The following is a 115,343-nucleotide window of genomic DNA, read 5'->3' on the forward strand; positions in this document are numbered from 1 at the left end:
TAGAAACTATTGCTTCTTTACATAGACATCTGTATCAAACAAAAAACAACAATGAAATTGACTTAAAGGAATATCTTCTGGAAGTAAAAAATAATTTTACAAGTTTAGAAGAAGATAAAGAATTTGAGATTACTTTTGAGATCGATTCGATTCAAATTCATTCTGATAATGCAATGTATATTGGTTTACTAGTTACCGAATTAATCATAAATTCGGTAAAACATGCCTTTGAAAAAAATCATGAAAAACGAATGAATTTAGAAATTAACAAAGAGAATAATTTCATTTCATTTGATTATAAAGACAACGGGTTAAATTCGACAGATAAAAAAGTTAGTCCTAAATTAGTACTACAACTTTGTCAGCAATTAAAAGTCAACCCAACGATAGAAACTGCCAAAGGTTTCCATTTATATTTTAATTTATAGCCTTTATGCCTAAAATAGTAATTGTAGAAGACCAGGTTTTAATTGCAAATCATATAAAAAATATTTTAACAGATTGCGGTTATGCCTCTATTGAATTGGCTTTCAATTTAAATGATGCTACAATTACATTACATCAATTTTTACCCGAAATTATTTTATTAGACATCAATGTAGAAGGCCACGATACCGGAATTGAATGGGCAAAAATGAACCTAACTAATGAAAAAGTCATTTTCATTACGGGTCAAACGGAAATGGAAACCTTAAAAAAGGCATTAAAAATTCAGCCTGTTGCCTATTTAACAAAACCTATAAAAAAAATCGATTTAATTGCTGCTATCGAAGTAGCAAGAGAACAATCCAAACCAAAATCAATCACTGTTAAAGATGGTTATAAGGATGTAAAAATTTTATTAGATTCTATTTTATTTATTAAAAGTGATAAAAATTATATCGATATTATAACTACTTCTAAAACCCATACCATTCGAACTACTTTAGATAATTTTCATAAAGAATTAGATGCTTCCACTTTTTACAAAGTTCATCGCTCATATATTGTAAATAAAGATAAAATTTCCATAAAATCCAGTTCGTTTGTAAAAATTGAACAGTATGAAATTCCTATTTCCAGAGAGATCGACTTCCGAATTTAGATTCGTCCACAAAGTTCTGCTGTTCGTCCCAAATTAAGACTTGAGGTGCTTTTTTGTGATAATTTTGGGTATTAAATACCACATTATATGAAACAAAAATACTTCATTACAGTTTTACTGTCTTTACTATTTGGAATCACAAATGCACAAAACAATGCATTACAAATGAGTAATGACAGTTATTTTAGTAGCTACAATAGAAACTCCTCTTTTTACAGTGATTATTACTTAAACAGTACTAGTTTTACTATCGAGTATGATTTTTATTTAAACGCATCAAATAATTACAATGCTCAATTTAGTTCCTTTGCCAGCAATGGGGTTGTTGCAAAACCTATCCATTTTTATGTGAATAATACAGGGGCTTCTGCCTTATTATTAGGAAACGGCACAACAGAAGAAGCGGTTCCTGGAATGCCAACTTTTAACGCACAACAGTGGTATCATATTGCCTTTGTCGTGACAAATTCAGGTACTAAAAATGTAAAGGTATATGTAAATGGAGTACCTACCATTGACTATAATTTTACTGCTACTTTAGATGGTTTTGACGGACTAACCGATATTAATCTTGGCGCCACCAGTTACAGTTCTACCACTAATACGGGGAATGCTAAATATGATAATTTCCGTATATGGTCTTCGGCAAGAACGGCAACAGAAATAGCGAATAATTATGCCTCCTGTTTGGTTGGGAATGAACCTGGACTAGTGAGTTATTTTAATTTTGATGGATATAATGGCAGACGTATTGAAAACTTGTTTACCTATAGTCCTGAATATAGTATATTTTATATTTTTAATAACTATTCTTTCGTTTCAGGTAGTGGTTGTGCTACGCCTCCTTTATACGACCCTATAACCGTAACGGGTGATTTTAATGCAACTTTTTATTATGCAGGCCAAATCAACGGAAAACCAAACTATAAAACAGATCGTGTGGATTGCGGTATCAATACCAGTCAAGCCCGATGTGCTAGTTCACCTTCATATTCAGAAATAATTTGGGAAAACAACCAATGGATAATACGCACTGGAGGTTGTGTTTGGGAGCTTGGAGAAGCTTGTGTTCCAGTGTCTTATTCGGGATTAGCTGTTGGTATTAATTCAAATGATACAACACTGCCTCCCTGTGCAGGATGGACTAGTAATGTTACTGTTTACACTACACACTGTACTACTTTAGCCACTACAAATCAAAAATTAGAAGAAAATATTTCCATTTACCCTAATCCAACCCCTAATATCTTGAATGTTGAAGTCAAAGAAAAGGTTACTATTAAGGTTTTTGATGTTATGGGTAAAATGATTTTGGTTAGAAATAATGTACTGGATTCAGAAAAAATAAACCTCACTAACTTTCCTAATGGGGTATATTTAGTAAAAGTAACCGATGCTACTGGAAACAATAAAAGTTATAAGATAATTAAAGAATAACTACATAATACCCCTTTTAAATGAAAAAAAATTACGCTTTTCTAATCGTAGTACTGTTATGTGGAATAACCACTGCGCTACAAGCACAAAACAATGCACTCAATCTTGATGGAACGGCTAATTATGTAAGCATTCCTAATACCTATTCTATAAACAGTAGTGCCTTTACTGTCGAATTTGATTTTTATATGAATTCCTTACAGGATTATAATGGAGGGATTTCCTCAACAAATAATGCTGGGATCCCTCAACCCTTTGATTTCTATGTAAATAATCTGGGTGAAGCTAAACTGGCTTTAGGTAATGGCTCACAATCTGACACTATTAATTTAACTACCTTAAATGCAGGGCAATGGTACCATATTGCTATAGTGGTAGGTGATGGAACTTTGAGAGTACAGATAAATGGTAACCTAACAACTCTTTCTTTTATAGGTAGTTCATTATCAAGCACAGGTAATATTAGAATTGGAGACCGTATGGATGGCGTAACGAACGCCAATGCAAAATTTGACAACGTTCGCATTTGGTCAGTAGCCAGAGCCTTTTCAGAAATACAAAATAACAGAAGTACCTGTTTAACTGGAAATGAAGCAGGATTGGATATTTATTACACCTTTGAAAACATTTCCGGAAATACCGTTCCTGATATTGCTGGAAATAACGGCAGCCAAAATGGTACTATTACAGGTAGTTTTTCAAATACGGCTGGTACAGGTTGTACACCAATGGTTCCAGCTGCTCCCACAACAAATTATGCTACACAAATTTTTGCAGGCGACGACAAAACACTAGCCGATCTTCAAATTAGTGGAAACAACATCAAATGGTATTATGAACCTCCAGGAAATTACTTACTATCCAACAATTATCCGTTATATGATAAATTAATGTACTATGCGACACAAACTGTAACAGGTCTAGAAAGTACAAATCGATTAGCCATACCCGTAAACAGAATTTCTAATGCTACACAAATTGTGCCTCCAGCCAGTACTGTTGCCAATTTAGTTGCTAATACGCTTACAGGCGCAACAGCACAATGGTTTACAACTCCGTCTGGCGGTACTCCTTTAGCTAGTTCGGATGCCATTACTTCTGGGACTTATTATGTAGAACAAGTTATAACAACAGATATAGAAACTCTTGGAAATGGGTTTAATTTACCTGCAGGAATTGCGATTGAAACTGATGGTAAAATTATAGTAGCAGATTATGCTAATAATTCCATAAAGCGCATGAATGTTGACGGTACTGATGTGATTACTTTAGGTTCAGGATTTTCTCTTCCGGTAGGAGTTGCCATACAAGCAGACGGTAAAATCATAGTAGCAGATACTGGTAATAATGCCGTTAAACGAATGAATGCCGATGGAACCAATATAGAAATAGTAGGTTCAGGTTTTAACCAACCAACAGGAGTTGCCCTACAAGCCGATGGTAAAATTGTAGTAGCAGATTATAATAATAATGCTATCAAACGTATGAATACCGATGGAACCAATATACTAACATTAGGTTCAGGGTTTAATTATCCTTCTGGTGTTGCCTTACAAGCGGATGGTAAAATTATCGTAACTGATTCTTATAATAATGCTATCAAACGTATGGATCCAGATGGCATGAATATCGTTACACTAGGTTCGGGATTTAATGAACCATATGGAGTTGTCGTGCAAGCCGATGGTAAAATTGTAATAGCTGATTATGGAAATAATGCCGTTAAACGTATGAATACCGATGGAACCAATATAATAACATTGGGTTCAGGGTTTTACCAACCAACCGGAGTTGCCTTACAAGCCGATGGTAAAATTGTAGTGGCAGATTATAGTAATAATGTCATAAAACGCATCACTGAAGCCTCAACCAGTAACCGTGTAGCGGTACAAGTAGCCACTACAACAACCCCTGCTACTCATTTACATTTTGATGGTACTAATAATTACATTCCATTAACTCATTTTGAAAAACCAAACGAATTTACCATCGAGGCTTGGGTAAAAAATGATTATGACTCTGGTACTATTATCTGCTGGGGTAAAAACACAAATGATACCAGTCATACTAAATTACGTGTAGATGATGGAGATGTAGATTTCTACACTTATGATAATGTCAATGATGTAAGTAGTACTATTTCATCTTCAATCCATATCAATAGTAACTGGCATCATATAGCCGTAGTAAAAAATGCAAATCCTACAAATAACCTTGAAATTTATGTGGATGGTGTTTTAGGAGCAACTGGTACCGTAAACATTAATATTACCTCAGATAATTTATTGATTGGGGGCAGAACCTATAATAATTCAGGTCCTTTTGAATTTTATGAAGGCGAACTAGATGAAATACGAATTTGGAATGTTGCCAGAACAGCTACTCAAATTAATGCGTCTAAAGACTGCGAATTACTTGGTAACGAAAATGGCTTACTAGCCTACTATAAATTCAATCAAGGATATGACCAAGCGAATAATACTGCTATTAGTACTTTGACCAACTCGGTTACTGGAGGTTCAAATGGTGTTTTGAATAACTTTAATCTTTATGGAACCAAATCAAATTGGTTAAACGGTTCTCCTATTACATCTGGAGTAACCTGTGCCAGCCTTGGAACTGATGATTTTCTAAGTTCGAATGATTTTCAAGTCTACCCAAATCCGTCATCAGGAATTTTTAACATACAAACTAAAGAAGATGGTTTATTGGAAGTGTATGATGTTACAGGTAGAAAAGTAACATCTCAAAAAGCAACTTCAGCAACTTCACAAGTCGATTTGTCTGGGTACAATAATGGGGTTTATTTCCTGAAAACCAATAGAGCAACTTTAAAACTAATTAAAAATTAAAACAATGCTAAAGAAATTACTTTTACAGCTAGTATTTTTGTTTGCTCCATTGGCAATTTTGGCGCAAAATTTTACTCAGGGCGATTTAAATTACATAGTAACTACAGGAACAAACGTGTCTGTGAAGGCGGTTAATAAAACACTAACTACAGCAAACATTCCTACAAGTGTAACAAACGAAAGTATTACGTATGCAGTAACAAATATAGGAACTAATGCTTTTGATAGTTGCACCGGACTTACCTCGGTAACAATTCCTAACTCTGTAACCAGCATCGAAAATAGCGCTTTCTTTAATTGTACAGATCTCACTTCGGTAACGATTCCTAATTCGGTAACCAGTATTGGAAATTTTGCTTTTTTAAATTGTAAAAACTTAACTACTATAACAATTCCTCAATCGGTAACGAGTCTTGGCAATTCTGTTTTTTATTATTGTTCAGGTCTCACTTCTGTATCCATTCCTAATTCAGTAACGAGTATTGGAATTGATACTTTTAATAGTTGCACAGCTCTCACTTCTGTAACGATTCCTAGTTCGGTAACGAGTATTGGAATTACTGCTTTTTATAATTGTTCAGGTCTCACTTCTGTAACGATTCCTAATTCAGTAACGAGTATTGGAAATAATGCTTTTGGAAATTGCACAGCTCTCACTTCTATAACCATTCCTAATTCGGTAACAAGCATTGGATTTTATGCTTTTTCAAGTTGTACAGCTCTCACTTCAATAAAAGTTCTCAACCCATCGCCAGTAAACATCGATGCCAATGTTTTTAACGGTGTAGCAATTGCTAACATTTCGCTTTCTGTGCCTGGATCAAGTGTATCTGCATATCAGGCAGCAGCAGTTTGGCAGGATTTTAACTCTATTACCAATATACCTCAAGGCACTCACCTTAACTTTGATGGAATAAATGATTATGTAAGTATTCCTTATTCATCAAATTTTAACTTTGGTACAGGTAATTTCTCAGTTGAGTGCTGGGTAAAAACATCTAATAGTGCTGTTAAGGTAGCAGTAGGAGCAATTCAATCAGGTGATTTTTGGTTAGGCATTAACAATGGTAAAGCCAATTTTTCAATTTCTGGAGGCGGAAACGCTACAGGAACAACAACAATTTCTGATGGCGCCTGGCATCATATTGTGGGGGTTCGAAACAATGGAATTAACTATATTTACGTTGATGGAGCTTTAGAAGGTCTAATTAACAATGCGGTTGCTTTTAACCTGACTTCAAATCCTGTAACTATTGGCAACTTTAATGGGAGTTTTAATTTTCAGGGCAATATAGACGATGTTCGTATTTGGAATAAAGCACTAACAGCCTCAGAAATTAGTGCAAGAAAAAACTGCGAATTAGACAATACACAAGCTAATTTGTTAGCCTATTATAAATTTAATCAGGGTTATGATCAGGAGGATAATTCTGCTACAACTACGCTAACCGATGCTACTTCAAACACCAATAATGCCACATTAATTAACTTTGCATTAAACGGTACTACATCAAACTGGTTAGCCGGATCTCCAGTGACTACTGGTTCTGTTTTACCAGGAAATCCTTCTGTTACGACTCCTGTAACATATAACTCAGGTGATACCGCTAGTGCACTTACTGTTACTATTGGAAGTAACGGAACTGGATTAGTTTGGTATACTACTGCGACAGGTGGAACAGGTTCTACAACAGCTCCAATTCCTTCAACAGCTAGTGTAGGTTCAACATCCTATTGGGTATCTTGTACTAATGCCTATGGATGTGAAAGTGACAGAATTGAAATCGTTGTCACAGTAAACTCAGTAACCCCAGCAACACACTTACATTTTGACGGGAATAATGATTTAGTAAATCTGGGTAGTAATTTATCTGCTTCGCTCAATAACAATACAAAAATTACTCTTGAAGCATGGATAAAGCCTGAGTCAATTGGAACGAATAGAACAATTGTTGGAAATTATAATAATGGTGCTTTCCAAATGCAGTCTTTACTGAGACAAAACGGAAGCTCTTTAGAATTTTGGATTGGTACAAATACTGGTTTTACAGATGCAACTGTATCGAATGTTCTGTCTGCAAATACTTGGTATCATATAGCAGGAATCTGGGATGGTACTACAATGAAACTATACATTAATGGTAATCAAGTAGCCAGCTATCCTAAATCAGGATCATTGTCGACAACTACTAATAATTATATGATTGGTAATAGTTCAACAAACGAAAGATTTCATGGATCAATTGACGAAGTTCGTATTTGGAATGTGGATTTATCACAAGCTGATATTCAAAACACTATGAATTGTGAATTACAAGCTACTCAACCTAATCTTCTGGGTTATTATAAATTGAATCAAGGTTTTGATAGTATAAACAACAGTTCTGTTACCATTGCAACTGATGCGTCAGGAAATGGAAACGATGGTACATTAACTAATTTTGCATTGACTGGTGGTACTTCAAACTGGGCAGCAGGTTCGCCTATTAGCACTGGAAACACTTGTAACACTCTAAGTAATAAAGATTTCACTTACAGCAATTACTATAAAGTTTACCCAAATCCATCCTCAGGAATTTTTAATATAGAAACCAAAGAAAACACCTTATTGGAAGTATATGATGTTACAGGTAGAAAAGTAAAATCTCAAAAAGCTACTTCAGAAACTTCACAAGTGGATTTATCCGGGTACAATAATGGGGTTTATTTCCTGAAAACTAATCAAGGAACAACAAAGTTGATTAAAAAAGGCTTATAGTTTTTCTTACAAAAGCCAATTACTAAAAGACTAAAAAGCGCAGGGAGATGTATTTCTTCTTGCGCTTTTTTTGGTTGGCTTTCTTTTTAATGAATAATACCATTTTTGAATAAATAACAGTCTAATTTTATTGAAAAAAAACTAAATCCACAAACTCTGTAATTACAGTTTCTTCTATTGGGTCTAGCCCTATTTTGAGCTCTTCCCTTGTATTGTATATAATTATGCTCTATTTTTTGAGTAGAATATTAAAATACTTTAATGCTCCCCATACCCAACATCATCCATCTTTCCGCTAAAAACACGATACTGAATAATAAAATACACAATCACCAGAAACAAAGCCACAAAAAACCAGCTCAGACCGGCATTGAGTCCGTATTCGCCAGCAGCAGTATTGTAAATCGTAAGCGAAGGATTTACCTTATTGGTAGACGGCAGAACATTTGGGAAAATCGAAACGGCTGTTGAAGCAAATCCGCCAACAAGAAATAAGGTAGAAAATATAAAAGCCTGTCCGTCTTTTTTAAAAGTCCGCACTTTGAACAATCCTAAAATCCCAACAAAAGTCATTACAGGAAAAAACCATAAAATTGGATTTTCTACAAAATTATGAAATGGTTTCGGCTCAATAAAATGCCAGATCTGAAGTGAAATAATCACTAAAACCAACAAAGCAATATTCAGTTTAAAAACTAAGTTTTTAAGTTTTTCGTTTAAGGAAGAATTCGTTTTATAAATAATCCAGTTCGCACCGTGAATCATCAATGCGACAACACTTACGATTCCCAAAAACAAAGTAAACCAATCGATAATTCCCAATTGATCTGCCTGCGGGCTGAAAGTCGGATTCCATAAAGGAAGAAAAAAATAATGTGGCTCCTGCGTAGAAACACCGTTTTCTACCATTCCGAGATTTACTCCGCGAACGATATTTCCCAAAGCAATTCCGAAGAACAAAGCCAGAAGCAGACTTGCAATCCCGAAAGCCTTATCCCAAATGGCTTCCCACATGTGATGATGCACCTGACCACGCATTTCCAGACCAATAGCACGGAAAATCAACAGCCATAAAATCATAATCAGGGGCAGATAAAAACCGCTGAAAGACGAAGCGTACAAAGTTGGAAAAGCAAAAAACAAAACCCCTCCGGCTGCAATCAGCCAGACTTCATTGGCATCCCAGAACGGACCAATCGAGTTTGTAATGACTTTTTTATCTCTTTCAGTTTCCGCAAAAAACAAGTGAATAATTCCTGCCCCAAAATCGTAGCCGTCCAACACAATATAAACGGCAAGGATTCCCATTAAAACTACATACCAAAAAAATTCCATACCTATATTTTTTCTGTTGAAAGTTCCACATAATGCGGCCCTTTATTGATAATTTTTCCAATTAAAAGCAAAAACAGCATACCAAGCAATAGATACAATCCGATAAAACCCAGTAAAGTAAACAAGGTATTTCCGGATGAAACCGTTGGCGAAGCACCGGAAGCCGTTCGCATTAAATTATAAACCAGCCACGGCTGTCTTCCTAATTCTGCGGTGTACCATCCTGTAGTGTTAGCGATATAAGGGAATGGCATCATAAACATCAGCGACCATAAAAGCCATTTGGTTTCAAACAATTTCCCTCTGATTAACTGAAAAAGTGAAATAATCATTAATCCAATAAAAACAGTTCCGAGCCCTACCATAATATGATAGGCATAATACAATCCTGAAATATTGGTTGGATGCAGGTCTTCTTCAAATTGGTCTAGCCCATGAATTTCCTTATCCCAGTTTCCATACGTCAGGAAGCTCAATATATTCGGAACGGCTATTTTATTATCGAGTTTTTTGTCTTTTACATCGGGCTGACCAATTAAAACAATTTCAGAACCTTTTTCTTCTGTGTGAAAAATTCCTTCCATAGCCGCAAAAGTCACAGGCTGATACTTCACTACGTTTTTAGCCAGTAAATCTCCTGTTGGAACTGCTACAAAAAGACTCGAAATCAATCCGAAAATGACTCCGGTTTTTAAAAATAATTTACCAAAAGAAACATTCTTTCTGCTTAAAATATAAAAAGCGCCAATTCCGGCAACCACAAACGAACTCGTTACTAAAGAAGCCGCCTGATTGTGAAGATAAGAAGGCCATAGCCACGGATTTAAGAACAATGCTTTAAAATTTGTCAGTACAAATTTTCCGTTTTCCAGAATTTCGTAACCCACCGGATTCTGCATCCATGAATGTGTCGCTATAATTAAGTAACCGCTGGCCCAGGAACCAATCATGATTAACAATCCGGTTACAAAATGCCATTTATGTCCGAGTAGTTTTTCTCCAAATAAAAAGATTCCCAAAAAAGAAGATTCGAGAAAGAACGAAAACATCCCTTCCATTGCCAGCGTCTGACCGACGATTCCTCCTGTTAATTCGGAGAATTTTGCCCAGTTGGTTCCAAACTGAAACTCCATCGGGATTCCGGTTACAACGCCCATCGCAAAATTCAGTGCGAAAATCTTCATCCAGAAATGCGTAGCGTGATTGTATTGTTCGTTTTGGGTTTTAAGGTATTTCCATTTAAAATAAACAATGATCAGCGAAAGACCCATTGTAAGTTGCGGAAAAAGATAGTGAAAAGTAATGGTGAAAGCGAATTGCATTCGGTCATAAAAAAGCATTTCTTCCATAGAGTAGTAATTGTTTTATGAAGTCCCACAAATTTACCTATTAAAACCCAAATTCCTGTCCTTAAAAAGAAGTTTTTCTTTAAAACCATGCAAGTAATATAAGTTAGTTTAAGTTTTACAAACGATTAAACTTCGGCATATAATTCCTTACATAACTTATTATGGTAAAAATCCCAATAAAACGAATTCTGTAACATTAGTCACTTACTTTCCAAAAAAACACAGTTACCTTTGTGAAACATTATTTTAGATTTCATATCATGAAAATTGAACAAATTTACACCGGATGTTTAGCCCAGGGGGCATATTATATTACTTCAAACGGAGAAGCTGCGATTATTGATCCGCTTAGGGAAATTCAGCCTTATTTAGACCGTTTGGAACGCGATCAGGTTAAATTGAAATATATTTTTGAAACACATTTCCACGCCGATTTTGTTTCTGGACATGTTGATTTGAGCAAAGAATCCGAAGCCCCAATTATTTACGGACCAAATGCTACTTGTGAATTTGACTGCGTTTCTGCAAAAGACGGACAGGAATTTAAAATAGGAAAGATTACCATAAAAGTCCTGCACACACCTGGACACACTATGGAAAGTACTACTTTTTTACTAATTGACGAAAACGGAAAAGACCATGCCATTTTCTCCGGAGACACTTTATTTATTGGCGATGTAGGTCGTCCTGATTTAGCTCAGAAAGCAGCTGGAATGACACAAGACGAGTTAGCCGGAATTTTATTTCATTCGTTAAGAAATAAAATTATGACTTTGGCCGATGATGTGATTGTTTACCCTGCGCACGGAGCCGGAAGTGCCTGCGGAAAAAATATGAGTAAAGAAACGGTTTCGACTATCGGAAATCAAAAAGCAACCAATTATGCTTTGCGTGCAAATATGACTGAAGCCGAATTTATTACTGAAGTGACCGACGGATTATTACCTCCTCCAGCCTATTTCAGCATGAATGTAGCGATGAATAAAGGCGGATACGAAAGTTTCGAATCGGTTTTACATAATGGAATGAAAGCAATAAAAGCGGAAGAATTTGAGGCTGTAGCCGAAGAAACCGGTGCTCTGATTCTCGATACGCGCAATGCTGCTGATTTTAGCAAAGGATTTATTCCACAGTCGATTAATATCGGGATCAATGGAGATTTTGCACCGTGGGTTGGAACTTTAATTGCCAATGTAAAACAACCTATTGTATTAGTTACCGAGCTTGGTTTAGAAGAAGAAACTGTAACACGTTTGAGCCGTGTAGGTTTTGATTCGATTATAGGTCATTTGGAAGGCGGTTTTGAAGCCTGGCAGAAGGCAGGTTTTGAAATTGATATAGTTAACCGAATTTCGGCGGAACAATTTGCTGATAAATTTAATATCAAAGAAGATAAAGTTGTTGATGTTCGTAAAGAAACTGAATATGAAGCAGAACATATTGAAGATGCTTACAGTAAACCTTTAGCCTATATTAATGATTGGGTTAAAGATATTGACGCTAAGGAACATTTTTATCTGCATTGTGCGGGTGGTTATCGAAGCATGATTGCAGCTTCGATTTTACAAGCAAGAGGTTTCAGAAATTTCACCGAAATTGAAGGCGGTTTTGGAGCAATAGCAAAAACAACTATTCCAAAATCTGATTTCGTTTGCCAAAGTAAGGTTTTGAAAGCATAAACATTGAACATAAATTCTTTTACCATATAAGTTATATAAGTTCATTTAATTTCGGTGCGTTTTAACTATCAACTAATTAAACTTGTAAGTTCATATAAGTTCAGCGCAATCTAAACTCCAGCTTATAATTACTTACATCACTTATATGGTGAAAAAAAAACATTTTAATTTTTAAATAAACATGAGTATACTAGAAATTATAAAAGAACCATGGCCCTGGTATGTTGCAGGCCCGCTGATTGGATTAACTGTTCCAATTTTATTAATTATCGGAAATAAATCTTTCGGAATCAGTTCATCATTGCGCCATATTTGTGCAATGTGCATTCCTGCTAATATTCCGTTTTTTAAATACGACTGGAAAAAAGAAAGCTGGAATTTATTCTTCGTTCTCGGAATCTTTCTGGGCGGTTTTATTGCCGCATATTTCCTGTCAAATCCAAACGCAGTTGTTATCTCTCCCGAATTGTCAGCAAAATTAGCTACTTATGGAATCACAGATTACACTGGTTTAGTTCCGTCGCAATTATTTTCGTGGGAAAGTTTACTAACGCTTCGCGGATTCATCATGATTGTCGTAGGCGGATTTTTAGTAGGTTTCGGAACCCGTTATGCCGGAGGATGCACGAGCGGACATGCTATTATGGGATTATCAAACCTGCAATGGCCTTCGTTAGTAGCAACCATCTGTTTTATGATTGGCGGTTTTGTCATGGCACTTTTGATTTTGCCACATATTCTTTCACTTTAAAATTTCAAAAATGAATCCTTTAGAAAATAAAAATACAGACGGCGAAGGAATCAACGCAAGTCAGCAAAATGAATCCGTATTCGGAAACCTAAAATATTTAATCGTCGGCATCTTTTTCGGAATTGTATTTGTAAAAGCCGAAATCATCAACTGGTTCCGTATTCAGGAAATGTTCAACTTAGAATCTTTCTTCATGTATGGCGTAATCGGAAGTGCCGTTGCTGTTGGATTAATATCAGTTCAATTGATTAAAAAACTCAATATAAAGACTTTACAAGGAGAAAAAATCGAAATACAGCCCAAAACATTCAATAAAGGACAAATCTACGGCGGATTATTATTTGGTTTCGGATGGGCAATTACCGGAGCTTGCCCTGGACCATTGTTCGCCCAAATTGGTACTGGTGCCACTGTAATTGTTGTAACTTTAGTAAGTGCCATTGCCGGAACATGGGTTTACGGATTGATAAAAGACAAGCTTCCTCATTAAAAATTTGTTTGAGGTTTCAAGTTTCAGATTAAAAGACAAAATACACCCGACAGGTTTTGAAAATCTGTCGGGTTTGATAATTATAAAAAAGCACCCCAAAATGAACAAATTCTATTTTAAACTATTTATCGTCTTGTTATTTGCAAGCTGTTCCGGAAACAAGAAATCTAACGCTCAAATTTCAAATACGATTTATCCCGTTCAAATGGATAGTTTAGAATTGTTTGACCCGTCAAGAAACCGAAAAATTCCTGTCGCTGTTTACCACCAAAAAACGGAAAAAAAAATAATTAATCAGCAGATTATATTTTTCAGTCACGGATATGGCGAGAATAAAGGTGGAGAAAATAAAATATATTCCTATTTAACAGAGAATTTAGCTTCTAAAGGATATTTTGTTATCAGCATTCAGCATGAATTACCAACGGATGATCTTCTCCCAATGGATGGAGACTTAAAAATTACCCGAAGACCAAACTGGGAAAGAGGCTCTGAAAACATTCTCTTTGTACTAAATGAATTCAAGAAAACAAAACCTGATTTAGACTTCAAACATCTTGCTTTGATTGGGCATTCTAATGGTGGAGACATGACAGCTTTATTTGCCACAAAACATCCTAAATTAGTTTACAAGATTATAACAATGGACAATCGAAGAATGCCCCTCCCAAGAGCTCATAGTCCAAAAATATATACACTACGCTCCAAAAACTATGATGCAGACAAAGGTGTTTTGCCTACAGAACAAGAACAAAAAAAATATGGAATGACGGTTCAACTCACAGCCATTAATCACAGTGATATGGATAATGATGCTACAATCGAAGAGCGAAAAACACTGAATACTTACATCGAAAATTATTTAAACCAATAAATTTAAAATCATCTGGACGTGCCACCATCCCAATAAAAAGGCTAATATCCTTTGCGCTTACATCCATTTTATCGGGATGCTGTCGGGCTATCCGCACTGCTTCGGCAGTTTGCTCCTATCCCTCACGCGGGCAAAACGGTTTTAATTACCATTGCCATTTAAAAATAAGAATTTGTGTCTTTAATACAAGTAGCATCAGGTTATTCACTTTCCTTTTCTTATGTTTGTTACTCAACAACAAGTCCCTGAAATAGTACGCAAATATGAATCGCACAGCACAATTATCAAAACTACAAAACACACAAAATTGGGACGTAATAATCATTGGCGGAGGCGCAAGTGGTCTTGGAACCGCTCTTGATGCAGCAAGTCGTGGTTACAAAACAATCTTACTGGAAGCAGTTGATTTCGCAAAAGGAACTTCAAGCAGAAGCACAAAACTGGTTCATGGCGGTGTACGTTATCTGGCACAAGGCGATGTGCATCTGGTACGCGAAGCATTAAAAGAAAGAGGTTTACTGGCTCAAAACGCAGGTCATTTAGTCAAAAATCAATCATTTGTTATTCCGAATTACAATCGCTGGAGCGGATATTTCTACACTATCGGATTAAAAATTTATGATTTATTGGCGGGCAGCTTAAGTTTAGGCGCTTCAAAATATATCTCGAAAGAAAAAACAATCGAAATGCTTCCGAATGTACAGGAAAAGGGGTTGGCAAACGGTGTTATTTATCACGACGGCCAATTTGATGATTCCCGTTTGGCTATAAATATTGCCCAGACTGCCTTAGAAAAAGGAGCTTGTGTCATTAACTATATAAAGGTTGTTAATCTAATAAAAGACAACGAAGAAACTGTTGTTGGCGTACAGGCAATCGATCAGGAAACCGGAAGTAAATACGACATAAAAGGATCAGCCATCATAAATGCTACAGGCGTTTTTACAAATGCTATAATGAAGCTCAACGATAAAGTGTATAAAAAATATATCGTTCCGAGTCAGGGAATCCATTTGGTATTTGACAAATCTTTTTTACCCGGCGATCATGCATTGATGATTCCGAAAACAAAAGATGGAAGAGTTTTATTTGCAGTTCCGTGGCATAACCGTGTCGTCGTAGGGACAACAGATACCTTAATTAAAAGCCATAGCTTAGAACCTGTTGCACTGGAAAGCGAAATCCAATTTGTTTTGGAAACAGCACAACGCTTTTTAGCAAAAAAACCAACCAGAGCCGATGTACTATCTGTTTTTGCAGGTTTGCGTCCTCTGGCTGCTCCAAAAGAAGAAGGCAAAAGCACCAAAGAAGTTTCCAGAAGTCATAAAATTCTCGTTTCTAAAACCGGCTTAATCACTATTACCGGAGGAAAGTGGACAACTTACAGAAAAATGGCTGAAGAAATTATTGATAAAGCCATCAAAACAGGAAAATTACATAAAAAAGAATGTGCTACTGAACATCTTGCCATTCACGGAAACAAACACACCACTACTGTTGATCGCGAAAATCACCTTTACATTTATGGCTCAGATATTCCTAAAATAATTGAATTACAACAAAACGAACCTGAATTAAATGAAAAACTGCATCCTGACCACGAATTCACAATGGCCGAAGTAATTTGGGCAATTCGATACGAAATGGCAAGAACAGTAGATGATATTCTCGCAAGACGTGTACGCTTATTATTCTTAGATGCCAGAGCTGCAGTTGAATCTTCTGAAAAAACAGCAAGATTAATGGCAAAAGAACTCGGACATGGTGAAGCATGGATTAGCAAAGAAATTTCAGATTTTAAAAAAATCTCTAAAGGCTACCTCTTATCTGAATTTCAATAAAAACCTGAAATACAAAACCTTAAAAACACCTATTACCTCCTTAATTTAAAATATTTATTAATTATCTTTAATCAATATTTTAAATTAAAAAAATTGCATTACATTTATACTAATTACATAGAGTTTATATACAATTATTTATCAACGTAATTTATTAACTAAAAATTAACATGACATTTGTATATACAATAATGAAAAGTTATACATTTGTATATACAAATTATACGCTTACAACTATGACAATTGAAGAAGTTATAAAAAGTACTGTTAAGATGGATAATGCGAAAAAAGTTATTCTGAATATCATGTATACGCAAAATGTAATTCAGGATCATTTCAACGAGTTGATAAAACCGTATGATTTGTCCGGAGAACAATACAATGTACTACGCATATTAAGAGGACAAAAAGGAAACCCTGCCAATATGTGTGTGATACAGGAACGCATGCTGGCGAAAACCAGCAATACAACACGATTAGTAGACAAATTATTATTGAAAGAATATGTTACCCGAAATGTCTGTCCGAACAATCGACGAAAAATAGAGGTTTCGATTACTCAGAAAGGATTAGACGTTTTAAAAGAATTAGACCCCAAGGTAGATGCACACGAGCGTGAATTTGCCGCGAATATAAGCCCTGAAGAATTAGAATTATTAAATCAGTTATTAGAAAAATACCGAACCCAACAAAATTAACATTATGAGTACACTATTAGACAATTTAAATTGGAGATACGCAACCAAAAAATTTGATGCAACTAAAAAAATTTCCGAAGCAGATTTAAATACATTAAAAGAAGCTGTTCGATTAAGCGCTTCTTCATACGGATTACAGCCATTTAAAGTGGTTATTGTAGAAAACCCGGAATTAAGAGAAAAATTAAAAGCGGAAGCTTGGGGACAAACACAAATCACAGATGCTTCTCACCTGTTCATTTTTGCAAATGACACAACTCTTGATGCAAATTCTGTAGATCAATATATGAAAAACATCAGCGAAACAAGAGGTATTCCTGTTGAAGCTTTAGAAGGATTCAGCGGTATGATTAAAGGACAGATTGCCGGTTTATCAAACGATGCAAAAAATGTCTGGACATCAAAACAAACTTACATCGCTTTAGGAACATTATTAAGTGCAGCAGCAGAATTAAAAATTGACACTACGCCAATGGAAGGTTTTAGTCCTGCAGCATTCAATGAAATTTTAGGCTTTGATAAATTAGGTCTAAATGCAGCAGTTGTAGCTACTATAGGTTACAGACATGATGAGGACGACGCTCAGCATTACAAAAAAGTTAGAAAATCTCAGGACGAATTATTTATCACACTATAATTATTTAATAACAATCAAAATCAATTTCACAACATGAAAAATTTAAAAACAATTGCAATAGCATTATTCGTAGCAGCAGCTGGTATCTCTGTAAACGCACAAACTAAGAAAATTGACGTTAAGGCATCTACTATCAAATGGGTAGGTAAAAAAGTAACCGGGGAGCACTCTGGAACTGTAAACTTCAAAGAAGGGGCTGTAGTTTTCAAAGGAAAAAAATTAACTGGAGGAAGCTTTACAGTTGATATGACTTCATTAACTGCAACTGATTTAACTGGAGAATACCAAGGAAAATTAAACGGACACTTAAAAGCTGACGATTTCTTCGGAACTGATAAATTCCCAACTGCAAAATTAGTTTTCAAAACTATTGGAGCTAAATCAACTGATGTTTATACCGTTACTGCTGATTTAACTATCAAAGGAATAACTAAACCTGTAACTTTTGACATCGCTGTAAAAGGAAATACTGCTACAACTGCATTTAAAGTTGACAGAACTAAATATGACATCAAATATGGTTCAGGAAATTTCTTTGAAGGTTTAGGAGACAAAACAATCAACGACGATTTCGAATTGACAGTAGCTTTAAAATTCTAAATTTTCGCTTACTATTTCAGGAAACCCCAACAACTCAAATTGTTGGGGTTTCTTTTTTATAAAAACATAAAAATAACGTTCTTAATATTCAAATAACCCTTTCATAACAAGGTCTGGCGTTTTGATTAACATTGGGCTTTTAATTTTGACTTCGTTAAAAAAACAGTAAAATAAAAAGCTAGAAATCAAAAATCATAGTTATGAAAATTAAAATACGTATTGCCCTAATAACACTTTTCAGTACTTTTTTTCTTCAGGCACAACAACCACAAAAAGGGATCACAGGAGCATCAAACTGGATGAACAACTGGACCAATTTTAAGCCTGCAGCAGTTGAGTATGGCGAAGCTACAAATATTATTGCTGGTACCATAGATAAAGACACGAAACTAAGCAAACGCAATACCTATCAATTAGTCGGAATTGTTTATGTAACTAATAACGCTATTCTTACTATTGAGCCTGGTACTGTTATTAGAGGAGATGACAAAACCTGCGGAACATTAGTTATTGCTAATGGTTCTAAAATTATTGCAGAAGGGTCAGAAACAGATCCCATTATTTTTACCTCTAACAAAGAAACAACCGAAAGAAAACCAGGAGACTGGGGTGGTATCATTATTTTAGGGAAAGCACCTATTAATAAACTAGGCGGTATTGCAACCTTGCCTTTTAACTTAGACGAAATGCTTAATCATTACGGAGGTCAGGATGCAGAAGACAACTCAGGTATTCTAAAATATGTACGTATTGAATATTCCGGAAGAAAATTAAGCGCTTTGAAAGAACTTAACGGACTTTCATTAGCCGGTGTTGGCAGAAAAACAGTTTTAAGCAACATTCAGATCAGCTATTCAAATGATGATTCGTTTGAATGCTACGGCGGAGACCTGAATATGAATAACTTAATTTCGTACCGAACAACAGATGATGATTTTGATTTTACACAAGGAGCCCAAATCAATATCAGCAACAGTATCGCTATTCGTCATCCTTTTTCATCTGATATTTCAGGGTCAAGATGTTTTGAAGTAGACTCATACGATAAAATTGAAAACACGGATATGAATAAAAAAATGACGAAAATAAATGCAAACAACATCACATTGGTAAATCTGGAAGAAAACGATCAGGGATTAGTTCGTGAATCTGCTCATATTGGAGAAAATACCTTTTTCAACTTAACCAATAGTGTCGTTTCCGGCTTCACTCCTTTCATCCTTTTAAATGGAAATATTGGAAATGATAATGATAATTTATCAAAAATTACAATAAAAAATGTAATGGCCAACAATTGTAATGGTGCAATTACAAGCGAAACGTCAAGCAATGATGCCGGAATTAAGAACTGGTACGGAAACCCTGAATTTGCAATAGAATTTACCAAAATGAAAAGCAGCGAATTGTTCTTAGCCCCTAATATTAAAGGAAATCCGGATTTTAGAGTCAGATTGAACAATGCAGTTGCAAGTGGAAAATAAGCAATTAAAATTATTTATTTTTTTACATATTTAACAATTTTATAAATTAAGAAAAGTTTTTTTTTGCTTTTAGTACATTCTAATTCAAATTACATTTATATATTTGCGTTATCAAAATAAGATTATGAAAATTACAATGAACAATACTTGGTGGTGGAAGAATTTACGTCAGACGTCGTGAACAAAGCTTCCTATGGTATTTTAAACTATAAATAAAAAAAGGCTTGTCATCACGACAAGCCTTTTTTTTGGCCAAAACTTTAACACAAAAAAATATTAAAAACTAAAAAACAACATACATTGAAACCTTTTATACTCAACACCCATTACAAACAAATCCTGGCAGACACTATTACGCCGGTAAGTATTTATTTTAAAATCAGAGATAAATTCCCAAATAGTTTATTATTAGAAAGTAGTGACTATCACGGAAATGACAATAGTTTCTCGTACATATGCTGCAACCCGATTGCCACGATTAAAATTGAAAACGAAACTATTACCAAAACTTTTCCTGACGGATCATCAGAGCAAAATACAATTGATGCTTCAACCAATATTCCGGAAGTGATTCAGCAATTTTCAGGTCAGTTTAAATCAGAGAAGAACGATTTTAAATTCATCAATAATGGTTTATTTGGTTACATTTCTTATGATGCCGTTCGTTATTTCGAAAAAGTAGAAATTGCTAAAAAAGATTCGGCGACCTTGATTCCGGATGTTTTTTATGCCGTTTACCAAAACATCATTGCCATCAATCACTTCAAAAACGAAGCTTATATTTTTTGCCATAGTTTAGATGGAAGAAATAATATTTCTGAAATCGAACAATTATTACAATCCAGAAATATCGCTTCTTATAAATTCACTAAAGAAGGCGAAGGTTTTTCTAATTTAACTGATGAAGAGTTCAAACACAATGTTGCTTTAGCTAAAAAACATTGTTTCCGCGGAGATGTATTTCAATTGGTTTTATCCCGTCGTTTTACACAAGGTTTCAAAGGTGATGAGTTTAATGTTTATCGTGCTTTACGAAGCATCAACCCTTCTCCTTATTTATTCTTTTTTGATTATGGAGATTTCAAAATATTCGGTTCTTCGCCCGAAGCACAAATTATCGTAAAAAACAGAAAAGCCGAAATTCATCCAATTGCAGGAACTTTCAGAAGAACGGGTAATGATGAAAAAGATGCTGAACTGGCAAAAAAATTATCCGAAGATAAAAAAGAAAATAGCGAGCATGTAATGTTGGTAGATTTGGCCAGAAACGATTTAAGCCGAAACGGTCATGATGTAAATGTAGAAAGATATAGAGAAGTTCAGTTTTTCTCACACGTGATTCACCTGGTTTCAAAAGTTACAGGACATTTACATGACAAAGCGACAACAATGCAGGTTGTAGCCGATACTTTCCCGGCTGGAACTTTAAGCGGCGCTCCAAAACACAGAGCGATGCAGCTGATTGAAGATTACGAAAAAACAAACCGTAATTTCTACGGAGGTGCAATTGGCTTCATGGATTTTGAAGGCAATTTCAACCATGCCATTATGATTCGTACTTTCCTTTCAAAAAATCATCAATTACACTGTCAGGCCGGAGCCGGAATCGTAGCAAGTTCTGATGAAGAAAGCGAAATGCAGGAAGTTTACAATAAATTAAGAGCTCTGAACACAGCTTTGGAAAAGGCTGAAAAAATTTAGTTTCAAGTTTTCTTAGTTTCAGGTTTCAAGTTGTGAGAACCTGAAATTTGAAACCTGAAACAATAAAAACAAAAAATAAAGACATGAAAAAAATATTAGTTATAGACAATTACGATAGTTTCACTTACAACTTAGTACACTATCTGGAAGATTTAAACTGTGAAGTAACCGTTTACAGAAACGATGAATTTGATATTGACGAAATTGCTTCTTTCGATAAAATACTGCTTTCACCAGGACCCGGAATACCGGATGAAGCAGGTTTATTAAAAGATGTAATTCGCAAATATGCGCCAACAAAAAGCATTTTAGGTGTTTGTTTAGGACAACAGGCAATTGGAGAAGTTTTTGGAGGAACACTTTCAAATCTTGATAAAGTATACCATGGTGTTGCCACAAATGTAAAAAAAGCAGTTACAGACGAATCTTTATTTGATGGCCTTGAAGATGAATTTGAAGTAGGACGCTACCATTCATGGGTTGTTGATGCTGATTTACCTGATGTTCTGGAAGTCACTTCATTTGAAGAGCACGGTCAGGTAATGTCACTACGCCATAAAACATACGATGTACGCGGAGTACAATTTCATCCTGAAAGTGTATTAACACCAAACGGAAAAAGAATTTTAGAGAACTGGGTTAAGGATTAGAAATCAGTCAAAAGTTTTAAAATCGAAAATCATAAAAGTCTTTCTGTGTTTTAAAACTTGAAAATCAATTCTGAAATTACATTACAAAAGTCACGGACTTTAAAACTCAAAAAATGGAAATAACAATTTTAGAGACAAGAGAAATTAGCATTGATGACATTTTAGTCTTATACAAAGCCAATGAATGGAGTTCAGCCAGTAAACCAAATGAATTGTATAATGGTCTTTTAAATTCTGAAACTTTAGTGACTGCCTGGGAAGGAAAAAAGCTGGTAGGATTAGGTAACGCAATTTCAGATGGATTCTTAACTGTTTACTATCCGCATCTATTAGTGCTTCCGGAATATCAGGGAAAGGGAATAGGAAACTTGATTATGGACAAAATGCAGGAGAAATACAGTCACTTTCACATGCAGATGTTAACCGCAGACGGAAGATCAGTTGATTTCTACAAGAAAAATGGTTTTGAAAGAGCGGGACAAACAGAACCCATGTGGATTTATCAGGGAAATGAACATTAAAAAGTATAACCGTAAAGTCTGAATGCCGAAAATCATAAAGTCAAATACGAACTAAAAAAATATAAATAACACAACACTAAAATAAGTATGAGAAGCAAAAGACATTAAGACTTTTGACATTCGACTTTAAGACTTAAAAAAATGAAAACTATATTAAACAAATTAATCAATCATGAAGTGCTTACAAAAGAAGAAGCAAAAAACGTCTTGATTAATATTTCAAGCGGTCAATACAACTCAAGTCAGATTTCGGCTTTTTTGACCGTATTTATGATGCGAAGTATAACGATTGAAGAATTAATCGGTTTCAGGGAAGCACTTTCTGAATTGTGTATCCGTATTGATTTATCCGATTATAACACTATCGATTTGGTAGGTACCGGAGGTGACGGAAAAGACACTTTTAACATTTCGACTTTGGCATCATTTGTAACAGCCGGAGCCGGAATAAAAGTCACAAAACATGGTAATTACGGCGTTTCTTCTATCACAGGTTCCAGTAATGTTATGGAAGCTTTAGGAGTTAAATTTAGTAACGATCCTAGTTTCCTTGAAAAATGTGTAGACAAGGCCGGTATTTGTATTTTGCATGCTCCTCTATTCCATCCTGCTATGAAATATGTAGGACCACTTCGTAAAGAACTGGCAGTCAGAACCATTTTCAACATTCTCGGACCACTAATTAATCCTTCTTTTCCAAAAAATCAATTATTAGGGGTTTTCAATCTGGAGTTAGCCAGAATGTATGCTTATCTCTATCAAAATACTGATAGTAATTTTACGATTGTACACGCTTTAGATGGTTATGACGAAATCTCTTTGACAGGACCAACCAAAATAATTACACATAGTACCGAAGGTATGTTAAATCCAGAAGATTTTGGAGTTAAATTAATTAAACAAAGTGACATCAAAGGGGGTGAAACTATTGCTGAATCGGCAGAAATATTTACCAACATCATTTCAGGAAAAGGAACCGAAGCACAAAATAATGTCGTTTGTGCCAACGCAGCCATGGCTATTGCAACGGTTACAAAATGTTCTCCAATTGAAGGATTTGAATTAGCAAAAGAAAGTTTATTATCTGGAAAGGGATTGAAAGCATTAAATAAATTGAAAGATTTAATGATTTAAAAATTGAAAAATTATGACTAAATCTTTTGAAGAATTTGAAGTTTATAAAAAAGGAGTTCTGTTAGCCAAATTAACTTTTGAATTGATGAATAATAAACCTTTTGAAAGAGAATTTGGATTTAAAGATCAAATAAAAAGAGCTGTCTTGTCAATTACAAATAATATTGCTGAAGGATCAGAATACAATAATAACAAGCAATTAATACGATATCTAAAAATTTCAAAAGGAAGTTGTGCAGAGGTTAGGAGTATGCTAATATTAAGCAGAGAATTAGGCTTTTGTAATCAGCAAGAAATTCAAAAAGGTTATGATTTAACAATTGAAATATCACAAAACTTATCAAATTTTATAAAATATTTAAATACCAAAATAGAATCATAACTTAAAGACAGAACATTGTTCAATCTTTAAATTTTTCAATCTTTAAATAATAATAAATGAACATCTTAGACAAAATCATAATAGACAAAAAAAGAGAAGTAATTCTTAAGAAATCGATTATTCCTGTTTCTCAATTGGAAGCATCGGTATTCTTTGGAAAACAAACTATTTCGCTAAGTCAGAAATTAAGAGAAAGCAACTCCGGAATTATCGCAGAACACAAACGCCGTTCGCCTTCAAAATCAATTATCAACAACAGTTTCACAGTTGAAGAAGTAGTTAAAGGATACGAAGATGCAGGCGCTTGTGGAATTTCAGTTTTAACAGACGGAAAATATTTTGGAGGTTCTTTAGACGATTTACTTTTGGCAAGAGCTTCAGTAAATATTCCGCTTTTGCGAAAAGAATTTATTGTTGACGAATACCAGATTTTGGAAGCCAAAGCACACGGAGCCGATTTGATTTTACTAATCGCAGCAGTTCTAACTCGTGAAGAAATTAAATCATTATCTGAATTTGCTAAAAACTTAGGCTTAGACGTTTTATTAGAAGTTCACAATCAGGAAGAACTGGTAAAATCAATTATGCCCTCTTTAGATATGATCGGTGTAAATAACCGAAACCTGAAAACGTTCGAAGTAAGTCTTGATTTCAGCAAAGAATTAGCTTCTCAGATCCCAAATGATTTTGTTAAAGTATCAGAAAGCGGAATCTCATCAGTCGAAGCCATTCAGGAACTTAAACCTTATGGCTACAAAGGTTTCTTAATCGGAGAAAACTTCATGAAAACTGATAATGCAGGACAGGCAGCAACAGAATTTATTAATCAGCTGTAAGCCGTACGCTATAAGCTATAAGCTTTTAGCAAAAAGTAAATAAAAAATCAGCTCAAAGCAAAGAGCATACAGCTTATTGCTTAAAGCTTAAAGCATTAAAAAAAAATGAAACTCAAAATATGCGGTATGAAATATCCTCAAAACATTCTCGAAGTAGGTTCACTCCTACCCGATTATATGGGATTTATTTTCTGGGAAAAATCCGCAAGATATTGTGACGGTGATATTCCGGAACTTATCAGAACCATCAAAAAAGTGGGTGTTTTTGTAAATCAAAGTCAGGAAGAAATTCTGGAAAAGGTTGAGAAACACAATTTACAAGCCGTTCAGTTACATGGAAATGAATCGGTTGAATTTTGTTCAGAATTAAAAAAGCAGCTTCCAAAGAAAATCGAAATTATTAAAGTATTTTCGGCTGATGAAAATTTTGATTTTGAAATCATCACACCTTTTGAAAATGTATGCGATTACTTTCTGTTTGATACGAAAGGAAAATTGCCGGGTGGAAACGGAACAACTTTCGACTGGAGCATTTTGAAAAAATACAATTCGAAAAAGCCTTTCTTTTTAAGCGGCGGAATCGGAATGAACGAATTGAAAGCCATTGAAGAAATTTCAAATAGTAAATTACCTATTTATGCTGTTGATATAAACAGTAAATTTGAAATCGAACCAGGGCTTAAAAATAAAAATCTATTAAGCAATTTCAAACGAAAATTTGAAATCATCAACATTTAAACTTTAAACAAAATGAATTTTAACGTAGACGAAAAAGGATATTACGGAGAATTTGGAGGAGCTTACATTCCTGAAATGCTCTATCCGAATGTAGAAGAATTACGCCAAAAATATCTAAGCATAATGGATGAACCGGATTTTAAAGCCGAATTCAACCAATTACTAAAAGATTATGTAGGACGTCCTAGTCCGCTGTATTTTGCAAAACGTTTGTCTGAAAAATACAATACCAAAATCTACCTGAAAAGAGAAGATTTAAACCATACCGGAGCACATAAAGTAAACAATACCATTGGACAGATTTTAATGGCAAAACGTTTACGCAAAAAAAGAATTATTGCTGAAACCGGAGCCGGCCAGCATGGTGTGGCAACAGCAACGGTTTGTGCTTTAATGGGAATGGAATGTATCGTGTACATGGGCGAAATCGACATTGCACGTCAGGCTCCAAACGTGGCTCGTATGAAAATGCTGGGGGCTGAAGTTCGTCCGGCTCTTTCGGGTTCAAGAACTCTAAAAGACGCTACAAACGAAGCTATTCGTGACTGGATTAATAATCCTGTTGACACCCATTATATTATCGGTTCGGCAATTGGACCTCATCCTTATCCGGATATGGTAACCCGTTTTCAAAGTATTATTTCTGAGGAAATCAAATGGCAGTTAAAAGAAAAAGAAGGACGTGAAAATCCGGATTACGTAGTGGCTTGTATTGGTGGCGGAAGTAATGCTGCCGGAACGTATTATCACTTTTTGCACGAACCGGAAGTGGGCATCATTGCTGTTGAAGCTGCCGGAAAAGGTGTTGACAGCGGTCACAGTGCCGCAACAAGCAAACTGGGAAAAGTAGGCGTTATTCACGGTTGCAAAACCCTTTTAATGCAGACTGCAGACGGACAAATTACAGAACCGTATTCAATTTCTGCAGGTTTGGATTATCCGGGAGTTGGACCTTTACATGCACATTTAGCTCAAACCGGACGTGGCGAATTTTTCTCAGTAACTGATGATGATGCAATGAATGCAGGTTTACAGCTTACAAAACTAGAAGGTATCATTCCGGCAATTGAGAGCGCGCACGCTTTTGCCGTTTTAGATCAAAAGAAATTCAAACCTACAGATGTTGTGGTAATCAGCCTTTCTGGTCGCGGAGACAAAGATTTGGATAATTATATTGACTATTTTAAATTGTAATAAAAGTTGTATTTTTGGGCGTTACCCAAGGGTCGGGCTGTCCGCTAAATTCCCAATAACAAAAACTACGGCTAAAAGCCTTGTTTTTCTAATCGGGCGATACCGCTCCCATCCCTAACGCAAACAAATAACGAGAAAAATAAAGATTTATGGAACAGATATTCTCTTACGGAACATTACAGTCGAAAGAAATTCAGATGCAGGTTTTCAATAAACTATTAACCGGAACACCGGACCAGTTAACGGGTTACAAACTAAAAGACCTTCAAATAGAAGAAGAATTTGGAATAGAAGACTATTTTGTAGCAACGCCAAGCGAAAATCCATCGGATGCTGTAGACGGAATCGTTTACAATATTTCCAGTGCTGATTTAGCAAAAGCGGATCAATTCGAATCCAATGCATACAAAAGGGTTGAAATAACACTGAAGTCAGGAACTGTTGCATGGATTTATATTGAAAATTAATTAAAGCAGATTAATCTTAATCCTGTAAGTTTTTGAAAACCTTGCAGGAACAAAAAATAAAACAATGAACAGAATAACTCAAAAATTACAAGAAGATAAAAAGATCCTTTCTATTTATTTTTCTGCGGGATATCCAAGTTTAAATGATACCGTTCAGATTATTCAGGATTTAGAAAAAAACGGAGTGGATTTAATTGAAATCGGTCTTCCCTTTAGCGATCCTTTGGCAGACGGACCAACAATTCAGGCGAGCTCAACAACGGCACTCCATAACGGAATGACTACTCAGATTCTTTTCGATCAGCTGAAAAACATCCGCGAAAGCGTAAAAATCGCGTTGATTATTATGGGCTATTTCAACCCGATGTTACAATATGGAGTGGAAGCTTTTTGTCAGAAATGTGCCGAAATTGGTATCGACGGCTTAATTATTCCGGATCTTCCGGTTGATGTTTACGCAGATCAATACAAAGCTATTTTTGAAAAATACGGTTTAATCAATGTATTTTTAATTACACCACAAACTTCAGACGAACGTATCCGTTTTATCGACAGCGTTTCAAACGGATTTATTTATATGGTAAGTTCGGCAAGTGTTACGGGATCACAATCTGGCTTTGGAAATGTTCAGGAAGAATATTTTGAGAGAATTTCAAATCTTAATCTAAAAAATCCTCAAATCGTAGGTTTCGGAATTTCAAATAAAGAAACTTTCAGCCAGGCTACGAAATATGCGAAAGGTGCAATTATTGGTAGTGCTTTTATCAAACATTTATCTGAAAATGGAAGCGGAAAGATTGAGAAATTTGTTGGTGAAATTAGGTAATTCTCAGTTTTTACAAATATTTTGTACATTTGAATAAAATCAATTATTATGGATTTAGAAACTCGCAAAATATCATTCGTTCAGGAATTTCTAAGACTTCAAAGTGAGGAAATTGTAATTCATCTTGAAAATTTACTTCATAAGGAAAAAGTTGAATTAGTTGATCAGGAAATGAAATCAATGAGTATTGATCAATTTAATAAAGAAATTGATCAATCCATAGATGATGTAAAAAACAGTAGAATCATATCTGCTAAAGATTTAAAATTTAAAATTCAGAAATGGGATTAGTAGTTTATTGGACGCAATTCGCTGAAGACAAACTCAATGATATTTTTGAATATTACAAATTTAAAGCTGGAATTAAAGTTGCTCAAACTTTAGTAAATGGAATTATTGATATTTCACATACTTTAGAATTCAATGCTTACGGTGGTCAAAAAGAAAAACTTTTATCTGAGAGAATACAAGATTTCAGATATATGGCTTTCCAAAATTATAAAATTATTTATTGGATTGATAGAGACAAACAAATAGTGTTTGTCTCTACTGTTTTTGATACCAGACAAAATCCTCAAAAACTTATATTAGAAAAATAATTCTTTACTTCTAATAAAAAATCAAGTTAAAATCAACATTTAATAACTACATTTCTCTGTGTTAATATTGTGTTAAATAAAAACTAAACAAGTGTTTAAATTAAACAACTGTTTAATTTTGTATTCGATTAGAAACAATACCATGTCAAACATCGAATTAAACGATAAAAAAATTCAGATTCTGGAAGTAGCTGAAAAACTGTTTTCGGAGAAGGGATTTGAAGGCACCTCAATACGGGATATCTCAAAGATTGCAAAGATTAATGTAGCCATGATTTCGTATTATTTTGGTTCAAAAGACCGACTACTGGAATCACTCATTATCTACAAAACGTCTGATTTAAAATTAAAACTTGAAAATTTATTGCAGGAAAATATCGAGCCACTCGAGAAAGTCAATAAGTTAATTGAAATTTACATTACCAGAATTAATTGCAATAAAGGTATTTTCAGAGTTTTACATTTTGAGCTCAATTCAAAAGAGAGAGAAAAAAGCATGACCGCCTTTACCGAACTAAAAAAAGGAAATTTAAAATCTGTTGAAAGTATTATTTCCCAGGGTCAGGCAAAAGGCGTTTTTAGAAAAGATGTTATCATTCCGCTTATCACACCTACAATAATCGGAACTTTTTTTCATTTTCATATGAATAAACCTTTCTTCGTAGAATTACTGAACTTAAACACCGAAGAATTGTATGATAATTATATAAAAACGACTCTTAAAAAGCACATTCAACAAACTATAAAAGCACTACTTGTTTATGAAAATTAGTCAATTAATGCTCTTTGGAGTTTTCTTTATCGGAATATCTTCAACAGAAGCACAAGAAAAAACAAGTTTAACCTTAGACGAAGCCGTTAAGCTGGCGTGGGAAAAGAGTAACGAGGTTACACTTGCCAACACTAAGGTAAACACAAAAAAATACGAATTACAGTCGGTTAAGAATAACCAATACCCGGACCTGAAAGTTTCGGGTCAATACCAACGCTTAGGAAAAGCTTCAATCGATATGCATAATGACGAAGCAAGTTCTGAGTCAATGGCTTCACCGGATCGCGCTATGTTAGGAATGGCTAATCTTAGTCTGCCAATCTTCTCCGGATTTAAAATTCAAAGTAGTATAGATACTTACGAAAGTTTATACGAAGCTGAAACTGCAAATGCGGCCAAAACAAAAGAAGATGTTGTACTTCGCGTGATTACCTATTATACTGCATTATATAAAGCGCAAAAAACATTAGACCTTTTAAACGAAAATCAGAAACAGGCGAAACAGCGTGTTACTGATTTTACGGAATTAGAGAAAAACGGAATTATTCCGAGAAATGATTTATTGAAAGCACAATTAATGGTTTCTAAAACGCAATTATCTATTGAAGAAACGAATAACAATATAAATAATATCAATTTCTATTTAACGACATTACTTAAATTAGAGCCTTCTGTTAAAATTGAGGTTAATGAGCAGGATTTCTTTAATTTAAAAACAAGTAATGCCCCAACATCTGATGCATTGGCATTGGAAAGCAGAAAAGACTTAGAAGCTGTTCGTTTACAATCTAAAGCAAGTGAGTCAAACATTAGAGTAGCAAAAGCTGGTTATTACCCATCTTTAGCTCTATTAGGAGGTTATACAGCTTTTGATCTGAAAGATTTCATTACTGTAAAATATGCGATGAATTTTGGCGTTGGTTTGACGTATGATTTATCCGGAATTATAAAAAACAATGCTCACGTAAGAGAGGCTGAAAGTAAAGCGCTTGAAGTAAAAAATTCTGAAGCACTTTTAACGGATCGTATCAAAGTTGAAGTTCAAAAATCTATTGAAGATTATGACTTAGCCATTAATCAAAGTGTGGTTTATGATGAAGCATTGCAACAGGCATCTGAAAATTACAGACTGGTAAAAGATAAATTCGACAACGGTTTATCAGACACTAACGACCTTGTGGAAGCTGACGTTGAATATTTAAGCGCTAAAATAAATACTGCTTTATCAAAAGCAAGTATTATTCAAAAATATTACGAACTGCTTTCAGTATCAGGACAATTATCACAATCATTCAATCTTTCTAAAATATAATCGCTAGCTCTCATGGAAAAGAAAAAGACAAATAAAAAATTCATCATCATACTAACCGTTTTGATTTTAGTAGGGGGAACTTACGGAATTTCAAAATACATACACTCTCAGTCTCATGAAGAAACAGACGATGCGCAGATTGAGAAAAAAATGAATCCGATTATTCCTCGAGTATCCGGATATATCAGCAAGGTTTATGTAAAGGATAATGATTTTGTAAAAAAAGGAGATACTTTGTTCACCATTGACAAAAGAGATTATCAGCTAAAAATCGATGAAGCACAAGCTGCTTTATTGGGTGCTGAAGGTCAATACGAAGCTGCAAAAGCTGATATTGGAAGCGCATATGCAAGTATTAATGTTTCTGATGCTCAAATGAGATCGGCTGGCAGTTCTATAGAAAGTGCCAAAATCAAATTAAGACAAGCTACAAACGATTTTAACCGTTACAACAATCTGTACAAAACACATACCATTACAAAACAGCAATTTGAACAGGCACAAACTGCAAAGGATGAGGCTGAAAATCAAGTACGCGTTTTAGAGCAGCAACAAAGAGCAAGCTCTTTTCAAAAATCAGTAATCCAGTCAAAATCTAAAGTTTCCGACAAACAGACAGAAGTTGCCGCTGCCAACATCAAGAAAGCAAAAACAATGCTTGATGTGGCACATTTGAATCTATCATACACTGTTGTTACAGCTGCGATTGACGGACAGGTGTCTAAAGTTGATATTCAGCCTGGACAATTGGTACAACCGGGACAATCTTTATTTTATATTATCAATAATAATGAAGCCTGGGTTGTAGCTAACTTTAAAGAAACACAATTAAATAAAATGGTCGTGGGACAAAAAGTAAGCTTAAAAGTAGATGCTTATCCTAATTATGAGTTTAAAGGTACTTTAACTTCTTTCTCTCCGGCAACAGGATCCCGTTTTTCTTTATTGCCCCCTGACAATGCTACAGGAAATTTCGTAAAGACAATCCAAAGATTACCGGTAAAAATTAGTTTAGATCCTTCAAACGATCCTGAGAAAGTAAAACTTTTGAGACCAGGAATGAATGTTGATGTAGACGTACATTTGAAATAATATAAATGGCAGCAGCAGTACAATCAGATGATGATTTAGTAGAATACGGTTATAGACGTGTTATTATTACGATAACCGCAGTACTTTGTGCACTGCTGGAAATTGTAGATACCACAATTGTAAACGTAGCACTAACGCACATGCGAGGGAGCCTTGGTGCTACCCTGACCGATGTGGCGTGGGTAATTACAGCATACGCAATTGCGAATGTTATTGTAATTCCGATGACGAGCTGGCTATCGCAGCAATTTGGACGTCGTAATTATTTTGTGGCCTCTATCATAATATTTACCGTCTGTTCTTTTTTATGCGGTAACGCTACCAATATATGGGAACTTGTAGCTTTTAGATTCGTACAGGGTATGGGCGGAGGAGCATTACTGGTAACAGCACAAACCATTATTACCGAAAGTTATCCGGTTGCAAAACGAGGTATGGCACAGGCCATTTACGGAATGGGTGTAATTGTTGGGCCCACTTTAGGTCCACCTTTAGGAGGATATTTAGTAGATACTTATTCCTGGCCTTACATTTTTTACATTAATATTCCACTGGGAATTATTGCTACTATTCTGGCAATAAGCTTTGTGAGAAGTCCAAAATATGGAGAAAAATTAAAAGCCAATCAGGTTGACTGGTGGGGAATTATATTATTAACGTCTTTTATCGGGTCATTACAGTTTGTATTAGAGCACGGTCAACAGGATGATTGGTTTAACGATTCTCTTATTATAACTTTAAGTGTTGTAACAGTTCTTGGTTTAATATTGTTTATTTGGAGAGAACTAACGTATAAGCATCCAATTGTAAACTTAAGTGTTTTAAAAGATGGAAATTTAAGGATTGGAACTGTAATGTGTTTTATTCTTGGCTTTGGTTTGTACGGATCGACTTTAATTATACCAATTTACACACAGTCGATTTTAGGGTGGACTGCTATGGATGCCGGATTACTTTTAATTCCCGGTTCGATCACAACGGCGATTATGATGCCATTTGTTGGAAATATGATTCAGAAGGGCGTACCTCAGGGATATATGGTTGGAGTTGGATTTTTAGTCTTCTTTTTCTTCACGCTTTTAATGCACAATCGAATGACCCCTGATACCGGAGCAGAACATTTATTCTGGCCGTTAATTTTAAGGGGAATTGGTTTAGGACTGCTTTTCGTTCCTATTACCACACTTTCGCTTTCAACATTAAAGGGAAAACAAATTGGCGAAGGAGCCGCTTTTACAGGAATGATGCGTCAGTTAGGAGGTTCATTTGGTATTGCCATCATTACAACATTTATTACAAGATTAAGCCAGGAACACAGAGTTAATTTGCTGACAAACTTAGATCCCGCAAAATATGATGTTCAGCAGCGTCTTGCCGGAATGCAAAGATCCTTCATAGCTAAAGGTTTTACAGCAGATGAAGCGATGAAAAAAGCATATCAGGCTATCGATCTTTCCGTACTTAAACAAAGTACCGTTTTATCATATATGGATATTTTCATGTATTTAGGAATTATGTTTTTATGCTGCATTCCAATTATCTTTTTTATCAAAAGAGGAAAGAACAAGATTAATCCCTCAGATGCGATGCATTAATATTTAGTAATTATTTATAATACGAAAAATCTGTGTCAGTTTCCTGTGACACAGATTTTTTAGTTTTTGTAAAATGTGCTTTGTAAGAAGTAACATGTTTTGAAAAAGACTTAAAGCATAAAACTTAACGTCTCAAAATCTTAGCTAATTTAAAATCATCTTGTAAAAACTAAATGATTTCCTTTTGAAAGATTCGCATCAAACTGATATCCTTCATAATTAAAGCCTTTAAGATCCTCAATAGTTTCAGCATTTGTATCAATAATATAGCGCACCATCATACCTCTAGCCTTCTTTGCAAAGAAACTAATCATTTTTAGTTTTCCGTCTTTATAATCTTTAAAATCCGGAGTAATTACCGGAACTTTCAATCCTTTTACATCAACAGCTGAGAAATATTCGTTACTCGCCAAATTCACGAATAATTCGTCCTTTTTTAATTCTTTGTTTAACGCTTTTGTTACTACCGGTTTCCAGAATTCGTGCAGATTTTTGTAATCTCCAACAGGTAATTTTGTTCCCATTTCCAGACGATACGCCTGCATTAAATCAAGCGGTTTTAAAAGTCCGTAAAGCCCCGATAAGATTCGTAATTTATCCTGCAACACATCTAGTTTCTCTAACGGAATTGTATACGCGTCTAAACCTGTATACACATCACCATCGAAAGTATAAATTGCAGGACGTGCATTTTCAGCCGTAAAAGGCGTTTTCCAATCCTGATTTCTTTTCCAGTTCAAGTCGGCTAGCTTGTCTGAGATTGACATTAATTCTGACAATTCAGCAGTTTTTTTTTGCTTTACAACTTTGTGAACTATTTTTGCTTCTTTTAAAAATGAAGGTTCAGTATATTGAGATGTTGGTAATTCTTTTTCAAAATTCAATGATTTCGCCGGAGATATAACAATTTTCATTTGTATGTTTTTGTATGATTCAAAAATACAAATTGAAATTTTAAAATTAATCTTTTATAATTGATTTGTCCAATAGAACGATAAGACGCTTGTGTCAAATTATACTGTTTTCTTATTTTAGCAAAATTCAGCATTCAAAACTATTAATTTATTCAAAAAAGTGAGCCATAGATTATAATAGGCATTTTCTATGTTGTAAATTTGCATGCGTTCATTCTCTTCAGGAATATCGTATTATCAAAATCAGTGAATTCGTGACTATACAAACAAACTACAAAACAGCTTTACAAAACAAAATCTTCGAAATCATTTCGAAAGCATCCCGAGAATTAAATGTCGATTCATACGTAATTGGAGGATTTGTTCGTGATTTGCTTTTAAACAGAGGATCAAAAAAAGACATTGATGTTGTGGCTGTTGGAAGCGGTATCGAATTAGCTTTAAAAGTTTCTGAATTACTTCCAAATAAACCAAAAGTTCAGGTTTTTAAGACCTACGGAACAGCAATGCTTCGTTTTGAAGATACGGACATTGAGTTTGTTGGCGCCCGAAAAGAATCCTATAATCGTGATAGCCGAAATCCGATTGTAGAGAACGGAACTTTGCAGGATGATCAAAACCGTCGTGATTTTACTATAAATGCTTTGGCTTTATCATTAAACGAAAATAATTTTGGAGATCTTTTAGACCCTTTTAACGGTTTATTGGATTTAAAACTTGGAATAATCAAAACACCTTTAGATGATCCGGATATTACTTATTCTGATGATCCTTTGCGTATGCTTCGTGCCATTCGTTTTGCAACACAATTGAATTTTGATATAGAAAGAAATTCATTAGAAGCCATTACCAAAAATGCAGATCGAATCAAAATTATCTCAGGCGAAAGAATTGTAGACGAATTAAACAAAATTCTTTCAACTCCAAAACCTTCAATCGGATTTTTACTTTTATACGAAACAGGGCTTTTAGATTTGATTTTACCTGAATTAACAGCATTGAATCAGGTTGAAGAAATTGAAGGGCACACACATAAAAACAACTTTTATCACACTTTAGAAGTTGTCGATAATATCTGTCCAAATACAGATGATGTCTGGTTACGCTGGTCTGCTTTATTACACGATATTGGAAAAGCACCAACAAAACGTTTCAATAAAAAACAAGGCTGGACGTTTCATGGCCATGAATTTTTAGGCGGAAAAATGGCTAAAAAGATATTTGAACGTTTGCACATGCCATTGAATCATAAAATGAAATTTGTGCAAAAAATGGTAGTTATGAGTTCACGCCCTATTGTTCTGGCAGAAGACATTGTAACGGACAGTGCGGTTCGCCGTTTGGTTTTTGATGCAGGTGAAGATGTAGAAAGTTTGATGACTTTATGTGCAGCAGACATCACAACCAAGAATCCGGCGAAATTCAAGAAATATCATAAAAACTTCGAAGTAGTTCGCCAGAAAATTATTGAAGTAGAAGAACGCGATCACGTACGTAATTTTCAGCCGCCTATTTCCGGGGAAGAAATTATGGAAATGTTTGATTTGAAACCTTCTCGTGAAATTGGGGTTTTAAAAGAAGCGGTTAAAGAAGCAATTTTGGAAGGTGATATTCCAAATGAATATCAGGCGGCTTATGATTTTGTGATTAAAAGGGCTGCTAAGTTAAATTTAACTCTTAAAAAGTAATGGATATTGTAGGAGCTTTTTTTCTATTCCTTTTTATATTGATCCTTACAGTATCAAACATTCTTTTTATAAAAAGTCTGAAAAAAAACAATATTAAAATCTTTAAATATAAATTAATGTTTTTCCTTATGTCTATTGTCTCTTTTTTTGCAGCAATACTCATTTATTATCTTTTTAACAAGTATGTTTTAATTAGGCTATTTAAAATACAAATGATCAATAGTACTTACAAAGCTAGATTCATGGCAGTTTTATCAATAGGTATTATAAATAGTATAGGAAACTTTTTAATATCAAAATTTTATTTAAGCAAGATTTATTTAAAAGAAAATACAAATAAAATCGAAATCGAATTAATCGGAACAGAATGAAAAAAGAAAATAAATCAGTAATCATTTGGTTACTATCAGGCTGTGTTTTATTATTTTTAATGGTTGTTGTGGGCGGTATCACGCGTTTAACCAACTCAGGTTTATCCATGACCGACTGGCATTTGGTAACAGATACATTTCCGCCTTTAACAGAAGCCAAATGGAATGAAGCTTTTGAACAATACAAGAAATTTCCGGAGTACCAAAAAATCAATATTCACAATGATTTTCAATTAGCCGATTATAAATTCATTTATTTCTGGGAATGGTTTCACCGTTTTATCGGTCGCATTATCGGATTGGTTTTCTTTGTGCCTTTCGTTTATTTTTTAATCAAAAAGAAATTAGACACTGAAACTATTAAAAAATGTATTGTTCTTTTGGCAATGGGAGGTTTCCAAGGATTCTTAGGATGGTTTATGGTTAGAAGCGGATTAATCGACAATCCGGATGTAAGTCATTTTAGACTTTCACTTCACCTGACTTTTGCTTTTATCACTTTTGCCTACACACTTTGGGTTGCACTGGATTTGATTTATCCGGAAAGAAATATCAACAGAATAATTCCGCTTCGTACTATCGCCAGATATGCTTTGGTAGCTTTATTGATCCAGATTATTTACGGCGGATTTGTAGCTGGATTGAATGCCGGGTTAATTCACAATCACTGGCCGTTAATGAGCGATGGAGAATTTATTCATGAATCGGTTTTTATTGAGCAGTCTTCTTTGGTGAAGAATTTAATTGAAGGAAAAAGCGGTGTTCAGTTTGTACACAGGACTTTTGCTTATGTAGTAGTTGCTATTATTCTTTTTCTTTTCTTCAAAAGCAAAAAATATGCACTTACCAGAACTCAGTCAAATGGAATTAATATTCTGGTAGTTTTTGTATTCATTCAGTTTCTGCTTGGGGTTTTTACTTTATTGTACAGTGTTCCTCTGGCTTTAGGATTGATTCACCAGGTTATGGCCTTTTTTCTTTTGAGTGCTATGACTTATACTTTGCATCGAGTGAGTAAATAAATTATATTTTTCAGTAAATACGAAAGAGCTTCAAAAAATTTGAAGCTCTTTTCTTTTATATTAATTCCAGAATTTTTCTATCCAAGCCAACTCTTAAAATCCTGAACTTTTTCACGGCTTACGATTACCTCATCATCTTTATAACTTGGTAAAATAACTTTCAGTCGTGAATTGGTATACACCTGAATTTCTTTAATTGCTTTTAACGGTACAATAAATTTTCTGCTTACGCGAAAGAAATCCTTCTTGTCCAATTCCTGTTCCAAAATTTCTAAAGTTGAATCAATCAGATAATCACGATTGTCATAAGTATGAATGTAAGTGCCTTTATTTTCACTGAAAAAACACTCAATTTCATCTTTAGTAATGACTTTTAAATGCTGACCAATTTTAACGGTAAACCTTTCCTTATAGGTCTTCTCAAAAGGATTAGTCAGCATTTTTCTAATTTGCTCAAAATCAAGCTGCAGGTTCTTATTGCCTGAATCTTGTTTAGGAATTCTGGTTTTATATTTTTCAACCGCAACTTCTAAATCATCTTCATCAATTGGTTTTAAAAGATAGTCGATACTATTTAATTTAAAGGCTTTTAAAGCATATTCATCATAAGCGGTTGTAAAAATGATAGCGCTTTTGATATCTATTTTTTCAAAAATTTCGAACGATAACCCATCAGATAGCTGAATATCCAAAAATATCAAATCCGGATGTTCGTTGTTGGCAAACCAATCAATAGATTCTTCTACAGAATGCAGCATGGTTTCTACAGCAATATTTAATTTTTCTAACTTTCGCTGTAATAATCTTGCAGCAGGTTTTTCATCTTCTATAATTAATGTGGTCATTTATCAGGCTTAAATTAAAATAATAAAGTTATTCCCATTTATTCTTATTGACTGGTTGTTTACTCATATATTCCTGAATTTTTCTTTTTTCCCAATCATCACCAAAGAAAATATTACGGCCAAAGACAGACAAAGCATGAGCGGCTAAACCGATACCCCAAAAAACAGCTGTTGAATACGTATGCAATTCAAAAAAAGCTCCTTCATTTAATTTTATCCCGGAAAAATCCCTGCTCAAATTGGAAATAATAATGACTGCGTTAACAATTAAATAAACTTTTAAGTGCGAATAAAAACCTTTTATCCTTTTTACTTGTTTGTATGCGATTTCAAAACTTTCATCATTTTCAAACTCTTGCCCGTACTCTTCGTAAAAGCGTTTTCTACAACGTCCCATTTTATTCTGATTTAAAAGTTATTGCCATTTATTTTGTTTCTCTTTTTCTTTATCCATGATTTCCTGAATCTTTCTTTCTTCCCAGCCTTTTCCTAAAACAGGAAATACTTCGAAAACCTTTAAACCATGAAATACAACTCCTAATCCCCACCAAATTAGCGGCCAATAAAACCATAAATGATTTGGCGAAGTGTATAGATTGATAAAAATCAAAACTATATTAACACCTATATAAGAAGTTAAATTACTGTAAAAACCTTTTACATTTTCGACTTTCTTTTTAGCCTTATAATATTTATCCTCTTCGTTATAATTGATTTCCATGATTACTCCCATTTTTGTTTATTATTTTCTTTTTCCAGAATTTCATCTATTTTTCTTTTTTCCCATTCTTTACTAAAAAAAGGGAAACGATCAAAGGCTTTCAGTCCGTGTAAAATAATCGCAACTCCCCAGCCTAACAAAGAATACCAAAAATATAAATAACCCGACGAAGTCATAAGGTTTACAGCAATCACAATTGGATTACAAAGCAAGAACACTGTTAAATGTTTATAAAACTCTCTAATTTCTTTTACTTTTTTTTGAGCCTGATAATAACGTTCTGCTTCAGGATTATTTGGTTCCATACTATTTCCAGGTTTGTTTCTTATTTTCTTTTTCCAGAATTTCCCTGATTTTTCTTTCTTCCCAATCTGAGCTGTAACCAAAAACTTTAAAAGCATGCATCACAACTCCAAATCCCCATCCTATCGCTGAAAACCAAAACCATTGAAATCCGGGAGAAATCCTCAAATTTATAAAAACTAAAAATGGTACTACGCAACAATACGAAATTACATTTGCGTAAAATCCTTTCAGTTCTTCGACTCTTTTTTTAGCTCTGAAATAGGCTTTATTTTCATCGCTATAATCTGTATTTGTTTCCATAACTGCTATTTGTTTCGTTAAAATCGGAATCTTAACGGTGAATGTTTGTTCATTTTGTTCAATTAATACCTTTCTGTTGGTTATAATTGCATATCGATTTACGATATTTTGCAATCCGACGCCTTGCCTGTGCTGCAAAACTTCTTTCTTCTGAAAATCATTTTGTACAGCTAAACAATCTCCATCAATGAAAATTCGAATATGCAATGGCTTTTGTTCACTTACTACATTATGCTTTACAGTATTTTCTAATAAAAGCTGCAAAGATAACGGGACCACTTTTGCATCCGGATTAATCGCTGTTGCCGGCAACTCGTAAAACAAACTATTTTCGAAGCGCATTTTTAGCAAATTCATATACGTCTTGGCAAACGATAATTCATCTTCAACCGAAACAAGTTCCTTATCTTTTTGTTCTAAAACGTAACGGTAAATTTTTGATAACGAAGTTGTAAATCGTTGTGCATTGTCCGGATTTTCTTCAATCAAAGAGCTTAATACATTTAGGCTATTGAAAAGAAAATGTGGGTCGATTTGATTTTTTAAGCTTTCGAATTTAGCATTTGCTGTTCCGGCAATAATCTTTTGCTGCGTTATTTCAAATTTTGATGCCTGTTTCCATTTTACCATAAAACTTCTGGCCTGCATGAAAGTCGAAACCGCTAAAGATAAAATGATGTAAAAAAGATGTATCCAGATCATTCTCTCACTAAAGAATTTGTCTACAGGGAGATTTTGAAGGTAAACAAAAATGTAATAATTTATTCCTAAAACGACTGGAACAGTATACAAAATTGTAACCATAATTCCGTAGTAAACCCTTAGATTGGTCTGCTCTAGCCAATCCCATTTTTTATCAAGAAGAACGTTAAGAAATCCATTTCCGAAACCTACTCCAAAAGAATAAAGACAGCTTATGAAAAAAGTTAAAAGAACGTTTTGAATATTTAAATGATCTCCTAAACAAGCTGAAAATATTACTGTAAAAATCATAGAAATCTTAAACGAAACAATAGTTCCGCTTTTTAGATCTGCATATGTATTTCCATTATGTTTCATTATAATCAGCTTAAATTAGTTTTTATTTTTTGCAGTTTTTTTGTGCCTCCAAAGCTCTTTCCAATCCCCATTTTGGTGAAAATTGAGTTTCAGGTTTAAAATTACCAAAAAGTTCGATAGCTTTATCAACTTGTACACACAGTGGTTTTGTATCAACACCTGTCCATTTTGCACCGCCTAATTGATAATCTGCTTCTCCAAAAACGGCTCTCGGATTGTTTGGATCTATTGCTTTTGCTTTTGCGTAAGCTTCCATTACTTTACCAGAGTATTTCATTGCGTTTGTCATTGGATCAGCTACAACATATCCTGTATAAATCAAAGCCTGCAAAACATATAACTCGGCATTGTTTTGATCTTTTATTATTTCCTTATCCAAAGCATCTTGTGCCTTTGTCAATAACAAATCAATTTTCGTTTTGTCTTTTTCCGTAAAAACTGCTGTTGTATTAATTAAGGCAACATAATAATTGGGTAAATAGCTGGTTTTGTCTGCTGCTGCAATTCTTTCAAACATTGCCGAAGCTTCAGCATTTTTTCCTTCTTTCCAAAGCCCGAAAGCTTTACCCATTCCTTGTTCAAATTGTGTTTGTGCAGATAATAAACTACAGATAAATAATGTAAAGGCTGTAATAATTTTAGTCATGATTTCTTTGTTTTAAAGTTATTTTTAGTTTTTATGTTCTGAGATCTAAATCTCTACGTTTTTTTATTGATGATTAAAACTCTGATTATTAATTTATACGTCAAAAGTATGCTGGTTTTTAGTCTTATAAAATTAAATGATACTGAGTTGTCGAATTTGACTACTGAATTGTTTTTTTAGTATCTAAAAATAAATATTAGAACCTAATACCTATAAATTCTTCAACTGATTATCATTCTTATTCTTACTAATGGTCCAGAAGAAGCCTAAGAAGAAAAAGCGGTCTGCAGTTGGCACAACAGCTTGTCTTTGGTAAACTCCATTTGCATCCGGTAGCCTTGCGTAATCGTAACCAAAAACATTTTGGCTTCCTAATATATTTGAAACAGAGAAATACAGGATTTTTTGTGTTGTTAATAAATACGCCCAGTTAAAACTCAAACTGTTATATGATTTTGTTTTTCCGTTCATGAACTGCGTTTGGTTTGGGTCATTATAGGGACGTCCGGAACTATAACTGTTTGTGAAACCAATTTGCGATTTCCAGTCGGTAATAAAATATTTCGTTACAATTGACAAACTATGATTCCCTATAAAACTTGGAGTGGCCATTTTTGGGAAATTTTTATACTGCCTTTCTGAATCGATGTACGAATAAGAAATCCAATATTCTAAGTTTTTGTATAAATTGCTGTCCCTCCAAAATAAATCCAATCCTTTAGCATAACCTGATCCGTTATTATTGAAAACCGAATTATAAGCGATATCTCTCGTATCATATTGAACTAAATTACTGTAATCTTTGTAATACGCTTCGGCTCTAAAAGTCTGTCCAGGTTTTGTAAATTGATAGTTTAAGATATAATGTCTTGCCTTTTCACTTTCAAATTGGTGGTATTTTGAATATTTGATATAATCGACAACCGGTGTTTGTGTAAAATCTCCATAAGCAAAAGAAAACTGACTGCTCTTTGAAACTTTATAAGCAATAGATGCTCTCGGTGCAATATTGGTTTCATTAAGCAAACTGTTATTCGAAAGTCTGAAACCTACTTTTGCAGCTAAATTTTTGGAAAATAAAATGTCTCCTTCTGTATAAAAAGCGGCAATATTTGAATCGTAACCATTTGAAGTTTGGATATTGGCATTATTATCAAAATTTTCATTGAATTTGGTAATGAAATAATCAGCTCCAAAGGATAATTTAAAATAATCTGAAACACTTTTTCTTAATTTTAGTTTCAATTGAGCTGCATTCTCATCATTATCAACATCATTTACATCATATTTAATTTTGTTTACACTGTATCCATAACTAATTCCTGATGTTAATTGCCAGCCAGTGCCAAAAGTTCCTTTGTAAGACGCATTAAGATAGAAATTATTATTGTTTAAATCGGTTCTGATTTTGTCTTCGAAATTGATGTTTTTCTGATTCAGATCAAATTTAGAAGCATCGAAAGCAGCATATAATTTGAAAATTCCGTTTGTAAAATGATATCGGTAAACGGTTTCTCCGGATAAGGACTGATAAGGACTATTCCAATCTACATTCTGTGGAATCACTGCCTGATAAGGTGCCAGATTAATGTAAGCCGTATTCACACTCAACGAGCTTTTTTTCCATTTCTGTGTGTTTCCTAACCCTAAACCAACAGTCATTAAAGCAATTTCGGTTTTGTTCATATCAGGTTCATCCTGAGTATTCAGCAATAAAACACTTGATAAAGCTTCGCCATACTCGGCCGAATAACCTCCAGTTGAAAATGCAATTCCACTGAATAAAAAAGGAGAAAACCTTCCTCGGGTTGGCAAATTATTGGTTGTTGCCCCGTACGGCTGAGCCACTCGAATTCCGTCAACAAAAGTCTGCGTTTCGCTGGCTTCTCCTCCACGTACAAACAAACGTCCATCTTCACCAACCGTTTGTGTTCCCGGCAAAGTCTGTAACGCAGCAATAATATTTCCCGCAGAACCAGCAGTGGTTACAATATCTAAAGGTTTTAAAACAGAAACTCTTGCTTTATCCCCGGATTCTAAAGTTCCGGCAGTGATGACAACTGCATCTAGTGCATTTACATTTTCTCTTAGTTTAACCGTTTGATTTTTAAAATTAGTAACATCTATTTCTTTTTTGAATGTTTCATACAATAAAAAGCTTATGATTATAAATTGATTTCCTGTAGAAGTGGTTTCAAAAGAAAAATCTCCTGTTTCAGAACTGGTGGCTCCATCATAAGTTCCGTCGATATAAATGTTGGCACCTGTCACTGGTTTTCCTTTTTGGTCAACTACTTTTCCGGAAATAGTTGTTTGGGCAAAAGTGAAAATCGTAATACATAAAAAACTGATTGTAAAAAGTAATTTGGTTTTCATAAGATTGATTTTGATGAAGCAAATGTATTTCAATCATTCTTGTTAAAAAATATATAATAACCCAATTGTAGAATTTTAGGGATGAGTTGTAAAATACTAATTTGTATCTTAGCTATGAATTGCAAAAAACCATTTATTATGTCAGAAAGCAAGAGAATTTCAAATTTATATCAATCCATCTATAATGGAAATCCGTGGCTTGAAGTCACTTTGGCAGATACTTTAAAGGATATTACTGCAGGACAGGCTTACAAAAAGGCAAATCCCAATCTCAATACGATTTGGGAAATTGTTAATCATCTAATACAATGGAGAAGAAACATTTTAAAACGGGTTCAGGGAGAGTTAATTATAACGCCTGATCATAATTATTTTGTACCTGTTTTAGATCCATCCGAAGCTGCCTGGGAGCAGTCACTTCAAAATCTGGCAAAATCACAAGAAGCCTGGAATGCTTTTTTTGAAGATTTTGATGATGCTGATTTAGCAAAAATATACGCCAACAATAATCATACGTATTACGAACATATTCACGGAATTATTCAGCATGATGTTTATCATCTGGGACAGATTGTTATTCTTAAAAAAATGCTTTAAAAAATTTATATGATTAATGAAACATTAGATTATCGATGGCAAAAGGTAAAAAACGGAAAACCTTTTTTTGCCATTATAAATCTTAAGATTAGTCCCAATGACAATCAAAACAAAATTATAGAAGAATATACAGGTGACGGCTGGATCAGAATGGGCGATTTAGCAAGTATTCCAGCTAAAGACGAACCTGGTAAAGTAAGTTTCTCAAACTGGAGAAATTCTGTAATAAAAGGATTGGAATTTGTCTTTTGTAAAACTGAAACCAAATGGACTATTAAAATAAAAAAAGTAGAAGGACTAATTGCAACAGATACGAATCCGACTATTGTGGGATATGCGACAATTTTAGCTTTTTGCAAACAAACCAATATAGAATTAGACTCTGATTTAATTCAAAAAATTGAAGATTTTACCTTTAGAAGCTGGGAAGACAAAAACCATGAAAAGATTCCAAATTTTATAGATTTGAATTATGAAAACCATTATTTTAAATAAATAAAAACCAAGTTTTCGCTCAACATAACTGTTAACGTAAAATTTATTTTGTCATGAAAAAATCTCTATCCTTATTCTTTTTTTAACGGTAAGTGCTATCGGATTTTCCCAGGAAACCGACGCAAAATATGACGAAGCATTAGCAAAATCGCTTCATGCCGATGAATACGGTATGAAAAAATATGTTTTCTGCCTTTTAAAATCGGGAACCAATACTACGGCTTCCAAAGAGGAAAGCAAGAAATTATTTGAAGGGCATATGGAAAATATCAACAAATTAGCCAAAGAAGGAAAATTAGTTGTAGCCGGACCATTCATTAAAAACGATCGAAACTACAGAGGCATTTATATTTTTAATGTAGCAACTATTGAAGAAGCCAAAACACTTGTAGCAACAGATCCTGCCATAAAAGCTAATTTATTGGAAGCTGAAGTAACGCCTTGGTATGCTAGCGCAGCTTTGCAGGAAACTGTGAAAATACATGAGAAAATTGCCAAGACGAAAATGTAAATATGAAAACAGAAAAAGAAAAAATGATCAGCGGTGAATATTACAACGCTTTTGATCCTGAATTAGTAAAAGGCCGCCGAACTGCAAAAAATCTTTTACATAGCTTGAATGTAAAAGAATACAGAGTAACAAAAAGAGCAAAAGAAATTTTAAAAGAACTGATTCCTAATGCAGGTGCCGGCTTATACATAGAACCGCCTTTTCATTGCGATTACGGCTATAATATTTTTTGCGGAGAAAATGTTTATTTTAATGTCAATTGCGTTGTTTTAGATTGCGCACCTGTAACTATTGGTTCAAACGTTTTTATTGCCCCAAATGTTCAGATTTATACGGCATCTCATCCGCTTGACGCTGAATTACGAAAAACATTGGAAAATGCTTATCCGGTTACAATTGGAGACGATTGCTGGATTGGCGGAAACTCTGTAATTTGTCCAGGTGTAACAATTGGCAAAGGATCTGTTATTGGTGCAGGATCTGTCGTTACAAAAGATATTCCTGACAACTCGTTGGCTGTTGGAAACCCCGCGAAAGTAATTCGTCAATTAAATCAGGAATCTGAATCAAATATATAATGCTTACCTTAAATAAAGTTCACCACATTGCTATTTTATCCTCTGATTATCAAAAATCTAAAACTTTTTATACTGAGGTTTTGGGATTAACCATTATCAGAGAAATATACCGCAAAGAACGTCAGTCTTACAAATTAGATTTAGCCTTAAACGGCAACTACATAGTCGAATTATTTTCGTTCCCAAATCCACCCAAAAGGCCTTCAAAACCAGAAGCTGTGGGTTTACGCCATCTCGCTTTTGAAGTGATTAATTTAGATGAAACTATTGCTTTTTTAAATAAAAAAAATATAATATCAGAACCCGTAAGAATTGATGAAACGACTGAAAAGCGATTTACTTTTATCGCCGATCCTGATGAATTACCTATAGAATTCTATGAAAGATAATAACCTTTATGGTAATTATTTTCTGTGAGATATTTCATCGCCATGCTAACAAAAGCATAATGAAATATTTTTCTTGTATTCGCAATTTTAACATAACATACTGACTATTTTTTATTAAAAACCGAAGATGATTATCTAATTTTGTAATCCACATAAAAATATTGTGGTTTACAAATTTACTTACTGATGAACAAAACGGCGCAAATCAAGAAAAATCATCAATTTATTAAATTCCGAAAATTAGTTATTGTTTCTATCTTAATTGGCTTTCTTTCTGCCTTTCTCGGAATTTCACTAAAAAAAATAACCGAATATTACGAAGAAATCTTTTTTCATGAAGTATCGGTAAATCCAGTCTTTTATATCGTTTTTCCCGTTTTTGGATTATCTGTAATTTATTTTCTAAGACAATATCTTTTTAAGAAAAAAGAAAACAAAGGAATCAAGGAAGTTTTTGAGAGTACAGGCTCAAAATCAAAAAATTTGCCTTCTTATAAAATTCCTTCTCACTTCATAAACGGATTATTAACTGTTATTTTTGGAGGCTCAACCGGAATCGAAGTATCTACTGTTGTGGCTACCGCGACTATTGGTTCAGTTGCGCACGAAAAAGAAAATGTTTTCCGTCAATATAAAACCGAATTAATTTGTGCTGGTGTTGCTGCGGGAGTTACGGCACTTTTTAGTAGTCCGATTGCCGGAATTTTATTTGCTCTTGAAGTTATTTCAAGAAAAGTAACCAGAGCATTTATCATATCAAATGTCATTGCCGTTTCAATTGCTTTTGGATTGCTTTCTATTCTAAAAGAAGAACCTTTGTTTGCCATTTCAATCACAACCTGGCATTTAAAAGCCGTTCCGTTTTTTATTCTTTTAGGAATTTTGGCCGGAATGAATTCTGTTTACCTGACTCGCTGTGTTTTGTTTTTTAAATCTCAATTTGAAAAAATCGATACTCATTATTACAAAATCATAATCGGATCAGTAGTTTTAAGTATTTCGCTTTTTATTTTTCCGCAATTATATGGAGAAGGGTATCATGCTATTAAAACCAGTTTCATTGCTCCAAATCAAATAATGACATTCACATTAGCTTTAACTTTTATTGGCATACTGCTTCTAAAACCCATTGTCACTTCCATAACATTAGCTTCAGGAGGTGATGGAGGCGTTTTTGCACCAAGTCTTTTTATCGGAGCTTTTTTAGGATTATTACTGGCTTCAGTTTTAAATACTTTTTTTCAGATCCATGTAATTCCGGTCAACTTTATGATTATCGGAATGGCGGCAGTATTAAGCGCCAGTATCCACGCACCTTTTACAGCTATATTTTTAGTATGCGGACTTACAAACGATTACACCTTATTTTTTCCAATTCTGGTAGTTTGTTTAATTTCTAAATACACTGCAAAAATGATTTATCCTTATACAGTGTATAGTTATTCGCCAAGTTTAGTAAAATAGAAATCATGCCTGTTCAAAAAATAAAAAGAGGATACCGCAAAACACGTTACATTCTTTACAAGGAAACTTTAGTAGATTATAAAGAACACTTTTGGTCTTTTATAGGATCATTTGCAGGTATTGGAATCCTGGCTTATATTCAATCTATACATTTCTCAGGAAATGATGCGGTTTATTTAATAGGTTCTTTTGGAGCATCGAGTGTACTGGTCTACGGAATAATTCAGAGCCCGTTTTCTCAGCCACGAAATTTAGTTGGCGGACATTTAATTTCGGCTTTTGTTGGTGTTACTGTACACAAATTAGCACCAGATATTATTTGGATAGCTGCTCCTCTGGCCGTTTCTTTTGCTATTATTTTAATGCAGATTACCAAAACGCTGCATCCTCCCGGAGGAGCGACTGCATTAATTGCGATCATTGGTTCAGATAAAATAAAAAGTTTGGGTTATATGTATGTAATATCTCCTGTGCTTATTGGTGTTTTGATTTTGCTTATTGTGGCCTTGATTTTTAATAATATGACAGCCAACAGACATTATCCAACTCATAAAAAATACCAAAAACTTAGAAAGAGAATTTCAAAAACTATTAGAAGCTGATTGATAAATCTTTATTCTCAAAAAATTCTGCAATCATTATTTTTTCACATTTAAAAGCTATTTTTGGTAAAACTAATCTCACCTTGACCTAAAAAAGCATTAAATGAAAAACATAATTTTCATACTATTATTTACTGTCGTACAAACGGCGTTTGCTAACAACATTCTTACTGAAAACCAAAAACTTGCCACCACTTGCAAAATATGGGGTTTTTTGAAATATTACCATCCAAATGTGGCAAACGGAAGTAAAAATTGGGATGAACAGCTTTTTACAATTTTGCCTCAGGTAGAGAAAGCACAAACCAAAGAAGATTTTTTATTAATTCTCGAAAACTGGATAAATTCTCTTGGAGAAGTAAAAGAAACCACACCAATCGCTCAGCCAAAAGATGTTGAGTATTTTGATAAAAACTTTGACTTGTCATGGGTTACTAATTCAAAAATACTTTCGAAAAGTCTTTCAAAGAAACTCAAGTTTATTGAAAAAAACAGATACAAAGGAAAACAGTATTATGTGCAATATGATCTTTATAGTGGTAACATTTTACAATTTAATAATGAAGTTAAATATGCAGATTTTAAATTGACCGATAAAAATTTACACATTTTAACGCTTTTCAGATATTGGAATTACGTAGAATACTTTTTTCCATATAAATATCAAATGGATCAAAAATGGGACATCACTTTAGAAAAAATGATTCCTCTTTTTATGGCAGCCAAAAATGAAGACGATTTTTACAACGCAATGCAAAGACTAACTGTTAAACTTAACGACTCTCATGTCGTGTTTTATAAACACTCAGATCCAGATTCAAACAAAATCCTAAATTATTTTCCAGCCAAATGTAAAATCATTGATGAAAAAATAGTTGTTACAGAAATTCGGGCAGATAGTCTGGCAGAAGCTCAGAATATAAAAATTGGTACTGTCATTACTAAGATTAATGACAAAACGATAAAAGAAATTATTGCAGAAAATAGAGATTTAATTGCGGCATCAAATGTATCTTTTTATCTAGACAGACTAACGGAATCAGTATTATCTGGATATTCAGATACTGTTAAGTTAGAATTTCTTCAGGACGGAAAGTATATAACAAAAACTATAAATTGGTATAATGAACACGATTCCCACAGAAATGAATATAAAAAAGGTGCCAAAATAAAAAAAGAAAAGTTTAAAGTTTTAGACAATAATATAGGTTATGTTGATATGGAAATTTTACAGGTTAAAAATGTTCCTGACATGATAGAAACCTTACAATCAACAAAAGCCATTATTTTTGATATCAGAAATCATCCAAAAGATACTAATTATGCAATAGCTGAATACTTAAATCCAGAACCTAAGGAATTTGTTAAGTTTATTGATCCCGATTTAAGCTTTCCAGGCAGGTATATTTGGAGAAATGGCATTGAAACCTGTGGAAGAATTAACCTGGATTATTACAAAGGAAAAGTAATTCTTTTAGTAAATGAAAAATCGATTAGTCATTCTGAATATACAGCAATGTGTTTAAAAGTAGCTCCTAATGCAACCATAATTGGTAGTCAAACTGCAGGAGCTGATGGTGCAAATGCTCGTTTTCATGTTATGAAAGGATTTCAAACATCATTTACCTGTTATGGTGTTTTTTATCCAAATATAAAGGAAACCCAACGTATTGGAATTGTTCCAGATATTGAAGTAAAACCTACAATCAAAGGAATTCAGGAAGGAAAAGACGAAATTTTAGATTGTGCTTTGCAATTTATTGAGACTGGAAAGTAAATTATAAAAATCAAAAATCTTTTCAACAAATCGTAATTCATAATTCGTATTTCATTTTTTATATTTTACCTTTGTCTTTTCAAAAAATACAAAGATTATGGTTTATAAATTTAGAGTAATTCTGGACGCCGAAGAAGATATTTTTAGAGACATCGCAATTCTTGAAGATGATACCCTTGAGGATTTACACAATGCAATCTTCAACTCTTTTGGCTTTGACGGATCAGAAGTGGCTTCATTTTATACTTGTGATGACACATGGAATCAGGAAGATGAAATTCCACTTTTTGATACGGGAGATATTCCAGGCGAAATAAGAACTATGAATGATTATCCATTATCTAGTATCTTAGACAAAGAAAACACTAAAATTATCTATGTTTACGATTTCATCAGTATGTGGACTTTCTTAGTTGAATTGGCTGCGATAGAAGAAGAATCTGTTGGGGCTATTTATCCTGAAACATTATTTTCACACGGAGAAATGCCGGATGAAGCCGGAGAAAAAAACTTCGAAGCCGATATGCATGACGATATTTACGGAGAATTTGAAGATGATTTAGACGAAGACGATCTTGACATGTTTGAAGGCGACGACAGCTTTGAAGATTTTGGATTTGAGGAGAATTGGAATTAGAGATAAAGTTACTAAGGTTCTGAGATGCTGAGTTAATAAGGTGTTTTTTTTGAAAGTTTTTTCTTATTTTTATATTTAATGAATTAAAAATATAAATATGAGTAATTTTAGAAGTCTGCTTATCTGGCAAAAATCAATGTCCTTAACTACCAAAATTTATTCTTCAACAAATAATTTCCCAAAAGAAGAAATCTTCGGGTTAACTTCACAAATCAGACGATGTTCCATTTCTATTCCAAGTAATATTGCTGAAGGATCTGGAAGAGAAAGTGATAAAGATTTTTTACGCTTTTTAAATATTTCAGTAGGTTCTTTATTTGAAATGCAAACTCAATTAGAAATTGCAAAAAATATAACTTATCTGAATGAACACGAATTTAATAACTTATACGAGGACAGCCGAGAAGTCGAAAGAATGTTAGTTTCATTTATCAAAAAATTGAAAGACAGAAACTAAAAAACTCAGAATCTTAGCAACTTAGAACCTCAGCACCTTTAAACATGATCAACTTATTCAACACCCACATCGAGACCCTTGCGATACACCGCGTAGGAAACAAAAGCCGTAACGAAGCGATTTTTTTATCGGAACAGCCTTTTAATTTAAATGATGAAATTGTGCCTTTGATAAAAGAGTACTTTTTTAAGCCTTTTAGGGAAAAAGAAGAAAACTATTATCAGTTTGCACACGAAGTCGATCTGGATTACAACGACATGTTTAAATATGCTACGGAAATTTTTAATAATCCAGGCAATTTACAGGAGATTTCAAAAAAAATTACCACACATTTATTCGAACAGTCCAATCATCCGCACATTAAAAATGGAGAGGTTTATGTGACGTATTTAACCAATTTAAGTATTGATAATAATGTGGTTGATGCTATTGGGATTTTTAAAAGCGAGCTGCAAGCCGACTTTTTACAGTTTGAAGAAAAAGACAGTAATCTTGAAATGATTTTACAACAGGGAATCAACCTAAGTAAATTAGATAAAGGATGTTTGATCTTTAACTATAAAAAAGAAGAAGGATACAAAATCCTCACTGTCGACAGTAACCGTTATGATGCACGTTACTGGTTAGAGCATTTTTTATCTGTTGATGCTTTTGAAGATGAAAATTTCATTACCAAAAAATATTTAAAATTCTGTCAAAACTTTGCAAAAGACGTGGTTTTACCAGCAGAAGATAAAAAAGAAGAAGTTATGTTCATGAACCGCTCTGTGAATTATTTTGCTAAAAATGATCAATTTGAAGAGCAGAATTTCCTGAATGAAGTACTGGACAATCCTGATCTAATTCCTGAATTTAAAAACTATAAAGTTGATAAAGGAGAAAAATACAGCATCGAAGATGTAACCTCGTTCCCTATTGCCAATTCAGCTGTTTCTGACGCCAGAAAATCGATTAAAAATGTAATTAATCTGGATACTCACATTCAGATTAAAATGGATTTTATCAACCCTGAAAGCGCTGAAAAATTTGTTGAAAAAGGCTGGGATGAAGAAAAACAAATGTATTACTACTTAGTATATTTCAATAAAGAAGAAAAAAGCTAAGAAGCTATTCATTTTCTATTTACTTACTTAAAATAAAAAACGGCAATTATAATGCAATTGCCGTTTTTTTTATAGTTCAATTTTATTTTTCAGATATTCAAGCATTTGTAATGTTATAGGCTTGGAGAGAAAATCAATAATGATAGGATATTTTTTTGCTTTTGCTAAATCTTCTGGATTAATTGTAGAGGACAAAACTATAACATTTACCGAATTAAATTCATCGTAATCAGAAGTGGTAAAATGATCTAAGAACTCCCATCCCCCCATGATCGGCATATTTAAATCGAGAAAAATTAATTGCGGTATTTTTACTGGCTGATCTTTACTGTACTTTAATGTATTAAAAAATGACAACGCTTCTTCGCCATTTTGAGCCGTACTGATCAAGTCAGAAAAACCTGCCTTTGAAATCACCTTTTTAGACAGCATCAATGTAATAGGATCGTCATCAATACATAAAATTTGTTCCAACATAACTTATTTTTTAAATGATATGATAAATGAGGTTCCTTTGTTTACCTCGCTTTCAACACTAATTGTTCCTCCCATAGTTTCAACTTGAGATTTTACAAGATACAAACCAAGACCTTTACTATCGGGATAATTATGAAACCTTTGATACAGTCCAAAAACTTTATCACCATTTCTTTCTAAATCAATTCCGATTCCATTATCTGTAAAAGTCAAAAAAACTCTTTGATCAATCTCTTCAGCTGTTATAGAAATTTTTAATTTTCTATTCTCAGATTTATATTTTATGGAATTAGTAAGCAAATTTAGCAATATACTTTCAATATATGCCTTATTGGTGTTAAGTAAAGGAACTTTATCTAATTTAAGTTTTATTATTGGCTTATGTGCTTCTATTTGAAAGGATAACTGACCAAACACATTTTCAAAAACTTCACTCAAAGAAACCATCTCTTTTTGCATCGAAGGATTATCTTTTATAATGATCACTTTTACTAAATCATTAATCGTTTCGTTAAGGAGGTGTGTCGACTTATAAAAACCGCCCAATATTTCCTCTAACTCAGGATTTTCAACAGGAATATCCTCTATTAAGTTTAACAACCCCATCAAATTAGATAACGGAGCTCTTAGATTATGTGACGTGATATAAGAAAACTGTTTTAAATCCTTATTATTTTGAGTCAATTCGCGGATTAATTGCTCTTTTTCAGTCTCTAATTTTCTTTCTTCAGTAATATCCTGTTGAATAGATATCCAATGAGACAAGACTCCTTCAACAGTAAAAATTGGAATCATCGAAAAACGAACCCAATATTCTCTTTTGTTTTTACTGTAACTTATCGTTTCTATTAAACATTCCCGTTCTTCTTTGATCGCTTTTAGTACTTTTTTTAAGGCCTCAGAATCAGAATTAGGACCTTTAAAAACATTTGGCGACTGCCCTAAAATTTCATCAGATTCATATCCTGACATTTTAGTGAAAGCAGGGTTTACATACACAATTCTAGGAATTTTACCATCTGTAGAATTTGCTTCGGTAATCAAAATAGAATCTTTAGATTGCGTAATTACTGTTTCTAACAGTTTAAGCCTTTGTTCTTCTTCTTTTTGTTTTGTAATATCCTGAATAGCTCCAATCATCCTGATACCTTTACCATTATCGTCTTTTAAAAGAAAACCTCTGTCCAAAACGTATTTGTAAGTACCATCGGCACATCTAAAACGGTATTGATCTTGCCATTTTTCAGTTTTAAGTTCAATAAACGAATATAATCTGACAGACATTTTTATAGTATCTTCAGGATGAATTTTATCAAACCACCATTTCGAAGTCATTCCTACTTCTTCCTGTTTATATCCAAAAACATTTTCGATTCCTTTATTCCAGGTAATATAATCTTCCGGAATCCTCCAGTCCCATATGGTATCACTGGTGGCTTTTGCAACGATGTCATATTTCTCATTAGATTTCTTGATTTCTTCATTAGCAGACTGCATTTTTTTCAAAATAGCAATATTTCTACTTTCATTTTTCGATAAAATATAATTAAAAATCAGACCTGTAAAAAATATAAAAGCTACATCCTTTACAAAACTAAAATAAAAGAATTCTGTTTTTAAAGCATAGCAAACTAGAAATTTATGACATAGGATTGCCATAAATAACGAAAAGATAATGTAGATCAGTATAATTTGTTTGGATTTACTTTTCATCACTCAAATATAGGAAAATTAACCAAATTGAAATGCTTTTAAAGCTATAGAATTTTTAAGTATTCATTAAACTAATTCGTTGGCATTACGTAAACTATCTGCAAAACGTTTTTTATATCAAAATAAAGTGTACCTTTGCACCCATTAAAAATCACAGATGGAATCTATTAGAAACATTGCAATTATTGCCCACGTCGATCACGGTAAAACCACTTTGGTTGATAAAATTATGTATCACTGTCAATTATTTCGTGAAAACGAAAACACAGGTGATTTAATTCTTGATAATAACGATTTGGAGCGTGAAAGAGGTATTACAATTACTTCAAAAAACGTATCTGTTCAATATAAAGGAACGAAAATCAATATTATTGACACTCCTGGTCACGCCGATTTTGGAGGTGAAGTAGAACGTGTATTGAACATGGCCGATGGTGTATGTTTGCTAGTGGATGCTTTTGAAGGTCCGATGCCACAAACTCGTTTCGTTTTACAAAAAGCGATTGATTTAGGTCTTAAGCCTTGTGTAGTTATCAATAAAGTTGATAAAGAAAACTGTACGCCTGAAGAAGTTCACGAAAAAGTTTTTGACTTAATGTTTGAATTAGGTGCTGAAGAATGGCAGTTGGATTTCCCGACAGTTTATGGCTCTGCTAAGAACAACTGGATGTCTGATCATTGGGAAAACGTAACTGATAATGTTGAAGCATTATTGGATATGGTTGTTGACAATGTACCAGCTCCTAAAGTTTCAGAAGGAAATCCACAAATGTTGATTACTTCTTTAGATTTCTCTGCATTTACAGGTCGTATCGCTATCGGACGTCTTGAAAGAGGCATTTTAAAAGAAGGTATGCCAATATCTTTGGTAAAAAGAGACGGTACTGTAACAAAATCAAGAATTAAAGAATTACATACTTTTGAAGGTCTTGGCCGTAAAAAAGTTACAGAAGTAATTGCTGGAGATATTTGTGCTGTTGTAGGTGTTGAAGGTTTTGAAATTGGAGATACTATCTCTGATCATGAAAATCCTGAAGGATTAGCATCTATTGCTATCGATGAGCCTACGATGAGTATGTTATTCACAATTAATGACTCTCCTTTTTTTGGTAAAGAGGGTAAGTTTGTAACTTCTCGTCATATTAGAGAGCGTTTAACAAAAGAATTAGAGAAAAACTTAGCGATGAAGTTAGGTGAAACCGATTCTGCAGATAAATTCATGGTTTTTGGTCGTGGTGTACTTCACTTATCTGTTCTTATTGAAACAATGAGAAGAGAAGGTTATGAGCTTCAAATTGGTCAGCCACAAGTTATCATCAAAGAAATTGATGGTAAAAAATGTGAGCCAATTGAGGAATTGACAATCGATTTACCAGAATCACTTTCTGGAAGAGCAGTTGAGTTCGTTACTATGCGTAAAGGTGAAATGCTAAGTATGGAAACTAAAGGTGACCGTATGATTGTAAAATTTAATATTCCATCTCGTGGAATTATTGGATTGCGTAATCAATTGCTTACTGCTACTGCTGGTGAAGCTATTATGGCACACCGTTTCATTGGATATGAGCCTTACAAAGGTGAAATCGCAGGACGTAACAAAGGCTCTTTGATTTCTATGGAAAAAGGAAAAGCTATTCCTTATTCTATTGATAAATTACAGGATCGTGGTAAGTTTTTTGTTGAACCAAATGCTGAAATCTATGAAGGTCAGGTAATTGGTGAAAACTCTCGTGGTGATGATATGTGTGTAAACGTAACGAAAGAGAAAAAACAATCTAACGTTCGTTCTTCCGGAAATGATGAAAAAGCCAGAATTATCCCTCCAATCATTTTCTCATTAGAAGAAGCATTAGAGTACATTCAAAAAGATGAATATGTAGAGGTTACTCCAAAATCTATTCGTTTAAGAAAAATCTATTTGACAGAAACTGATAGAAAAAGATTTAAATTCTAATCTTTTAAATTTCAATATTAAAAATCCCAAATTCCTAACTTAATGGAATTTGGGATTCTTTTTTTAAGGGCATTCCTTATTGGAATTAATAAATTTCAATAAGTTATCTTTTCAATAAAAATTACTTTAGCTTCACAACCCTGAAGTTTAGCAGGTTGTGTCACTGTAAGAAATGCATAATAACTAAATTTTTCTACAATTTTTTTTTGAAATATAATTATTTTTCTATGCGAAACTGAAATTGAAACCTCGTGACAAAACAATTACAAATCTCTGTTTTTTAATATTTTATATGAAAAATAAACAAATAAGAATGTCCAGATTAAAACAATTAAAATTGAAAAATAATTAACACTGTAATCAATATTATTCTCATAACCTATTTGATTCTGAATATTTTTTATCATTGATAATCTAGGGAACGGAAGCAAAATCAAATTTGACATGGCCTCTAAAGGCAGAAACTGCGTAATAGTATAACCTTTAGTGCTTTCGGGAAATATTTGAAACACTAAAATACCTTTTATAATTCCTTCTAAAATACTCCAAACCAAAAGAAATCCTAATGCAAAGGCAGAACGCTTTACTAAAATCCCAAGAAACAAACAGAAAGAAAAGAAACCGGTAAGTTTTACAAAAAACGCCAACAGATAATCTAAATCTGTGAAGACAATTCCAAACTCAGTATAGGATGAAAAACATAATCCTAAAATCAAGGTCATTATAAAAACAAAAATTGTTGAACAGAAAGCAAAAACTACAACGGTTAAGAATTTTGACAAAACAAATTCTTTTTTACTTAAACCGTCAATTAGATTTTGTTTTAAAGTACCGTAACTATATTCATTTGCCATCATAGAAACAATTACAATTGCGAGAAAAAATTTCAGCCAGGCAGCTATATAGGTGTTAAAATGCCAAATAAATGGAAAGTTAAAAATTCCCATTTCGGCAAAGTGAAATTTTAAAAAGCCTATATCGAATTTTATTGAAGCAATTAATGCTATAAATGAAAGCAGAATAAAATAAATTAATGTCAGCACTTTACTGGCTTTATTTTTCCAGATTTTTTGTAATTCTATAGAGATAAGTCTGTTCATGGTTAGTTGTTTTGAACGCTGGCGTTTTTTGTTAATTCTAAAAATTGGGCTTCTAAACTATTTTTGCGTTTCACCAAATGGCTCAATGCAATATTTTTTGAAAATAGAAACCTATTTAACTCGGAAGCAGATAGTTCTGATTTTAAGTAAACCAAAAATTTGCCTTCCTCTTCAGTTATTCTGTCAATTGCAGGATGCTCATTCAAAATAATCTTCAACGCTTCATTATTCTCAGACTGAATTTCAAAGAAACCTTCATTTGCAGACATTCCGTCAACAGATCCTGAATATAGCATCTCCCCTTTTCGCAAAACAACCACATGCGAACAAACTTTTTCAACTTCATCTAATAAATGCGAAGCCAGTAAAATAGTGGTTCCCTGTGAAGCAATTTTTTTAATAATATCCCGAATCTGATGAATTCCCTGTGGATCTAAACCATTTGTGGGCTCATCTAAGATTAAAATTTCCGGATCATTTAAAAGTGCCGAAGCAATAGCCAGACGCTGCTTCATCCCTAATGAAAAAGTACTAAACTTACTATTCTTTCTTTCAGTCAAACCAACTAAGTCAAGCTTTTCATAGATTTTAGAATAATCAATACTTTTTATTTTACAAACAAGCTTTAGGTTTTCTTCTGCTGTCATATAAGGATAAAAATTAGGGCGTTCAATTATTGCACCTACTTTTTTCAACGCTTCATGAGTTTGCATTTTACCTCCAAACCAACTGTAATTACCTGATGTTCGGTTTACAACATTCAGAACAATTCCCAAAGTTGTCGATTTTCCGCTTCCGTTTGGCCCTAAAATACCATAAACGCGTCCTTTTTGTATTTCAAAAGATATATTTTTCAAGGCTTGAATTCGCCCATATCTTTTGTGAAGATTCTCAATTCTAAGTATGGTTTCCAAATTTATTTCGGTTTTAGTTTTTAGTAAGACGTTTCAACTGGATTTTTGTTACTCCTAAATATAAATTAATGTAAATTTGCATTAAAGATATTGAAAATGAGCGAGCCTTTAATGCTGTTAAAAAAACCTTCTTACCCTTTAACACAATCACTTTTAAGCTATTTAGAACGATACGAACGTATCTCGAAAGTATCTGTGTTTTATGATGACTTATTACGCTTTTCAGGCTCTGTTAATGTTTATGACAAAAATGATATTGATACCTTGTGGATAAGGGTTTATTATAATGAATTTGAAAGAAATGAAATCGACCTCAATTTGAAGAAGATTTATTCTCTTTTACATTCAGACGGAAACAGCGAGATTATTCAATTTTTAAACGTTGATGCAATTGATTATTGTACTTTTGGAAATTCGAAACCTTTCCGAATAAAAGTCCGAAATATTCTTAATGACAATTATGTCCATTTTTACATTAAAAAAGCAGATGCATCCCGAATTTACGGGTTAGAATTAGAAGACATTTTATCACCTGATAAAATCAACTTTCTGGTTTATAGGGATACCTTAATTGAAGAACATATTATAGGCATTCCGGGTGATGTTTTTATGGATACCTTATTAGACACTTGTAGCGAAACCGAAAAATCACAAATCGCAAAAGAGTTTGTAAAATTCAACGAGCGGTGTATGATCAGGCTTTTAGGCGACATGCGTGCTTACAACTATGTAATTGTGCCTATTCATGATTTTGATCAGGTAGTCTACAAAATTCGTCCCATAGATTTTGACCAGCAATGTTATGAAGGAAATTTCAAGGTATATCGCCCTCAGTTTTTTAAGGAAAATTATCCAATGATAAAACTGATTAAGGAAAAACTTGAAGAACGTTCAATTTTTCAATACAAAGACGAAGAACGGGCTATTTTGGCAAAACGTATTCACTCTGCCGAAAACAGAATTAAAAAACTACTTAACATAATGTGCCACGACACCATATCTACAGAAGAGCATTTAAATCAGCTAAAAATGGAATTGTACCGTTATACTAATGATATGAATTTTAAAAATGCTAAATCAATGGGGCATATTATGCATGCAGCTTTTGAATTCATAACCCGTAATTTTAAAAACACCAATTTGGTTTAAAAATAAATAATCTATGAAAAAGTTTTTTTTGTTTGGAATTTCTATAGTTTTATTAGCTTGTCAACAACAATCCAATACTGATTTAAAAACGCTTTATTCACTTCCAAAAAAGTTAAAGGAAGTATCCGGCATTACTTATTTTCCCGAAACCAATATGATTTACACCTTGGAAGACAGTGGGAATAAAAATGAAGTTTACGCTATTAATTCACAAGGAAAATTAGAGAAAACTATCTCTATTACAAACGCCCAAAATGTAGATTGGGAAGATATTACAAAAGACAAAGAGGAAAATATTTACATCGGTGATTTTGGTAATAATGATAATGAACGTCAGGATTTGTGTATTTACAAAGTAGCAAAAGCAGAGTTAAGTAAAGAAAATGCAGTTTCTGAGTATAAAGTTTCTTTTTCATATCCTGAACAGACAGAATTTCCGCCTAAGAAAAAAGAACTATTCTACGATGTTGAAGGTTTTTTTGAATACCAAAATTACTTTTATCTCTTTACCAAAAACCGAAGCAAAGGTTTTGACGGAACTGCTTTTATTTATAAAATAAAAAATGCTCCCGGAACTCAAAAAGCTGTTAAAATAGGCGAATTTAACACTTGTAACAATTACAATCATTGTGTTTTAACCAGCGCAACGATTAGTCCAGACGGAACAAAAATAGCGTTATTAAGTCACGATAAAATTGTTTTATTTAAAGATTTTAACGGTGATTCTTTTAACAAAGGCTCTCAAACAGAAATTGCCTTAAACCACTTTTCACAAAAAGAAGCTGTTGTTTTTAAAGACAATAATACTTTATTAATTGCTGATGAAAAGACAAATAAAATCGGAGGTAATGTTTACGAATTAAGACTGAAGTAACTTATTATTTATTTTTAATAGCGCCAATTAATATTTTGGAAAATCTGCTTATGAAAAAAATCACGTTAGTCATTCTCTCACTTTTTTTGTCCTTATCTTCCTTTTCTCAAAATAAAATTATAATAAATAATCAGGCAACTCATTTTAACATCAAAAACAATAGTGACAGTATTGATTTTATTGTAGTTGATACTGTTTTAAATTTTAAAAAACCGATTTTCTTATTTTGCCAGGGTTCTTTACCTATCCCTCTATTTGTAAAACCTGAGAAAGAGCCAATGTGGATGATTGGAGGGGGAATCACTAATTTTGATATCGAAGAAATAAAAAGAAATTATCATTTAGTGGTAATTTCAATGCCTAAGACTCCTGTAATTGTTGAAGAAAAAAATCTAAGCGAATCGTATTGCTATATCCCAAATCCTAAAAGACCTGAAGAATTCGATAAAGAGTATATGAAATCTGACTATTTGGAAATGTATCAAACTCGTGCTAATACAGTATTAAAGTACTTACGAAAACAAAAATGGGTTGATAATTCAAAACTAATTGTAGCTGGTCATTCTCAAGGGTCAAAAGTAGCGACAGCAATTTCGATTTCAAATAAAAATGTAACTCATTTAGGCTTATTTGGAGCCAATCCTTTTGGAAGAATTGACCAATTGATAAGAAATTATAGAAAAGAGGCAGAGGCAAAAAAAATTACCTGGAAAGAAGCCGATGAAAAAATTAACGATAAATACCAAATGTTTCGAGATGCTTACAATAATGATTCCATAAAAAAAGATCCTACTTTATTAGCTTGGAAATCTTTTTCAAAACCTCAGATTAATGATTGGCTAAAAATTACCATTCCAACTTATCTGGCTTATGCTACAAACGATATCGCTTCCGACTTATGTGATTTAGTTCCTTTGTTTTATATTCAGAATTCTAAAAATAATTTGACTTACAAAAGATATTTAAACTTAGAGCATAATTTTTTTGAAGTAAATGAAGACGGAAGTGCAAATTATGAAAAAGAACACTGGACTGAAGTTATGAGTGTTTTTGTAAAATGGACTTTACAAAAACACTAAAACTCCAAATTTTTTCTTTCTTTAAAAACTATAAGCAGCTCCAAAAACTATTCTTCCAGGCTCATCTGGTGATTGAAAATAAGAGATTCTGGCAGTTAAAACATTAATAGCATTTAACCATAGTCCTCCCCCATAATCCTGATGCCATTTTTTAGAGTTTTCTCCATCAAACCAAACTCTTCCGTAATCAAAACCACCTAAAATCCCATAGGTTAAAGGTGCAACTGTATGATGAATTTTACCAATATTCAACCTCAAATCTGTACTTTGAGAAAAGTATGAATGTCCTAGAAAACGTTCATTTCTATAACCTCTTAAATCAGAATCCCCTCCTAAAGAAGCTCCGTGGTAAAAGTTAAAATTATTATTTAAAATGGCTTTACCCTTTAAAGATGTTGCCAAAACAAATTTTCCGTTATGATCAATTTTATGTGTGAAACCTAAAATACTTTCAAGTGTTGGAAAATTTTGCTCAGTATCGTTTAAGTTTGTCGTCCACATACCCGAAATCATAAAATACATTCCTAAGGTTGGCTTAGCCGCAAAATCAGCATTTTTAAAAACATATTTTACTTTTAAACCTCCGTAATTCTGATTGTCAAATACTTTCGGATTTACTATTCCTGCAACATCAATAAATCTGCCATCAGTTTCTTCAACCTTCATTCTTTGAAAAATCGGCTGCAGGCTAAATTCGCTTCCAAAGCGTCCCACATGCCTTATTGCGCTGGAAACATTAAATTTTCTAATGCGAACCCGATTATAATCCATTCCAAAGTCATCATCATCGTTTTCAGTTTCATTTCCGTATCCAAAAAAATTCATCGCAAAATTTGGCGTTGTATATTGAGCATCTACATCAATTACCCATTTCCCTAACAAACCGGGAAAATGTGCCGTATAATCAAATTCCAAGCCTCCGGTTGCGAAATAATAAAAACCATTAAAAATATGTTTTTGAGTATATGGATTTTGCTTGAAATTATTAACAGTATAATTTAAATTGACGCCTACTTTCACACCATCATCAGGATTAAACCCAATATTTGGAAGTCCCGCAATTACATTATACTTTGGCTTTTCATAATTATACAAATTGACATTATAATCATCTGTAAGCTGGGTTCTGGTTTTAGAATCTAAGTTATAAGTGTTCTCTTTTGATTTGAAATCATACACAATAACTTTTTTACCATTTTCGACATTATAAGTATCGTTGTTTTGACCACCAATCAAACGAATCTTAATTTTTGACTTTTGGTTTCCAATTACCTGAAAAACATCATTATCATCAAGACCGTAAATCCACAGATTTTTAGTTTTGGCATCAGTTGCCGTTTTAGTGTAAACCAACTCATCCCCTTCTTTTTTCACTCTGTAAACCTGTATCTCTATAGACTTTTTAATATTATGATTGATTACAAATTTGTCTTTTTTGTCGGTTCCTGCTATCATAACCGTACGGCTTAATACATCAGAATATTCAGAAGCATATTTCTGAAGATCCTTTTTTCTCCTTTTTAATTTATTCTTGATATCTTCAACTGTTCCATCCTGAACTTCTTTAGGCATGTTTTTAAAAGCATTATCAATATCAGCATCTGATAAATTTTCCTGAATAAATTTAGCCTGTTCAATCCAGTCTTTTTCTTCAGTCGTTCTCAGAAAAGCCAAATCCATTGGATAAGGTTCTCTTCCAAGCCATTTTACATTGATTTTATCTCCCTTGAAAGTACGCATATGCCTAAGCGCCGGAATATTCATTAAAAGAGAAAGCAAAGCTCCATCGTATTTTGCAAAAGCCTGATCACGATCACGCGGAATTGGTTTGTAAACAACTTTATCTCCCTTTTTATATTCGCCCCAGCGCCATTGATCGCTGTGTCTGTCCCAATCACCAATCAGTATATCAAACAACCGCGCTTTGATGTATTCTTTTTCATCGACAGTGTATTTTTCATCTTTGTGAAGATTTTTCATCATATCTTCTGTACTGATAATATTTGATGGACTTCCAAAATTTTTAGCATCCAGATGATTATCTGCAGGACGTTCTTCTACCATGTACAACTGATCTCCAAAGTTAGAATTAAACTCTTTTAAGCCTTCCTGCTTTGGAATATAATATAAAAATGGATTGGTATGTAAAAGCCCTATCTGATCAGACATAGTGGCAGTTACAAAAGGAGAATACGGATGAGAGGTGGTATAAAAATCAAGTAAAAAATTCTCTGCATATGTATTTTGGAAATCATTCACAACATACTGATCTTTAAAGGCTACAGATTGTAAAAAAGCTATTGCACTTTTTTTCATGCCGCGCATCACATATTCCCTCCCTTTTGAGTCTGACATTCTTAAAGAAACAGACTGATGACCTCCCCCTTCACGAATAGGTTTCAGACCTCCCATTAAAGTATCAATTGTAGCTGTTTTTGCTTCTACTGGCATACTGTAATATTTTCTGTAATGCTTACCAAACAAGAATTTATGAAATAAACTTTTATCGGTCATTTCAGAAGAATATATTGAAGTTTTGATAGTTGGCGGAAAGTTACTTGAAACATTAGAAGCCCAGTTAAACTCCTTGGCTTTTATGATTTCTTGTTCAAAAAGCATTTTTTCCTTATTATTTTCATTTCCAAAAAATGCCACTTTAGCATCACCACTTTTATATAAGGTCAAGGTTGCATAACCATTTCCACCATATGAAAAATCAGTTGAATTGATAGCCCTTGCAGCTTCAGATTTTGAACCGGCGCCGCTAATAATCTGCTTAATATTTTCTTTACTGATATACTGCAGATTATGATCATGACCGGAAACAACTATGACATTTTTTTGCTTTTGCAACAGTGTTTTTATTCGTTTTGAATAAATAGTATATTGTTTATTTTGAAGATCCTGCGGGCTGGCACCAGATGTTTTTCTGAGTAAATTTATAATCGACCCAATTACCGGCAGTGGAATCTTTTTCTCTAAAGGGAACAACTGCTTTTCTAATGAAAACTGACCCCCATGCGTTCCGTTGCTCATCAAAGGATGATGAATGGCAAGCACCACTGTTTTTTCCTGATTTTTATTTAAAACATTTTCAAGTTCATCAAAAAAATCTTCTCTGGTTTTAATGTCGCAATTATCGTTAATTGTGGGGTGATTATCCCAGTCTTGTAAAAACCATTCACTATCAACAGTTACTAATGTTATAGTGCTGTCAATTTTCACATCTTCAATCGGACAGGATTTTCTAGGCAGAAACGCTTTTTTATCATTTAAATATTTGGTTACAAAATCAGCTTGGCGTTCCAATCCTTTGATTCCGTTGTACCAATCGTGATTTCCCGGAATCACAATTGTTTTCCCCCTAAATCCTTTACTCAATTTTAATTGATTCGTTAGTTTTTTTTCTGCCACAGTAATATCAGCAGTATTATTATCATTAGGAAAGCCTTTTGGATAGATGTTGTCTCCTAGAAACAATAAGGTTGCTTTTTTATTAGACTTTTTAAGTTTTTGATGCAACAGTTCCAGTGTTTGCTGTGCCTGCTCTTCATCAGCATTGCCAGCATCTCCAACTAAATAAAAAGTATGGACAATTTTTATAGTATCCGTTACGTTTTGTGTTTCGTTAGCACTTACATTTTTTCCGTATTGGGCATTTTGCGTTGCACAACAATAAAAAAAAGGTATAGCGACTATTGCCAAAAGACAGTTTTTAATCTTAGCAATAAAATGATTATCCAAAAACAATTTCATAATTTAGTGGTATAAAAATATTCTCTATGAATCTAATAGAACAATCCGAAGATTTCATCAGTAATTTACTCAAAGATAAACTTTCTAATTTATATACTTACCACAATTTTAGCCATACACAAAGTGTGGTAAATGCAACAAAGGAACTGTGTGAAAAAGAAAAAGTAAATACCGATGAAAGGGAACTACTTTTAATTGCTGCATGGTTTCATGATGCCGGTTATACAAAAGGTTATGAAAATCACGAAAACGAAAGTGTAAAGATCGCTTCCGAATTTCTAAAAGAAAGAAATCAATCAGAGGATTTTATAAAAAAAGTAGGCGAACTGATTTCGGCAACAGCCAAAGAATATGTCCCAAAAAATCATTTAGAAAAAATAATTAAAGATGCGGACTTCATACACATTATTAGTCCGGAATATACAAATACGTGTGAATTATTACGCCTGGAATTAAAAAACACAGGTATTGTCGATTTTTCTACTTTGGAATGGGCTACAGAAAATTTCAAGTTTTTAATGACTAAACACCATTTTTACACGGATTATGCCCAAAAAAAATGGCAGCCTTTAAAAGAAAAGAATCTCGTTCGTATTCAGAAAAAAATCAACAAGCAGCAAGCAAAAGAAACTGTTGTAATCGAAGATGAAAACAAAAAGAAAGATAAAGCGGAAAAACCGGATCGCGGCATAGACACTTTATTTCGGGTTACTTTAGGGAATCACACTCGTTTAAGTGGTATTGCAGACAGCAAAGCAAATATTTTATTATCTGTAAATGCTATTATCATTTCAATTGCACTTTCTTCTATTATTCCAAAATTAGATAGTCCAAAAAATGCTCATTTGGTAATCCCTACATTCATAATGCTGATCTCTAGTGTAATTACTATTATTTTCGCTATTTTATCAACAAGACCCAAAGTAACCTCTGGTTTTTTTACACGAGAGGATGTCCAGGCCAAAAAGGTAAATTTAATGTTTTTTGGAAATTTTTATAAAATGCCTTTACACGAATATGATTGGGCAATGAATGAAATGATGAAAGACCGTGATTATTTATACTCTACAATGATAAAAGATTTATATTATCTAGGTTTGGTTTTACAACGAAAATATAATTTGCTAAGAATTGCTTACAACATTTTCATGATTGGAATTATTGTTACAGTAATTGCTTTTGTTATCGCATTCAAATCAATTTAAAAATAGCGCTATAGATCTATCTGTATAAAAGCAATTAAAGCTCTATTTTCAGATAGATCTCTTTTCTGTATATAAATCATATGAACGCCTGCTCGGTCTTAACAAAAACTATTTGCTTCAATCCTCAAAAATCATATTACTTTTACGATAAATTTATTTAAGTTCATCTAATAAGTCCTGATAAGTGATTTTTTGAGAAATTGAATTTCCGGTATTATTTATGACTTTTACACGTATCGCCCTTAATCCTGAAACCCCCTGCAAATCTTCAACTTCAAATTGTTCGATAGCGGGTTCCAATATTTTTTTGTGCTGTAAATATTTAATATATTTTAAGTATTCTGCTTCTTCACTATTTTGCGAATAGACAATTGTAATTTTTTCTTTTTCTGTAATTCTGTCGGTTGAACCTTTTATGTTCGATTTATCGATTCTTTTTTTCACAACTTCATAACGTGCATTATAAGTTCCGTCAACATCAAAACGTTTTTCATCCATTCTAAAACGAATTGAAAGAGGAGCACTAAACACCAAAATCAGCGAGGTCACATCCAATTCGTACGGCAATGAAGCTTTGAGTTCATGATGTTCTAATTCCATTTCGCACAAAGTCTGCAATTGCCACAAACGAAGGTTATGCAAATACATCATATCAAAAGATTTAGAAGGCGTTATAGAAGCTCCTATATATAAATTATGCTCAACACCATCTGTTTTAAAACGTTCGTAATAATGCGGATAAATTTGTTGGGCTTCAATTTGCTTTTTATCTAAAACTGAGGCTAATTTTTTATTAATAATAGACATTGCATTATCAAATTTCTTTCTTTCATGATAAAACAAGCCAGATTTTTCGTCCAGACTCTCAAAATACAGTTGCTCTAACTTTTCGTTCCTGGCTGTACCCTTTGTGTTTTTAAGAATAGGATGAATTTCTTCTTCAATATAACGCTGTATATGCTGTTCAGTATCTGCTTTTAATGGGAAATCTAATTCTTGACGCAATGATTCAAGTTCAAATTTACGCTGCTCCAAAAGAACTAAATTAGCGTTTGGTTTCTGATTTTCGAAAATTTCCAAAAGAGTGGTAAGCTGATTTTTTAAATCTTTCTTTACCGTATCATTTCTATGTTCAGACGAACCTTTTATATCAATTTGACCATATAACGGAAACACATCTTTAAAAACAATTTCTTTGAAAATATAATCTTTTGAATGATTGATATTTTGGAAATAATTCTGAGATTCTTTTTTAAATTTCCAATAAACGCTCGGATGTATAGTAGTATATTCTCGCTGGATAATAGCTTCAACCTGATGTTGCATATCAGTATTGTAGCGATCAATAGTATCAGTTAAATACGGTAAAATCAACTCTAGCTTGGTTGCATTTATACTATTGAGTTCCCTTGGATTTTGAGAAACAATTTCAAGTACTCCCAATAAATGATCATCTTTAATAATTGGCGCAAAAATACAACTGTTTATATTTTGATTAAGTAAGTGTTTTCCTAGTTTTTCATTTCCTGCTTCATGAGAAAATTTCTCAACATTTGAAATTACAAATAACTCCTTTTTGTCTAAAAGATTTTCAAAAGAGCATCCAAATAAAGCATTTTTACAATGTACTTCATGATCATCCGAAAGCAAAAAACTATGCATTTTGGTATCAAATTTAGGAGGCCTGTTGAATTTTTCCTCTTCAGGACTGTAGACTATAAAACCGAATCTTAAACCTGGAATTTTAAATAATGATATGAAAATTGATTCAATAATTTCGGTTGGAGTAACGGTATCCTCTGGCTTTAAGAGATTACTCTTTAAATTCGAAACAGCATTTTCAGTAGTAGCATCAAATAAGGAAACAATTCCAAAACCTTTTAAGATCCAACTACCTAAAGGAAATTTAGATTTCCATAACGCAATATCATTATAATTATCAATTAGCAAATCGATATCATCCTGCAATAATTGTATTGAATTCTCGGTTGGAATGATTTCTAAAAAATCTGCATTGTATAAAATACGATAATGTCTTTCTACACCTTTATCATCAGGTATATCGTAGAAAAAAGGCTTGTTAAAATCTATATTTTGGTGATAGTAACTACTTAAAATCAGACAGCAGTTATTAATATAAAATTGGTGCTCATCAAAATCACGGATTTCCATATCAAATTCAGAACCCGCATTACTCAAAATTTTCCTGAATCGTTCTGTATAATTGAATGTTAAATTTTGAAATGGAATTGTAACTGCTTTTATTTCGTTATGCGTTAAAGCTGTCGGAAACAAATCAGCCAATAGATTTTTTATGAGACTTTCATTTTTTTGAATAAACTTATAGTCTTCTATACCGGTTCTAAATTCAGGCAAAGCTTCTGTTTCTTTCAGGATTGCTTTTGCATAATTCGACCTGTAATCAACATCTGACAAGGCTATTTCTTCGAAAGATTCAATTAATTTATGAAAAGATATTATAGTTCTGAAAGGACTTTCTTTAAACAAATGAGTATTCATCTGAAATGTAGTTTAGAATACAAAATTAATAATTAAGTTAATCTAATTATCTATTTAGCCTATTTATTTCTTGTTTATAAGTTTCAAGAAACTGCTTTGAGTTTTTATAAAACAAAAAAAGTCCTCAAGAAGAGGACTTTTTATATTGTAGGAAATTGTAATTAATTACAACTTAGCAACATGTTTTGTTAATTTAGATTTCAAATTAGAAGCTTTGTTATCATGAATGATATTCTTTTTAGCTAATTTATCAATCATAGAAATTACAGTTGATAATTTAGAAGCAGCATCAGATTTTTCAGTAGCTAATCTTAATGCTTTAATAGCATTACGAGTAGTTTTATGTTGGTATCTGTTAAGAACTCTTCTTTTTTCGTTACTTCTGATTCTTTTTAATGCTGACTTATGATTTGCCATTTTTTTTAATTTTAGATGTAATAATTTATTATAGATACTAGTTAAAAAAGAAAAACCTCCCACAATTGCAAAACAATCACTTTGGTTTTAACTAATAAAATAAAAACAGAGACACCAGTTTTTATTTTATAAAACTTATTCACAACTAATTTTAGTAGTCCGTGGGGGAATCGAACCCCCCTTACCAGGATGAAAACCTGGCGTCCTAACCGATAGACGAACGGACCAATATATCAAGAAAATACTTAATCTGCAAGAAAAAAAGTAGTCCGTGGGGGAATCGAACCCCCCTTACCAGGATGAAAACCTGGCGTCCTAACCGATAGACGAACGGACCGTGTGTTTCTCTAATGCGGATGCAAAAATACAACTATTTTTAAGATGTACAATACCTGATGCAAAAAAAATTAAAAAAAATTAATAAGCCTTCGCAAACAACACTCTTTTTGTAGATGGATTACCAGTAAACACACAGCTTCCCGCCTCTTCTACATGACTTAAAGGTATACAACGAATTGTTGCTTTTGTCAGGTCTTTTATTTTTTCTTCGGTAGCTGCTGTACCGTCCCAATGAGCCGAAACAAAACCACCTTTACCATCTAATATTTCTTTAAATTCCTCAAAACTATTTACTTCCGTAATATGTGTATTACGATAGTCTAACGCTTTATTAAACAAATCTTTCTGAATCTGTTCCAGCAGATCATTTACATAATTTACAATTCCTTCTCCGGAAACTGTTTCTTTTGTCAATGTATCTCGTCTTGCAACTTCAAAAGTTCCGTTTTCTAAATCTTTCGGACCAACAGCAATTCGCACCGGAACCCCCTTTAATTCCCACTCAGCAAACTTGAACCCTGGTTTTTGTGTTGTTCTGTCATCATATTTAACTGAAATCCTTAATTTTCTTAGTTTAGCCGTCAAATCATTAACAGCATCTGTAATTTCGGCTAATTGTTCATCTGTTTTATAAATTGGCACTATTACAACTTGTATCGGTGCTAAGTTTGGAGGTAAAACCAATCCCTGGTCATCAGAATGTGTCATAACCAAAGCTCCCATTAAACGAGTCGAAACTCCCCATGAGGTACCCCAAACGTGTTCTTGCTTCCCTTCTGCATTAGCGAACTTTACATCAAATGCTTTTGCAAAATTTTGCCCTAAAAAGTGAGATGTTCCTGCCTGCAAGGCTTTTCCATCCTGCATTAAAGCTTCAATACAATACGTTTCATCCGCTCCTGCAAAACGTTCTGTTTCGGTTTTTATACCTTTTACAACAGGAATCGCCATAAAGTTTTCTACAAAATCTGCATAAACATTCATCATCTTTTCAGATTCTTCTACTGCTTCTGCCTTTGTAGCATGTGCAGTATGTCCTTCCTGCCATAAAAATTCAGCAGTTCTTAAAAATAAACGCGTACGCATTTCCCAACGTACCACATTTGCCCATTGGTTAATTAATAAAGGTAAATCTCTATACGATTGCACCCATCCTTTATATGTAGACCAGATGATTGCCTCACTTGTTGGACGAACAATAAGTTCTTCTTCTAATTTAGCATTCGGATCAACCATAAGTTTTCCAGGTTTATCCGGATCATTTTTTAATCTGTAATGCGTTACAATAGCACATTCTTTTGCAAATCCTTCTGCATTTTTTTCTTCGGCTTCAAACATGCTTTTTGGCACGAATAAAGGAAAGTATGCATTCTGATGTCCGGTTTCTTTAAACATTCTGTCTAACTCTGCCTGCATTTTTTCCCAAATAGCATATCCGTATGGTTTAATTACCATACATCCTCTAACTCCTGAATTTTCGGCTAAATCTGCTTTAACAACCAGTTCGTTATACCATTTCGAATAATCTTCTGATCTTGTAGTGAGGTTCTTACTCATATTGAATAGTTTGGCACAAATTTTGTTTTATTTTTTTAACTAAATAGTTCCGCAAAACTAACTATTTTTGTAATGTGCAACAATAAAAAACACCACAGATATGAAAACTTATATTTCTCTCCGACAAAACGCAACTCATTTCTATCTAATTGGATTATTGAGTTTTCTATTAACATCGTGTGGATCTTACCAAAACACTTCGTATAATGATAACGATGGAGTATATGGCAACACACGCACCTATTCTCAACCAAACACTACAGCTGCCAATAACCAATACAAAGATTATTTCAAATCACTGCAAGATGACAACCAGTCTACTGAAATTTTTACGGATGTAGATAGTTACGGAAATTATGCAGAAAGCGACAGCACACAAACCACTTCAGCGACAGCTTATCCTTCATGGGGAAGCAGCAATTCTGAAGTATCCGTTAACTTTTATTCTGACCCAATGTGGTCTATGGGTTTTGGTTATGGATTTGGATATCCTTACTATGGATGGGGATACGGCGGAGGTTACTGGGGATACTCTGGATACGGATGGGGATACCCTGGATATTGGGGACCTGGTTATGGATATTGGGGAGGCGGTTATGGATACAATAACTATTCCTACAATTATGGAAGAAGAGGATCTGCTGCTTACTATGGCGGAAGAAATTATCCTTCCAACAGAAATTACAACACAAACAGAAGTTATTCATCTAATAGAAACTATACTTCAAGCAGAAATTACAACACAAACAGAAGCTATTCTACAAATAGACAAAACACCTATTCTGATTACAGAAGAAATTCTTCAGTAAACGGAAGAACATATAATTCAAATTCAAGTCCAACTTTTACGAATCGAAGAAACACAGCAACACAAAGTTACAGTAACGATTACTCAAACAGAAGATCAAGCGGTACTACTACCACAAACAGAACTTACAACAACAGTAACAACAATAATTCATCCCGAAGTTACTCAACACCAAGTTCATCTTCCCGTTCATACAATAATAACAGTAGCGGCGGCGGAAGCATGAGATCGTCTGGCGGTAGCGGTGGCGGAGGTGGAAGGTCATACGGTGGCGGCGGAAGAAGATAACACTTTCCTTCTAAACTTATCCAGAATTATATATTAAAACTAAATCAATGAAAAAAACATTCTTGCTACTTATATCAGGACTAACTTTTAGCATGTCATACTCTCAGGAAGTTTCGGATGCCATACGTTATGCCCAGGACAACTTAACCGGAACTGCCAGATTTAGAGCAATGGGAGGAGCCTTTGGAGCAGTGGGCGGAGATTTTTCTTCTTTGTCTGTAAACCCAGCGGGATCTGCTATATTTAACAACAATCAGGTTGGGGTTACTTTTAGTAATCAAAACATCAAAAACAACTCTGATTATTTTGGCGAACAGACCAGCGACAAGGAAAATTCTTTTATTTTAAACCAAGCCGGAGCTATTTTTGTTTTTAATGACCGTAATCCAAATAGTAAGTGGAAAAAAATTGCAATTGGAGCCACTTATGAAAACACCAATAATTTCAACAATAATATTTTCTCAGCCGGAACCAATAAAAACAAAAACTCTATTGACAGCTATTTTTTAAATTATGCTAATGGAATATCTTTAGGAGATATTACTGGTCTTGACTACAGCGATTTGTTTTACGATAAGCAACAAGCATATTTTGGATTTTATGGAAAAGTGATACTCCCAGATAATCCAAACGATGCTAACAATACACAATACAACACCAACGTTCCTGACGGAGGAAATTATATACAAGAAAACGAAATTTACGCACGAGGATACAATAGCAAACTAAGCTTTAACATCGCAACATCATATCAGGACAGAATTTATCTGGGAGCCAATTTAAATGTTCATGTTACTGACTACAGAAGATCCAGCAGCTTTTTCGAAAGAAACACTAGCGCCCTTGAAGCTACTCAAACCATATCTAACGTGCGCTTTAATAATGATTTATATACTTATGGAAACGGGTTTTCTTTTCAATTAGGAGCAATTGCTAAAGTCACAAAATCATTAAGACTTGGTTTAGCTTACGAATCAAACACCTGGTATGAACTATACGACGAACTTTCACAAAGTTTATATTCGACAACAGAAAATAATGCAAATGAAGCCATTGACTACGAAGTAAATCCTAATATTATAAATGTTTACGATTCATATACTTTGCAAACTCCCGGAAAATTTACTTTCAGTGGTGCATATATCTTTGGAAAATCAGGATTAATTAGTATTGATTATTCTATTAAGGATTATGGAAACACTAAATTCAAACCCACTAACGATTCGGGATTCAGAGAATTAAACAGAGAGATAGACAACCAATTTACCACAAATGGTGAATTGCGTATTGGAGGTGAATTTAAAATCAAGAGATTAAGCTTACGCGGAGGATACCGTTTTGAAGGAAGTCCTTATAACGACAGCAAAACAATTGGAGATTTAAACAGCTATTCTGGTGGTTTGGGCTATAACTTTGGCTCTACTAAATTGGACCTTGCTTATTCTTTTACTGAAAGAGAATCAAATCAGGGATTTTTTGCAACCGGATTAAATGACCCTGCAAAAATTAATTCTAAACTTAACAATGTTTCACTTACCCTATTATTTGAATTGTAATTAAAAATCAAAATAGAGGATTGAAGATTTCCGTCTGGTCTTTACCGGACGGATTTTTTTTAGCCCCGATAGAAGTGAAAATCCTTTTTTGCCGGTGTTCGGCATAAAAGATTGTAACGGATAGCGGGAAGTGGCTCCTGAAAAAACACCTTAAAACAAACCTAAACAGTCTGTGTTTGAATAAAAAAGTGTAATTTTGCACTCCAATTTATAAAAGTATGAGAACCAAGTCTTTAAAAAAGAACAAAATTAACGTAATCACTCTTGGGTGTTCGAAAAATGTATATGATAGTGAAGTGTTAATGGGACAGCTTCGTGCCAATGGTAAAGAAGTACAACATGAGGCACCAGCCGCTGAGGAAGGAAACATTATCGTAATCAACACTTGCGGTTTTATTGACAATGCGAAAGCTGAATCGGTAAACATGATTTTGGAATATGCTGATAAAAAAGACAAAGGGTTGGTCGACAAGGTTTTTGTAACAGGATGTTTATCCGAACGCTACAGACCGGATTTAGAAAAAGAAATTCCGAACGTAGACCAATATTTTGGAACTACAGAACTGCCTCAGCTTTTAAAAGCATTGGGAGCAGATTATAAACATGAATTATTAGGAGAGCGTTTAACGACTACTCCCAAAAATTACGCTTACTTAAAAATTGCCGAAGGCTGTGACAGACCGTGCAGTTTCTGTGCGATTCCGTTAATGCGGGGCTCACATGTTTCTCAGCCAATTGAAAAATTAGTAAAGGAAGCGCAAGGTTTAGCCAAAAACGGCGTAAAAGAACTAATTTTGATCGCTCAGGATTTAACTTACTATGGCCTTGATCTTTATAAAAAAAGAAATCTTGCTGAACTTTTAGAAGCATTGGCAGCGGTCGAAGGAATTGAATGGATTCGTTTACATTATGCCTATCCTACCGGCTTCCCTATGGATGTTTTGGAATTAATGAAACGCGAATCTAAAATCTGTAATTATATTGATATCCCGTTACAGCATATTTCGGATAATATTTTAAAATCGATGCGTCGTGGCACAACCCAGGCCAAAACGACTCAGTTATTGAAAGATTTTCGTGCTGCGGTTCCCGGAATGGCCATCCGAACTACTTTGATTGTTGGTTACCCAGGCGAAACCCAGGAAGATTTTGAAATTTTGAAGGATTTTGTTCAGGAAATGAAATTTGACAGAATGGGCTGTTTTGCTTATTCTCATGAAGAAAACACTCATGCTTATTTATTAGAAGACGATGTTCCTGCTGATGTAAAACAAGCCAGAGCCAATGAAATCATGGAATTACAATCGCAAATTTCATGGGATTTGAATCAGGAAAAAGTAGGACAGATTTACAAATGTATTATTGACAGAAAAGAAGGTGCTCATTTTGTTGGAAGAACCGAATTTGACAGCCCGGATGTTGACAATGAAGTTTTAATAGATGCCTCTAAACATTATGTAAAAACAGGGGAATTTGTTAATATCAAGATAATAGAAGCAACAGAATTTGATTTATACGGGGAACCTGCTTAAATTTACGCTTATTGATTATTCATTATCAACTTAGAGATACTTTTATGAAATCTATACACTCTTTTTTTATTTTAGCGTTTGCTTTATTAAGTTTTACATCTGTATTGGCACAGTATGGAAATGGATACAATAACGGTTATGGAAACGGATACGGCAGAGGCAGCGGAATGGGGATGGACAGAAGCATGATGCAAGGTCCACAAAGCAGCCCAAGCAAACCTAAAGAAGTACCGGTTGAAGAAACAGCTGCTAAAATTGTTGAACAAATGAAACCCGAGGTAAATCTTGATGAATTGCAAGTTATTGCCATTACCAATGTTTTAGCAGACAGCATGAGAGAACAAGGTGTTCTCTTAAAAAACGAAAGCAGTAGTCAGGATCAGAAAATTGAGCAAATAAATGCATTAAGAGAAGTTACGACTAAAAAAATAACTGCTTTTTTAAATCCTGCACAGATAGAAAAATACACCACTTTTATGGCTAATTTTAAAGAAATAAAAAAGACTAAGTCAAAAAAGAAGAAAGAAAAAAAAGAAGTTAAGGAAGATACTGAAGAAATAAAACCTGCAGAATAACTATTTCTACTTAATCTTAAATTGTAAAACATGTTAAAAAAACATTTTTATTATCTCATTTCAGCAATTATAATTACTTCTTGCGGAACAAAAAACCCATACAGAAAAACAGAAAAAGTTTATGATCAGCAGCTTAAAGCTTTAGAAAATCAAATTACAAGCAAAGAAGTTGCACCAATACCAGTTACCACGGTTATCATTGATACTACTTACGCAACGCAATTAGGTATTATAAAAGATACGTTATCAAAAACAGGATCTACACCCTTATTAAATGGTATCAACACAGAATGGATAGGAACTGTCAATTTCAATCTGAGAAAACCCAGTTTCATTATTATTCATCATACAGCTCAAGATTCTCTACAGCAAACCATTAGTACTTTTACAAAAACCAAAACACAGGTCAGCTCCCACTATATAATTTCTGAAAACGGAAAAGTTGTTCAGATGTTAAATGATTATTTAAGAGCATGGCATGCAGGTGCTTCAACATGGGGCAAAAATACAGATTTAAATTCAAGCTCTATCGGTATCGAGCTTGACAATAATGGCTTCAAACCCTTTACTGAAGCTCAAATTGGAAGTTTAATTGCTCTTTTGACAAAATTGAAAAAAGATTACAACATTCCAACACAAAACATACTAGGGCATGCTGATATTGCTCCAGGCAGAAAACAAGATCCAAGCGCTTTATTTCCATGGAAGACATTAGCTGAAAAAGGATTTGGAATATGGCCTGATGAAATTTTAGAAGAAGCTCCTTTTGATTTTAAAATTGAACCTGCATTGCGAATTATTGGTTATAATACCAAAAATCTATCAGCAGCAATAATGGCTTTTAAATTACATTATATTCAAACTGACACCAGCTCTGTTTTAGACCGTAAAACAATAGATACTATTTATTCGATTTATAAAAAACAGGTTCAATAACTTTAAATTTCATATTTAAAAATGCGTTTCTAAATTGAATTAGAAACGCATTTTTTTATAAGAAACCAACAAACATCTCTCCTCTCGCCATCCTCAAATAATCAACCCAAAAAAAAACAGTTCTTTGTTTACATCAATAGCTACTAACAAATATTACGCAAAACGATAAGATTAAAATTCGTATTAAGTTAAAACCGCTATACTTAAACTGAAAACTATCAAGCAAATCAACAACTTTTTATCAGACCCAAATTATCACATCTTAACTACTCTGTTTGCAGTTAAACATATTTGAGAGACGTGTGAACTAAAAACTCTGTACTGAAATTAGAGGTTTGTTTTGACGAGACCTTCAGTTTCACTATTTTGAAACCAGACTAGAGAAGTTTAAGAATGTGTTTTTTCGTACTACTAAATATTACAATACTGCAGATTTTAAGCCACCGATTTGATACCAATAAAAAAGCTGCCAAAATTTCACAATTTTGACAGCTTCCAAAAAAAAAAAAAAAAAATATCAATCTTTATCTCTTTTCTAAAGAGTATGTTTTATTAATCTTAGAATCCGTAAACTAAAGCTAAAAGCACCTGAGAAGCAGATTTAGCAGGAGCTAAATCAGAATCTACGAACAGAACTTCATCTGAATTAGAATCAAGTCTAAACTCTGGAATAATCGTTAAGCCGTTTATTTTATAATTTCCTGATAAAGTAAAAGCCGTAACACTTGTATCTCCAGAACCTTCTTTATATTTGAAGTATTCTCCACGCAATCCCAAAGCAAAAGCATCACTGATTGCATAAGATGGATATAAAGCCGCTCCTGTATAACCAACATCTCCTTCATTTGAAAAATCAGCAGCGTTTAAACCTAATTTAAATTTATCAGTTAATTGAAATGTTGCAGTCAAGTCAACAATAGTACCACTTACTGAACCATCCATAAAATTCAAATAAGCACTTGCTTTATCAGTTACATAAGACAATTGTCCTCCTACAGCATTTAATCCTTTTTGCGAATCAGCTTTATAGCTATTCCAAGAGTCATTAAACAAACCTACCATTGCTCCAAATTTCTCAGTTATTGCATAATTTGCTTTAACACCTGCATTTTGGAATGGTCCGTTGGTAAACAAATAAGAAGTTGAGTAGTGAAAGTTACCTACAGGAGAGATTACCTCATACCCGATAAATGTTCCCATGTAACCCGCAGTCAGACTAAGCTTATCAGAAACTGCATACGTAGCATACAAATTTTGAATGTGGAATGATTCTCCAGAAGTACCTACATTAGGAATAATATCACCATTTTGATCAAATACCACACCTGGCTCATTTGGAATTGATTGTCTTTGTCCTCTTGGCCCAAAAGACACCTCACCTACAAAAGAAATATTTTTAATTTTTTTCTTCAATGCAATATCTAACATTCCTAAAGAAACAGAATTCTGATCTGTTGCGAAGCTTGTTGGAATATTAGGAACTTTAGCAAAATCATATTTGTAATATACATCCCCGGAACCTGAAATTTCTAAAGGAGTAGTTTCTGGAGTGTCATCTTGTGCAAATGCAAAACTTGTTGTTAAGGCTAATGATAAAATAAATAATACTTTTTTCATGTGTTAAATTGGTTTTAGTTAATTAATTTGATTTTGGTTAGTTAAATTTTTATCTATTATTATATTATACGATTCCACTTTGAACTTTAAATCCATCTAATCATCATCATTTTCTTCAGCGAATTTATTAACTTTTGTATGAGTAGAAGAATCGAAATCTATTTTTTTAATGTTTTTGAAGCAGAATTATGGATTACAAAAATTAAATTAAAAATAATCGTTATTTCACATTTATACGGATTGGTTTTTAAAAATACAACAACATATTTTAAGCCGTAATTAGCAAAAAAGAAGGGTTTTGTAAAATTAAAAATATAAAAAAAGACAATTTTCTCACTTTTTTAAGCACGAAAACACATATCACCCCTTAAAAAATAGGGGTTGATAAAAATTTAAAAAAAAGCAAAAGATTCAAGCTATCGAAAATAAGTTTAAAAAGTTTAAAACAAATCAAAAACAATCAAGCCAAATTCTTACAAAAAAAATATCATAAAAAATATTCTATTAACTTAAAAAAACAAAAAAAAGCCTGCTCATACGAACAGGCTTTCCTCATGATAAATAACAAACTTATTCCTTATAATTATATTTCCTTAAAAATTCACGGACTTTAATTCCAGATTCTTTCAAGTCCTTTTCTTTCCAATTACCTTCTGATTTAGCGGATTTTTGCAGAATCGAACAAGTTTCATCTTTATCCGAAACTGACCAGGTAATCCAGCTTAATTTTTGTTCTTCCATCCAGTCAATATATTCCTGCCATGCTTTCATATTCAAAGATCCGTCACCACTCGCTTCCATTCCTGCAGATTCTGATATAAAAATTGGCAAACCGTTTTTAATCGCTTCATCAGTTCTATCCCTGAGTTCTTTACCATGCGTTGCGGCATAAAAATGCATCGTGTACATTATATTATTGTACCCTATAATAGGATCAGCTGCCGGAAGATTGACATCCTGATCCCAATGAGGGGATCCCACCAAAATAATATTTTTAGAATCATTATTTCTTATCACCTTAATTACTTCTTCGGCATACGACTTAATTTGTGGCCATGTTTCATCATCCGGCTCATTAAAAATCTCATAAATGACATTTGGGTATTCCGCATATTTTTTAGATATCTCTGCAAAAAAAGCCTTTGCTTCTTCTAAATTTATATTATGACTGTGCCAGTCTATAATCACATAAATATCAGATTTTATTGCACCATTAATAACAGACTCTATTTTATCTTTTGAAAATTGAGAGTTCTTTTTATAAGCCATCTCCCCTAATTCGATTCCCATAGCGGCACGAACTACATTACAATTAAAATCTTTTTTCAGCCACTTAACTGCTTTTTCATTGTAAAATCTTGGCCACATGCTATGCCAGCCAAAACTCATTCCACGCAAGACTATCGGGTTATTGTTTTTATCTACCAATTGAGTACCCTGAACACTTAACTTACCATGTTTTTTTACAAATTGTGCATTAGCATAACAAAACATTAATAATAAGACAGTCACAAAAAGTTTAATTTCTGATTTCATATTAAGACATTATGGAATTAATCTTAGCGTAATAACATCATGAGAAGCAAGATCTGCTTTAAAATTATTTTTAGTATTTCCAATTTCTTTGTTTTTCCAAAGATCTTTCAATTTATAAACTGTTTTACCCAAATTTGCCTCATAACCAAAATCAATATCTTTAACTATATGTTTTTTCCATTCGAAATTGATTTTTTTAGAAACGTCACTTCTGTTCAAAAATGTCACAGCCCAATTTCCATCTGATAATGGTTTCACCCAAACTTCTAATCCATCTTCTGCCAAATATTTAAAACCCTGAACACCTAATTTATCCTGATTAACCGCAATTAGTTCTTTATTGGTTAAAATTGCTAATGTTTCTTTTGACATTTTTCTGTAATCATTTCCACTAAACAGTGGTGATGCCAACATACACCATATGCTAAAATGTGCTTTGTCTTCGGTATCATTCATTTCGTTCCCAACTTCCATCATATCAAAATCATTCCAATGGTCAGGACCTGAATATTTGCGAATATCTTTACGCATATCTGCTATTTTCATGAATCCCCAGGATGACCAATTTTCAGGATGTTTAAATTCGCAATCAAAACAAGGATAAATATCACCGGAAATCCTCCAAAGGTTTCCAACTGGCTTACCCCACTCCCAAGGCTGGTTATCACCCCATTCACAAAGACTAAACACAATAGGCCTTCCGGCAGTTTTCAATGCATTACTCATTGTAGTATAAGCTTCGGGGGCAGTAATTCCTTTTGTGTTACACCAATCGTATTTCAAAAAATCGATTCCAAGTTGGGCATAAAATCGGGCATCTTGGTATTCATAACCACGAGTTCCCGGATATCCGGCACATGTTTGTGTTCCGGCACAATTATACAGACCAAATTTCAAACCTTTGCTATGTACATAATCTACCACAGCTTTTATTCCATTTGGGAATTTACCTGGATCTGGTACTAAATCTCCGTTTGCATCTCGTTCTTTTGCCATCCATCCATCGTCCAGGACAATATAATTATAACCTGCCGCGGCCATTCCTGAAGAAACCATAATATCAGCCGTTTCTTTCACCAATTTTTCATCGATATTGGTTGCAAAAGTATTCCATGAGTTCCACCCCATTGGAGGTGTCATTGCAAGACCTTCAAATTTCCCTCCGGTTTGATTGTGGGTATTTCCCTGACTGAGGCCTAATACGGAAATATGCAAAGCCAATATTAAAATTATTCTTTTCATTTTTTTTAAATTAAAATACTTTATAAAAAATGTTCCCTAATTTTTCAACCAGGGAACATTTTAGACTAACTCAAATTAAACAAATTTATTTATTTCAAAACAAATCCCATATCATCCATATATATAGTATTACCTCCAAAATTCCCTGACTCTTGCAGTGTTAACTGATCGAAAGTTGTCGGATTTCCTATTTCAGAAAAAGGAATTTCGATATAAGTCCATACAGAACTAAGAGATCTTTTAACTTGATAAGCCCAACCTCCAAACACAAATGTTAAACTTGCATTAGTATTAGCAGAAGCACTTTTCACTCGAACTCTAAAAGCTTTATACTTAGAAACATCTCTGGAATTAAATTTCATATCAGCACCATCCCAACCATTAAAAACTATTTTCATCGATGCATCTCCCTGTATTTTATCTGTAGTATAGTTTGTATTAAACTCATTTCCACTCCATGTCCAGTGCCCGGTATCTCCTTGCAACACATCATCGTATAATGCCGACCCCACTCCAACACTTGATGGAGTTGTACCTGAGATATTACTAACTGTTACATATTTGTCATTTCCATTCGCAGGCATTTTAAAAGTGATTTGTGTTAAAGTTGAAGATAATACAGTTGCATTTTCTGTTCCAACTTTCACAATAGGATTTAAAAAGTAATTCCCATTAATTGTAACAACATCTCCTTCTGCCGCATTTTCAGAATTAAACCAGTTGAATGTAGGCACTGGTGGCGCAACCGTTATATCAAACTCTGCAGTTCCTTTTTCCGTAACAACTTTAATTTTGTTTGATGCATCCGCATAAGGTGTTTTTTCATCAACCAATATAACTATATCAGTATCAGTAACAAATGTTGGTCTAAAATAGGTATCATAATCATTAAAATAAACCTTTTTTGTTGTTAAAAATCCCTTTCCATGAATTATATAATAGTTTTTAGGATCAACAATACTAACAGGCTCTAATGACTTAATAGTTCCATCTTCATAATAACCAGAAGGCATTACTGACTCAATCACCGGAGTATTTCCTCCATTCGAATCATTATCATCGTTTGAGCATGAAGTAAAAAGTATTAGAAATAACAAACATGCTATTAATGAAACATTTTTTAAATTTTTCATATTTTATATTTTTAAAATTATTTGAAAGTATATGGAACTACTTCTGTCAATTTTGGATTTTTAATCAAATCATCTGAAGGATAAGGCAATAAAAGACTTGTAGCAGTTATTGCAATATGTTTTGCAGTGTATCTATCCCCTCTGTCCTGTGCTTCTAATATAGCTTTAGCTTTAGCAAAAGGCAAACGTCCTAAATCAAAATAATAATCTCCTTCAACTGCCAATTCTGAACGCCTTTCCTTAAATATATCATCAAAAGATATTGAAGCTTTTTCAGGTAAACCTGCTCTTTTACGAACTGCATTAAACGATTTAAGAGCCAATGCATCAGTAGTACTTCCTGTTTGAGAACCTAATATAGCTTCAGCATGAATTAATAACAACTCCGCATAACGCATTTGATACGTATTCATACTGCTTTCTCCATTAAACGGTTTATTAAATTTACCTGTGATTGGTAAGTTTTCTTTTCCAATTACATATTTTTTTACACCGGAGCCAGAGTTTTGAGTTTCATTTGCAATGTCAAAAGTATAACCTAAAATATAAGGAGCCCCTACAGTCGTTTCAGCATAGGTTAAATTTGGATAATAATCTCCAGGAAGCATAAAAGTCTCTATTCTTCTTTTATCATTAACTTCGTAACCGTTTTTAATTAAGTCCTGAGAAGGAGCGATACCCTGACTGTAAGTAGTTTCAACTAATCTATTTTCCGGAGCAAAAGTTGTATTAGAGAAGTTACCCTCAAAATAAGTTCCCGTACCAGTCCATTGCCATGAAAAGATTGATTCTTCATTATTATTGTTTTTTTGCAAAAACAAATCAGCAAAAGATTTTGTAGGCAATTCTTCGCCTCCTAACAACTTAAACTCTCCACTATTAATAACCTCCTGAGCCATTTGTCTTGCCAAATCATATTTCTTTTGATATAGATATACTTTTGCTAAGAAAGCTTTAGCAGATCCACTAGATACATGAGCATTAGCAGCATAATCTGCTCCTCTGTTTTTAGTTTTTAAATTATCAATAGCAAATTTCAAATCGTTCTCAATGAACTTATATACATCTTCAACCGGGTTACTTGGAATAACAAAATTCTTAGAATAATCGGCATTGTTTTCGATAATTGGCACATTACCCCATAATCTCACAAGGAAGAAATAAGAAAAGGCTCTGATAAAATGCGCTTCTCCCAATGCATTATCTAACGCTGCTTTACTAACATTAGGCCCAACACTGATAGGCAAACTGTTAATATAAGCATTAGAATTTGCTATAGCTCCAAAGCAAGATCTCCAGGAATCAGATATATATGAAGCCGTATTCGTAAAGCTTAAATCTGTAAACTTAGCAAAGTTATCATTATACTTTGAAACCAAATTACCTGAAATCACATCTGTAATTGCATAATAACCCTCCTTATTCATATTAAACCACACAATACCGTACAATCCATTCGTTGCATTATCAAGTTTAACATCTGAATCATAATAATTCCCCATAGTTGGAGTTCCCTCTGCAGGCACATCTATAAAATCCTGTGAACAAGAGGATGAAACCAACAACATCAATGTCAAAGCAACAGCACTGCTCTTTTTTATTATATTTTTCATATTAATCATATTAAAATTCAACATTTAAACCAAAAGATATTTGTCTAGGCGTAGGGTAACGTCCATTATCAACACCTGACAATAATGCATCCTGATTATAAGAACCTACTTCAGGATCATAACCTTTGTATTTTGTAAAAGTGTATAGATTTTGCGCGCTTGCATATAATCTCAATCTAGACAGTTTAATTTTTGAAATAAGATCTGAAGGCAAAGAATAACCTAAAGTTACATTTTGAATTCTCAAATAAGATCCGTCTTCAATAAAACGTGACGATATCGCATTATTTATATGAGAATAAACGGATGGTGTTGGCAAACTACCATCTAAATTGTCTGCTGAATAGAAATCTGATGCTTCAGTTAAATAATTTGTTCCAACACTACTATTCATTACACCCGATGCTCTGGTTAAATTCATCAATTTATTCCCTGAAGTTCCCTGAACCATAATAGATAAATCAACACTTTTATATTTAAAATTATTTGTAAATCCGTAAGTTAATTTTGGATTTGGATTTCCAATTGAAACTAAATCTTTTACATCAATAATTCCATCATTGTTTTGATCTTTATAAATCACATCTCCTTTTTGAAACTCTGGCAATAATGAATTAGTTCCATTTTTCAAAGGCACTCTTGTACCACCATTATCATGTCCGTAAGTCAACAAATCATCATCTGTTCTGTAAATTCCCGTAGCCTGATAACCAACAAATGATCCTATTGGCAAGCCTTCCGTAGTTCTTGAAACGGTTATAGGGTTATAAGCAAGTGTATTCATTGACCTAACAATATTTAATCCTGCCATATCGGTAACCTGATTAACATATTTCGATAAATTCAAACTACTATTCCACGAGAAATTTTCAGAGAAATTATGAGAATACCCAAGTGTAACCTCAATCCCTTTATTTTCCATACTTCCAAGATTAAAGTAAGGCGGATTTACCCCTCCTTCATAATCCCCTCCACCAGAAAGAAAGTTTGGTAAAGGAACTTGATATAAGAAATCTTTATTAACTTTTCTATATAGCTCAACAGTAGCAGTAAATTTAGAATCAAACAATGTAAAATCCAGACCTAAATTTGTTTGCTCCTGAGTTTCCCATTTCAAATCTTTATTAGGAGTATTTGAAGGTAAATAAGAACTACCCATTGAACTATTTACTATGTGTAAATTAGAATCATACAAATTATTACCAATTTGATTATTTCCTGTTTGTCCCCAACCAAATCTAAGTTTAATATTATCAACATACTTTTTAGTACCCTCCATAAAAGATTCATTTGAAAGTTTCCATGAAGCACCAACAGAACTAAATACGCCCCATTTATTGCCTACAGTAAACTTTGAAGAACCATCTGTCCTAACTGCTGCACTAACACCGTATTTATCAGCATAATCATAAACTAACCTTCCTAGGTAAGAGGATAATGTTTGTGTCCCCTGATACGGACTACTTATAATTGCTTTAGACAAATCAGAAGCTGCAAGCGAGTGATCTCTATTATCCTTAAAACCAGTAGCATTAACAGAATGTCCTTGCCAATGCGCCCTATTGGATTCCTGCACTGCCAAAACTGTAAAGTTATGTTTGCCAATAGTATTTCTGTAGGTAAGCATATTTTTTAAGTTCCAGGAATTACCCGAAGAAGGATTATAATATAAGTTCGCATAATCTTTTACTGCATTTCCTAAAGAATACATTGGATCATATTGCTGACCTAAATTATCATACATATAACCTCCAAATTCAAAACGATATTCTAATCCTTTAAACAAATCAATTTGAGTATAAAAATTACCAGAATAATTTTTTCTAACTAATGTATTAGACCCTAATAAAGATGTAGCTACAGGATTAACAAATGAAGTTAGACCTCCAGCAGGGGGCCCGGCAAAAGATCCTGACAATTCTCTAACAGCAACATCCGGAGTAGAGAATAAAGAAGTAGCAACTACTCCATTAAACTGACCATTTAATGTTAATTTTTCATCTGTTAATGCAGCACTAACATTTAAACCTACTTTTATAAATTTATTTACTTTAGCATCAATATTTGATCTCACGTTATATCTTTTGAAACCTGATTCTATCACAATACCATCTTGATCCAGCACTCCTCCAGAGATAAAATAATTTATTCCATCTTTACCACCTGAGAAAGACAACTGATGTGAAGTCATAATCCCTGTTTGATAAATTTCATCCTGCCAATCCGTACCTTTACCCAAAAGTTCAGGATGAGCAAATTCAGAACGAATAGCAGTATTGTCTCCTGGACGTAAAATAGGAGCCAAAGCATTTTGATGAGCTGCATATTGTTGAAGGTTCATCGAAGGTAATTTTTTTGGTAAATTACTGAACGAATATGTGTTTTCGTAAGTTAATTTCCCTGTTCCTTTCTTTCCGGATTTTGTTGTCACGATAACAACACCATTTGCTCCACGAGAACCGTAAATAGCTGTAGCAGAAGCATCCTTAAGAATATCAATAGACTCTATATCACTAGGATTTATTAACGACAATGGACTATATGTAATATTACCAGAGTTTGAAAAGTTAGAATTCCCGGCCGCATTTCTTCCTGATGTAGATGAGTTTCTGGCATCACCGGAAATTGGCACTCCATCAATTACATATAAAGGTTCGTTAGTACCTGTCAAAGAAGAAGCTCCTCTAATTTTTACAGAAACATTTCCTCCTGGCTCTCCAGAATTATTATTCACAACAACCCCCGCAGCCTTACCCTGCATCATTTGATCAAAAGAAGCCACCTTTAAATTTTCAATATCTTTTGCTCCAATACTGGAAATAGCACTGTTTACGTCCTTTCTTTTTACAGTTCCATAACCAATTACTACTACATCTTTTAAATCTTCAGCAGCAGATTTTAAAATTACATTTATGGTCCCTTTTCCATCTACAGCAATTTTTTGAGTATTAAATCCAATAAATGAGAATTGTAAAGTAGCATTTACAGGAACATCAATAGTATATTTCCCATCAAAATCAGTTGAAACCGAAGTTTTCGATCCTACAACCGAAATATTTGCTCCAGGAATTGACAATCCTTTATCATCTGAGACTGTTCCCGATACCTTAACCTGAGCAGTAATAAAATTACTTGTCAGTAACAAAAATAAAATCAATGGAATCGCTCTGTGGTTAGCATTCCAATGAATAAAATTAGTCATTAGTTTTTTCATAATAAATGTTTGGTTAGTTTAAGTTTAATACTTACTTGATAAAAAGCTAAAAAAGGAGTTCGTTTTTTTAACTAATTTATTTTAACAAATCTATAACAGAAGTTTACATGAAGTTAATAGTATTATATCATTTGATGATAATATTTTTACTTTAATAATTTAAAAAAACACATAGTGAAATAAAAAGATCATTTTTTTAAATTATTCGTAATTTATCTACTTGAAAACCCTACAAACAATAAACATTAATTAACGATTTGTCAAAAATTAAAACGATTTCGTTAAAAATAATATTTGTTTATGAAAAAAAAGTATTACTACAAAATACGCTTTAATCCAGAAAAATCCTCCCTATACTGACTAGGCGTACAATTTTTGGTAGCTTTAAAACTACGATTGAAATTTGCTATATTATTAAACCCGGACTTAAAAGCTATTTCTGAAACACTCATATCTTTTTCAACCAGCCAACGAGCAGCATATCCAATTCGGATATCATTAATATAATTTACAAAGGTTTTCCCTGTACGTTTTTTTATAAATCGGTTAAAAGAAATTATAGACATACTTGCAATATTGGCCGCATCTTCTAAAGTAATTTTATCCGCAAAATGTTTTTGTACATATTCGTAGACTAACTTCATTTTATCATAGTCCTCAAAAGTATCATAATCTACCGTATAAGTCGAGAGCAATCTTTGATTTCTGGAATTAGCCAAATCATACAATAACGAAGTGATTTCCAAAAAATAATCCATACCATCTAATTTAGAGAGCTTTATCAATCTTGGAGTTAATTCTTCTGCTACTTTTTTAGAAAACAAAATACCATGAATAGAACGATTAAACATATCCCGTATAGGATTCATAATACGCCTTGAAAGCAAAGATTCATGAAATAAATCATTATGAAACTGTATAGTGATTTCATGTATTTTTTTACTGGTACATTTATTCAATTCCCAACCGTGATACAAATTAGGCCCAATCAAAACCAACTCAACATTATCAATTTCTTCAATATTATCCCCAACCACACGCTTAACTCCTTTTCCGTTCAAAATAAAATTAATTTCAAATTCCGGATGATAATGCACCGGAAAATCAAAACTATCCTTAACTCTGTCGAAGACTAAAAAACTATCACCACTGGACAAAGGAGCAATCTCTCTGTAAAAATTTTTAGCTGTACTCATATTATTATAAAGTTATTAAAGATCATAAAACAACAAATCCATTTGCAATAATATGATATATAATTGATAAAATAATATTAATTATACGAGAAACATCCATTTATCTTTGAAAAAATAATTATCATCTTTTCAAAAAGACTATAGATAATAAACAGTAATCGTTTTTAATCCGTCCTCTTTTTATAGTTTTGATAATATAAGAGTTAAAAAAGACAGCATTGAATTTAATGAGAAATTATTTCAATTTTTTACAATCCTTTTTATTTTTTTTAGCTTTATGATGAAACATATTTTAATAAATTATGCAAAAAATATCCCTACTCCTTGTTATAACTGCTTTTATTGGAGTTTCATGCTCTATAAAAGCAAAAGCTACTGATACAAATTTGTCAATTTCGGATAAAAAAGCAACAAATGAAACAGTTGCTCTTTATAAAAAACTACAGCAATTGTCTCAAAAAGGATATCTTTTCGGACATCAGGATGACCTGGCTTATGGTGTAAACTGGAAATACGAACCATTGCGCAGCGATATAAAAGATATCGTTGGGGACTACCCGGCAGTATATGGATGGGATATAGCAGGTCTGGAAAAAGATGACGCCCATAATATTGACGGAGTTCCTTTTGACAAAATGAAACAATATATTAAAGAGGCAAATGAACGAGGCGGAATTTCAACAATAAGCTGGCATTTTGACAATCCTGAAACTGGAAAAAATGCCTGGGACAATACTTCAAATTCTTTAAAAACCATTTTACCGGGTGAAAAAAATCATGAAAAATTCATATCATGGCTTGATAAAGCTGCCAATTTCTTTCTATCCTTAAAAGATAAGAACGGAAAAAACATACCAATCCTTTTCAGGCCTTACCATGAGTTAACGGGAGGCTGGTTCTGGTGGGGAAAAGGAAATTGTACGCCAGAAGAATTTAAAGCCGCATGGAAATTTACCTTCGAATACCTGCAAAAAAAAGGGGTACATAATTTAATTTACGTTTATAATACCAGCAGTTTCAGTTCTAAAGAAGCTTTTTTAGAAAACTATCCAGACGATAATTATGTCGATATTTTAAGCTTTGATTCCTATCAGAATAACGAAGATAAAAGTGGCGAAAAATTTATAGCCGAAGTTCAGAATCAACTTAAAATCATAAATGGAATTGGTCAGGAAAAGCATAAATTAATTGCTGTTGCAGAGGCCGGATACGAAGCTGTTCCCGATAGTAAATGGTGGACAGGGACTTTTACAAAAGCAATTGGAGATTATAAAATATCTTATATCTTACTTTGGAGAAATCATGGCTGGCAGGAAAAAGAACAAAAAATGCATTATTATGTTCCTTATTCCGGTCAGATAAGCGAGAAAAATTTTGTAGATTTTTATAATCTTGACAAAACCTTATTCGAAAAAGACATCAAAAAAGCATTAAAATAACTAACTATACCAAATTACAACCTTAAAAAAAGAAATTAAATGCACGACAAAATCAGTTTAAAAGAAAAAATAGGATATGGACTTGGAGACGCAGCTTCTTCTATGTTCTGGAAAATCTTCAGTATGTACCTTCTATTTTTCTATACCGACGTTTTCGGACTGGCACCAGCAGTAGTAGGAACCATGTTTTTAATTACCAGAATATGGGATTCCTGTTTTGACCCTATCGTTGGAATAATTGCTGATAGAACAAAAACCAAATGGGGTAAGTTCAGACCTTACTTACTTTGGGTTGCAGTGCCATTTGCTGTCATAGGGGTTTTAACTTTTTACACCCCTGATTTTGATGAAAAAGGAAAAATAATTTATGCTTATGTAACTTATTCCTTAATGATGATGATTTACTCCTTAATCAATGTACCCTATGCTTCACTTTTAGGCGTAATGTCTTCTGACAGAAAAGAAAGAACAACCTTATCTTCTTACAGAATGGTTTTTGCTTTTGGAGGAAGTCTTTTAGCACTTTGGTTAATTGAACCTTTAGTAAATTATTTTGGAGGAAGCCTTAACTCAAAAACAGGCTGGCTGGCTACAATTGCTGTATTCGGAATTATAACAACTGCTTTTTTCTGGGCATGTTTCCTTTGGACAAAAGAAAGAGTTAAACCAATTGATGATGAACAGACAAATCTAAAAGAAGATTTAAAAGACTTATTAAAAAACAAACCCTGGTGGATTCTGCTTGGAGCCGGGATTGGTGCTTTAGTTTTCAATTCTATCCGTGACGGAGCAGCTGTATATTACTTTAAATACTATGTAAGTAGTAGTGTAAACTTCGATTTTTCGCTTTTTGGAACAGTTTTTCATATGACTCCAACTTCAATCTATTTGGTTTTAGGACAAGCGGCCAATATCATTGGAGTTATAGCAGCAACACCATTGGCTAATAAGTTTGGTAAAAAGAAAACCTTCTTTGGTGCTATGGCATTAGCCGCAATTTTGAGTCTTATATTCTATTTCTTCGGAAAAGAAGATGTTGTCCTAATTATGAGTTTTCAGGTTTTAATAAGCATTTGTGCAGGCTGTATCTTCCCTTTAATCTGGTCAATGTATGCCGACAGTGCTGACTATTCAGAATGGAAACAAGGACGCAGAGCCACAGGTTTAGTCTTCTCTGCTTCATCGATGTCACAAAAATTTGGATGGACAATTGGTGGTGCCGGAGCTGGATGGCTTTTGGGTTACTACGGTTTTCAGGCCAATGTTGAACAAACGGCCACTACTCAAAACGGAATTCAATTGATGTTAAGCATACTTCCTGCCATGGCTGCAGCAATATCTGTAGCTTTTATTGCATTCTACCCATTATCTGAAGAAAAATTACAAATCATAGAACAGGATTTAAACGAAAAAAGAGCCCTAAAAAATTAAAATACAGATTTAGAAATTGATTGATATGACAACAATAACAACTTCAGCTACATTTCACGATAGAAAAGTAGCATTAGAAAAAGAACATATTACGCTTGTACAGCAAAAAAATGAGCCCCAAAATACGATTGGAAACGGAATTTATCAACGTTATAAAAATCCGGTAGTCACTGCCGCACACGTACCTTTAAACTGGCGTTTCGATTTAAATGAAGAAACAAATCCATTTTTACAGGAACGTATCGGAATGAATGCTGCGTTTAATGCAGGTGCGATGAAATGGAATGGCAAATATTTATTAGCAGTTCGTGTAGAGGGAATTGACAGAAAATCATTTTTTGCTATTGCGGAAAGTCCAAATGGAATTGATAATTTCAGGTTTTGGGAAAAACCGTGCATAATTCCACAAACCTCGGAGCCGGACACAAATGTTTATGATATGCGTTTAATCAATCATGAAGACGGTTGGGTTTACGGAATTTTTTGTACAGAAAGAAAAGATCCAAAAGCCCCAAAAGGTGACACAAGTTCTGCTGTAGCCAACGCAGGGATCGTACGTTCAAAAGATTTAGTGAAATGGGAAAGGCTTCCTGATTTAATTTCGAATACCGGCCAGCAAAGAAATGTTGTTTTACATCCCGAATTTGTAAACGGAAAATATGCTTTATACACACGCCCACAAGATGGTTTTATTGATGTTGGAGCAGGTGGCGGAATTGGTTTAGGATATGTTGACAATATGGAAAATCCGGTTGTAAAAGAAGAAAAAATCATTTTTGGAAAGCATTATCACACCATTTATGAGTTAAAAAATGGTCTTGGTCCCGCTCCCATCAAAACAGAAAAAGGCTGGTTGCATTTGGCACACGGAGTTCGTAACACAGCTGCTGGTTTACGATATACACTTTATATGTTTATGACAGATTTGAATGATATTTCGAAAGTAACTCATGTTCCTGCCGGACATTTTATGGGACCTGAAGGAATAGAAAGAGTTGGGGATGTTTCGAATGTATTGTTCTCAAATGGATGGATTGAAGACGAAGATGGTACTGTCTATGTATATTACGCCTCATCAGACACCAGAATGCATGTCGCAGTTTCATCTGTAGCAAAATTAGTTGACTATGTGACCAATACTCCTGCTGACACTTTTATTTCTGCCGGTTCTGTAGAAACAATTATCAGCCAAATCGAAAAAAACAACGCAATATAATTTACCGTGTCATCAAAACTAAAGCAACTTAAAACCGAATTATCAGCTGAACTTGATGCTATTTTAGACTATTGGTCAAAAAACACAATCGATATTCAAAATGATGGTTTTATTGGTCAGATTGACTCTAATGATGCAGTAATTTTAAATGCTGAAAAAGGTTCTGTACTAAATGCCCGAATATTATGGTCGTTTTCTGCAAGCTACCAGGTTACAAAAAATGAGTCTCATAAAGAAATTGCCAAAAGAGCTTTTCAATATCTTTCTGAATATTTTTATGACCCTGAGTTTGGAGGTTTATTTTGGAGTATTAATGCAGATACAACCCCAAAAGACACCAAAAATCAGATTTATGCTTTGGCTTTTGCCATTTATGGTTTGTCCGAATATTATGTTATTTCAAAAGATGAAAAGGCACTGGCAATTGCCATTAATTTATATTTAAGAATACAAAAACACAGTTACGATTCTGTAAACCAAGGTTATTTAGAAGCTTTTACACGCGATTGGCAACCTATTGAAGATCTACGACTAAGCAGTAAAGATGCTAACGAAAAGAAAACCATGAACACACATTTGCATATTGTTGAGGCATATGCAAATTTATTCAAGGTTTGGAAAGATGCAAAGTTACAAAGTGATATTATCGAATTATTACAAACCATCGAAAAACATTTCATCAATCCAGAAACAGGCCATTTGCATTTGTTTTTTGATGAAAACTGGATTGAAAAACCAGATGTTATTTCATATGGTCATGATATTGAAGCTGCCTGGCTTTTATTGCAATGTGCCGAAATTTCAGGAGATAAAACATTAATCGACAATTTCACTAAACATGCCATTCAAATAGCAGAAGCTACCCAGGAAGGCATAGATACTGATGGTGGTTTATGGTATGAATTTGACCCTGAAAAGAAACGACTAACTACCGAGAAACACTGGTGGGTACAGGCGGAAGCCTTAATTGGTTTTTATAACGCATATCAATTAACTGATAACGAAAAATATTTAGAAATTGTTTTAAAAAACTGGGAGTTTATAAAAAAACACATTTTAGACAAACAAAACGGAGAATGGTTTTGGGGAATTTACGGCGATTATACTTTGATTGAAAAAGACAAAGCCGGTTTTTGGAAATGCCCTTATCACAACAGTCGTGCTTGTTTGGAACTCATCCAAAGAATAAAAACTTAAATTATTTCACTTCTATAAAACTGATTTATTGCATTAAAAACAACGATTATGAAACAACTCTTTTTCTTTAGTTTATTATTTTTTTGTGCAATAAGTGATGCACAAACCAATTTGATTAAAAATGGCGGATTTGAATCTGAAACTTTAAATTGGACTGGCGATGCTGCAACCATATCTCCGTATGACAAAAAAACGGGTAAAAACAGTGCTGTTATCAATCAGTTTACGGGTGCTGAATGGAAAGCAATAGATCAAATTGTAAACATTCCGAAAAATACGTATGCTGTAGAATTCAGCGTTTGGGTAAAAGCCGATCAGATTGAAGGCGGCAAGGAAGCTTATAACGCCGGTTTAATGATTGCTGAATTTACAAACAGCGGCGGAAAAAAAATAGTTTCTGAAAACATAGCGCAAGTAAAAGGAACAATAGTCTGGACCAATTATAAAAAAACAGTTTTGGTTCCTGAAAAAGCGCAAAAAATCAGAATCATGCTCGCATTGGCACAAATCAACGGCTCTGTATTTTTTGACGATGTAAATGCGACTGCACTTTCTGAGGAAGAGTATTTCAAACTTAATCCCATAACGACAGTTCCGGAAGGACAAAAAACAATTTCTACTTCAAAACCATTTTCAAACGGAAATTTTGAAGAAAATCTAAATTCATGGAACGGAAACGGAATAATTTCTACTACAGACAAAAAAGATGGAAATGCAGCAGTAGAAATTTCATCAAAAATCGCCGAATGGAAAGCAATTGATCAGGTATCTGATATTAATAAAGGAAATAAAACCATAGAAATTTCAGGATGGTTAAAAGCAAAAGATATCCAACAAGGAAAAGACCCATGGAATAACGGCATGTTTATTATTGAATTTAAAAAAGACGAAAACGTCAAAGCTTCAGAAGATCAGGTTATAGGAACGGTGACCGGAACTACGGACTGGACTCTTTTCAAAAAAACATTTCAAATTCCCGAAGGTGCAAAACAATACCGGATTATGGTTGCAATGAGTGTTTGCACGGGAACTTTATTAGCCGATAATATTGAGGTCAAACTTTCTAATTAAAATCAATGAAAAACTACATCAGAATATTTTTTTTAAGCGCTCCCATTTTATTTTTTGCAGGTTGTTCGTCTGACGATGTAACAAATAATCCTGTAATAGTAGACCCTCCAGTTGTAGTAGCTACAGACCCGCTTACAAACTCAAATACAACTACGTATATGGTTGACGCCAATGCCACAAAAGAAACTGTTGCATTGTTTTACAACCTAAAGAAATTAGCCAAAAGCAAATTCGCTATTGGACAACAGGATGCTTTTATTTCTTTTTACAAAAATAGTAGCGGAGAATCTGACATTAAAAAGACAACAGGGAACGACCCAGCCATTATAGGATCAGACTTATCCTTTGTTACCGACATTAGAAACGATGGCACAACCAGCAATTGGTTCTATCAGCAAGAGGTTAAAAATATTACCCAAATAAAAAATGCTTATGCAAAAGGAATAATCAACACAGTATCCTGGCATTTGCGAGGACCAAAAAATAAGAATTATTCAGAAACAGATAAAGAAGAATATACTTTTTATGCTAATTCAATGTTTGAAGCCGATAAAAGCATTTTTTTTAGAAGCATTTTACCGGGAGGCACAAGACATGAATGGTTTAAAGAAAAATTAGATCAGGTAGCTGCTTTCTCTTCAAAACTAAAAGGCACAAAAGGCGAATTGATTCCGATAATTTTCAGGCCTTTCCATGAATTTGACGGGAGCTGGTTTTGGTGGGGAGCCGATTTCTGTACTCCGGAAGAATATAAAACAGTGTATAAATTTACTGTTCATTATTTAAAAAACACTAAAGGCGTTCACAATATTTTATATGCTTTTTCTCCAGACAGAACCTATCTAACATCAACCGATTATTTAAGCAGATATCCGGGCGATAAGTATGTTGACGTCTTAGGAATGGATAATTACGGGGATTTTGACAATCAGGGTACAACGGGTGCCAATACAGCGAATTCTAAATTAAAAATTATATCAGATTTAGCTAAAACCAAAGTAAAAATCGCAGCTTTAACAGAAACAGGATATCGGGTTACAAGTTCAAAAACACCAATAAACGATTGGTTTTCTAATTACTTATATAGTGCTTTAACATCAAACAGTATTGAAGTAAGTTATGTGATGTTCTGGAATAATGATGAAAATGGTTATTATGTTCCGAATGGTTCGGTTTCGAATGATGCTGACTTTAAAACGTTTAGCCTAAAATCAAAATCGGCATTATTGAATTCATTACCGAAGATGTATGAAATGCCCAAATAGTTACTAAAAAACGTAAATTCCTAGCCCTGATAGCAGCGGCATCCTTTTGTGCCGGGGTTCGGCACAAAAGATACAGCGAATAGCAGGATTAGCTTCTAAAAATATACTATGAAAAACAGACTTTTAAAAACCCTTGGATTGGCTTTGCTTCTCTCCACTTTTTCTTGTCAGGCTCAGGAAAGAATTACAGTAAAAGGAACGCAATTTTATAAAGGTGACAAACCTTACACCTATATTGGTACAAATTACTGGTACGGAAGTTTACTTGCTTCTAAAAAAGTAGGTGACCGGGAAAGACTGCTTCGCGAGCTTGATTTCATGCAAAAAAACGGAATCGACAACTTGCGAATTTTAGTGGGAGCAGATGGCGGAAAATATGATTTTACGGTACGTCCGGCGTTGCAATACGAGCAGGGAAAATATAATGAGGACTTGCTTGACGGATTGGACTTCCTGATGAATGAGATGAGAAAACGTAAAATGTACGCGGTTTTATACCTGACCAACAATTGGGAATGGTCTGGCGGAATGTCACAATATCTTGAATGGAATGGTAAAGGTGCTATTCCTATTCCGGCTATTGCACCAAATACCTGGCCTCAGTTTATGTCATATACTGAACAGTTTCACAATTGTGACCCTTGTATGAAAGCGTTAGAAGATCATGTGAAGTTTATTATGGGCAGAACTAACTCTTATTCTAAAAAGAAATACACAGAAGACAATACGATTATGGCCTGGCAGGTTGGTAATGAACCAAGGCTTTTTACGGTTGAAAATGAGGGGAAATTCACCATTTGGCTCAATAATATTGTCAATTTAATGGATAGTTTAGATAAAAACCATTTAATTTCTACAGGATCTGAAGGTTTGAACAGTTCGAACGATGACATAGGAATTTTTGAAAGAACACATAAAAATCCGAATATAGATTACCTGACCATGCACATCTGGCCTAAAAACTGGAACTGGTTTAAAGCCGATAATGCCGAAGCTACAATTCCTGCCACTATTGAAAATGCCGGAAAGTATATTGATGCTCACGTTAAAGTTGCCCATAATCTACAAAGACCTATTATTATTGAGGAGTTTGGATTACCAAGAGAAAACGAAGATTTAGATGCAGGGGCACCTTCCATTTACCGAAATCAGTTTTATAGTTATATCTTTGGCAGAGTTGCTGAAAGTGTTGCCAATAAAGGCCCGTTGCAGGCAGCTAATTTCTGGGGATTTGGGGGAGAAGGAAAAGCAGTTAATGAAACCGGAAAATGGAATCCGGGAGAGCCATTAACAACTGATCCTCCGCAGGAGCCTCAGGGATTAAATTCAGTTTTTAATAGTGATAAATCGACTTTGGAAATTGTAAAAAAATACAATCTGGAACTGAAGAAAAAATAAAATATTGCAACGTTTACTTAACCATATAAGTCATGTAAATTCATTTGAGAGGACAGCTTCAAATAAATTCAACTATGTACTTATATGGTTTGCTATTATACAAATAATCAAATCATGAAAAAAAGAATCTTCTATATTTTTATACTGCTTTTTTTTAATGCCAGTTTTTCACAACAACAGGTACAGGATTTTGTATTGGAATCTCCAAACAGAAAAATAAAGGTCAGTATCGTAATCCGTGAGAAGATAACCTGGTCAGTTTCGCATGATAAAGATATAATTCTGGCTCCATCTTCTATTTCTATGACATTAGATCAAAATGAAATTTTAGGCAAAAATGCTTTGCTTTTGAATTCAAAAAGAGAAAAAGTAAACCAGACTTTTGAATCTCCATTTTACAAAAAGAGTACTGTTAAAAATCAATACAATCTTTTGGTATTAAACTTCAAAAATGATTTCAGTATTGAATACAGGGCTTTTGATGATGGCGTAGCTTACAGATTCATCACCAAAAAGAAAAAAGACATTACCGTAAAATGGGAAGAAGTTACTTTGAACTTTGATGTGGATTATAATACTTTTATGCCATACGTTCGTGATTTAAGAAATCCGAAAGATCCTTATATCTCATCTTTTGAAGCACAATATGAAAACAAAAAGGTCAGTGAATTTGCAAAAGACACTTTGGCATTTTTACCGTTTTTAATTGATTTTAAAAACCGTAAAAAAGCTGTTTTTCTGGAAGCAAATTTAGAAGATTATCCGGGATTGTTTGTAACGAATAATAAGCCCAAATTAGGTTTTGAAGCCCGTTTTTCTAAATATCCGTTACAGGAAACCAACGGCGGATTTAACAACATCAACAGACTAATTACGGAGAGAGCTGATTATCTGGTTAAAACCAAAGGAACACGAAATTTTCCGTGGAGATCAATTGTGATCTCTGAAAACGATGCCAATTTAGCCAATAACGATATGGTTCAGAAATTATCCGAGCCTTCAAAAATAAAAGATATTTCGTGGATAAAGCCGGGAAAAGTAGCCTGGGACTGGTGGAATGACTGGAACATTTACAACATCGATTTTAAAGCCGGAATCAACACGCAGACGTATAAATATTATATTGATTTTGCTTCTAAAAACAAAGTCGAATATGTGGTTTTGGATGAAGGCTGGAGTCTGGAAGACGACATCATGAAACACAACCCGAATGTTGATTTGGAAGCTTTAATCGCTTACGGAAAAGAAAGAAACGTTGGAATTATTTTATGGAGTTCCTGGATGGCTTTGACTAAAAATACAGCCGGAATTTTTAAAAATTATGCTGATTTAGGAATCAAAGGATTTAAAGTTGACTTCCTTGATCGCGATGATGCTAAAATGGTAAATTCGGTGTATGATATTGCTCAAAAAGCCGCTGATAACAAATTACTTTTGGATTTTCACGGTATGTACAAACCAACCGGAATTCAGCGTACTTTTCCGAATATTCTAAATTTTGAAGGTGTAAAAGGATTGGAAAATAATAAATGGACACCAAATGATGATGTTCCCACTTACGACTGTTCGATTCCGTTTATCCGAATGATGGCCGGCCCGATGGATTACACTCCCGGTGCAATGCGTAACGCAACCAAAAGCGAATTCAGACCAAGCCATTCCACTCCAATGAGTCAGGGAACAAGAAGTCATCAACTGGCACTTTACACCATTTTTGAAGCACCTCTGCAAATGATGGCCGACAGTCCGACTGCCTATATCAAAGAACAGGAAAGTACTGATTTTATAGCCAGGATCCCAACCGTTTTTGATGAAACAGTGGCTTTAGATGGCGAAGTGGGAAAATTCGTTTCGATCGCTCGTAAAAAGGAAAATACATGGTATTTAGGTGCGATCACAAACTGGGATTCAAGAGACATTACAATTGATTTCTCCTTTCTGGAAAAAGGTAAAAAATATGAAGCTGAAATTTTCTCTGATGGATTGAATGCTGATAAGGCCGCTAATGATTATAAAAGAGAAGTTATTACCGTTGATTCAACTACGAAATTAAAATATGGGCTGGCAAGTGGTGGCGGATTAGTGATGATTATAAAATAAAAAACAAGGGTAATTACCCTTGTTTTTTATTTTATATCTTATTTTTAGTTATATTTGCAAGGTAAATACCCTTTATATGAAACCTACAGATATTAATCAGTTATTACAATCAATTTTTTCAGAGGACAATTCCATTGATATTAAGGAAGTTTTTGAAAATAAATTAATTGAATATAATTTAAGCAAAACGAAAGCTTTAAAGTTACTTAATATTGATAAAGATGTTTTTGAAGAAATAATTTCAGGAACAGCTAAACAACCAAATTTTATAAACATTGTTAAAATTTCGGAATTTCTTAATATTGACATTAATGAATTCATTAATGTAGTTTTGAAAAATCAAAGCAGAGAAAACATAACTTCAATTGAAAACGCTAGAAAAGCAACTTTTTTAGTTAAAAATTTTGACATCAAGGCTTTAACAAAACTTGGATTCTTTTCTAATAATGATGATACTGAATTATTAGTTGATAAAGTTTTAAACTTTTTTGGCTTTAATTCGATACAAGATTACGAGGAACAATTAGACGAGCCATTATATAGTAGAGTAAAGAGAAATTTTTCAGATAAGATGAAAGATTTTTGGATAAAATCTGCATACCAGAGTTTTAAAATCATTAATAATCCTAATGAATATAATCGCGAAAGATTAAAAGATTTGATTATAAAAATTAAACCTTATTCACAAGATGTTCAAAATGGCCTTTTCACTGTTTGCAGAGCTTTATATAATCTTGGCATAACTGTTATATTTCAAAATTATCTCGCAACAACGCAAGTAAAAGGAGCTACATTTATTATAAACGGAAAGCCTTGTATTGTTTTAACAGATTTTAATAAAAAGTATGCTACTCTATGGTTTACTTTAATGCACGAACTACATCATGTATTGTTTGATTTTGATTTAATTGAAACTAATAGTTTTCATTTAACTGGTGATAATGATTTATTTTTAATCGAAGAGAAAGCTGATTCTTTTGCAAGAGACATTTTTTTAAGCGAAGAAAAGTTTCATTATATAAAAAAGTACATTAATAGTCCGTATTTAGTATCAAAATTTGCAAAAGAAAATGAAATACATGAATCAATTGTTTATTCATTTTTTACATGGTACCAAGACAAATTATACAAGAAAAGTTATCACGCTGCTTACAGAGAATTTTATCCTGATTATTCAGAATCATTAATCAAACTAAACCCAATTTCGTGGGACGATAAAAATTTGAAACAAGCAAGTGAAAAAATAAAATCCATTTTAGAAATTAAATTTTAGCAGTTATGATTGAAGATGAAAGTAAAAAAATTAGAAAAGAAGAAAAAGATCTAGAAATTTCTAAAGCTGATTTAGAAAGATTAGAAATTCTTCAAAGATCAAACGAGAAAATTGGAAGGCAACTAAGTATAAATTCTGAAACTGGTAATTTATAAGAAATCAATGAATTACGTGGCTTAATTGGTAAGGAGTTTGAAAATCCTGAAGAAAAATACAATACTTATTATAAAGGAATAGAGAAGCTATTAAGACAGTTTTTACCAAAAGGCAAAGAATTCAAAATTGTAAGACGCATTATTCGTGATGAAAAAAGTGTTTTTTTAAATAATGGAAAGAAAAAATCTGACAATAACGGAATTAGAGGAAGCGATGAAAGAATGACTTTTCAGACAAATATGAATGAGATGTTAGATATCATTGTAAAATGGATAGCTGAAAGTCAAAATTCATTTGAACTATATAGATTACTTTATGAATTAAACGAAAAGTTTGAATATGGACATGAACAATATGACCAATCGACTTTAAATGTTGCAAATGCAATGTTGAAATTGAGCCAAAAATAAAAAAATGGGACAAATTGTCCCATTTTTTATGCCAATATTTTTTCAATCGCATTCAGTTCATCTGGAGTAAAATCCAGATTCTGCAGACACTCAATATTATTATTCAACTGCTTTACCGAACTGGCACCAATCAAAACCGATGTAATTCGTTTGTCTTTTTGCAGCCAGGCCAATGCCATTTGTGCTAAAGATTGGTTTCTGTTTTGGGCAATTTCATTCAGTTGCGCTAATTTCTGGATTCTTTCAACTGTAACCTCATTCTCTTTTAAATGTCCATTTGGATTGTGAGCACGTGAGTTTTCCGGAATTCCGTTTAAATATTTATCGGTTAAAAGTCCTTGTGCCAAAGGAGAAAAGGCAATGCACCCTACTCCTTTTTCTTCCAGAACATCTAATAACCCGTCTTCGACCCAGCGCTGCAACATGGAATATTTCGCCTGATGAATCAAACATGGCGTTCCTAATTGTTTCAAAACGTCAACCGCAACTCTGGTTTGTTCTGCCGAGTAATTACTGATGCCTACATACAATGCTTTTCCGCTTCTAACGGCATAATCAAGTGCCATCATGGTTTCTTCAATTGGCGTTTCAGGATCCGGACGATGTGAATAAAAAATATCTACATAATCAACTTTCATTCTTTTTAAACTCTGATCTAAACTCGATAGCAAATATTTACGCGAGCCCCAATCTCCATAAGGCCCATCCCACATTGTATAACCCGCTTTGGTCGAAATAATGATTTCATCACGCAGGTTTCCCTGAAAATTATGCCACAATATTTTTCCGAAATTAGTCTCCGCAGACCCTGGAACTGGTCCGTAATTGTTTGCCAGATCAAAATGAGTGATTCCTTTATCAAAAGCTTCCACAGCTATACTTTCTGCATTCTCAAAATTATCTACCGATCCGAAATTATGCCATAATCCTAAAGAAATTTCAGGTAACAATAACCCGCTTTTTCCACACCTGTTATATTTCATTGTTTTAGTTTAATAGTTGAAAGTTAAATAGGTTTTAAAGATAAAAACAAACCTATTATTTTAAACCTAAATAGTCCTTAATTTTTGTAAATTTGTTAAAATAATAAATTCATGGAAAATAACTGGCAAAATTTAATTTCGATAAATCCTGATATCCGATTTGGTAAACCTATTATTACCGGAACAAGAATTTGTGTCTCGGATATTCTTTCATGGCTGGCAAATGGAATGTCTTTTGACGACATTATTGAAGATTTTCCTGAATTAAAAAAAGAGCATATTTTTGCAGCTTTAGCTTTTGCAGCTAACAGAGAAAACATTACAAAAATAATTGCCGCGTAATGAAATTACTCTTGGATGCAAATATTTCATGGAGAATTATAAAACTTATTGAAAATGATTTCCCTAATTCTTTTCATTCTAAAGACATTAAAGTAAATCAACCTGCAAAAGATATTGAAATTTGGGAATTCGCCAGAAAAAACAATTACACCATACTTACTCACGACGATGATTTTGAAAAACTATTACTCTTAAAAGGAGTTCCTCCAAAAGTTATAATTTTAAAGACTTTCAATCAAAACACCAAACAAATTGCAGAACTTTTGATTTCAAAAAAAGAAATTATTGAATCATTCGTTTCAAATAATGATTTAATGATTTTAGAAATCTACTAATCTTATGTTTTCATGTAAAACTCACGCAGATTTAACAGATTATCGAGATAAAAAATCTGCAAAATCTGCGTGAATAAATATTTATAAGAGTCTTTTTACTTCAACTCAAATCCACTCTCTAAACCTGAATCAGAACTTCCTCCAACCTTAAGTTTAAAAGTCCCAGGTTCAACCAAGTAATTTCCGTTATTATCATAAAAACCAAGTTCTGCATCTGTCAAAGTAAAGTTTACTGTTTTAGTTTCTCCTTTCTTCAAACTTACCAATTCAAAACCTTTCAATTCCTCAACCGGTCTGGCAATACTTGCAAAATCGTCATGAATGTACAGCTGGACTACTTCTTTTCCGTCATAATTACCTGAATTGGTAATCTCAACACTTACCTGAACCGGTTCGCCTTTTGCGAAAGCGGTTTTGTTTATTTTCAGATTTTTATAATCGAATTTAGTATAACTCAATCCAAAGCCAAAAGGAAACTGAGGTGTTTTTTCTACATCTGAAAAGTGCGACCAAAACACATTCCCATCTGCGTTTACAGGTCTTCCTGTACTGTAATTGTTGTAATAAATTGGAACCTGACCTACGTTTCTCGGGAAAGAAATTGGCAGTTTTCCGCTCGGATTGTAATCTCCGTATAAAACCTGCGCCACTGCATTTCCGGTTTGTGTTCCCAAATGCCAGGCTTCAACAATAGTCGGAATATGTTCTGCTGCCCACGGAATAGTCAACGGACGCCCATTATTTAAAACCAAAACAATATTTGGATTTACTTTGTAAATTTCTTCTAATAATTCCTGTTGCAATCCCGGTAAATCAAGGTTTGTTCTGCTGCGTCCTTCTCCGCTCTGAAAACCATGCTCTCCTAAAACCATCACCACAACATCTGCATTTTTGGCCGCTGTTTTTGCTGCTTCAAATCCGCTTTTGTCTGTTGTATTAAAAACTACCTCATCCAGAAAAGTCGCTTTTCCAACAATTAAATCGGCTCCTTTTTCAAAAACCAGCTGATTGTCTTTATATTGCTGCATTCCTTCTAAAACCGAAACCGCAGTATTGTCTTCTGCGGCGATTCGCCAGCTTCCCAACGGACTGTTTTTATCATTTGCTAATGCTCCTATCAAAGCAATCTTTTGTCCGGATTTTTTTAGCGGAAGCAGGTTTTTATCATTCTTCAATAAGACAATCGACTTTTTCGCCATGTCCAAAACACCATCATTATTCGCTTTATTTCCTATAGTCGCTTTTTCACGTTTTTCATCACAGTATTTGTAGGGATCATCAAACAATCCCAATTCAAATTTTACTCGCAAGATTCTACGAACTGCATCATCTACTAAAGCCTCTTTAACTTTTCCTTCCTTAACTAATTTCGCTAATTCGTTAACATACAAATGTGATTCCATATCCATATCAGAACCTGCCGTAACCGCTTTTAAAGTCGCATCTGCACCATCTTTGGCATAACCATGCGGAATCATTTCACGAACAGAAGCCCAGTCTGAAACCACGAAACCGTCAAATTTCCATTTACCTTTTAAAATATCCCGTTGCAGAAAAACATTTCCCGTCGCCGGAATTCCGTTTACCAAATTAAACGAATTCATAAACGTTCTCACGCCTGCATTGGTAGCCGCTTCGAAAGGTGGCAAAACAGTATTGAATAATTTCGAATTGCTAATATCAACCAAATTATAATCACGTCCTGATTCTACATAACCATACGCCGCAAAGTGTTTCGCACAAGCTGCAATTGTATTTACTTTCGCCAGATCAGCAGTTGTTTCTCCCTGAAATCCTTTTACTCTGGCAACCGCAATTTTGCTTCCCAGATACGGATCTTCTCCTGCGCCTTCCATCACACGTCCCCAGCGCGCATCGTTTGTAATATCTACATTAGGACCAAAAGTCCAGTTAATTCCGGATGCCGAAGCCTCATCTGCCGCAATTGCTGCCGATTTTTTAATTGCATCCAAATCCCAGCTGGCCGCTTCTGCCAATGGAATCGGACTTAACGTTTTATAACCGTGAATGACGTCAAAACCAATAATCAGCGGAATTCCCAATCGGGTTTCTTCCACCGCAATTTTCTGCACCGCACGAACCTCCTTCACACCGCGAACTGTGAGCATACTACCTACCCATCCTTTTCTCAGATGTTCGTATTTCAATTCGGCATTTCCACCTTTTGGAGCAGGACCAGTCACATCCCAAAAACCATTATATTGATTCATTTGTCCCACTTTTTCTTCCAAAGTCATCAATGGCAAAAGCAGTTCAATTCGTTGTTCAATCGTTTTATTTTTATCCAGATACGGTTTCTTCTGTGCATTCATATTTCCGGCAGTAAACAGGGTTAAAACCCCAATAATTAATATTCTTTTATTTATCATGATAGTTAGTTTTATATTTTTAGCGTGTCCCTTGCCGAAAAAAGGCAAGTGTCGGGCTTTCGGCTATATCTTTTGTTCCGTTTCTCTTCACAAAAGGATACCGCCTCTATCCCTCACGCGACGGGTAACGAGAAATTTTTCGGTTTTTTTAAGGAATCCCTGTTATCCACAATCTTGTCATTCCGAGGAACGAGGAATCTTCGTAAGTAGCTCGACAAAGATTGGCGATTCTCATTGTGGAATTACTTGTGTGATTTCTCCTTCGTCGAAATGACAAAAAAGCATGCAATCCTTTACTCCGAAATAAAACAGGAAGCCGGTAAATTAGCCTTATTAAACAAATCGGACTGAATTGTATTTCCCCATGCAAATCTTACTTTTGCAGGATTCGGTACTTTTTTACTCATTACGATTACCTGATTATTTTTTATCGAAGCCTCCGCAGGATAAAAAGTTCCATCAGCACCGGCAATTTCAAACTGTTTCGTGATTTTATCTTTAAAATGTAATCCATCAGCATAATCAAAAGAAACAATAGCCTTGTTTTTATCCATTTTGATTTCTTTAAAAAGCGGACCGTTTACCAGATTAGAATTGGTTTTATAAGTATTCACCAATGCTAAATTTGCTAAACGAATTCCAACTGATTTTTTATCTTTCGGGTGAATATCAATTGTATCCGAAACGTCACTTATCACGACCATTCCAGTAGTATTGATTTCTTTTAAAAGTTTTCGCTGGGAGTTGCGGAGCGTAACATTTGAAAAGTTGTTACTGCCTGTTTTAAAAGGTGCAATTTGTACATAATAAAACGGAAAATCATCCTGCCAGCCTTTTCGCCATGAAGTAATCAAGGCCGATAATGTTTTATCATAAACTTCTGAACCTACATTGGATTCGCCCTGATACCAAAGAGTACCAGCAATTTTAAATCCAACGAATGGATAAATCATCGCATTGTAGGCACGTCCCGGCTGCCTTGGTCCGTATTCCTGTTCGTTTAGTTTTTTGGCATTTTCCAATAAAACAGCATCGTTCTGAACGACTTCTTCAGGCATCCAGATTTCTGCGGGAGTTCCTCCCCAATTGGAAGAAATTAATCCGATGGGAACATTTTTCAAATCTTCTCTTAGGCGTTTGGCAAAGAAGTAGCCCACCGCACTAAAGTATTTCATGGTTTCCGGAGTCGATTCGGTCCAGTTGCCTAATAAATTATTCTGTGGTGTCGTCGCCGTTAATTTCGGAACTGTAAAAAAACGAATATTAGGATTCGCAGCATTTTTGGCTTCTTCCTCCCCATTATCGATTCCCCAGCTTACAGACATTTCCATATTGGACTGACCCGAACAAACCCAGACTTCGCCAATTAAAATGTTTTTCAGCACCACTTCATTATAGCCTTTTATAGAGATCGAATAAGGACCTCCCGCTTCAGGCGTTTTGATCTTAAATTCCCATTGTGCCTGATTGTTTGTTGTAACTTTATATTCCTGATTATTCCAGCTGGAAACCAATTTGATTTCCTCTTTTGGATTGCCCCAGCCCCAAATTTTGACTTCGGAGTTGCGCTGCAATACCATATTATCGCCAAAAATATTCGGAAGGGAAACGTTTGCCATCATCGTACCTGAAATCAGAGAAAAAACAAACTTAAATATATTATTTTTCATTTAGCAGATTTTTTAAAAAAGGACCATATTCGGCAGCCATAATTTTGTGCTCTTCAATATTCGGATGTCCGGAACATCCGCTTGGTGTCATAGGCTTAAATTTGAAAATCAGAATTGGCTTGTGTGATTTATCAGCATCAAATTCGGCTTTTATCTTATTCAGACAGTCTTCAAAAATTACGGCTTTTTCTCCGTTTACCATTGGGCTGTTTGTTAAAACCAATTGTGCATTTGGATTATGCTGGTATAACATCTTTATAAAATTGACATAATTCGAAACATACTTTTCAGGACTAAAAGGCGAACGTTCTTTTGTCCCGTCACCATTAGAAAAATCATTGGTTCCTAAGGCAATGCTGATAATTTCAGGCTGAAAAGCAAAATCATATTTAGGTTTTGAAGCGTCTTTTGTCAAATACAAATTTTCATAAACAGCAGGCATAATTGGTGCATCAGAACCTTCTTCATTCCAGTTACGGTAAATCCCGATTCCGGAAACGGAACTCATCAAATAGTCGACATCAATATTTCTTGAAATAATAGGCCCATAAGCATAATAACCATTATGATGATCAAAATATTGACCCTGATCACACGGAATCGTTGACGGATCATTTGCTGCACCACTTGTTATGGAATCTCCAATATATTCGATTTTCTTCTTCTTGACAGAAGTTATAGTCATTAATTTTGCTGTAGTCCCTACAAACAAAACATTTCCCATCGTAGCTTCTGTAGCTTTGTAAATGGTTAGTGTATGCACTTTTTGATTTGAAGTAGCTCTAATATTAAAAGACTGGGCAGGACCTTTCTCAACAGTGACTTTTCCCATATACTGACCATCTAATTCTAATACCACATAATTATGATGTTCCCATGAATCGATACTTTGCAGCGTAACAGCACATTTATTTCCTGAAAAATTAAAGGATACAGACGATGCTGTTCCAATCAGGACAGCTTTATTATCCTCCAGCACGTCAACTCTACCTGCATACAAAAAAGTTTGTGGTTGGGTTTGTGAAATCGAAAGTACTGAAATCAACAAAAACAAAATTAAAAGTGGTATTTTTTTGATAAACATAATTTATTCGTTAAAATATAAATACATTTCACAAATATATCCGAATTACATTTTACAGAAAGATACTAAAATGTCAAAAAGTAATAAAAAAACACCAAAAAGCATTTGTCCGATTTCACCTCTTTTTTGATATTCTGACTAAACGCCTTATCTTTATAAACTAATATTTTTATCTGCCCCAAAAATGAAAACTACTGTTCCTGTCCTACTTCTTCTGTTTATTATTTTGTTTTCTTCTTTTACTTTAAAAAAAAACAATAAAATGCAATCTGATTCGGTTAAAATCCAGACTGCAATTGAGCGGGATTCAATTATTTCGTATGCAAAACAACATCTAGGAACACGATATTTATATGCAAGCAGCAATCCCGGCAAAGGATTTGACTGTTCGGGGTTTGTCTATTATGTCTTCAAAAATTTTGGTTTAACCTTACCGAGAAGTTCAGGTGGTTATAAAAACATAGGTAAGTCTTTAAAACCTGAGGAATTTAAAGTAGGAGATGTATTAGTATTTTATGGATACAAAGACAGAAATGTTATAGGGCACGTTGGCATCATCTGTGAAGCTAACGGAATGCAGTCCAAATTTATACACGCATCCTCCGGAAAAGCACAAAAAGTTACGATCACGGCACTTGATGAAGAGCATTATACCCGACGTTTTTATAAATGTGTTGATGTTTTGTCTGAATAATTTTTCACAACCCGAGGCGCCTTTAGCAAACATGCTAAGAATTTTACAAAATGTTTTTTCACGCAGATTTAAAAAGATTTAATTAGATTTTTTCATTGAGACATGCCAAAAAAAATCTAATTAAATCTTTTTAAATCTAATGTAATCTGCCAAAATCTGCGTAAAAAATTAACTTAGCTGCCTTATTCACTCTTCTGTCAATAACTTGATAAGACTTTCGTCTCTTTGATAAATATCTTTGTAAAAATTCAGCTGCCCTTCGCGATCAACCCAGGCGGTAAAATAGCCAATATAAACCGGAACTTTTTTCTTCAAAGTATACCAGCTTTCTTTTCCCGCATGCATGGCTTTGTCAATTCTTTCCGGAGTCCATTTTGGATCTACTTTTAATAATTCGATGGCAAGTTCACGTGGTTTTGCTACACGTACGCAGCCATGACTAAAAGCCCTGCTTTCTCTTTCGAACAGACTTTTTGCGGGCGTATCATGCAGATAGATGTTACTGGAATTTGGAAATAAAAACTTAACCAGCCCTAGTGAGTTATTTTTCCCTGGAAGCTGTCTTACGGCTCCGTTATTCCATTCCAGGTTTTTCTTTGCCAGATAGTCTTTGTCTTTTGTCATTCCGGGTTTAATTTCGCTTTTGATAATACTTGGCGGAACATTCCAGTACGGACTAAAAACAATATTATTCATCATTCCGCTGAAAACAACTGTTTTTGTCATTGTCCTGCCCACCACAACCGGTGATATAAAGGTAATTTTACCATCTTCGACTATATACAATCTAAATTCCGGAATATTAACTTCGATATACTTTTTGCCTTTTTCCAATTCAGGGTCAATCCAGCGGCAGCGCTCCATGTTGGCAATAATCGTTTTGATTCGGTCAGAAACCGGAATATTCAAATCATTGATATGCTCTAATAAAATCGTATTCTTTGGTGTATAACCATGACGCAATTCGTAATTTTTGACTGCCTTCATTAAAACCGTATCACAAACAGCACTTTTGTTATCCTCCTTAATATCTCCAGTTACAAAAAGTCTCTCTCTGATTTGACCAATTATTGTCGAAGAATCTCCTAATTTTAAACCTTTATAATCTTCATTAACTTCAATTGTTTTCCAGCCTCCATTTTTTTCAATGTCTCTGTATTGATGAAGTGCATCGCGAAGCTTGTAATACTGGCTGAACATTTTACTCTTCTTATCATCACTTATAGTTGATTTTTCAAAAATAGAATCGGTTAAAACCTGATAATTGAGTTTTTTTCGCGGAAGCAGCCATTCTAATGAAATCGATGTTTTTTCGTCAAAACCTCTGTATACTTTTTCGGCATAATAGAAATACAAATTGGTAATCATCAAATCGGTATTGACTTTTGAAAGCTTGTTTACCGAATTGTTTTCAAAAATGGAATTGATTTCTTTGTACGGAAAATTGGCTTTCAAACCTTCATTTTCCAAACCTTTATATTTATCATACAAAGTATTTCCGAACTCAACAACGCCTTTGTTATCAAGCCATAATTGAGTCGATTGTTTTTTGATGTATAAAGCAGCAACCTCATCCTGAAAATTTTTAAGTTTCGGATATGTTTCATAAAATCCCGCGATTGCAAGGCTGTCAATTGAAAGCTTAAGTTCCGGTATTACAACCTTCTCTTCTTTTTGGTTTCCCTCTTTTTTATCTCCTTTTGAATTACATGAAACAGCAATAAAAACAAGCATAATAACAGCAAACCTGTACCAAATTTTCATAATGATTTTTTTAATAAAAATAGAAAAGTTTTAGTAAAAACAAATTCATTCTCAAATAATATTTTGGCATAAAAAAACTCCGGTCACATCACATGACCGGAGTTTTCCCCCTTTATATAATCAACTTTATTTTAGATAACTGTTCCTTTCAAAGTCAGGACTTTAGGAGTTGTTTCTCCACTCGTTGTAACTGTAACCGTTTTGGTAAAAGCTCCTTTGTTTGCCGCATTATAAGTTGCTGTAACTTTTGCAGATTTACCAGGAAGAATTGGCTCTTTAGTATAATCTGTTGCGGTACAGCCGCATGAACCTTGTACATTTGTAATTACGACAGCTGTTTTTCCGGTATTTTTAAATTCGAAAACAATTGCTTTTGGAGTTCCTTGCGGAATTTGCCCCACATCAATTGTTTCTGCTTTCCATACAATAGCAGAAGCATCAAACTTACTTTCTACTTTTGAAGCGATCACTTTTATAGGTGTAATTGCCGAAAAGGACATTAATCCTAATGCTAATGCCAACATTGTAATTTTTAAAATTTTCATAGTATATTTATTTAAATTGGTAAATGGTTTAATTTTATATTTCAAAAGTACCTTACAAAAAATCAATTCGCTGTTAACCGGTTTCAAATGTTTGTTAATGACCTGTTAACCGCTGTTTTTAATTTAAAATTTGATTAATATTACACTTTCTAAAAAGCAGGTTCCCTTGAAAGTAAACAGACTCAACAGCATCATTATCCTCGGATTAATAGCCATTATCGGTATATTGATTGCTCAATTACTGTGGACAAAAGAAGCTTTTACATTAGAACAAAAAAAGCTGAGCCAGAAAACACATATTGCCCTGCTGGAAGTCGCAAAAAAATTATATGAAGGCACTAATCACGAATTGCCGGCACAAAATCCGGTACAGAAAATTGCCAATGACTATTATATTGTAAACATTGATAATGATTTTGAACCTGATATTCTGGAGTTTTATCTGAAAACTGAATTTAAAAAAATGAATATCACGACAGATTTTGAATACGCCATGTACAACTGTCAAAGCGACGAAATGATTTATGGAAATTACGTTTCATTATCTGAAAAGCAAAAAGTAAAACAAACCGTTTATTTCCCTAAACACAAAAATCTGGTTTATTATTTTGCAGTTCGGTTTCCGCACGAAACTACTTATTTATTTAGTTCGATGCGTTTTTGGTTTTTACTATCTATTCTACTGATTTTTATTTTACTGATTTACGTTTACTCTATTTTCACTCTTTTACAGCAAAAAAAATATTCTGAGTTACAGCGCGATTTCATCAATAACATGACACACGAATTTAAAACGCCTTTATCTTCTATTTTAATTGCTTCGAAATATTTAGCTGAGCAAAACCTAATCAAAGAAGATAAAAAACTTCATACCTACACCAATATCATTATCAATCAGGGCCAAAAGTTAAATCATCATATTGAGAAGATCCTAAATATTGCCAAATCTGATTATACCACTTTAGAATTAAAAAAGGAATCGTTTTTAATTATTCCTGTTATTGAAGAAACAATTGAAAATATTGTTTTAAAATATCCCGAAGCTGTCATTAAAATAGATTCTCTTTCGAAAGAGTATCAACTTGAAACAGATACTTTTCATTTTGCTAACCTAATTTATAATTTACTGGATAATGCTGTAAAATATTGTGATACAAAACCTGAAATCACGATCAGAATAATTAAAGAAACTTCTGTTTTAAAATTAGAATGTATTGATAACGGAATTGGAATTGCTTCAAAAAACTTATCTTTTATATTTGATAAATTTTACCGGATCCAAAACGAAAAAAGCAACGAAGTCAATGGTTTTGGACTTGGATTATATTACGTAAAAAAGATTTGCAACTTACAAAACTGGAAAATTTCAGCTGTAAACAACTTAACAAAAGGCATTACCATAATATTATCTATTCCTTATAAAAAATGATGAAAAGCAAAATACTTTATACCGAAGATGATGAAACTCTGGCATTTTTGACTAAAGATAATCTGGAGCAGAATAATTATGAAGTGATTCATTGTCCTGATGGAAAATCAGGTTTAGAGTCTTTTAGAGATCAGCATTTTGATATTTGCATTTTTGATATTATGATGCCAAAAATGGATGGTTTTGAACTGGCAGAAGAAATTCGAAAAATAGACACTAACATTCCTATTATCTTTCTTTCGGCCAAAACTTTAAAAGAAGATCGAATCAAAGGATTGCGTTTGGGTGCCGATGATTATTTGGTAAAGCCTTTTAGCATTGAAGAATTGATGCTGAAAATTGAAGTTTTTCTAAAGCGTTCTCAGAAAAACAGCAAGGTCGAAAAATCGATTTACGAAATTGGTAAATATCAATTTGATACTAAAAATTTTATTCTTTTTAATGCGGAAGAAAAAATTGGTCTGACACAACGCGAAGCCGAATTGCTGAAACTATTTCTGGACAATAAAAATACGGTTTTAAAGAGAGAGCAGATTTTAACAGCGCTTTGGGGAACCGATGATTATTTTATGGGACGAAGCCTGGATGTTTTTATTTCACGTCTTCGTAAGATTTTAGCCAATGAAAAAGGTATTTCTATTGAAAACCTGCATGGAATCGGATTTAAGTTTGTAATGTAATTTACAGATTATGATTATAAAAAATTTCGTATTTTTAATAGTAAACTTTTAGATATGAAACTGCATCATCTACGAAATGCGACTTTAGTCATTGAAACAGAAAAGCATGTCCTTTTAATTGACCCCATGTTAGGTAAAAGGAAAACTATCGCTCCTTTTACCCTTTTTCGTTATCAGCCAAAAAGAAATCCGCTGACGGCACTTCCTAAAAACAGCAGGGAAATTTTGAGTAAAGTCACTCATTGTCTGATAACACATTTGCATCCGGACCATCTTGATAAAGCCGGCGAAGTTTTTCTAAAAAGAAAATCAATTCCGGTGATTTGCAGTATTAAAGACGAAAAAAAGATAACGCAGCGAGGTTTAACCGTGATACAAACTTTGGAGTACTGGAAACCTCAAAATTTTCTGGACGGAAAAATAACGGGTATTCCGGCCGTTCACGGATATGGCTTTATCGCCAAATTAATGGGAAATGTAATGGGCTTTTTTATAGAACTTCTGAATGAAAAAACGATTTACATCAGTTCTGATACCATTTTCACAAAAGATACAGAAAAAGTCCTTACCGAACTAAAACCTGATATTGCGACTGTAGCCTGTGGCACAGCAAGATTAGATTTTGGGCAGCCATTATTAATGCGAATGAATGACATTCTTAAATTTGCCGCTGGCACCCTGGAAAGTTTTTGCCAATCATTTAGAGGCTCTAAACCATTGTCCGACAACAAGGGAAGAATTAAAAAAGGCTTTGGCCGAAAATAATCTTTTATCCAAAACGGCTGTTCCTAATGATGGGGAATGTGTGGAATACTGATTATAAAACCAACAAGCCAAATTCCCGTAAGGTATTAACTGGTTTAGAATACCAAAATAATTCAAAATCTTCTAATGTGATTTCGAAATCATTTTTGACTTCTTGAAAAGTGTAATTTTTAGTTTCTGAAACCGAAATTTTATTCAGAATTGAAATTAGCCAATTGCCTTCATCTTTACTCGTCTGAATAGTAAAACTTTCTTTTTTATCATGAAAAGTCAGCGACATCATTTCCCAGCTTTTTCCTTTTTTTGATTTTGTAAAGGTTTCTGCCAAAGGTTTTCCGCCTAACCAGACTACTTTTGCGTTTGGTTTGGTATTGAAATCGCTTTGTTCTTCTAAAGCATTAAAAATAAAATCAGGATGGATTTTTGTCTTCGGAATTTTAAAATCAAACCAATCCTGCAATTCGTAATCAAAACAGATTCCGTGCATGAAATTAAAAAGTGACTTTTTTAATCCGAAGCTGAATTTATCATGATTGATTCCGGTATCATCTGTATAATCGATGTCGTTATTGGCAAAAGTTCCAATGTTTTCCGTTACTTTTTTTACGCCAAATTTCTCCGGATACAAACCAACCGGGCTATGAGCAGTAAGTGCAAACTGATGCCAAAATCCGGATTGCAAAACCCCGGCTTCAAATAACTGACGCACCATTTCGAGACTGTCAACGGTTTCCTGAATCGTTTGTGTCGGATACCCATACATCAAATAGGCATGCACCATGATTCCTGCTTCTGTAAAATTTCGGGTTACTTTTGCAACCTGTTCTACTGTAACGCCTTTGTCGATCAATTTTAATAATCGG

The 115,343-nt window shown here is 33.7% G+C and carries 102 protein-coding genes and 2 tRNA genes (2 of these 104 only partly in view); 70 read left to right on the plus strand and 34 right to left on the minus strand.

Annotated elements, in window-relative coordinates; translation table 11 throughout:
- From FLACHUCJ7_RS11095 to FLACHUCJ7_RS11115, 5 genes are all read left to right on the plus strand, one after another.
- Positions 1-428 carry the 3' end of a sensor histidine kinase gene (locus FLACHUCJ7_RS11095; protein ID WP_180908949.1) on the plus strand. 451 nt of this gene lie to the left of the window's left edge, so only the last 428 of its 879 coding nucleotides appear in the window; its start codon lies off the left edge, out of view; its stop codon occupies positions 426-428.
- Positions 429-433: 5 nt separating this feature from the next.
- The gene (locus FLACHUCJ7_RS11100) at positions 434-1,084 is read left to right on the plus strand and encodes a LytR/AlgR family response regulator transcription factor (RefSeq protein ID WP_180908950.1); all 651 of its coding nucleotides are present in this window, start codon (positions 434-436) and stop codon (positions 1,082-1,084) included.
- 87 nt (positions 1,085-1,171) lie between these two features.
- Complete coding sequence (locus tag FLACHUCJ7_RS11105; RefSeq protein WP_180908951.1) at positions 1,172-2,521, plus strand: LamG-like jellyroll fold domain-containing protein; 1,350 nt, start codon at positions 1,172-1,174, stop codon at positions 2,519-2,521.
- 20 nt (positions 2,522-2,541) lie between these two features.
- Positions 2,542-5,373, plus strand: coding sequence for a LamG-like jellyroll fold domain-containing protein (locus FLACHUCJ7_RS11110; protein ID WP_180908952.1), 2,832 nt, complete (start codon positions 2,542-2,544; stop codon positions 5,371-5,373).
- Between the two features lie 4 nt (positions 5,374-5,377).
- Positions 5,378-8,131 (plus strand): leucine-rich repeat protein, encoded by a 2,754-nt coding sequence (locus FLACHUCJ7_RS11115; RefSeq protein WP_180908953.1) that lies wholly within the window; start codon positions 5,378-5,380, stop codon positions 8,129-8,131.
- A 258-nt stretch (positions 8,132-8,389) separates the two neighbouring features.
- Here the strand turns inward: FLACHUCJ7_RS11115 and cydB are convergent, their stop codons facing one another.
- Positions 8,390-9,466, minus strand: a complete 1,077-nt coding sequence (gene cydB / locus FLACHUCJ7_RS11120) for a cytochrome d ubiquinol oxidase subunit II (protein ID WP_078226230.1) — start codon at positions 9,464-9,466, stop codon at positions 8,390-8,392.
- Between the two features lie 2 nt (positions 9,467-9,468).
- A complete protein-coding gene (locus FLACHUCJ7_RS11125; protein WP_180908954.1) occupies positions 9,469-10,815 on the minus strand; it encodes a cytochrome ubiquinol oxidase subunit I in 1,347 nt (448 codons plus the stop codon).
- 260 nt (positions 10,816-11,075) lie between these two features.
- On the opposite strand from FLACHUCJ7_RS11125, the gene FLACHUCJ7_RS11130 reads away from it, so the two are divergent.
- From FLACHUCJ7_RS11130 to FLACHUCJ7_RS11250, 25 genes are all read left to right on the plus strand, one after another.
- On the plus strand, positions 11,076-12,494 hold the full coding sequence (locus tag FLACHUCJ7_RS11130) for an MBL fold metallo-hydrolase (RefSeq protein ID WP_180908955.1): 1,419 nt from the start codon (positions 11,076-11,078) through the stop codon (positions 12,492-12,494).
- Between the two features lie 187 nt (positions 12,495-12,681).
- Entirely contained in the window at positions 12,682-13,245 is a 564-nt protein-coding gene (locus FLACHUCJ7_RS11135) for a YeeE/YedE family protein (protein ID WP_078227908.1), read from the plus strand.
- Positions 13,246-13,255: 10 nt separating this feature from the next.
- On the plus strand, positions 13,256-13,735 hold the full coding sequence (locus tag FLACHUCJ7_RS11140; protein WP_180908956.1) for a DUF6691 family protein: 480 nt from the start codon (positions 13,256-13,258) through the stop codon (positions 13,733-13,735).
- Positions 13,736-13,835: 100 nt separating this feature from the next.
- Positions 13,836-14,609, plus strand: a complete 774-nt coding sequence (locus FLACHUCJ7_RS11145) for an alpha/beta hydrolase family protein (RefSeq protein ID WP_180908957.1) — start codon at positions 13,836-13,838, stop codon at positions 14,607-14,609.
- A 263-nt stretch (positions 14,610-14,872) separates the two neighbouring features.
- Entirely contained in the window at positions 14,873-16,450 is a 1,578-nt protein-coding gene (locus tag FLACHUCJ7_RS11150) for a glycerol-3-phosphate dehydrogenase/oxidase (RefSeq protein ID WP_180908958.1), read from the plus strand.
- A 236-nt stretch (positions 16,451-16,686) separates the two neighbouring features.
- Positions 16,687-17,148: a MarR family winged helix-turn-helix transcriptional regulator gene (locus tag FLACHUCJ7_RS11155; RefSeq protein WP_180909090.1), complete on the plus strand. Its 462-nt coding sequence runs from the start codon at positions 16,687-16,689 to the stop codon at positions 17,146-17,148.
- Positions 17,149-17,152: 4 nt separating this feature from the next.
- Positions 17,153-17,785, plus strand: a complete 633-nt coding sequence (locus FLACHUCJ7_RS11160; RefSeq protein ID WP_180908959.1) for an NAD(P)H-dependent oxidoreductase — start codon at positions 17,153-17,155, stop codon at positions 17,783-17,785.
- 33 nt (positions 17,786-17,818) lie between these two features.
- Entirely contained in the window at positions 17,819-18,385 is a 567-nt protein-coding gene (locus FLACHUCJ7_RS11165; protein WP_078226224.1) for a YceI family protein, read from the plus strand.
- Positions 18,386-18,585: 200 nt separating this feature from the next.
- Entirely contained in the window at positions 18,586-19,866 is a 1,281-nt protein-coding gene (locus FLACHUCJ7_RS11170) for a hypothetical protein (RefSeq protein WP_180908960.1), read from the plus strand.
- 300 nt (positions 19,867-20,166) lie between these two features.
- The gene (locus tag FLACHUCJ7_RS11175; RefSeq protein ID WP_180908961.1) at positions 20,167-21,567 is read left to right on the plus strand and encodes an anthranilate synthase component I family protein; all 1,401 of its coding nucleotides are present in this window, start codon (positions 20,167-20,169) and stop codon (positions 21,565-21,567) included.
- Positions 21,568-21,650: 83 nt separating this feature from the next.
- Positions 21,651-22,217, plus strand: coding sequence for an anthranilate synthase component II (locus tag FLACHUCJ7_RS11180; RefSeq protein WP_180908962.1), 567 nt, complete (start codon positions 21,651-21,653; stop codon positions 22,215-22,217).
- A 113-nt stretch (positions 22,218-22,330) separates the two neighbouring features.
- Positions 22,331-22,738 (plus strand): GNAT family N-acetyltransferase, encoded by a 408-nt coding sequence (locus FLACHUCJ7_RS11185; protein ID WP_180908963.1) that lies wholly within the window; start codon positions 22,331-22,333, stop codon positions 22,736-22,738.
- Between the two features lie 141 nt (positions 22,739-22,879).
- Positions 22,880-23,872 (plus strand): anthranilate phosphoribosyltransferase, encoded by a 993-nt coding sequence (trpD, locus tag FLACHUCJ7_RS11190; RefSeq protein ID WP_078226220.1) that lies wholly within the window; start codon positions 22,880-22,882, stop codon positions 23,870-23,872.
- Positions 23,873-23,885: 13 nt separating this feature from the next.
- The gene (locus tag FLACHUCJ7_RS11195; protein ID WP_180908964.1) at positions 23,886-24,254 is read left to right on the plus strand and encodes a four helix bundle protein; all 369 of its coding nucleotides are present in this window, start codon (positions 23,886-23,888) and stop codon (positions 24,252-24,254) included.
- Positions 24,255-24,310: 56 nt separating this feature from the next.
- Positions 24,311-25,090 carry an indole-3-glycerol phosphate synthase TrpC gene (gene trpC / locus FLACHUCJ7_RS11200; protein WP_180908965.1) on the plus strand — a complete coding sequence of 260 codons (780 nt, stop codon included), beginning with the start codon at positions 24,311-24,313 and terminating at the stop codon, positions 25,088-25,090.
- Positions 25,091-25,195: 105 nt separating this feature from the next.
- Positions 25,196-25,828 (plus strand): phosphoribosylanthranilate isomerase, encoded by a 633-nt coding sequence (locus FLACHUCJ7_RS11205; RefSeq protein ID WP_078226217.1) that lies wholly within the window; start codon positions 25,196-25,198, stop codon positions 25,826-25,828.
- 12 nt (positions 25,829-25,840) lie between these two features.
- Positions 25,841-27,022 (plus strand): tryptophan synthase subunit beta, encoded by a 1,182-nt coding sequence (trpB, locus tag FLACHUCJ7_RS11210; protein WP_180908966.1) that lies wholly within the window; start codon positions 25,841-25,843, stop codon positions 27,020-27,022.
- 149 nt (positions 27,023-27,171) lie between these two features.
- Positions 27,172-27,489 carry a gamma-glutamylcyclotransferase family protein gene (locus FLACHUCJ7_RS11215; protein WP_078226215.1) on the plus strand — a complete coding sequence of 106 codons (318 nt, stop codon included), beginning with the start codon at positions 27,172-27,174 and terminating at the stop codon, positions 27,487-27,489.
- Between the two features lie 64 nt (positions 27,490-27,553).
- Positions 27,554-28,315: a tryptophan synthase subunit alpha gene (gene trpA, locus FLACHUCJ7_RS11220; protein ID WP_180908967.1), complete on the plus strand. Its 762-nt coding sequence runs from the start codon at positions 27,554-27,556 to the stop codon at positions 28,313-28,315.
- Between the two features lie 48 nt (positions 28,316-28,363).
- Positions 28,364-28,606 (plus strand): hypothetical protein, encoded by a 243-nt coding sequence (locus tag FLACHUCJ7_RS11225; RefSeq protein WP_078226213.1) that lies wholly within the window; start codon positions 28,364-28,366, stop codon positions 28,604-28,606.
- Complete coding sequence (locus FLACHUCJ7_RS11230) at positions 28,597-28,914, plus strand: type II toxin-antitoxin system RelE/ParE family toxin (RefSeq protein WP_180908968.1); 318 nt, start codon at positions 28,597-28,599, stop codon at positions 28,912-28,914. The genes FLACHUCJ7_RS11225 and FLACHUCJ7_RS11230 overlap by 10 nt, the downstream gene beginning before the upstream one ends.
- A gap of 142 nt (positions 28,915-29,056) precedes the next feature.
- The gene (locus FLACHUCJ7_RS11235; protein ID WP_078226211.1) at positions 29,057-29,686 is read left to right on the plus strand and encodes a TetR/AcrR family transcriptional regulator; all 630 of its coding nucleotides are present in this window, start codon (positions 29,057-29,059) and stop codon (positions 29,684-29,686) included.
- A complete protein-coding gene (locus FLACHUCJ7_RS11240; protein ID WP_180908969.1) occupies positions 29,676-30,998 on the plus strand; it encodes a TolC family protein in 1,323 nt (440 codons plus the stop codon). The genes FLACHUCJ7_RS11235 and FLACHUCJ7_RS11240 overlap by 11 nt, the downstream gene beginning before the upstream one ends.
- 12 nt (positions 30,999-31,010) lie before the next feature.
- Positions 31,011-32,090 (plus strand): HlyD family secretion protein, encoded by a 1,080-nt coding sequence (locus FLACHUCJ7_RS11245; RefSeq protein ID WP_180908970.1) that lies wholly within the window; start codon positions 31,011-31,013, stop codon positions 32,088-32,090.
- Between the two features lie 5 nt (positions 32,091-32,095).
- The gene (locus tag FLACHUCJ7_RS11250) at positions 32,096-33,685 is read left to right on the plus strand and encodes a DHA2 family efflux MFS transporter permease subunit (protein WP_180908971.1); all 1,590 of its coding nucleotides are present in this window, start codon (positions 32,096-32,098) and stop codon (positions 33,683-33,685) included.
- Between the two features lie 155 nt (positions 33,686-33,840).
- Here the strand turns inward: FLACHUCJ7_RS11250 and yaaA are convergent, their stop codons facing one another.
- The gene (gene yaaA, locus FLACHUCJ7_RS11255) at positions 33,841-34,599 is read right to left on the minus strand and encodes a peroxide stress protein YaaA (protein ID WP_180908972.1); all 759 of its coding nucleotides are present in this window, start codon (positions 34,597-34,599) and stop codon (positions 33,841-33,843) included.
- 254 nt (positions 34,600-34,853) lie between these two features.
- On the opposite strand from yaaA, the gene FLACHUCJ7_RS11260 reads away from it, so the two are divergent.
- Together FLACHUCJ7_RS11260 and FLACHUCJ7_RS11265 are read left to right on the plus strand one after the other, a co-directional pair.
- Positions 34,854-36,287: a CCA tRNA nucleotidyltransferase gene (locus tag FLACHUCJ7_RS11260; RefSeq protein WP_078226206.1), complete on the plus strand. Its 1,434-nt coding sequence runs from the start codon at positions 34,854-34,856 to the stop codon at positions 36,285-36,287.
- Between the two features lie 367 nt (positions 36,288-36,654).
- A complete protein-coding gene (locus FLACHUCJ7_RS11265) occupies positions 36,655-37,680 on the plus strand; it encodes a COX15/CtaA family protein (protein ID WP_078226204.1) in 1,026 nt (341 codons plus the stop codon).
- A 77-nt stretch (positions 37,681-37,757) separates the two neighbouring features.
- Here FLACHUCJ7_RS11265 and FLACHUCJ7_RS11270 read toward each other — a convergent pair whose 3' ends face one another.
- The 7 genes from FLACHUCJ7_RS11270 to FLACHUCJ7_RS11300 form a co-directional block, all read right to left on the minus strand.
- Positions 37,758-38,525: a LytR/AlgR family response regulator transcription factor gene (locus FLACHUCJ7_RS11270; RefSeq protein ID WP_078226203.1), complete on the minus strand. Its 768-nt coding sequence runs from the start codon at positions 38,523-38,525 to the stop codon at positions 37,758-37,760.
- A gap of 28 nt (positions 38,526-38,553) precedes the next feature.
- Positions 38,554-38,922 carry a 2TM domain-containing protein gene (locus tag FLACHUCJ7_RS11275; RefSeq protein ID WP_180908973.1) on the minus strand — a complete coding sequence of 123 codons (369 nt, stop codon included), beginning with the start codon at positions 38,920-38,922 and terminating at the stop codon, positions 38,554-38,556.
- An 18-nt stretch (positions 38,923-38,940) separates the two neighbouring features.
- Positions 38,941-39,258 carry a 2TM domain-containing protein gene (locus FLACHUCJ7_RS11280; protein WP_078226201.1) on the minus strand — a complete coding sequence of 106 codons (318 nt, stop codon included), beginning with the start codon at positions 39,256-39,258 and terminating at the stop codon, positions 38,941-38,943.
- Positions 39,249-39,551: a 2TM domain-containing protein gene (locus FLACHUCJ7_RS11285; RefSeq protein ID WP_180908974.1), complete on the minus strand. Its 303-nt coding sequence runs from the start codon at positions 39,549-39,551 to the stop codon at positions 39,249-39,251. The genes FLACHUCJ7_RS11280 and FLACHUCJ7_RS11285 overlap by 10 nt, the downstream gene beginning before the upstream one ends.
- A 1-nt stretch (position 39,552) precedes the next feature.
- Complete coding sequence (locus FLACHUCJ7_RS11290; protein WP_078226199.1) at positions 39,553-40,911, minus strand: histidine kinase; 1,359 nt, start codon at positions 40,909-40,911, stop codon at positions 39,553-39,555.
- Between the two features lie 22 nt (positions 40,912-40,933).
- The gene (locus FLACHUCJ7_RS11295; RefSeq protein WP_078226198.1) at positions 40,934-41,557 is read right to left on the minus strand and encodes a tetratricopeptide repeat protein; all 624 of its coding nucleotides are present in this window, start codon (positions 41,555-41,557) and stop codon (positions 40,934-40,936) included.
- Between the two features lie 210 nt (positions 41,558-41,767).
- On the minus strand, positions 41,768-43,933 hold the full coding sequence (locus FLACHUCJ7_RS11300) for a TonB-dependent receptor (RefSeq protein ID WP_180908975.1): 2,166 nt from the start codon (positions 43,931-43,933) through the stop codon (positions 41,768-41,770).
- A 138-nt stretch (positions 43,934-44,071) separates the two neighbouring features.
- Between FLACHUCJ7_RS11300 and FLACHUCJ7_RS11305 the strand changes: the two genes are divergently transcribed.
- The 11 genes from FLACHUCJ7_RS11305 (at position 44,072) to FLACHUCJ7_RS11355 (ending at position 52,543) form a co-directional block, all read left to right on the plus strand.
- Positions 44,072-44,530, plus strand: coding sequence for a DinB family protein (locus FLACHUCJ7_RS11305; protein WP_180908976.1), 459 nt, complete (start codon positions 44,072-44,074; stop codon positions 44,528-44,530).
- 9 nt (positions 44,531-44,539) lie between these two features.
- Positions 44,540-45,025, plus strand: a complete 486-nt coding sequence (locus FLACHUCJ7_RS11310; protein ID WP_078226195.1) for a hypothetical protein — start codon at positions 44,540-44,542, stop codon at positions 45,023-45,025.
- Positions 45,026-45,197: 172 nt separating this feature from the next.
- Complete coding sequence (locus tag FLACHUCJ7_RS11315) at positions 45,198-45,536, plus strand: YciI family protein (RefSeq protein ID WP_230408812.1); 339 nt, start codon at positions 45,198-45,200, stop codon at positions 45,534-45,536.
- Positions 45,537-45,538: 2 nt separating this feature from the next.
- Positions 45,539-46,114 carry a sugar O-acetyltransferase gene (locus FLACHUCJ7_RS11320; protein ID WP_180908977.1) on the plus strand — a complete coding sequence of 192 codons (576 nt, stop codon included), beginning with the start codon at positions 45,539-45,541 and terminating at the stop codon, positions 46,112-46,114.
- Positions 46,114-46,503: an SMU1112c/YaeR family gloxylase I-like metalloprotein gene (gloA2, locus tag FLACHUCJ7_RS11325; protein ID WP_180908978.1), complete on the plus strand. Its 390-nt coding sequence runs from the start codon at positions 46,114-46,116 to the stop codon at positions 46,501-46,503. Before FLACHUCJ7_RS11320 ends, gloA2 begins: the two co-directional genes overlap by 1 nt.
- 186 nt (positions 46,504-46,689) lie before the next feature.
- Positions 46,690-47,967 (plus strand): chloride channel protein, encoded by a 1,278-nt coding sequence (locus tag FLACHUCJ7_RS11330; RefSeq protein ID WP_180908979.1) that lies wholly within the window; start codon positions 46,690-46,692, stop codon positions 47,965-47,967.
- 5 nt (positions 47,968-47,972) lie between these two features.
- The gene (locus tag FLACHUCJ7_RS11335) at positions 47,973-48,569 is read left to right on the plus strand and encodes an HPP family protein (protein ID WP_078226190.1); all 597 of its coding nucleotides are present in this window, start codon (positions 47,973-47,975) and stop codon (positions 48,567-48,569) included.
- A gap of 103 nt (positions 48,570-48,672) precedes the next feature.
- Positions 48,673-50,346 (plus strand): S41 family peptidase, encoded by a 1,674-nt coding sequence (locus tag FLACHUCJ7_RS11340; protein WP_180908980.1) that lies wholly within the window; start codon positions 48,673-48,675, stop codon positions 50,344-50,346.
- 97 nt (positions 50,347-50,443) lie between these two features.
- Complete coding sequence (locus FLACHUCJ7_RS11345; protein ID WP_180908981.1) at positions 50,444-50,983, plus strand: IS1096 element passenger TnpR family protein; 540 nt, start codon at positions 50,444-50,446, stop codon at positions 50,981-50,983.
- A gap of 97 nt (positions 50,984-51,080) precedes the next feature.
- Positions 51,081-51,440: a four helix bundle protein gene (locus tag FLACHUCJ7_RS11350; protein ID WP_078226188.1), complete on the plus strand. Its 360-nt coding sequence runs from the start codon at positions 51,081-51,083 to the stop codon at positions 51,438-51,440.
- Between the two features lie 44 nt (positions 51,441-51,484).
- Positions 51,485-52,543 carry a nucleoid-associated protein gene (locus tag FLACHUCJ7_RS11355; RefSeq protein WP_078226187.1) on the plus strand — a complete coding sequence of 353 codons (1,059 nt, stop codon included), beginning with the start codon at positions 51,485-51,487 and terminating at the stop codon, positions 52,541-52,543.
- Between the two features lie 69 nt (positions 52,544-52,612).
- On the opposite strand, the gene FLACHUCJ7_RS11360 is transcribed toward FLACHUCJ7_RS11355, so the two are convergent.
- Together FLACHUCJ7_RS11360 and FLACHUCJ7_RS11365 are read right to left on the minus strand one after the other, a co-directional pair.
- Entirely contained in the window at positions 52,613-53,020 is a 408-nt protein-coding gene (locus FLACHUCJ7_RS11360) for a response regulator (protein WP_031456371.1), read from the minus strand.
- A gap of 3 nt (positions 53,021-53,023) precedes the next feature.
- Complete coding sequence (locus tag FLACHUCJ7_RS11365) at positions 53,024-54,517, minus strand: PAS domain-containing sensor histidine kinase (protein ID WP_223255450.1); 1,494 nt, start codon at positions 54,515-54,517, stop codon at positions 53,024-53,026.
- Between the two features lie 373 nt (positions 54,518-54,890).
- Between FLACHUCJ7_RS11365 and typA the strand changes: the two genes are divergently transcribed.
- Positions 54,891-56,687 (plus strand): translational GTPase TypA, encoded by a 1,797-nt coding sequence (typA, locus tag FLACHUCJ7_RS11370; RefSeq protein ID WP_078226186.1) that lies wholly within the window; start codon positions 54,891-54,893, stop codon positions 56,685-56,687.
- A 263-nt stretch (positions 56,688-56,950) separates the two neighbouring features.
- Here the strand turns inward: typA and FLACHUCJ7_RS11375 are convergent, their stop codons facing one another.
- Complete coding sequence (locus FLACHUCJ7_RS11375; RefSeq protein ID WP_180908982.1) at positions 56,951-57,787, minus strand: ABC transporter permease; 837 nt, start codon at positions 57,785-57,787, stop codon at positions 56,951-56,953.
- A gap of 2 nt (positions 57,788-57,789) precedes the next feature.
- Entirely contained in the window at positions 57,790-58,701 is a 912-nt protein-coding gene (locus tag FLACHUCJ7_RS11380; protein WP_031456375.1) for an ABC transporter ATP-binding protein, read from the minus strand.
- A 96-nt stretch (positions 58,702-58,797) separates the two neighbouring features.
- On the opposite strand from FLACHUCJ7_RS11380, the gene FLACHUCJ7_RS11385 reads away from it, so the two are divergent.
- From FLACHUCJ7_RS11385 to FLACHUCJ7_RS11395, 3 genes are read left to right on the plus strand one after another with little or no spacing between them, the layout of a single operon-like run.
- Entirely contained in the window at positions 58,798-59,850 is a 1,053-nt protein-coding gene (locus FLACHUCJ7_RS11385; RefSeq protein ID WP_031456376.1) for a hypothetical protein, read from the plus strand.
- Between the two features lie 13 nt (positions 59,851-59,863).
- Positions 59,864-60,724, plus strand: coding sequence for an SdiA-regulated/phytase-like domain-containing protein (locus FLACHUCJ7_RS11390; protein WP_078226183.1), 861 nt, complete (start codon positions 59,864-59,866; stop codon positions 60,722-60,724).
- A 50-nt stretch (positions 60,725-60,774) separates the two neighbouring features.
- Entirely contained in the window at positions 60,775-61,803 is a 1,029-nt protein-coding gene (locus FLACHUCJ7_RS11395) for an alpha/beta hydrolase fold domain-containing protein (RefSeq protein WP_180908983.1), read from the plus strand.
- Positions 61,804-61,824: 21 nt separating this feature from the next.
- Here the strand turns inward: FLACHUCJ7_RS11395 and FLACHUCJ7_RS11400 are convergent, their stop codons facing one another.
- Complete coding sequence (locus tag FLACHUCJ7_RS11400; protein WP_180908984.1) at positions 61,825-65,559, minus strand: metallophosphoesterase; 3,735 nt, start codon at positions 65,557-65,559, stop codon at positions 61,825-61,827.
- Positions 65,560-65,585: 26 nt separating this feature from the next.
- Here FLACHUCJ7_RS11400 and FLACHUCJ7_RS11405 point away from each other — a divergent pair, with 26 nt between their 5' ends.
- On the plus strand, positions 65,586-66,764 hold the full coding sequence (locus tag FLACHUCJ7_RS11405; RefSeq protein ID WP_180908985.1) for a Pycsar system effector family protein: 1,179 nt from the start codon (positions 65,586-65,588) through the stop codon (positions 66,762-66,764).
- 153 nt (positions 66,765-66,917) lie between these two features.
- Here FLACHUCJ7_RS11405 and FLACHUCJ7_RS11410 read toward each other — a convergent pair whose 3' ends face one another.
- The 5 genes from FLACHUCJ7_RS11410 to proS form a co-directional block, all read right to left on the minus strand.
- Entirely contained in the window at positions 66,918-69,284 is a 2,367-nt protein-coding gene (locus FLACHUCJ7_RS11410) for a GAF domain-containing protein (RefSeq protein ID WP_180908986.1), read from the minus strand.
- A gap of 165 nt (positions 69,285-69,449) precedes the next feature.
- Positions 69,450-69,701 (minus strand): 30S ribosomal protein S20, encoded by a 252-nt coding sequence (rpsT, locus tag FLACHUCJ7_RS11415; RefSeq protein ID WP_007803459.1) that lies wholly within the window; start codon positions 69,699-69,701, stop codon positions 69,450-69,452.
- 155 nt (positions 69,702-69,856) lie between these two features.
- Positions 69,857-69,928 (minus strand) — tRNA-Glu (locus tag FLACHUCJ7_RS11420).
- A 38-nt stretch (positions 69,929-69,966) separates the two neighbouring features.
- Positions 69,967-70,038: transfer RNA gene (locus tag FLACHUCJ7_RS11425), tRNA-Glu, on the minus strand.
- An 80-nt stretch (positions 70,039-70,118) separates the two neighbouring features.
- Positions 70,119-71,597: a proline--tRNA ligase gene (gene proS / locus FLACHUCJ7_RS11430; protein WP_180908987.1), complete on the minus strand. Its 1,479-nt coding sequence runs from the start codon at positions 71,595-71,597 to the stop codon at positions 70,119-70,121.
- Positions 71,598-71,697: 100 nt separating this feature from the next.
- Here proS and FLACHUCJ7_RS11435 point away from each other — a divergent pair, with 100 nt between their 5' ends.
- The 5 genes from FLACHUCJ7_RS11435 (at position 71,698) to FLACHUCJ7_RS11455 (ending at position 77,292) form a co-directional block, all read left to right on the plus strand.
- The gene (locus tag FLACHUCJ7_RS11435) at positions 71,698-72,693 is read left to right on the plus strand and encodes a hypothetical protein (RefSeq protein WP_180908988.1); all 996 of its coding nucleotides are present in this window, start codon (positions 71,698-71,700) and stop codon (positions 72,691-72,693) included.
- A gap of 47 nt (positions 72,694-72,740) precedes the next feature.
- On the plus strand, positions 72,741-74,249 hold the full coding sequence (locus tag FLACHUCJ7_RS11440; RefSeq protein WP_180908989.1) for an OmpP1/FadL family transporter: 1,509 nt from the start codon (positions 72,741-72,743) through the stop codon (positions 74,247-74,249).
- Positions 74,250-74,467: 218 nt separating this feature from the next.
- Positions 74,468-75,781: a 30S ribosomal protein S12 methylthiotransferase RimO gene (gene rimO, locus FLACHUCJ7_RS11445; RefSeq protein WP_180908990.1), complete on the plus strand. Its 1,314-nt coding sequence runs from the start codon at positions 74,468-74,470 to the stop codon at positions 75,779-75,781.
- A gap of 44 nt (positions 75,782-75,825) precedes the next feature.
- Positions 75,826-76,356 (plus strand): hypothetical protein, encoded by a 531-nt coding sequence (locus FLACHUCJ7_RS11450; RefSeq protein ID WP_078226174.1) that lies wholly within the window; start codon positions 75,826-75,828, stop codon positions 76,354-76,356.
- A gap of 30 nt (positions 76,357-76,386) precedes the next feature.
- Positions 76,387-77,292: an N-acetylmuramoyl-L-alanine amidase gene (locus FLACHUCJ7_RS11455; protein ID WP_078226173.1), complete on the plus strand. Its 906-nt coding sequence runs from the start codon at positions 76,387-76,389 to the stop codon at positions 77,290-77,292.
- Between the two features lie 558 nt (positions 77,293-77,850).
- Here FLACHUCJ7_RS11455 and FLACHUCJ7_RS11460 read toward each other — a convergent pair.
- The 7 genes from FLACHUCJ7_RS11460 to FLACHUCJ7_RS11490 all read right to left on the minus strand — a co-directional run bounded on the left by FLACHUCJ7_RS11460 (position 77,851) and on the right by FLACHUCJ7_RS11490 (position 88,843).
- A complete protein-coding gene (locus FLACHUCJ7_RS11460; RefSeq protein ID WP_078226172.1) occupies positions 77,851-78,909 on the minus strand; it encodes an outer membrane beta-barrel protein in 1,059 nt (352 codons plus the stop codon).
- A 570-nt stretch (positions 78,910-79,479) separates the two neighbouring features.
- Positions 79,480-80,445, minus strand: a complete 966-nt coding sequence (locus FLACHUCJ7_RS11465; RefSeq protein ID WP_180908991.1) for a glycoside hydrolase family 5 protein — start codon at positions 80,443-80,445, stop codon at positions 79,480-79,482.
- Positions 80,446-80,454: 9 nt separating this feature from the next.
- Complete coding sequence (locus FLACHUCJ7_RS11470; protein ID WP_180908992.1) at positions 80,455-81,687, minus strand: glycoside hydrolase family 27 protein; 1,233 nt, start codon at positions 81,685-81,687, stop codon at positions 80,455-80,457.
- 89 nt (positions 81,688-81,776) lie between these two features.
- Positions 81,777-82,820: an IPT/TIG domain-containing protein gene (locus FLACHUCJ7_RS11475; RefSeq protein WP_180908993.1), complete on the minus strand. Its 1,044-nt coding sequence runs from the start codon at positions 82,818-82,820 to the stop codon at positions 81,777-81,779.
- Between the two features lie 17 nt (positions 82,821-82,837).
- The gene (locus FLACHUCJ7_RS11480; RefSeq protein WP_180908994.1) at positions 82,838-84,433 is read right to left on the minus strand and encodes a RagB/SusD family nutrient uptake outer membrane protein; all 1,596 of its coding nucleotides are present in this window, start codon (positions 84,431-84,433) and stop codon (positions 82,838-82,840) included.
- Between the two features lie 10 nt (positions 84,434-84,443).
- Positions 84,444-87,647 carry a SusC/RagA family TonB-linked outer membrane protein gene (locus tag FLACHUCJ7_RS11485; RefSeq protein WP_180908995.1) on the minus strand — a complete coding sequence of 1,068 codons (3,204 nt, stop codon included), beginning with the start codon at positions 87,645-87,647 and terminating at the stop codon, positions 84,444-84,446.
- 317 nt (positions 87,648-87,964) lie between these two features.
- Positions 87,965-88,843 (minus strand): AraC family transcriptional regulator, encoded by an 879-nt coding sequence (locus FLACHUCJ7_RS11490; protein WP_031456060.1) that lies wholly within the window; start codon positions 88,841-88,843, stop codon positions 87,965-87,967.
- Positions 88,844-89,145: 302 nt separating this feature from the next.
- On the opposite strand from FLACHUCJ7_RS11490, the gene FLACHUCJ7_RS11495 reads away from it, so the two are divergent.
- From FLACHUCJ7_RS11495 to FLACHUCJ7_RS11545, 11 genes are all read left to right on the plus strand, one after another.
- A complete protein-coding gene (locus FLACHUCJ7_RS11495) occupies positions 89,146-90,282 on the plus strand; it encodes a glycoside hydrolase family 26 protein (protein WP_180908996.1) in 1,137 nt (378 codons plus the stop codon).
- 39 nt (positions 90,283-90,321) lie between these two features.
- Complete coding sequence (locus FLACHUCJ7_RS11500) at positions 90,322-91,713, plus strand: MFS transporter (RefSeq protein ID WP_180908997.1); 1,392 nt, start codon at positions 90,322-90,324, stop codon at positions 91,711-91,713.
- 25 nt (positions 91,714-91,738) lie between these two features.
- Positions 91,739-92,929, plus strand: a complete 1,191-nt coding sequence (locus tag FLACHUCJ7_RS11505) for a glycoside hydrolase family 130 protein (protein ID WP_180908998.1) — start codon at positions 91,739-91,741, stop codon at positions 92,927-92,929.
- Positions 92,930-92,935: 6 nt separating this feature from the next.
- Positions 92,936-94,126: an AGE family epimerase/isomerase gene (locus FLACHUCJ7_RS11510; protein ID WP_180908999.1), complete on the plus strand. Its 1,191-nt coding sequence runs from the start codon at positions 92,936-92,938 to the stop codon at positions 94,124-94,126.
- A gap of 48 nt (positions 94,127-94,174) precedes the next feature.
- Positions 94,175-95,197, plus strand: coding sequence for a carbohydrate binding domain-containing protein (locus tag FLACHUCJ7_RS11515; protein WP_180909000.1), 1,023 nt, complete (start codon positions 94,175-94,177; stop codon positions 95,195-95,197).
- A 5-nt stretch (positions 95,198-95,202) separates the two neighbouring features.
- Entirely contained in the window at positions 95,203-96,462 is a 1,260-nt protein-coding gene (locus FLACHUCJ7_RS11520) for a glycoside hydrolase family 26 protein (protein ID WP_180909001.1), read from the plus strand.
- Between the two features lie 108 nt (positions 96,463-96,570).
- Positions 96,571-97,860: a glycoside hydrolase 5 family protein gene (locus tag FLACHUCJ7_RS11525; RefSeq protein ID WP_180909002.1), complete on the plus strand. Its 1,290-nt coding sequence runs from the start codon at positions 96,571-96,573 to the stop codon at positions 97,858-97,860.
- Between the two features lie 114 nt (positions 97,861-97,974).
- Positions 97,975-99,960 (plus strand): glycoside hydrolase family 97 protein, encoded by a 1,986-nt coding sequence (locus tag FLACHUCJ7_RS11530; protein WP_180909003.1) that lies wholly within the window; start codon positions 97,975-97,977, stop codon positions 99,958-99,960.
- Positions 99,961-100,036: 76 nt separating this feature from the next.
- Positions 100,037-101,233: an ImmA/IrrE family metallo-endopeptidase gene (locus FLACHUCJ7_RS11535; protein ID WP_180909004.1), complete on the plus strand. Its 1,197-nt coding sequence runs from the start codon at positions 100,037-100,039 to the stop codon at positions 101,231-101,233.
- A 5-nt stretch (positions 101,234-101,238) separates the two neighbouring features.
- Positions 101,239-101,388 (plus strand): hypothetical protein, encoded by a 150-nt coding sequence (locus tag FLACHUCJ7_RS11540; protein ID WP_219634084.1) that lies wholly within the window; start codon positions 101,239-101,241, stop codon positions 101,386-101,388.
- Between the two features lie 222 nt (positions 101,389-101,610).
- The gene (locus FLACHUCJ7_RS11545; protein ID WP_219634086.1) at positions 101,611-101,799 is read left to right on the plus strand and encodes a hypothetical protein; all 189 of its coding nucleotides are present in this window, start codon (positions 101,611-101,613) and stop codon (positions 101,797-101,799) included.
- A gap of 26 nt (positions 101,800-101,825) precedes the next feature.
- Here FLACHUCJ7_RS11545 and mgrA read toward each other — a convergent pair whose 3' ends face one another.
- The gene (mgrA, locus tag FLACHUCJ7_RS11550; RefSeq protein WP_180909005.1) at positions 101,826-102,782 is read right to left on the minus strand and encodes an L-glyceraldehyde 3-phosphate reductase; all 957 of its coding nucleotides are present in this window, start codon (positions 102,780-102,782) and stop codon (positions 101,826-101,828) included.
- A 111-nt stretch (positions 102,783-102,893) separates the two neighbouring features.
- Here mgrA and FLACHUCJ7_RS11555 point away from each other — a divergent pair, with 111 nt between their 5' ends.
- Together FLACHUCJ7_RS11555 and FLACHUCJ7_RS11560 are read left to right on the plus strand one after the other, a co-directional pair.
- A complete protein-coding gene (locus FLACHUCJ7_RS11555; RefSeq protein ID WP_078226156.1) occupies positions 102,894-103,124 on the plus strand; it encodes a DUF433 domain-containing protein in 231 nt (76 codons plus the stop codon).
- Complete coding sequence (locus FLACHUCJ7_RS11560; RefSeq protein WP_078226155.1) at positions 103,124-103,459, plus strand: DUF5615 family PIN-like protein; 336 nt, start codon at positions 103,124-103,126, stop codon at positions 103,457-103,459. Before FLACHUCJ7_RS11555 ends, FLACHUCJ7_RS11560 begins: the two co-directional genes overlap by 1 nt.
- A gap of 95 nt (positions 103,460-103,554) precedes the next feature.
- Here FLACHUCJ7_RS11560 and bglX read toward each other — a convergent pair whose 3' ends face one another.
- The 3 genes from bglX to FLACHUCJ7_RS11575 all read right to left on the minus strand — a co-directional run bounded on the left by bglX (position 103,555) and on the right by FLACHUCJ7_RS11575 (position 108,603).
- Complete coding sequence (bglX, locus tag FLACHUCJ7_RS11565; protein ID WP_180909006.1) at positions 103,555-105,849, minus strand: beta-glucosidase BglX; 2,295 nt, start codon at positions 105,847-105,849, stop codon at positions 103,555-103,557.
- A 293-nt stretch (positions 105,850-106,142) separates the two neighbouring features.
- Entirely contained in the window at positions 106,143-107,519 is a 1,377-nt protein-coding gene (locus tag FLACHUCJ7_RS11570) for a sialate O-acetylesterase (protein WP_078226153.1), read from the minus strand.
- A complete protein-coding gene (locus FLACHUCJ7_RS11575) occupies positions 107,509-108,603 on the minus strand; it encodes an SGNH/GDSL hydrolase family protein (protein ID WP_180909007.1) in 1,095 nt (364 codons plus the stop codon). Before FLACHUCJ7_RS11575 ends, FLACHUCJ7_RS11570 begins: the two co-directional genes overlap by 11 nt.
- Before the next feature lie 184 nt (positions 108,604-108,787).
- On the opposite strand from FLACHUCJ7_RS11575, the gene FLACHUCJ7_RS11580 reads away from it, so the two are divergent.
- The gene (locus FLACHUCJ7_RS11580) at positions 108,788-109,297 is read left to right on the plus strand and encodes a C40 family peptidase (RefSeq protein ID WP_180909008.1); all 510 of its coding nucleotides are present in this window, start codon (positions 108,788-108,790) and stop codon (positions 109,295-109,297) included.
- 186 nt (positions 109,298-109,483) lie between these two features.
- On the opposite strand, the gene FLACHUCJ7_RS11585 is transcribed toward FLACHUCJ7_RS11580, so the two are convergent.
- Together FLACHUCJ7_RS11585 and FLACHUCJ7_RS11590 are read right to left on the minus strand one after the other, a co-directional pair.
- Positions 109,484-111,061: a L,D-transpeptidase family protein gene (locus FLACHUCJ7_RS11585; RefSeq protein WP_180909009.1), complete on the minus strand. Its 1,578-nt coding sequence runs from the start codon at positions 111,059-111,061 to the stop codon at positions 109,484-109,486.
- Between the two features lie 131 nt (positions 111,062-111,192).
- Positions 111,193-111,606, minus strand: coding sequence for a DUF1573 domain-containing protein (locus FLACHUCJ7_RS11590; RefSeq protein ID WP_078227904.1), 414 nt, complete (start codon positions 111,604-111,606; stop codon positions 111,193-111,195).
- 166 nt (positions 111,607-111,772) lie between these two features.
- Between FLACHUCJ7_RS11590 and FLACHUCJ7_RS11595 the strand changes: the two genes are divergently transcribed.
- Genes FLACHUCJ7_RS11595 through FLACHUCJ7_RS11605 form a run of 3 tightly spaced genes read left to right on the plus strand, consistent with a single transcriptional unit; the run spans position 111,773 to position 114,480 of the window.
- The gene (locus FLACHUCJ7_RS11595; protein ID WP_180909092.1) at positions 111,773-113,035 is read left to right on the plus strand and encodes a sensor histidine kinase; all 1,263 of its coding nucleotides are present in this window, start codon (positions 111,773-111,775) and stop codon (positions 113,033-113,035) included.
- Positions 113,032-113,715 carry a response regulator transcription factor gene (locus FLACHUCJ7_RS11600; RefSeq protein ID WP_180909010.1) on the plus strand — a complete coding sequence of 228 codons (684 nt, stop codon included), beginning with the start codon at positions 113,032-113,034 and terminating at the stop codon, positions 113,713-113,715. The genes FLACHUCJ7_RS11595 and FLACHUCJ7_RS11600 overlap by 4 nt, the downstream gene beginning before the upstream one ends.
- 54 nt (positions 113,716-113,769) lie before the next feature.
- Complete coding sequence (locus tag FLACHUCJ7_RS11605) at positions 113,770-114,480, plus strand: MBL fold metallo-hydrolase (RefSeq protein ID WP_230408813.1); 711 nt, start codon at positions 113,770-113,772, stop codon at positions 114,478-114,480.
- A 52-nt stretch (positions 114,481-114,532) separates the two neighbouring features.
- On the opposite strand, the gene FLACHUCJ7_RS11610 is transcribed toward FLACHUCJ7_RS11605, so the two are convergent.
- Positions 114,533-115,343 carry the 3' portion of a B12-binding domain-containing radical SAM protein gene (locus FLACHUCJ7_RS11610; protein WP_180909011.1) on the minus strand. Its footprint extends 1,376 nt past the window's final position, so the window shows 811 of its 2,187 coding nt (coding positions 1,377-2,187); its start codon lies off the right edge, out of view; the stop codon is at positions 114,533-114,535.

Source organism: Flavobacterium salmonis, assembly GCF_903819435.1.
GTDB classification, from domain to species: domain Bacteria; phylum Bacteroidota; class Bacteroidia; order Flavobacteriales; family Flavobacteriaceae; genus Flavobacterium; species Flavobacterium chungangense.

Bases quoted from the DNA above. Each gene is read 5' to 3' on its own strand.
- FLACHUCJ7_RS11555 (WP_078226156.1), top strand. From the start codon at position 102,894: ATGGAAAATAACTGGCAAAATTTAATTTCGATAAATCCTGATATCCGA.
- FLACHUCJ7_RS11225 (WP_078226213.1), top strand. From the start codon at position 28,364: ATGGATTTAGAAACTCGCAAAATATCATTCGTTCAGGAATTTCTAAGA.
- FLACHUCJ7_RS11125 (WP_180908954.1), bottom strand. From the start codon at position 10,815: ATGGAAGAAATGCTTTTTTATGACCGAATGCAATTCGCTTTCACCATT.
- FLACHUCJ7_RS11435 (WP_180908988.1), top strand. From the start codon at position 71,698: ATGAAAACTTATATTTCTCTCCGACAAAACGCAACTCATTTCTATCTA.
- FLACHUCJ7_RS11185 (WP_180908963.1), top strand. From the start codon at position 22,331: ATGGAAATAACAATTTTAGAGACAAGAGAAATTAGCATTGATGACATT.
- gloA2 (WP_180908978.1), top strand. From the start codon at position 46,114: ATGCTTACCTTAAATAAAGTTCACCACATTGCTATTTTATCCTCTGAT.
- FLACHUCJ7_RS11170 (WP_180908960.1), top strand. From the start codon at position 18,586: ATGAAAATTAAAATACGTATTGCCCTAATAACACTTTTCAGTACTTTT.
- FLACHUCJ7_RS11265 (WP_078226204.1), top strand. From the start codon at position 36,655: ATGAAAAAAGAAAATAAATCAGTAATCATTTGGTTACTATCAGGCTGT.
- FLACHUCJ7_RS11385 (WP_031456376.1), top strand. From the start codon at position 58,798: ATGAGCGAGCCTTTAATGCTGTTAAAAAAACCTTCTTACCCTTTAACA.
- FLACHUCJ7_RS11520 (WP_180909001.1), top strand. From the start codon at position 95,203: ATGAAAAACTACATCAGAATATTTTTTTTAAGCGCTCCCATTTTATTT.
- FLACHUCJ7_RS11515 (WP_180909000.1), top strand. From the start codon at position 94,175: ATGAAACAACTCTTTTTCTTTAGTTTATTATTTTTTTGTGCAATAAGT.
- FLACHUCJ7_RS11530 (WP_180909003.1), top strand. From the start codon at position 97,975: ATGAAAAAAAGAATCTTCTATATTTTTATACTGCTTTTTTTTAATGCC.
- FLACHUCJ7_RS11585 (WP_180909009.1), bottom strand. From the start codon at position 111,061: ATGAAAATTTGGTACAGGTTTGCTGTTATTATGCTTGTTTTTATTGCT.
- FLACHUCJ7_RS11345 (WP_180908981.1), top strand. From the start codon at position 50,444: ATGGTTTATAAATTTAGAGTAATTCTGGACGCCGAAGAAGATATTTTT.
- FLACHUCJ7_RS11310 (WP_078226195.1), top strand. From the start codon at position 44,540: ATGATTAATGAAACATTAGATTATCGATGGCAAAAGGTAAAAAACGGA.
- FLACHUCJ7_RS11375 (WP_180908982.1), bottom strand. From the start codon at position 57,787: ATGAACAGACTTATCTCTATAGAATTACAAAAAATCTGGAAAAATAAA.
- FLACHUCJ7_RS11395 (WP_180908983.1), top strand. From the start codon at position 60,775: ATGAAAAAAATCACGTTAGTCATTCTCTCACTTTTTTTGTCCTTATCT.
- FLACHUCJ7_RS11440 (WP_180908989.1), top strand. From the start codon at position 72,741: ATGAAAAAAACATTCTTGCTACTTATATCAGGACTAACTTTTAGCATG.
- FLACHUCJ7_RS11485 (WP_180908995.1), bottom strand. From the start codon at position 87,647: ATGAAAAAACTAATGACTAATTTTATTCATTGGAATGCTAACCACAGA.
- FLACHUCJ7_RS11575 (WP_180909007.1), bottom strand. From the start codon at position 108,603: ATGTTTATCAAAAAAATACCACTTTTAATTTTGTTTTTGTTGATTTCA.
- FLACHUCJ7_RS11320 (WP_180908977.1), top strand. From the start codon at position 45,539: ATGAAAACAGAAAAAGAAAAAATGATCAGCGGTGAATATTACAACGCT.
- FLACHUCJ7_RS11140 (WP_180908956.1), top strand. From the start codon at position 13,256: ATGAATCCTTTAGAAAATAAAAATACAGACGGCGAAGGAATCAACGCA.
- FLACHUCJ7_RS11195 (WP_180908964.1), top strand. From the start codon at position 23,886: ATGACTAAATCTTTTGAAGAATTTGAAGTTTATAAAAAAGGAGTTCTG.
- mgrA (WP_180909005.1), bottom strand. From the start codon at position 102,782: ATGAAATATAACAGGTGTGGAAAAAGCGGGTTATTGTTACCTGAAATT.
- FLACHUCJ7_RS11450 (WP_078226174.1), top strand. From the start codon at position 75,826: ATGAAATCTATACACTCTTTTTTTATTTTAGCGTTTGCTTTATTAAGT.
- FLACHUCJ7_RS11390 (WP_078226183.1), top strand. From the start codon at position 59,864: ATGAAAAAGTTTTTTTTGTTTGGAATTTCTATAGTTTTATTAGCTTGT.
- FLACHUCJ7_RS11400 (WP_180908984.1), bottom strand. From the start codon at position 65,559: ATGAAATTGTTTTTGGATAATCATTTTATTGCTAAGATTAAAAACTGT.
- FLACHUCJ7_RS11525 (WP_180909002.1), top strand. From the start codon at position 96,571: ATGAAAAACAGACTTTTAAAAACCCTTGGATTGGCTTTGCTTCTCTCC.
- FLACHUCJ7_RS11205 (WP_078226217.1), top strand. From the start codon at position 25,196: ATGAAACTCAAAATATGCGGTATGAAATATCCTCAAAACATTCTCGAA.
- FLACHUCJ7_RS11490 (WP_031456060.1), bottom strand. From the start codon at position 88,843: ATGAGTACAGCTAAAAATTTTTACAGAGAGATTGCTCCTTTGTCCAGT.
- FLACHUCJ7_RS11330 (WP_180908979.1), top strand. From the start codon at position 46,690: ATGAACAAAACGGCGCAAATCAAGAAAAATCATCAATTTATTAAATTC.
- FLACHUCJ7_RS11240 (WP_180908969.1), top strand. From the start codon at position 29,676: ATGAAAATTAGTCAATTAATGCTCTTTGGAGTTTTCTTTATCGGAATA.
- trpB (WP_180908966.1), top strand. From the start codon at position 25,841: ATGAATTTTAACGTAGACGAAAAAGGATATTACGGAGAATTTGGAGGA.
- FLACHUCJ7_RS11460 (WP_078226172.1), bottom strand. From the start codon at position 78,909: ATGAAAAAAGTATTATTTATTTTATCATTAGCCTTAACAACAAGTTTT.
- FLACHUCJ7_RS11245 (WP_180908970.1), top strand. From the start codon at position 31,011: ATGGAAAAGAAAAAGACAAATAAAAAATTCATCATCATACTAACCGTT.
- FLACHUCJ7_RS11290 (WP_078226199.1), bottom strand. From the start codon at position 40,911: ATGAAACATAATGGAAATACATATGCAGATCTAAAAAGCGGAACTATT.
- FLACHUCJ7_RS11455 (WP_078226173.1), top strand. From the start codon at position 76,387: ATGTTAAAAAAACATTTTTATTATCTCATTTCAGCAATTATAATTACT.
- FLACHUCJ7_RS11480 (WP_180908994.1), bottom strand. From the start codon at position 84,433: ATGAAAAATATAATAAAAAAGAGCAGTGCTGTTGCTTTGACATTGATG.
- FLACHUCJ7_RS11250 (WP_180908971.1), top strand. From the start codon at position 32,096: ATGGCAGCAGCAGTACAATCAGATGATGATTTAGTAGAATACGGTTAT.
- FLACHUCJ7_RS11105 (WP_180908951.1), top strand. From the start codon at position 1,172: ATGAAACAAAAATACTTCATTACAGTTTTACTGTCTTTACTATTTGGA.
- FLACHUCJ7_RS11110 (WP_180908952.1), top strand. From the start codon at position 2,542: ATGAAAAAAAATTACGCTTTTCTAATCGTAGTACTGTTATGTGGAATA.
- FLACHUCJ7_RS11410 (WP_180908986.1), bottom strand. From the start codon at position 69,284: ATGAATACTCATTTGTTTAAAGAAAGTCCTTTCAGAACTATAATATCT.
- FLACHUCJ7_RS11215 (WP_078226215.1), top strand. From the start codon at position 27,172: ATGGAACAGATATTCTCTTACGGAACATTACAGTCGAAAGAAATTCAG.
- FLACHUCJ7_RS11570 (WP_078226153.1), bottom strand. From the start codon at position 107,519: ATGAAAAATAATATATTTAAGTTTGTTTTTTCTCTGATTTCAGGTACG.
- FLACHUCJ7_RS11470 (WP_180908992.1), bottom strand. From the start codon at position 81,687: ATGAAAAGAATAATTTTAATATTGGCTTTGCATATTTCCGTATTAGGC.
- FLACHUCJ7_RS11270 (WP_078226203.1), bottom strand. From the start codon at position 38,525: ATGACCACATTAATTATAGAAGATGAAAAACCTGCTGCAAGATTATTA.
- cydB (WP_078226230.1), bottom strand. From the start codon at position 9,466: ATGGAATTTTTTTGGTATGTAGTTTTAATGGGAATCCTTGCCGTTTAT.
- FLACHUCJ7_RS11535 (WP_180909004.1), top strand. From the start codon at position 100,037: ATGAAACCTACAGATATTAATCAGTTATTACAATCAATTTTTTCAGAG.
- FLACHUCJ7_RS11365 (WP_223255450.1), bottom strand. From the start codon at position 54,517: ATGCAGTCTGCTAATGAAGAAATCAAGAAATCTAATGAGAAATATGAC.
- FLACHUCJ7_RS11300 (WP_180908975.1), bottom strand. From the start codon at position 43,933: ATGAAAACCAAATTACTTTTTACAATCAGTTTTTTATGTATTACGATT.
- FLACHUCJ7_RS11230 (WP_180908968.1), top strand. From the start codon at position 28,597: ATGGGATTAGTAGTTTATTGGACGCAATTCGCTGAAGACAAACTCAAT.
- FLACHUCJ7_RS11590 (WP_078227904.1), bottom strand. From the start codon at position 111,606: ATGAAAATTTTAAAAATTACAATGTTGGCATTAGCATTAGGATTAATG.
- FLACHUCJ7_RS11560 (WP_078226155.1), top strand. From the start codon at position 103,124: ATGAAATTACTCTTGGATGCAAATATTTCATGGAGAATTATAAAACTT.
- FLACHUCJ7_RS11545 (WP_219634086.1), top strand. From the start codon at position 101,611: ATGACTTTTCAGACAAATATGAATGAGATGTTAGATATCATTGTAAAA.
- yaaA (WP_180908972.1), bottom strand. From the start codon at position 34,599: ATGAAAATTGTTATATCTCCGGCGAAATCATTGAATTTTGAAAAAGAA.
- FLACHUCJ7_RS11335 (WP_078226190.1), top strand. From the start codon at position 47,973: ATGCCTGTTCAAAAAATAAAAAGAGGATACCGCAAAACACGTTACATT.
- FLACHUCJ7_RS11405 (WP_180908985.1), top strand. From the start codon at position 65,586: ATGAATCTAATAGAACAATCCGAAGATTTCATCAGTAATTTACTCAAA.
- FLACHUCJ7_RS11540 (WP_219634084.1), top strand. From the start codon at position 101,239: ATGATTGAAGATGAAAGTAAAAAAATTAGAAAAGAAGAAAAAGATCTA.
- FLACHUCJ7_RS11505 (WP_180908998.1), top strand. From the start codon at position 91,739: ATGACAACAATAACAACTTCAGCTACATTTCACGATAGAAAAGTAGCA.
- FLACHUCJ7_RS11275 (WP_180908973.1), bottom strand. From the start codon at position 38,922: ATGGGACGTTGTAGAAAACGCTTTTACGAAGAGTACGGGCAAGAGTTT.
- FLACHUCJ7_RS11465 (WP_180908991.1), bottom strand. From the start codon at position 80,445: ATGAAATCAGAAATTAAACTTTTTGTGACTGTCTTATTATTAATGTTT.
- FLACHUCJ7_RS11305 (WP_180908976.1), top strand. From the start codon at position 44,072: ATGTCAGAAAGCAAGAGAATTTCAAATTTATATCAATCCATCTATAAT.
- FLACHUCJ7_RS11280 (WP_078226201.1), bottom strand. From the start codon at position 39,258: ATGGGAGTAATCATGGAAATCAATTATAACGAAGAGGATAAATATTAT.
- FLACHUCJ7_RS11605 (WP_230408813.1), top strand. From the start codon at position 113,770: ATGAAACTGCATCATCTACGAAATGCGACTTTAGTCATTGAAACAGAA.
- bglX (WP_180909006.1), bottom strand. From the start codon at position 105,849: ATGATAAATAAAAGAATATTAATTATTGGGGTTTTAACCCTGTTTACT.
- FLACHUCJ7_RS11235 (WP_078226211.1), top strand. From the start codon at position 29,057: ATGTCAAACATCGAATTAAACGATAAAAAAATTCAGATTCTGGAAGTA.
- rpsT (WP_007803459.1), bottom strand. From the start codon at position 69,701: ATGGCAAATCATAAGTCAGCATTAAAAAGAATCAGAAGTAACGAAAAA.
- FLACHUCJ7_RS11160 (WP_180908959.1), top strand. From the start codon at position 17,153: ATGAGTACACTATTAGACAATTTAAATTGGAGATACGCAACCAAAAAA.
- FLACHUCJ7_RS11155 (WP_180909090.1), top strand. From the start codon at position 16,687: ATGACAATTGAAGAAGTTATAAAAAGTACTGTTAAGATGGATAATGCG.
- FLACHUCJ7_RS11150 (WP_180908958.1), top strand. From the start codon at position 14,873: ATGAATCGCACAGCACAATTATCAAAACTACAAAACACACAAAATTGG.
- FLACHUCJ7_RS11475 (WP_180908993.1), bottom strand. From the start codon at position 82,820: ATGAAAAATTTAAAAAATGTTTCATTAATAGCATGTTTGTTATTTCTA.
- typA (WP_078226186.1), top strand. From the start codon at position 54,891: ATGGAATCTATTAGAAACATTGCAATTATTGCCCACGTCGATCACGGT.
- trpA (WP_180908967.1), top strand. From the start codon at position 27,554: ATGAACAGAATAACTCAAAAATTACAAGAAGATAAAAAGATCCTTTCT.
- FLACHUCJ7_RS11580 (WP_180909008.1), top strand. From the start codon at position 108,788: ATGAAAACTACTGTTCCTGTCCTACTTCTTCTGTTTATTATTTTGTTT.
- trpD (WP_078226220.1), top strand. From the start codon at position 22,880: ATGAAAACTATATTAAACAAATTAATCAATCATGAAGTGCTTACAAAA.
- FLACHUCJ7_RS11600 (WP_180909010.1), top strand. From the start codon at position 113,032: ATGATGAAAAGCAAAATACTTTATACCGAAGATGATGAAACTCTGGCA.
- FLACHUCJ7_RS11350 (WP_078226188.1), top strand. From the start codon at position 51,081: ATGAGTAATTTTAGAAGTCTGCTTATCTGGCAAAAATCAATGTCCTTA.
- rimO (WP_180908990.1), top strand. From the start codon at position 74,468: ATGAGAACCAAGTCTTTAAAAAAGAACAAAATTAACGTAATCACTCTT.
- FLACHUCJ7_RS11340 (WP_180908980.1), top strand. From the start codon at position 48,673: ATGAAAAACATAATTTTCATACTATTATTTACTGTCGTACAAACGGCG.
- FLACHUCJ7_RS11315 (WP_230408812.1), top strand. From the start codon at position 45,198: ATGAAAAAATATGTTTTCTGCCTTTTAAAATCGGGAACCAATACTACG.
- FLACHUCJ7_RS11285 (WP_180908974.1), bottom strand. From the start codon at position 39,551: ATGGAACCAAATAATCCTGAAGCAGAACGTTATTATCAGGCTCAAAAA.
- proS (WP_180908987.1), bottom strand. From the start codon at position 71,597: ATGAGTAAGAACCTCACTACAAGATCAGAAGATTATTCGAAATGGTAT.
- FLACHUCJ7_RS11295 (WP_078226198.1), bottom strand. From the start codon at position 41,557: ATGACTAAAATTATTACAGCCTTTACATTATTTATCTGTAGTTTATTA.
- FLACHUCJ7_RS11360 (WP_031456371.1), bottom strand. From the start codon at position 53,020: ATGTTGGAACAAATTTTATGTATTGATGACGATCCTATTACATTGATG.
- FLACHUCJ7_RS11355 (WP_078226187.1), top strand. From the start codon at position 51,485: ATGATCAACTTATTCAACACCCACATCGAGACCCTTGCGATACACCGC.
- FLACHUCJ7_RS11500 (WP_180908997.1), top strand. From the start codon at position 90,322: ATGCACGACAAAATCAGTTTAAAAGAAAAAATAGGATATGGACTTGGA.
- FLACHUCJ7_RS11115 (WP_180908953.1), top strand. From the start codon at position 5,378: ATGCTAAAGAAATTACTTTTACAGCTAGTATTTTTGTTTGCTCCATTG.
- trpC (WP_180908965.1), top strand. From the start codon at position 24,311: ATGAACATCTTAGACAAAATCATAATAGACAAAAAAAGAGAAGTAATT.
- FLACHUCJ7_RS11495 (WP_180908996.1), top strand. From the start codon at position 89,146: ATGCAAAAAATATCCCTACTCCTTGTTATAACTGCTTTTATTGGAGTT.
- FLACHUCJ7_RS11130 (WP_180908955.1), top strand. From the start codon at position 11,076: ATGAAAATTGAACAAATTTACACCGGATGTTTAGCCCAGGGGGCATAT.
- FLACHUCJ7_RS11145 (WP_180908957.1), top strand. From the start codon at position 13,836: ATGAACAAATTCTATTTTAAACTATTTATCGTCTTGTTATTTGCAAGC.
- FLACHUCJ7_RS11180 (WP_180908962.1), top strand. From the start codon at position 21,651: ATGAAAAAAATATTAGTTATAGACAATTACGATAGTTTCACTTACAAC.
- FLACHUCJ7_RS11165 (WP_078226224.1), top strand. From the start codon at position 17,819: ATGAAAAATTTAAAAACAATTGCAATAGCATTATTCGTAGCAGCAGCT.
- FLACHUCJ7_RS11100 (WP_180908950.1), top strand. From the start codon at position 434: ATGCCTAAAATAGTAATTGTAGAAGACCAGGTTTTAATTGCAAATCAT.